Source organism: Paracoccus broussonetiae, from assembly GCF_031854425.1.
GTDB classification, from domain to species: Bacteria; Pseudomonadota; Alphaproteobacteria; order Rhodobacterales; family Rhodobacteraceae; genus Paracoccus; species Paracoccus broussonetiae.
The window spans coordinates 56907-166358 of sequence record NZ_JAVRQI010000001.1; the positions used below are offsets into that span (position 1 = coordinate 56907).

General features: G+C 65.3%; 121 protein-coding genes and 1 tRNA gene (2 of these 122 running past the window's edge). 70 read left to right on the top strand and 52 right to left on the bottom strand.

The genetic code is table 11. The features are described 5' to 3' along the window. From RM190_RS00270 to RM190_RS00285, 4 genes are all read left to right on the top strand, one after another. Positions 1 to 378, top strand: the 3' portion of a protein-coding gene (locus RM190_RS00270; RefSeq protein WP_311757380.1) for a hypothetical protein. 81 nt of this gene lie to the left of the window's left edge; 378 of the gene's 459 nt are visible here — the last part of the coding sequence; its start codon lies off the left edge, out of view; it ends in the stop codon at positions 376 to 378. 183 nt (positions 379 to 561) lie between these two features. Next, on the top strand, positions 562 to 768 hold the full coding sequence (locus RM190_RS00275) for a cold-shock protein (protein ID WP_311757381.1): 207 nt from the start codon (positions 562 to 564) through the stop codon (positions 766 to 768). Positions 769 to 840: 72 nt separating this feature from the next. Continuing rightward, a complete protein-coding gene (locus RM190_RS00280) occupies positions 841 to 1047 on the top strand; it encodes a hypothetical protein (protein ID WP_311757382.1) in 207 nt (68 codons plus the stop codon). A gap of 171 nt (positions 1048 to 1218) precedes the next feature. Beyond that, positions 1219 to 1380, top strand: a complete 162-nt coding sequence (locus tag RM190_RS00285; protein WP_311757383.1) for a hypothetical protein — start codon at positions 1219 to 1221, stop codon at positions 1378 to 1380. A 28-nt stretch (positions 1381 to 1408) separates the two neighbouring features. Here RM190_RS00285 and RM190_RS00290 read toward each other — a convergent pair whose 3' ends face one another. From RM190_RS00290 to RM190_RS00310, 5 genes are all read right to left on the bottom strand, one after another. After that, positions 1409 to 2170: an ABC transporter permease gene (locus tag RM190_RS00290; RefSeq protein WP_311757384.1), complete on the bottom strand. Its 762-nt coding sequence runs from the start codon at positions 2168 to 2170 to the stop codon at positions 1409 to 1411. Next, positions 2170 to 3111: an ABC transporter ATP-binding protein gene (locus RM190_RS00295; RefSeq protein ID WP_311757385.1), complete on the bottom strand. Its 942-nt coding sequence runs from the start codon at positions 3109 to 3111 to the stop codon at positions 2170 to 2172. Before RM190_RS00295 ends, RM190_RS00290 begins: the two co-directional genes overlap by 1 nt. A 153-nt stretch (positions 3112 to 3264) precedes the next feature. Continuing rightward, positions 3265 to 4053, bottom strand: a complete 789-nt coding sequence (locus tag RM190_RS00300; protein WP_311757386.1) for a lysophospholipid acyltransferase family protein — start codon at positions 4051 to 4053, stop codon at positions 3265 to 3267. Next, complete coding sequence (locus RM190_RS00305) at positions 4053 to 4982, bottom strand: cell division protein FtsX (protein ID WP_311757387.1); 930 nt, start codon at positions 4980 to 4982, stop codon at positions 4053 to 4055. Before RM190_RS00305 ends, RM190_RS00300 begins: the two co-directional genes overlap by 1 nt. Then, positions 4979 to 5653, bottom strand: a complete 675-nt coding sequence (locus RM190_RS00310; protein WP_311757388.1) for a cell division ATP-binding protein FtsE — start codon at positions 5651 to 5653, stop codon at positions 4979 to 4981. Before RM190_RS00310 ends, RM190_RS00305 begins: the two co-directional genes overlap by 4 nt. A gap of 124 nt (positions 5654 to 5777) precedes the next feature. Here RM190_RS00310 and RM190_RS00315 point away from each other — a divergent pair, with 124 nt between their 5' ends. Next, positions 5778 to 6809: a zinc-ribbon domain-containing protein gene (locus tag RM190_RS00315; RefSeq protein ID WP_311757389.1), complete on the top strand. Its 1032-nt coding sequence runs from the start codon at positions 5778 to 5780 to the stop codon at positions 6807 to 6809. A gap of 3 nt (positions 6810 to 6812) precedes the next feature. Here RM190_RS00315 and RM190_RS00320 read toward each other — a convergent pair whose 3' ends face one another. The 5 genes from RM190_RS00320 to argH all read right to left on the bottom strand — a co-directional run bounded on the left by RM190_RS00320 (position 6813) and on the right by argH (position 12521). Further along, a complete protein-coding gene (locus RM190_RS00320) occupies positions 6813 to 9359 on the bottom strand; it encodes a DUF4175 domain-containing protein (protein WP_311757390.1) in 2547 nt (848 codons plus the stop codon). 79 nt (positions 9360 to 9438) lie between these two features. Further along, a complete protein-coding gene (lysA, locus tag RM190_RS00325; protein WP_311757391.1) occupies positions 9439 to 10704 on the bottom strand; it encodes a diaminopimelate decarboxylase in 1266 nt (421 codons plus the stop codon). Beyond that, positions 10704 to 10979, bottom strand: a complete 276-nt coding sequence (locus tag RM190_RS00330) for a DUF2834 domain-containing protein (protein ID WP_311757392.1) — start codon at positions 10977 to 10979, stop codon at positions 10704 to 10706. The genes lysA and RM190_RS00330 overlap by 1 nt, the downstream gene beginning before the upstream one ends. After that, entirely contained in the window at positions 10960 to 11115 is a 156-nt protein-coding gene (locus RM190_RS00335; RefSeq protein ID WP_311757393.1) for a hypothetical protein, read from the bottom strand. The genes RM190_RS00330 and RM190_RS00335 overlap by 20 nt, the downstream gene beginning before the upstream one ends. Then, a complete protein-coding gene (argH, locus tag RM190_RS00340; protein ID WP_311757394.1) occupies positions 11112 to 12521 on the bottom strand; it encodes an argininosuccinate lyase in 1410 nt (469 codons plus the stop codon). Before argH ends, RM190_RS00335 begins: the two co-directional genes overlap by 4 nt. A 22-nt stretch (positions 12522 to 12543) precedes the next feature. On the opposite strand from argH, the gene RM190_RS00345 reads away from it, so the two are divergent. Further along, the gene (locus tag RM190_RS00345; protein WP_311757395.1) at positions 12544 to 13089 is read left to right on the top strand and encodes a TlpA disulfide reductase family protein; all 546 of its coding nucleotides are present in this window, start codon (positions 12544 to 12546) and stop codon (positions 13087 to 13089) included. On the opposite strand, the gene RM190_RS00350 is transcribed toward RM190_RS00345, so the two are convergent. After that, positions 13064 to 13648 (bottom strand): DNA-3-methyladenine glycosylase I, encoded by a 585-nt coding sequence (locus RM190_RS00350; RefSeq protein WP_311757396.1) that lies wholly within the window; start codon positions 13646 to 13648, stop codon positions 13064 to 13066. The two genes, RM190_RS00345 and RM190_RS00350, sit on opposite strands and share 26 nt — an antisense overlap. Positions 13649 to 13740: 92 nt before the next feature. Here RM190_RS00350 and RM190_RS00355 point away from each other — a divergent pair, with 92 nt between their 5' ends. The 3 genes from RM190_RS00355 (at position 13741) to phbB (ending at position 16676) form a co-directional block, all read left to right on the top strand. Beyond that, the gene (locus RM190_RS00355; protein ID WP_311757397.1) at positions 13741 to 14568 is read left to right on the top strand and encodes an EAL domain-containing protein; all 828 of its coding nucleotides are present in this window, start codon (positions 13741 to 13743) and stop codon (positions 14566 to 14568) included. A gap of 122 nt (positions 14569 to 14690) precedes the next feature. Further along, positions 14691 to 15866: an acetyl-CoA C-acetyltransferase gene (locus RM190_RS00360; RefSeq protein ID WP_311757398.1), complete on the top strand. Its 1176-nt coding sequence runs from the start codon at positions 14691 to 14693 to the stop codon at positions 15864 to 15866. 84 nt (positions 15867 to 15950) lie between these two features. Then, positions 15951 to 16676: a beta-ketoacyl-ACP reductase gene (phbB, locus tag RM190_RS00365; protein WP_311757399.1), complete on the top strand. Its 726-nt coding sequence runs from the start codon at positions 15951 to 15953 to the stop codon at positions 16674 to 16676. Between the two features lie 83 nt (positions 16677 to 16759). Here the strand turns inward: phbB and RM190_RS00370 are convergent, their stop codons facing one another. The 3 genes from RM190_RS00370 to RM190_RS00380 all read right to left on the bottom strand — a co-directional run bounded on the left by RM190_RS00370 (position 16760) and on the right by RM190_RS00380 (position 17954). Continuing rightward, positions 16760 to 16924, bottom strand: coding sequence for a YdcH family protein (locus RM190_RS00370; RefSeq protein ID WP_311757400.1), 165 nt, complete (start codon positions 16922 to 16924; stop codon positions 16760 to 16762). Positions 16925 to 16993: 69 nt separating this feature from the next. Continuing rightward, complete coding sequence (locus RM190_RS00375; protein ID WP_311757401.1) at positions 16994 to 17749, bottom strand: tRNA1(Val) (adenine(37)-N6)-methyltransferase; 756 nt, start codon at positions 17747 to 17749, stop codon at positions 16994 to 16996. Continuing rightward, the gene (locus tag RM190_RS00380) at positions 17739 to 17954 is read right to left on the bottom strand and encodes a putative signal transducing protein (RefSeq protein ID WP_311757402.1); all 216 of its coding nucleotides are present in this window, start codon (positions 17952 to 17954) and stop codon (positions 17739 to 17741) included. The genes RM190_RS00375 and RM190_RS00380 overlap by 11 nt, the downstream gene beginning before the upstream one ends. A gap of 75 nt (positions 17955 to 18029) precedes the next feature. On the opposite strand from RM190_RS00380, the gene RM190_RS00385 reads away from it, so the two are divergent. Then, a complete protein-coding gene (locus tag RM190_RS00385; protein WP_311757403.1) occupies positions 18030 to 19034 on the top strand; it encodes a polyprenyl synthetase family protein in 1005 nt (334 codons plus the stop codon). 78 nt (positions 19035 to 19112) lie between these two features. On the opposite strand, the gene RM190_RS00390 is transcribed toward RM190_RS00385, so the two are convergent. Further along, positions 19113 to 20552 carry an ammonium transporter gene (locus tag RM190_RS00390; protein WP_311757404.1) on the bottom strand — a complete coding sequence of 480 codons (1440 nt, stop codon included), beginning with the start codon at positions 20550 to 20552 and terminating at the stop codon, positions 19113 to 19115. Between the two features lie 255 nt (positions 20553 to 20807). Here RM190_RS00390 and RM190_RS00395 point away from each other — a divergent pair, with 255 nt between their 5' ends. Then, entirely contained in the window at positions 20808 to 23168 is a 2361-nt protein-coding gene (locus RM190_RS00395; protein ID WP_311757405.1) for a transglycosylase domain-containing protein, read from the top strand. A 67-nt stretch (positions 23169 to 23235) separates the two neighbouring features. Here the strand turns inward: RM190_RS00395 and RM190_RS00400 are convergent, their stop codons facing one another. Both RM190_RS00400 and RM190_RS00405 read right to left on the bottom strand, forming a co-directional pair. After that, positions 23236 to 23832 (bottom strand): MlaC/ttg2D family ABC transporter substrate-binding protein, encoded by a 597-nt coding sequence (locus tag RM190_RS00400; protein WP_311757406.1) that lies wholly within the window; start codon positions 23830 to 23832, stop codon positions 23236 to 23238. Then, on the bottom strand, positions 23822 to 24553 hold the full coding sequence (locus RM190_RS00405) for an MlaA family lipoprotein (protein ID WP_311757407.1): 732 nt from the start codon (positions 24551 to 24553) through the stop codon (positions 23822 to 23824). The genes RM190_RS00400 and RM190_RS00405 overlap by 11 nt, the downstream gene beginning before the upstream one ends. A gap of 145 nt (positions 24554 to 24698) precedes the next feature. Between RM190_RS00405 and RM190_RS00410 the strand changes: the two genes are divergently transcribed. Both RM190_RS00410 and RM190_RS00415 read left to right on the top strand, forming a co-directional pair. After that, entirely contained in the window at positions 24699 to 26441 is a 1743-nt protein-coding gene (locus tag RM190_RS00410) for a type I secretion system permease/ATPase (RefSeq protein ID WP_311757408.1), read from the top strand. Then, on the top strand, positions 26438 to 27802 hold the full coding sequence (locus tag RM190_RS00415; protein ID WP_311757409.1) for an HlyD family type I secretion periplasmic adaptor subunit: 1365 nt from the start codon (positions 26438 to 26440) through the stop codon (positions 27800 to 27802). Before RM190_RS00410 ends, RM190_RS00415 begins: the two co-directional genes overlap by 4 nt. A gap of 53 nt (positions 27803 to 27855) precedes the next feature. Here the strand turns inward: RM190_RS00415 and argF are convergent, their stop codons facing one another. From argF to RM190_RS00435, 4 genes are all read right to left on the bottom strand, one after another. Then, positions 27856 to 28782, bottom strand: a complete 927-nt coding sequence (argF, locus tag RM190_RS00420; RefSeq protein WP_311757410.1) for an ornithine carbamoyltransferase — start codon at positions 28780 to 28782, stop codon at positions 27856 to 27858. A gap of 98 nt (positions 28783 to 28880) precedes the next feature. Then, positions 28881 to 29357: a GNAT family N-acetyltransferase gene (locus tag RM190_RS00425; RefSeq protein ID WP_311757411.1), complete on the bottom strand. Its 477-nt coding sequence runs from the start codon at positions 29355 to 29357 to the stop codon at positions 28881 to 28883. Further along, positions 29350 to 30519 carry an aspartate aminotransferase family protein gene (locus RM190_RS00430; protein ID WP_311757412.1) on the bottom strand — a complete coding sequence of 390 codons (1170 nt, stop codon included), beginning with the start codon at positions 30517 to 30519 and terminating at the stop codon, positions 29350 to 29352. Before RM190_RS00430 ends, RM190_RS00425 begins: the two co-directional genes overlap by 8 nt. 169 nt (positions 30520 to 30688) lie before the next feature. Further along, entirely contained in the window at positions 30689 to 31510 is an 822-nt protein-coding gene (locus RM190_RS00435; RefSeq protein ID WP_311757413.1) for an ABC transporter permease, read from the bottom strand. Between the two features lie 134 nt (positions 31511 to 31644). Between RM190_RS00435 and RM190_RS00440 the strand changes: the two genes are divergently transcribed. Then, a complete protein-coding gene (locus RM190_RS00440) occupies positions 31645 to 32259 on the top strand; it encodes a GcrA family cell cycle regulator (protein WP_311757414.1) in 615 nt (204 codons plus the stop codon). A gap of 3 nt (positions 32260 to 32262) precedes the next feature. Then, positions 32263 to 32700 carry an NUDIX hydrolase gene (locus RM190_RS00445; RefSeq protein WP_311757415.1) on the top strand — a complete coding sequence of 146 codons (438 nt, stop codon included), beginning with the start codon at positions 32263 to 32265 and terminating at the stop codon, positions 32698 to 32700. A gap of 50 nt (positions 32701 to 32750) precedes the next feature. On the opposite strand, the gene RM190_RS00450 is transcribed toward RM190_RS00445, so the two are convergent. After that, entirely contained in the window at positions 32751 to 32960 is a 210-nt protein-coding gene (locus RM190_RS00450) for a TOBE domain-containing protein (RefSeq protein WP_311757416.1), read from the bottom strand. A gap of 151 nt (positions 32961 to 33111) precedes the next feature. Continuing rightward, positions 33112 to 33528 (bottom strand): GNAT family N-acetyltransferase, encoded by a 417-nt coding sequence (locus RM190_RS00455; RefSeq protein ID WP_311757417.1) that lies wholly within the window; start codon positions 33526 to 33528, stop codon positions 33112 to 33114. 141 nt (positions 33529 to 33669) lie between these two features. Here RM190_RS00455 and RM190_RS00460 point away from each other — a divergent pair, with 141 nt between their 5' ends. After that, positions 33670 to 34014: a hypothetical protein gene (locus tag RM190_RS00460; protein WP_311757418.1), complete on the top strand. Its 345-nt coding sequence runs from the start codon at positions 33670 to 33672 to the stop codon at positions 34012 to 34014. Positions 34015 to 34027: 13 nt separating this feature from the next. Here RM190_RS00460 and RM190_RS00465 read toward each other — a convergent pair whose 3' ends face one another. Then, positions 34028 to 34363, bottom strand: coding sequence for an ArsR/SmtB family transcription factor (locus RM190_RS00465; protein WP_311757419.1), 336 nt, complete (start codon positions 34361 to 34363; stop codon positions 34028 to 34030). Positions 34364 to 34412: 49 nt separating this feature from the next. Between RM190_RS00465 and RM190_RS00470 the strand changes: the two genes are divergently transcribed. Further along, positions 34413 to 35390 (top strand): threonine ammonia-lyase, encoded by a 978-nt coding sequence (locus tag RM190_RS00470; protein WP_311757420.1) that lies wholly within the window; start codon positions 34413 to 34415, stop codon positions 35388 to 35390. A 55-nt stretch (positions 35391 to 35445) separates the two neighbouring features. On the opposite strand, the gene RM190_RS00475 is transcribed toward RM190_RS00470, so the two are convergent. After that, positions 35446 to 35790 carry a bleomycin resistance protein gene (locus RM190_RS00475; RefSeq protein ID WP_311757421.1) on the bottom strand — a complete coding sequence of 115 codons (345 nt, stop codon included), beginning with the start codon at positions 35788 to 35790 and terminating at the stop codon, positions 35446 to 35448. A gap of 48 nt (positions 35791 to 35838) precedes the next feature. On the opposite strand from RM190_RS00475, the gene metG reads away from it, so the two are divergent. The 4 genes from metG (at position 35839) to RM190_RS00495 (ending at position 39136) form a co-directional block, all read left to right on the top strand. Continuing rightward, on the top strand, positions 35839 to 37557 hold the full coding sequence (metG, locus tag RM190_RS00480; protein ID WP_311757422.1) for a methionine--tRNA ligase: 1719 nt from the start codon (positions 35839 to 35841) through the stop codon (positions 37555 to 37557). Between the two features lie 34 nt (positions 37558 to 37591). Continuing rightward, positions 37592 to 38512 (top strand): arginase, encoded by a 921-nt coding sequence (rocF, locus tag RM190_RS00485; RefSeq protein ID WP_311757423.1) that lies wholly within the window; start codon positions 37592 to 37594, stop codon positions 38510 to 38512. A gap of 40 nt (positions 38513 to 38552) precedes the next feature. Next, positions 38553 to 38638, top strand: a tRNA-Leu gene (locus RM190_RS00490). Between the two features lie 291 nt (positions 38639 to 38929). Then, positions 38930 to 39136, top strand: coding sequence for a hypothetical protein (locus tag RM190_RS00495; protein WP_311757424.1), 207 nt, complete (start codon positions 38930 to 38932; stop codon positions 39134 to 39136). Positions 39137 to 39168: 32 nt separating this feature from the next. Here the strand turns inward: RM190_RS00495 and RM190_RS00500 are convergent, their stop codons facing one another. After that, positions 39169 to 39336 (bottom strand): hypothetical protein, encoded by a 168-nt coding sequence (locus RM190_RS00500; protein WP_311757425.1) that lies wholly within the window; start codon positions 39334 to 39336, stop codon positions 39169 to 39171. A gap of 117 nt (positions 39337 to 39453) precedes the next feature. Between RM190_RS00500 and RM190_RS00505 the strand changes: the two genes are divergently transcribed. The 6 genes from RM190_RS00505 (at position 39454) to RM190_RS00530 (ending at position 46315) form a co-directional block, all read left to right on the top strand. Beyond that, positions 39454 to 40086 carry a helix-turn-helix domain-containing protein gene (locus RM190_RS00505; protein ID WP_311757426.1) on the top strand — a complete coding sequence of 211 codons (633 nt, stop codon included), beginning with the start codon at positions 39454 to 39456 and terminating at the stop codon, positions 40084 to 40086. Continuing rightward, positions 40083 to 40418, top strand: a complete 336-nt coding sequence (locus tag RM190_RS00510) for a hypothetical protein (RefSeq protein WP_311757427.1) — start codon at positions 40083 to 40085, stop codon at positions 40416 to 40418. The genes RM190_RS00505 and RM190_RS00510 overlap by 4 nt, the downstream gene beginning before the upstream one ends. Continuing rightward, positions 40415 to 41152, top strand: coding sequence for a hypothetical protein (locus tag RM190_RS00515; protein WP_311757428.1), 738 nt, complete (start codon positions 40415 to 40417; stop codon positions 41150 to 41152). Before RM190_RS00510 ends, RM190_RS00515 begins: the two co-directional genes overlap by 4 nt. 809 nt (positions 41153 to 41961) lie before the next feature. Further along, positions 41962 to 42540, top strand: a complete 579-nt coding sequence (locus tag RM190_RS00520; RefSeq protein WP_311757429.1) for a hypothetical protein — start codon at positions 41962 to 41964, stop codon at positions 42538 to 42540. A 254-nt stretch (positions 42541 to 42794) separates the two neighbouring features. Then, complete coding sequence (locus RM190_RS00525; RefSeq protein WP_311757430.1) at positions 42795 to 45530, top strand: hypothetical protein; 2736 nt, start codon at positions 42795 to 42797, stop codon at positions 45528 to 45530. Positions 45531 to 45943: 413 nt separating this feature from the next. Beyond that, on the top strand, positions 45944 to 46315 hold the full coding sequence (locus tag RM190_RS00530) for a hypothetical protein (protein ID WP_311757431.1): 372 nt from the start codon (positions 45944 to 45946) through the stop codon (positions 46313 to 46315). Between the two features lie 218 nt (positions 46316 to 46533). On the opposite strand, the gene RM190_RS00535 is transcribed toward RM190_RS00530, so the two are convergent. Further along, on the bottom strand, positions 46534 to 47439 hold the full coding sequence (locus tag RM190_RS00535; RefSeq protein WP_311757432.1) for an HNH endonuclease: 906 nt from the start codon (positions 47437 to 47439) through the stop codon (positions 46534 to 46536). 380 nt (positions 47440 to 47819) lie between these two features. Between RM190_RS00535 and RM190_RS00540 the strand changes: the two genes are divergently transcribed. The 12 genes from RM190_RS00540 to RM190_RS00595 all read left to right on the top strand — a co-directional run bounded on the left by RM190_RS00540 (position 47820) and on the right by RM190_RS00595 (position 54531). Beyond that, entirely contained in the window at positions 47820 to 48200 is a 381-nt protein-coding gene (locus RM190_RS00540; protein WP_311757433.1) for a hypothetical protein, read from the top strand. A gap of 97 nt (positions 48201 to 48297) precedes the next feature. After that, the gene (locus RM190_RS00545) at positions 48298 to 48516 is read left to right on the top strand and encodes a hypothetical protein (RefSeq protein ID WP_311757434.1); all 219 of its coding nucleotides are present in this window, start codon (positions 48298 to 48300) and stop codon (positions 48514 to 48516) included. Next, positions 48513 to 48746: a hypothetical protein gene (locus RM190_RS00550; protein ID WP_311757435.1), complete on the top strand. Its 234-nt coding sequence runs from the start codon at positions 48513 to 48515 to the stop codon at positions 48744 to 48746. The genes RM190_RS00545 and RM190_RS00550 overlap by 4 nt, the downstream gene beginning before the upstream one ends. Next, positions 48743 to 49057 (top strand): hypothetical protein, encoded by a 315-nt coding sequence (locus RM190_RS00555; protein WP_311757436.1) that lies wholly within the window; start codon positions 48743 to 48745, stop codon positions 49055 to 49057. Before RM190_RS00550 ends, RM190_RS00555 begins: the two co-directional genes overlap by 4 nt. Positions 49058 to 49062: 5 nt before the next feature. Further along, positions 49063 to 49257 carry a hypothetical protein gene (locus tag RM190_RS00560; RefSeq protein WP_311757437.1) on the top strand — a complete coding sequence of 65 codons (195 nt, stop codon included), beginning with the start codon at positions 49063 to 49065 and terminating at the stop codon, positions 49255 to 49257. A gap of 20 nt (positions 49258 to 49277) precedes the next feature. After that, on the top strand, positions 49278 to 49976 hold the full coding sequence (locus tag RM190_RS00565) for a hypothetical protein (protein WP_311757438.1): 699 nt from the start codon (positions 49278 to 49280) through the stop codon (positions 49974 to 49976). A 3-nt stretch (positions 49977 to 49979) separates the two neighbouring features. Continuing rightward, entirely contained in the window at positions 49980 to 52241 is a 2262-nt protein-coding gene (locus tag RM190_RS00570) for a hypothetical protein (protein ID WP_311757439.1), read from the top strand. Next, a complete protein-coding gene (locus RM190_RS00575) occupies positions 52238 to 52960 on the top strand; it encodes a hypothetical protein (RefSeq protein ID WP_311757440.1) in 723 nt (240 codons plus the stop codon). The genes RM190_RS00570 and RM190_RS00575 overlap by 4 nt, the downstream gene beginning before the upstream one ends. Beyond that, positions 52948 to 53334: a hypothetical protein gene (locus RM190_RS00580; RefSeq protein ID WP_311757441.1), complete on the top strand. Its 387-nt coding sequence runs from the start codon at positions 52948 to 52950 to the stop codon at positions 53332 to 53334. Before RM190_RS00575 ends, RM190_RS00580 begins: the two co-directional genes overlap by 13 nt. Then, positions 53331 to 53885, top strand: a complete 555-nt coding sequence (locus RM190_RS00585; RefSeq protein WP_311757442.1) for a hypothetical protein — start codon at positions 53331 to 53333, stop codon at positions 53883 to 53885. Before RM190_RS00580 ends, RM190_RS00585 begins: the two co-directional genes overlap by 4 nt. Beyond that, entirely contained in the window at positions 53882 to 54223 is a 342-nt protein-coding gene (locus RM190_RS00590; RefSeq protein ID WP_311757443.1) for a hypothetical protein, read from the top strand. Before RM190_RS00585 ends, RM190_RS00590 begins: the two co-directional genes overlap by 4 nt. Further along, complete coding sequence (locus tag RM190_RS00595; protein ID WP_311757444.1) at positions 54220 to 54531, top strand: hypothetical protein; 312 nt, start codon at positions 54220 to 54222, stop codon at positions 54529 to 54531. The genes RM190_RS00590 and RM190_RS00595 overlap by 4 nt, the downstream gene beginning before the upstream one ends. A gap of 109 nt (positions 54532 to 54640) precedes the next feature. On the opposite strand, the gene RM190_RS00600 is transcribed toward RM190_RS00595, so the two are convergent. Beyond that, positions 54641 to 55834: a tyrosine-type recombinase/integrase gene (locus tag RM190_RS00600; RefSeq protein ID WP_311757445.1), complete on the bottom strand. Its 1194-nt coding sequence runs from the start codon at positions 55832 to 55834 to the stop codon at positions 54641 to 54643. A 434-nt stretch (positions 55835 to 56268) separates the two neighbouring features. Between RM190_RS00600 and RM190_RS00605 the strand changes: the two genes are divergently transcribed. After that, positions 56269 to 56445 carry a hypothetical protein gene (locus RM190_RS00605; protein ID WP_311757446.1) on the top strand — a complete coding sequence of 59 codons (177 nt, stop codon included), beginning with the start codon at positions 56269 to 56271 and terminating at the stop codon, positions 56443 to 56445. Between the two features lie 38 nt (positions 56446 to 56483). On the opposite strand, the gene RM190_RS00610 is transcribed toward RM190_RS00605, so the two are convergent. Next, entirely contained in the window at positions 56484 to 57116 is a 633-nt protein-coding gene (locus RM190_RS00610) for an SOS response-associated peptidase (protein WP_311757447.1), read from the bottom strand. Between the two features lie 158 nt (positions 57117 to 57274). Here RM190_RS00610 and RM190_RS00615 point away from each other — a divergent pair, with 158 nt between their 5' ends. The 3 genes from RM190_RS00615 to lpxK are packed head-to-tail and all read left to right on the top strand — an operon-like array spanning position 57275 to position 59777. Further along, entirely contained in the window at positions 57275 to 57520 is a 246-nt protein-coding gene (locus tag RM190_RS00615; protein ID WP_311757448.1) for a DUF4170 domain-containing protein, read from the top strand. 26 nt (positions 57521 to 57546) lie between these two features. Beyond that, positions 57547 to 58779 carry a 3-deoxy-D-manno-octulosonic acid transferase gene (locus RM190_RS00620; protein ID WP_311757449.1) on the top strand — a complete coding sequence of 411 codons (1233 nt, stop codon included), beginning with the start codon at positions 57547 to 57549 and terminating at the stop codon, positions 58777 to 58779. After that, complete coding sequence (gene lpxK / locus RM190_RS00625) at positions 58776 to 59777, top strand: tetraacyldisaccharide 4'-kinase (protein ID WP_311757450.1); 1002 nt, start codon at positions 58776 to 58778, stop codon at positions 59775 to 59777. The genes RM190_RS00620 and lpxK overlap by 4 nt, the downstream gene beginning before the upstream one ends. A gap of 64 nt (positions 59778 to 59841) precedes the next feature. Here the strand turns inward: lpxK and RM190_RS00630 are convergent, their stop codons facing one another. Beyond that, the gene (locus RM190_RS00630) at positions 59842 to 60504 is read right to left on the bottom strand and encodes a DsbA family protein (protein ID WP_311757451.1); all 663 of its coding nucleotides are present in this window, start codon (positions 60502 to 60504) and stop codon (positions 59842 to 59844) included. Next, positions 60501 to 61055: a DUF721 domain-containing protein gene (locus RM190_RS00635; RefSeq protein WP_311757452.1), complete on the bottom strand. Its 555-nt coding sequence runs from the start codon at positions 61053 to 61055 to the stop codon at positions 60501 to 60503. Before RM190_RS00635 ends, RM190_RS00630 begins: the two co-directional genes overlap by 4 nt. 87 nt (positions 61056 to 61142) lie before the next feature. Here RM190_RS00635 and RM190_RS00640 point away from each other — a divergent pair, with 87 nt between their 5' ends. Then, entirely contained in the window at positions 61143 to 62204 is a 1062-nt protein-coding gene (locus RM190_RS00640; RefSeq protein ID WP_311757453.1) for an A/G-specific adenine glycosylase, read from the top strand. Between the two features lie 7 nt (positions 62205 to 62211). Further along, positions 62212 to 63348, top strand: coding sequence for an alkane 1-monooxygenase (locus tag RM190_RS00645; protein WP_311757454.1), 1137 nt, complete (start codon positions 62212 to 62214; stop codon positions 63346 to 63348). Positions 63349 to 63521: 173 nt separating this feature from the next. On the opposite strand, the gene RM190_RS00650 is transcribed toward RM190_RS00645, so the two are convergent. The 4 genes from RM190_RS00650 to RM190_RS00665 form a co-directional block, all read right to left on the bottom strand. Beyond that, positions 63522 to 64652, bottom strand: a complete 1131-nt coding sequence (locus RM190_RS00650) for a site-specific DNA-methyltransferase (protein WP_311757455.1) — start codon at positions 64650 to 64652, stop codon at positions 63522 to 63524. Positions 64653 to 64740: 88 nt separating this feature from the next. After that, entirely contained in the window at positions 64741 to 65373 is a 633-nt protein-coding gene (locus tag RM190_RS00655; protein ID WP_311757456.1) for a ribonuclease HII, read from the bottom strand. Beyond that, positions 65370 to 65849 (bottom strand): ureidoglycolate lyase, encoded by a 480-nt coding sequence (locus RM190_RS00660; RefSeq protein WP_311757457.1) that lies wholly within the window; start codon positions 65847 to 65849, stop codon positions 65370 to 65372. Before RM190_RS00660 ends, RM190_RS00655 begins: the two co-directional genes overlap by 4 nt. Positions 65850 to 65882: 33 nt before the next feature. Continuing rightward, a complete protein-coding gene (locus RM190_RS00665; protein ID WP_390907693.1) occupies positions 65883 to 67106 on the bottom strand; it encodes an MFS transporter in 1224 nt (407 codons plus the stop codon). Positions 67107 to 67332: 226 nt separating this feature from the next. Between RM190_RS00665 and RM190_RS00670 the strand changes: the two genes are divergently transcribed. From RM190_RS00670 to RM190_RS00680, 3 genes are all read left to right on the top strand, one after another. Continuing rightward, the gene (locus RM190_RS00670; protein ID WP_311757459.1) at positions 67333 to 68082 is read left to right on the top strand and encodes a GntR family transcriptional regulator; all 750 of its coding nucleotides are present in this window, start codon (positions 67333 to 67335) and stop codon (positions 68080 to 68082) included. Positions 68083 to 68190: 108 nt separating this feature from the next. Further along, complete coding sequence (locus tag RM190_RS00675; protein WP_311757460.1) at positions 68191 to 69699, top strand: L,D-transpeptidase family protein; 1509 nt, start codon at positions 68191 to 68193, stop codon at positions 69697 to 69699. Positions 69700 to 69702: 3 nt separating this feature from the next. Continuing rightward, positions 69703 to 70650: an extensin-like domain-containing protein gene (locus tag RM190_RS00680; protein WP_311757461.1), complete on the top strand. Its 948-nt coding sequence runs from the start codon at positions 69703 to 69705 to the stop codon at positions 70648 to 70650. A 9-nt stretch (positions 70651 to 70659) separates the two neighbouring features. Here the strand turns inward: RM190_RS00680 and RM190_RS00685 are convergent, their stop codons facing one another. Then, positions 70660 to 71964: a FliI/YscN family ATPase gene (locus RM190_RS00685; protein ID WP_311757462.1), complete on the bottom strand. Its 1305-nt coding sequence runs from the start codon at positions 71962 to 71964 to the stop codon at positions 70660 to 70662. Between the two features lie 96 nt (positions 71965 to 72060). On the opposite strand from RM190_RS00685, the gene RM190_RS00690 reads away from it, so the two are divergent. From RM190_RS00690 to RM190_RS00735, 10 genes are all read left to right on the top strand, one after another. After that, positions 72061 to 72447, top strand: coding sequence for a FlgB family protein (locus RM190_RS00690; protein WP_311757463.1), 387 nt, complete (start codon positions 72061 to 72063; stop codon positions 72445 to 72447). A gap of 11 nt (positions 72448 to 72458) precedes the next feature. Then, positions 72459 to 72851, top strand: a complete 393-nt coding sequence (flgC, locus tag RM190_RS00695; protein ID WP_311757464.1) for a flagellar basal body rod protein FlgC — start codon at positions 72459 to 72461, stop codon at positions 72849 to 72851. Positions 72852 to 72862: 11 nt separating this feature from the next. Continuing rightward, a complete protein-coding gene (gene fliE, locus RM190_RS00700) occupies positions 72863 to 73141 on the top strand; it encodes a flagellar hook-basal body complex protein FliE (protein ID WP_311757465.1) in 279 nt (92 codons plus the stop codon). 9 nt (positions 73142 to 73150) lie between these two features. Continuing rightward, positions 73151 to 73417 carry a flagellar biosynthesis protein FliQ gene (gene fliQ / locus RM190_RS00705; protein WP_311757466.1) on the top strand — a complete coding sequence of 89 codons (267 nt, stop codon included), beginning with the start codon at positions 73151 to 73153 and terminating at the stop codon, positions 73415 to 73417. A 3-nt stretch (positions 73418 to 73420) separates the two neighbouring features. Beyond that, positions 73421 to 74137, top strand: coding sequence for a flagellar hook-basal body complex protein (locus tag RM190_RS00710; protein ID WP_311757467.1), 717 nt, complete (start codon positions 73421 to 73423; stop codon positions 74135 to 74137). Between the two features lie 11 nt (positions 74138 to 74148). Then, the gene (gene flgG, locus RM190_RS00715) at positions 74149 to 74934 is read left to right on the top strand and encodes a flagellar basal-body rod protein FlgG (RefSeq protein ID WP_311757468.1); all 786 of its coding nucleotides are present in this window, start codon (positions 74149 to 74151) and stop codon (positions 74932 to 74934) included. Next, entirely contained in the window at positions 74934 to 75356 is a 423-nt protein-coding gene (flgA, locus tag RM190_RS00720) for a flagellar basal body P-ring formation chaperone FlgA (RefSeq protein WP_311757469.1), read from the top strand. Before flgG ends, flgA begins: the two co-directional genes overlap by 1 nt. A 10-nt stretch (positions 75357 to 75366) precedes the next feature. Next, positions 75367 to 76119 carry a flagellar basal body L-ring protein FlgH gene (flgH, locus tag RM190_RS00725; protein ID WP_311757470.1) on the top strand — a complete coding sequence of 251 codons (753 nt, stop codon included), beginning with the start codon at positions 75367 to 75369 and terminating at the stop codon, positions 76117 to 76119. Between the two features lie 10 nt (positions 76120 to 76129). After that, positions 76130 to 76645 (top strand): hypothetical protein, encoded by a 516-nt coding sequence (locus RM190_RS00730; protein WP_311757471.1) that lies wholly within the window; start codon positions 76130 to 76132, stop codon positions 76643 to 76645. A gap of 63 nt (positions 76646 to 76708) precedes the next feature. Beyond that, complete coding sequence (locus RM190_RS00735) at positions 76709 to 77653, top strand: glycosyltransferase (protein ID WP_311757472.1); 945 nt, start codon at positions 76709 to 76711, stop codon at positions 77651 to 77653. Positions 77654 to 77659: 6 nt separating this feature from the next. Here RM190_RS00735 and rfbA read toward each other — a convergent pair whose 3' ends face one another. From rfbA to rfbC, 4 genes are read right to left on the bottom strand one after another with little or no spacing between them, the layout of a single operon-like run. Beyond that, positions 77660 to 78553 (bottom strand): glucose-1-phosphate thymidylyltransferase RfbA, encoded by an 894-nt coding sequence (rfbA, locus tag RM190_RS00740; protein WP_311757473.1) that lies wholly within the window; start codon positions 78551 to 78553, stop codon positions 77660 to 77662. Further along, on the bottom strand, positions 78550 to 79401 hold the full coding sequence (gene rfbD, locus RM190_RS00745; protein WP_311757474.1) for a dTDP-4-dehydrorhamnose reductase: 852 nt from the start codon (positions 79399 to 79401) through the stop codon (positions 78550 to 78552). The genes rfbA and rfbD overlap by 4 nt, the downstream gene beginning before the upstream one ends. After that, positions 79398 to 80435, bottom strand: coding sequence for a dTDP-glucose 4,6-dehydratase (rfbB, locus tag RM190_RS00750; protein ID WP_311757475.1), 1038 nt, complete (start codon positions 80433 to 80435; stop codon positions 79398 to 79400). The genes rfbD and rfbB overlap by 4 nt, the downstream gene beginning before the upstream one ends. Further along, entirely contained in the window at positions 80432 to 81013 is a 582-nt protein-coding gene (rfbC, locus tag RM190_RS00755) for a dTDP-4-dehydrorhamnose 3,5-epimerase (RefSeq protein WP_311757476.1), read from the bottom strand. Before rfbC ends, rfbB begins: the two co-directional genes overlap by 4 nt. 528 nt (positions 81014 to 81541) lie before the next feature. Here rfbC and RM190_RS00760 point away from each other — a divergent pair. Beyond that, positions 81542 to 84064 (top strand): calcium-binding protein, encoded by a 2523-nt coding sequence (locus tag RM190_RS00760; RefSeq protein WP_311757477.1) that lies wholly within the window; start codon positions 81542 to 81544, stop codon positions 84062 to 84064. Here RM190_RS00760 and RM190_RS00765 read toward each other — a convergent pair. Then, complete coding sequence (locus RM190_RS00765) at positions 84061 to 84813, bottom strand: ABC transporter permease (RefSeq protein WP_311757478.1); 753 nt, start codon at positions 84811 to 84813, stop codon at positions 84061 to 84063. The genes RM190_RS00760 and RM190_RS00765 overlap by 4 nt on opposite strands. A gap of 149 nt (positions 84814 to 84962) precedes the next feature. On the opposite strand from RM190_RS00765, the gene RM190_RS00770 reads away from it, so the two are divergent. Beyond that, positions 84963 to 86423 carry a capsule biosynthesis protein gene (locus tag RM190_RS00770; RefSeq protein ID WP_311757479.1) on the top strand — a complete coding sequence of 487 codons (1461 nt, stop codon included), beginning with the start codon at positions 84963 to 84965 and terminating at the stop codon, positions 86421 to 86423. A gap of 2 nt (positions 86424 to 86425) precedes the next feature. Further along, positions 86426 to 87103, top strand: coding sequence for an ABC transporter ATP-binding protein (locus RM190_RS00775; RefSeq protein WP_311757480.1), 678 nt, complete (start codon positions 86426 to 86428; stop codon positions 87101 to 87103). On the opposite strand, the gene RM190_RS00780 is transcribed toward RM190_RS00775, so the two are convergent. Next, positions 87104 to 88501, bottom strand: a complete 1398-nt coding sequence (locus tag RM190_RS00780) for a phosphomannomutase (protein ID WP_311757481.1) — start codon at positions 88499 to 88501, stop codon at positions 87104 to 87106. A gap of 129 nt (positions 88502 to 88630) precedes the next feature. Between RM190_RS00780 and RM190_RS00785 the strand changes: the two genes are divergently transcribed. From RM190_RS00785 to RM190_RS00795, 3 genes are read left to right on the top strand one after another with little or no spacing between them, the layout of a single operon-like run. Further along, a complete protein-coding gene (locus RM190_RS00785; protein WP_311757482.1) occupies positions 88631 to 89032 on the top strand; it encodes a ketosteroid isomerase-related protein in 402 nt (133 codons plus the stop codon). Next, on the top strand, positions 89029 to 89610 hold the full coding sequence (locus tag RM190_RS00790) for a GNAT family N-acetyltransferase (RefSeq protein ID WP_311757483.1): 582 nt from the start codon (positions 89029 to 89031) through the stop codon (positions 89608 to 89610). The genes RM190_RS00785 and RM190_RS00790 overlap by 4 nt, the downstream gene beginning before the upstream one ends. 8 nt (positions 89611 to 89618) lie before the next feature. Then, complete coding sequence (locus RM190_RS00795; RefSeq protein WP_311757806.1) at positions 89619 to 90473, top strand: carbon-nitrogen hydrolase family protein; 855 nt, start codon at positions 89619 to 89621, stop codon at positions 90471 to 90473. A gap of 10 nt (positions 90474 to 90483) precedes the next feature. On the opposite strand, the gene RM190_RS00800 is transcribed toward RM190_RS00795, so the two are convergent. Then, positions 90484 to 91965, bottom strand: coding sequence for a 2-isopropylmalate synthase (locus tag RM190_RS00800; protein ID WP_311757484.1), 1482 nt, complete (start codon positions 91963 to 91965; stop codon positions 90484 to 90486). Between the two features lie 131 nt (positions 91966 to 92096). Between RM190_RS00800 and RM190_RS00805 the strand changes: the two genes are divergently transcribed. Beyond that, on the top strand, positions 92097 to 93767 hold the full coding sequence (locus RM190_RS00805) for an NAD+ synthase (RefSeq protein WP_311757485.1): 1671 nt from the start codon (positions 92097 to 92099) through the stop codon (positions 93765 to 93767). Positions 93768 to 93779: 12 nt separating this feature from the next. On the opposite strand, the gene pncB is transcribed toward RM190_RS00805, so the two are convergent. Together pncB and pncA are read right to left on the bottom strand one after the other, a co-directional pair. Then, a complete protein-coding gene (gene pncB / locus RM190_RS00810; protein WP_311757486.1) occupies positions 93780 to 95090 on the bottom strand; it encodes a nicotinate phosphoribosyltransferase in 1311 nt (436 codons plus the stop codon). After that, positions 95087 to 95683: a bifunctional nicotinamidase/pyrazinamidase gene (gene pncA / locus RM190_RS00815; protein ID WP_311757487.1), complete on the bottom strand. Its 597-nt coding sequence runs from the start codon at positions 95681 to 95683 to the stop codon at positions 95087 to 95089. Before pncA ends, pncB begins: the two co-directional genes overlap by 4 nt. 99 nt (positions 95684 to 95782) lie before the next feature. Between pncA and trhO the strand changes: the two genes are divergently transcribed. Next, on the top strand, positions 95783 to 96673 hold the full coding sequence (gene trhO / locus RM190_RS00820; RefSeq protein WP_311757488.1) for an oxygen-dependent tRNA uridine(34) hydroxylase TrhO: 891 nt from the start codon (positions 95783 to 95785) through the stop codon (positions 96671 to 96673). 58 nt (positions 96674 to 96731) lie between these two features. On the opposite strand, the gene RM190_RS00825 is transcribed toward trhO, so the two are convergent. The 4 genes from RM190_RS00825 to RM190_RS00840 all read right to left on the bottom strand — a co-directional run bounded on the left by RM190_RS00825 (position 96732) and on the right by RM190_RS00840 (position 102749). Continuing rightward, complete coding sequence (locus tag RM190_RS00825; RefSeq protein ID WP_311757489.1) at positions 96732 to 99014, bottom strand: NADP-dependent malic enzyme; 2283 nt, start codon at positions 99012 to 99014, stop codon at positions 96732 to 96734. An 83-nt stretch (positions 99015 to 99097) separates the two neighbouring features. Continuing rightward, positions 99098 to 100489 carry an oligosaccharide flippase family protein gene (locus tag RM190_RS00830; RefSeq protein ID WP_311757490.1) on the bottom strand — a complete coding sequence of 464 codons (1392 nt, stop codon included), beginning with the start codon at positions 100487 to 100489 and terminating at the stop codon, positions 99098 to 99100. Then, complete coding sequence (locus tag RM190_RS00835; RefSeq protein WP_311757491.1) at positions 100486 to 101955, bottom strand: GumC family protein; 1470 nt, start codon at positions 101953 to 101955, stop codon at positions 100486 to 100488. The genes RM190_RS00830 and RM190_RS00835 overlap by 4 nt, the downstream gene beginning before the upstream one ends. 56 nt (positions 101956 to 102011) lie before the next feature. Further along, positions 102012 to 102749: a chromosome partitioning protein gene (locus RM190_RS00840; protein ID WP_311757492.1), complete on the bottom strand. Its 738-nt coding sequence runs from the start codon at positions 102747 to 102749 to the stop codon at positions 102012 to 102014. A gap of 93 nt (positions 102750 to 102842) precedes the next feature. Between RM190_RS00840 and RM190_RS00845 the strand changes: the two genes are divergently transcribed. From RM190_RS00845 to RM190_RS00855, 3 genes are all read left to right on the top strand, one after another. Continuing rightward, positions 102843 to 103865 carry a glycosyltransferase gene (locus RM190_RS00845; RefSeq protein ID WP_311757493.1) on the top strand — a complete coding sequence of 341 codons (1023 nt, stop codon included), beginning with the start codon at positions 102843 to 102845 and terminating at the stop codon, positions 103863 to 103865. Next, positions 103862 to 104689, top strand: coding sequence for a glycosyltransferase (locus RM190_RS00850; RefSeq protein WP_311757494.1), 828 nt, complete (start codon positions 103862 to 103864; stop codon positions 104687 to 104689). The genes RM190_RS00845 and RM190_RS00850 overlap by 4 nt, the downstream gene beginning before the upstream one ends. A gap of 310 nt (positions 104690 to 104999) precedes the next feature. Continuing rightward, positions 105000 to 105653 carry a sugar transferase gene (locus RM190_RS00855; RefSeq protein WP_311757495.1) on the top strand — a complete coding sequence of 218 codons (654 nt, stop codon included), beginning with the start codon at positions 105000 to 105002 and terminating at the stop codon, positions 105651 to 105653. A 22-nt stretch (positions 105654 to 105675) separates the two neighbouring features. Here the strand turns inward: RM190_RS00855 and RM190_RS00860 are convergent, their stop codons facing one another. Then, the gene (locus tag RM190_RS00860) at positions 105676 to 105879 is read right to left on the bottom strand and encodes a hypothetical protein (protein ID WP_311757496.1); all 204 of its coding nucleotides are present in this window, start codon (positions 105877 to 105879) and stop codon (positions 105676 to 105678) included. A 183-nt stretch (positions 105880 to 106062) separates the two neighbouring features. Between RM190_RS00860 and RM190_RS00865 the strand changes: the two genes are divergently transcribed. Then, positions 106063 to 107268, top strand: coding sequence for a glycosyltransferase (locus RM190_RS00865; RefSeq protein WP_390907797.1), 1206 nt, complete (start codon positions 106063 to 106065; stop codon positions 107266 to 107268). Here RM190_RS00865 and RM190_RS00870 read toward each other — a convergent pair. Further along, positions 107249 to 107869: a 4'-phosphopantetheinyl transferase family protein gene (locus RM190_RS00870; RefSeq protein ID WP_311757498.1), complete on the bottom strand. Its 621-nt coding sequence runs from the start codon at positions 107867 to 107869 to the stop codon at positions 107249 to 107251. The two genes, RM190_RS00865 and RM190_RS00870, sit on opposite strands and share 20 nt — an antisense overlap. After that, positions 107866 to 109452 carry the end of a MupA/Atu3671 family FMN-dependent luciferase-like monooxygenase gene (locus RM190_RS00875; RefSeq protein WP_311757499.1) on the bottom strand. It continues 3039 nt past the right edge of the window, so the window shows 1587 of its 4626 coding nt (coding positions 3040-4626); its start codon lies beyond the right edge, outside the window — the gene reads right to left on this strand; the stop codon is at positions 107866 to 107868. The genes RM190_RS00870 and RM190_RS00875 overlap by 4 nt, the downstream gene beginning before the upstream one ends.

Genomic DNA, 109452 nt, shown 5'->3' on the forward strand with positions numbered 1-109452 from the left:
AGCAGCGGCCGCGGAAAACCCATCGTCATCCTGAACGACAAGGGCGGGAACGTGGTCAAGACCATGAACCACCGCGAGAAGCTGGCGGCCAGTGGCCGCCCGGTCGAGATCCGCGGCTACTGCCGCTCGGCCTGCACGATGTACATCACCATGCCGAACGCCTGCCTTGGCCCCAAGGCGACGGTCGGCTTTCACGCGCCGCGCATCCCCGGAACCAAGATCATTCCCCCGGTCGTCGACCAGCTGATGGCGCGCTATTACCGCAATGGCATCCTGCGAAAGTGGAACGCCGAGTGGAAGCATTCGCTGAAAATGCACAAGATCAGCGCCCGCGAATATGTCCGGCTGGACCCGCAAACGCGACTTTGCCGCAGCTGACCCCAGATTCTTGGAATTAATCACGCGGTCTTGGGTTGCAAAACCACGCTGCGCCCCCCATTTATCGCGAGCCACGTTATTTCCATTGCACCCTGTCTCCTTTGTGGCTTCAGTCTGTGTTTTGATCTGACTGAGCCGGGTCGCCGCATGTTGCGGGCGACAAACACATAAGGAGACTACACGATGGCCAAGGGCACCGTGAAATGGTTCAACGCCACCAAGGGTTTCGGCTTCATCGCCCCCGAGAGCGGCGGCAAGGACGTGTTCGTCCACATCTCGGCGCTTGAGCGCGCCAACATCCGTCACCTCGAAGACGGTCAGGCTGTGACCTTCGAAGTCGAAGCCGGCCGTGACGGTCGTCAGTCGGCCCGTGATCTCGCGCTGGCCTAAGGCCGCGCCACGACGCCGATGACAAAGGCTCCGGCCGATCCCGGCCGGGCCAACCCTGTGGAGGAGGACCACATGGCTTCGAGGAAAGGCACCGACGGACTGTTTCGTTCCCCTGCCCCGCTGACGGCAATGGATCGCACCACGTCCGAGGCGCGGCACATCATCGACGAGCAGACTGCACGCCGCCAGGAGCTGACGGCCAAGCTGCGCGCCGAGCGAATGGCACGGGATGCAGGCGCCAATGCGCACGCACCCGCAACCAAGGCCCCCGAAACCTAGGTCAAGGCACCTACCCGCCACCTGATTCGCATTTTCCTTGGGAAATTACGGCTGCGGCGAGTCCGGGCGCTCATACCCCATTCAGAAATGGTTGCTGATCCGCGGCGGATGACCGCGCGGAGCCGCGATCTTTTGCACCATCAAACCCACTCCGAACAACGAAAGGCCGGAATGTCGAGCAAGAAAAGCATCAGAAGAAACGCCACCCGCAAGCAGCAGGCGCAACGTCGCCTTGCGATCATGTACCGCGAAAAGCGGGACCATCAAACCGAAGCCACCCCGCCGCTGCGCGGAGAGGTCGAACCGGCGATGCGGGCCCAGGCGCTGGCCTGAACCCGAAGCCGGATCCGGAAGCGGCGCGTTATTCGCGCAGCCGCCATCCCGTCAGGAAGATCCAGCGAATCGCCGCCATGCAGGCGAAGATCATCAGCGCGACCGCAACCAGCGATACGCCCACCGGCACGTCCGCCAGATCGAAGAAGGCCCAGCGGAACCCCGAGATCAGGTAAAGAACCGGGTTCAGCTTGGCGACACCTTCCCAGAAGGGCGGCAACATCGAGGCCGAGTAGAAAGCCCCGCCCAGGAATACCAGGGGCGTGATGACCATCATCGGCACGATCTGAAGCTGTTCGAAGCTTTTTGCCCAAAGCCCGATGATGAATCCCAGCAGCGAAAAGGCAGTCGCCGTCAGGATCAGGAAGGCGAGCATCCAGAACGGGTGCGCGATATGGACCCCGTTGAACCAGAAGCTGGTCAGCAGGATCACCAGCGCGATCATCACCGCCTTGGTCGCGGCGGCGCCGACAAAGCCCAGCGTCACCTCGATCCAGCCGGTGGGTGCGACCAGGTATTCATAGATCGTCCCCGAGAATTTAGGGAAATAGATCCCGAAGCTGGCATTGCTGACCGACTGTTGCAGTACGGTCAGCATCATCAGCCCCGGCACGATGAAGGCACCATAGCGCACCCCCTCGACCGACTGGATACGTCCACCGATGGCTGCGCCGAAGACCACAAAGTACAGCACCGTCGACAGGACCGGCGAGGCCAGGGATTGCCAGACTGTGCGGAAGAAACGGGCCATCTCATGGGTGTACATGGCACGGACGGAATGCCAGTTCATCATGCGACGGCCTCCTTCGGCTTGTCCTCGACAAGGGACATGAAGATTTCTTCCAGATTGCTCTGCTTGGTCGCCACGTCACGCACGGCGATGCCGTGCTGCGTCAGGTCGCCCAGCAGGCGCGCGATGCCGGTGCGGTCGGCATGGGTGTCGTATTCATAGCCAAGCTGCAATCCGTCCGACGAAAGCGTCAGGCCGCGTGCAGCCAGATCCGCAGGCAGGGCGGGGAGCGGGTCATAAAGCTCGATCGTCAGGTGCTTCCTGCCGAATTCGCCCATCAGCTCGGCCTTGGGCTTGACCAGCAGCAACTCGCCCCGGTTGATGACGCCGACGCGGTCGGCCATGTCCTCGGCTTCCTCAAGGTAATGCGTGGTCAGGATGATGGTCACGCCCTCGGCCCGCAATTCGCGGACCACCTGCCACATCTCGCGGCGCAAGGTGACGTCGACGCCCGCCGTCGGTTCGTCAAGGAACAGGACCTTGGGGCGATGCGACAGAGCCTTGGCGATCAGGACACGTCGCTTCATGCCGCCCGACAGCTCGCGCGTCTTGGCGTCGCGCTTTTCCCAAAGGGCAAGGCTGCGCAGCAGTCGTTCGATATACGCCTCGTCCGGGCCTTCGCCATAAAGGCCGCGGGTAAAGCGGACGCAGTCGATGACCTTCTCGAACGGCTCCAGCGCGATTTCCTGCGGCACCAGGCCGATCAGCTTGCGCGCCGCGCGCCAGTTCTTGCGGATATCATGGCCGCCGACGCGCACCGTACCCCCGGTTGGCGAGACAAGGCCGCAGATGATCGAGATCAGCGTGGTCTTGCCCGCGCCGTTCGGGCCGAGAAGCGCAAGAATTTCGCCCTCGTCGATGTTCAGGGTCACGTCATTCAGCGCCGCCGTTCCGCTGTCGTAGCGCTTGGAGAGATGGTCAATCTCGATAATGGAACTCATTGCGGATCCTATTCGTGAAAGGTGCCGGGACGGGCGGCGCGTTCGCGGTCATGACCGGCGCGTGGCCCTCGTCCGGCCCAAAAGGCAAGTCCCGGCGAAAACGCCGGGCCGGTCCGAGATAGGGATTGCCCCCGCCGGGGACAATGCCCCCTGTCAGTTTGCGTGTTTCTGCCCGGCAAGCGCCGCAGCGCCACCCGCCTCGTTGAAAAGTCGCAGGCTGGCGGTCTCGATCCGGTCTGTCAGCTGCGCCATCGCCGCCTCGACCGAGGTATCGGCGGTGATCGCGGGCAGGAATTCGACCACCGCGACGCCTGGCCGGATGGGGAAGCCGCGCTTGGGCCAGAACAGGCCGCAATTGACCGCGACGGGAATGATGGGCAGGCCCGTGCTGTGCTGGACCAGCGCCACGCCGGGTTTGTAGGGGGCCGAACTGCCCGGCCGCGTCCGCGTCCCTTCGGGATAGAAGATCAGCTGGCCCAGCCCTTGCGGCTTGGCCCGTGCGGCCGCGACGCCCGTGGTGATCTGGCGCATCGCCTCGCTTCCACGGGCACGGTCGATCGGGATGCTGCCGACCTTGCGCGCGAACCACCCCATGACGGGCACGTTCAGCACCTCGCGCTTCATCACGAAGGCGCGGCGCGGGCATGCCTGCGCGATGGCGAGGATGTCGAGAAAGCTTTGATGCTTGGCCGCGACCAGCAGATCGCCTGCCGGGGGCGTGCCCCGGTATTCGACCCGGATCCCGGCGATCACGCGTGCCCCGCCCATCATCAGGCGCAACCAGCGGGTCGCGGTGCGCTGCGCATTGGCCCCGTCGATCAGGGTGCCGGGCAAACCGACCAGACCGACCAGCAGGGTCATGACCGCAGCGTAAAGATAAAATGCCCCCGTCCGCAGCCAGTCGATGGCCGAGGCCGGGCGTGGACGATAGGCCGGTTGCATCAGCGCACCTCCCGCAACATCCGAAGCGCCGCCGAACGCGTGGCGGCAAAGCCGATTGCACCCGCGGCCACGGGGATCAGAAGCGGCCAAAGCCAGCCCCAGCCCTGAAAACCCAGCCCGGTCAGGAAGCCACCGGCCTCGTCCGCAGCCGGCAAGGCCCAGACAGCCGCCATGCCCAGCAGCGTTCCGCCCGCAGCCCCGGTCGCGGCGCGACGGGTGAAACGGCGCACGAAGGCGGTGGCGATGGTAATGTCGCGCGCCCCGATCAGGCGCAGGACGCGGATCACCTGACCGTTCGCCGCCAGCGCGGCCTTGGCCGCCAGCGTGATCATCGCACCCGAGGCCGCCGCGATCAGTAGCAGCGAGAAAAAGCCCAGATAGCGCAGGCGCGACGCGGCAGTGACCAACGGCTCGCGCCAACGGGTATGGTCGTCCAGAACGGCGGCGGGCACCTCGCCCTGCAGGCGCAGGCGCAGGGCATCGGCATCGAACCCCTCGGGTGCCTCGCGGATCTCGACCAGGCGCGGGATCGGCAGGGCGTCGACAGGCATGTCGGGACCGAACCACGGCTCCAGCAGCTTTTCGACCTCGGTATCGGGCAGAAGACGGCTTTCGGCGATGCCGGGCGTGGTTTTCAGGACTTCCATCACCGTCACGGTCTGGTCGTCGATCTGGTCCTGCGGCGCCGAGATGCGGACCGTCACGGTCTGCGCCAGTTCCGAGGACCAGCGTTCCGCCAGCCGCCCCGTCGCCAAGGCCAGCGCCAGCGCGAAGACCGCAAGAAACGCCATCGCCGCCGCCGAGAACACGGTCAGCTGCGCAGTGAACCCGGTCGGGGGAACGACACGGTCGGTCCCGGTCGCGTCGGGACGTGCCAGCCCGCGCCACAGCGCCGCGAGATCAAGGCTTTTCAGGTCACGCCGGCTCATAGGTCCGCCCCCGCCAGTTGCAGGCGCTTGCCCGCGATCCTCAGCACCCGCGCCTGCACATGCTGCTTGGCCGCGCGGATCAGGTGCATGTCATGGGTCGCGAACAGCACGGATTTGCCGGAATGGTTCAGCTCGACCAGCAGTTGCAGAAGGCGCATCGACATGTCCCAGTCAAGATTGCCGGTCGGCTCGTCCGCGATGATCAGGTCGGGCGACATGACGACGGCGCGGGCCAGCGCCGCGCGCTGGCGTTCGCCCCCAGACAGCGACGGCGGCAGCGACCGGCTCAGCGGGGCAAGCTGCACCCAGTTCAGCAGATCGCCAAGCGCCGGCATCTCGACCGGCTCGCCCGCGACGATCAGCGGCAAGGCGACATTCTCGGCCACGGGCATGTGGTCCAGGAACTGGGTATCCTGGTGAACGACGCCGACCCTGCGACGCAAGGCGGCGATACCGTCGCGGGACAACGCGGTCACGTCCTCTCCAAAAGCCGTCATCCGTCCGCTTGAGGGCAGCAGATCCGCATAGCAAAGCCGCAGGAAGGTGGTCTTGCCCGAACCCGAAGGACCGGTCAGGAAATGGAACGATCCCGGCTGCAGGCTGAGCGACATGTCCACCAGCAGCGGATCCCCTCCGCTGTAGCCAAAGGTCAGGTTCTGCATCTCGATCACTGGGGTCCCCTTCCTGCGGGCTTCTTGGCTCGCCCTTCGGGGCTTGATAGAACAGTCCGGCGGCGAATGCGAGACGCAGCCATGATCGCTCATCGCAATCACGAACGGCCAAGAAAGACACGGAATGCGCCTGACCTGTCCCCGTTGCGAAGCCCAGTATGAAATCCCGGAATCCGCGATTCCGGCCGCAGGGCGCGAGGTCGAGTGTTCGGCCTGCAGCCAGGTCTGGTTCCAGCCCGGCCCCGATTCCCCGCAATCCGCGGGCGAAGGCGCATCGCGCGCCGATTACGATCCCGATGCGCGCCCGGCGCTAAACCAGCCCCTGCACGAATCGATCCTGTCGATCCTTCGTGAGGAAACCGCCCGGGAACTCTCGGCCCGCCGGTCCGGTCCTCGCACCGATGCGGAAACCGGCGCACCCGGCGATGGCGATCACATTGCCGCGACTGGGACCGATCCGGACCTTGCGGGCGGGTTTCGTCGGGGCGGTCCGTCGCAACTGCCCGATCCGCGCGACATCGAATGGCCGGTCGCAACGGTCATCCTGCCGGGCGAGCCGCTGCCCCGACCCGAACCCGCAGCGACCGAGCAGCCCATCCCCGATGCCGACGCGGCGCCCCTGGTCGTGGATGAGCCGGTGCCCCAGCCGGAACCGCAGCCGGAACCCGAGGCACCCACCCCGCCCGCATCTGATCCAGAGCCCGAGCGGGTCGCACCCGCCCTGCCCGACGCCGCGCGCCTTGCGGCGACGCTTCTGCGCCATAAGCAGGACGAGGACGACAAGGATGCCGCACTGGACGAAAGCGACGGCGGTGCACCCATCGTCACTGCCCCCATGCTGTCGCGCCCTGCGCCCGCCGAAGCAAAGCCTGCCCCCGTCCCCGCGGTGATCGAGCCACGAGAGGTCGCACTGGTTTCGCCGCAGTCGGCGCTGGCAGAGCTGAACGAGGGGAAGCCCCGTTCAGGCTATGCCAAGGGTTTCGGGCTGGCGCTGGTGCTCGCGCTGGCCCTGCTGGCCTTTTATGCGCTGGCCGGAGCCTTCTCGACGGTGGGGGATGGCTCGTTCCTTGCCGAATCGCGGGCCGCCATGGACCAGGGGCGGCTTTGGCTGGCCGACCGGGTCGGTGCGCTGCTCTCTGGGGGAACCGGCGAGTAAGCCCTAGAAATTGTCGAGCAACCGACCCAGATAGTCGCGCTCATCCCGCGGACGTTCGCGTTCGCCGCTGCGACGGCGGATCTCATCCTGCAAGTCCCGGGCGCGCCGCGCCGGGTCCGGCCCTTCGGCCAGCGGTTCACCCGTGGTGATCGAGCTGCCGTTGCCGGCGGTCGAGCGGCCCAGCGGGTCCAGCGAGGGCTGCTGGCGATAGGCCTCGGCCAGACCGCGCTGGCCATTCCTTTCGCCCTCGGGGCCTTCGGGGCCGCCTTGCTGCTGGCCGGGCTGGGGTTGACCTTCCTGCCCCGGAGGCTGGTTCTGCGCCATCATGTCGCCAAGCGCGCGCATGCCTTCGCGCATGTTCTGGATGGCCTGTGCCTGACGGTCCATTGCCATTGCAGGATCGCGGTCGCGCAATGCCTGTTCGGCCTCCTCCATCGCGCGCCCAGCATCATCCAGACTGCGGCGGGCCTGTTCCCCCTGCGGCGTGCCACGGCCGGGCAAAAGCCCGCGCTGGCGCCCCAGTTCCTCGCGCAGCGCGCGCTGGCGTTCGGCCAGGCTTTGCTGACCCTGCCCGTCCTGTCCCTGGCCGTCCTGCTGCTGTCCTTCTTGCTGCTGGCCGCCTTGCTGCTGACTATCCTGCTGCCACTGGCCGTATTGGTCCTGCATATCGCGCATGGCCTCATCGGCCAGATCCTGCTGGTCGCGCAGGGTCTGGGCCAACCGGTCCATCGGGCGCTGGCGCCCCCCTCCTTGCCCGGGGGCCTGCGTGACCTGCATGTTCTGCATCATGCGGTTGAACTGATCCAGCAACTGCTGTGCCTCGGCCATGCGGCCCTCGTTCATCAGCCGCTGGATCTCGTCCATCATCTGCTGGATCTGGTCGCCGGTGATCTCGCGGCCCTGCTGGGGCGAGCGGTCGAAGCGTTCGGACGGGTCCTGGCCTTTCTGCGCCAGCATGTCGGTATAGGCATCGGTCGCCTTGCGCAGTTCATCCATCAGGCGCTGGATCTCGTCCGGGCTGGCACCGTTGCGGATTGCCTCGGACAGGCGTTCCTGCGCCTGCTGCATTCGCTGCAGCGCATCGGCAAGGCCACCATCCTCAAGTGCGACGGCCGCGTCCCACAGCACCTGCGCCAGGCGGTTGCGATCCTCGTCATCCAGCGGACCGGCCTCCAGCGTGGCGATCGCGCCCTTAAGGCCCAGGGCCAGGTCCTGCTCCATGAAGCCTTCGGGTTGCCAGCTGATCGTGCGCAGGATCTGGGCGCTGCGCGGAGCATTCTCGCGCGACCACAGCAGGTCGCGCCGGATCTCGATCAGGGCGGCGGCAAGCGGATCGAAGAAGCGCCGCCCCGGAAGCAGCATGTGGACAGGGGCCGAGGCGCCGGTCTGCTCGATCCCGTCGCTGACCTCCAGAGAGACCGTGACCGGCAGGTTGGCCCAGGGGTGGCGGGCCAGATCGGTCGAAAGCTGGCCGCGCAACTGCTTGCGGCTGCCGGTCGCGGGCAAAGGCAGGTCGATCTGCAATTCCTCGCGCGGTTCGGGGTCGATGGCCAGTCCAAAGCGGCGGTCCAGCGCATTCATGTCCAGCGCGATCCGCGCCTTGCCCGATACCACGCCATTGTCATCCGAGGCGGCGAAGGGCTGGACGAAATGCCCGTCCGCGCGCCGTTCCGGTGCCACGACCGGCTCGACCGTCGGCGGTGCATCCGGAATGACCGTCACGGGAAACTGGCGTCCCGCGATCTCGACCAGTCCATCACGCTCGGCCATGATTTCGGGCGCGGCGGGATCAGTTCCGGGCACCGCGCGGCCAATGGTCTGGGCCAGTTCGGCCCCCTCGCCATACAGGCGGAAGCTCAGCTTCGATCCTTGCGGCAGGTCCAGCACCTGCCCTTCGGGCAGCGCGTTCAGATAGATCGTCGGGCGGCGGGTATAGGCGGGCGGCTCGGCCCAGCCTTCCCAGCCGGGCGTCGCATCCATGCCTGGGGTGGCACCCGGCGCAGGGCGGAATGTCGCGCCCAGCGCGGCGATTCCCAGTCCCAACTGCCCCGCTGGCGCGAAAAGCAGCGCCATGACCAGCGCGACCAGCCCGACCAGCCGCAACCCGACCGGATCACGCCAGCGCAGCCGCGCATCGGGAATGACCGGCCGCGCCTCCTCGGCCTCGCGCGCCATGCGGGCAAGATGGGCCTGCCACAGCGCCTCGGCGCCGCCATCCTCTCGTCCGATGGCAACCTGATCGTGCAGCGCCGCCAGCGGGCGGCTTGGCAGGGTCGCATCGACCCTGGCACGCGCCTGCGCCGCACTTGGCCGCCACAGTCGCCGGGCGCCCCAAAGCGCGGACAGGACCAGCGCCAGAAGCGCGGCGAGCATGATCCAGAACAATGCGCGGGACGAGACCAGCTCGGCCGCGCCAAAGGCCAGCGCGGCCAGCACAAGCGCCAGCACGACGCCAAGGGGCCAGAAGGACGAGGCCAGCGATTCCCACCACATGCCCGCGCGGGTCAGTTCGACCGCGCGCCGCACAAGGGGGGAATCGGCCCGCCTCATGCGCCGCCACCCCCCTGCCCCGCCATCCAGTGGCGGGCGTCAGGACAAGGCAAAGCAGGCGCGCAGCGGGACGAAACGGTCAAAGCCATTCCGGGATGGTATCGCGTCCCAGCATTTCCTCAAGCGTCGGTCGCGGGCGGATGACGGCGAATTGATCCCCGCTGACCAGCACCTCGGGGACCAGCGGCCGGGAATTGTATTCCGAAGCCATGACCGCGCCATAGGCCCCCGCCGACCGCATGGCGACCAGATCCCCCGCCGCAAGCGCCGGAAGCTGGACCGCCTTTTCGAACGTATCGCCCGTCTCGCAGACCGGACCCACGACGTCGAAGGGCGCAACCGATGCGCCGGGAACCGATTCGACCACCGGGATGATGTCGTGATGGGCGGCATACATGGCGGGCCGTATCAGGTCGTTCATGGCCGCGTCGACGATCAGGAAATCCCGGCCCTCGCCCTCTTTCAGGTAGATCACCGAGGAGAGCAGGATCCCGGCATTGCCCGAGATGTTGCGCCCCGGCTCGATCTCGATCTCGCAGCCCAGATCGCCCACGGCATCGCGGATGACCTGCCCGTATTCGATCGGCAAGGGCGGTGCGTTGTTGTCGCGGCGATAAGGAATGCCGAGGCCACCGCCCATGTCGAGACGCCGGATGTCATGCCCGTCCGCGCGCAGCGCGCGGGTCAGGTCGGCCATCTTGGCATAGGCCTGACGGTAAGGTTCCAGATCGGTCAGCTGGCTGCCGATATGCATGTCGATGCCGACGACTTCGATCCCCGGCAGGCTGGCCGCGCGGGCGTAGACGTCACGCGCTTTCGCGATAGGAATGCCGAACTTGTTCTCGGACTTGCCGGTTGCGATCTTCTCATGCGTCTTTGCATCGACATCCGGGTTCACGCGGACCGCGATCGGCGCCACCACGCCCAGCGACGAGGCCACCTGCGACAGCAATTCCAGTTCGGGCTCGGATTCCACGTTGAACTGGCGGATACCGCCTTCCAGCACCATGCGCATTTCGGCCGCGGTCTTGCCGACGCCGGAAAAGACGATCCGTTCACCCGGAACGCCCGCCGCTTTGGCGCGGGCATATTCCCCGGCCGAAACGATATCCATGCCTGCGCCCAGACTGCCCAGCAGCTTCAGCACGGCAAGGTTCGAATTCGACTTGACCGCGAAGCAGACCAGATGGTCGGTCCAGGCCAGTGCTTCCTGGAACAGCTTGAAATGGCGCGTCAGCGTGGCCGTCGAATAGACATAGACCGGGGTACCGACCTCGGCCGCGATGCGGGTCAGGGGAACGTCTTCGGCGTGAAGCAGGCCGTCGACGTAGTTGAAGTGATCCATCAGGTGATCCTGCGAGAGCGGATGAAAAGATAAAGCGGCAGGGCGCAGCCGATCCCCAGCGCCAGTGCCGGAAAGGTCAGAAAGGCCAACCAGTTGCGGCGGACCATGGTTTCGATCATGCACCACAGCCCCAGCGTGACCTGCGCCACGATTTCGGCCGTGCGGATGCCTTGCCACATGGTCTCGTGCTGTCCCAGCGCCAAAGCGGCCCCGGCCAGCGCCAGCGCCAGCCACAGCAGCCTGAGCGGCGTCAGGTCAGATCTTGGAGACGACACCGAACCGCGCCTCGCCACTGACATGGACGCCCGGCTCGGGGGTGGGTTCGGGCCGCGTCGGCGGGCCGTCCACGCCACAGGCCGCAAGCGTGGCCAGGATCAGCGCGAAAAGCGCGATCAGAAGGGTATGGTTCATGCATCACTCTCCATCGCTTCCGTCCAGCGGCCGATCTGGGCACGGACCTGCGCGGGCGCGGTGCCGCCATAGCTCATGCGCGAGGCGACCGAGTTGTGGACGCCCAGCACCTTGAACACGTCCGCCGTGATCGCCGGGTTGACCGACTGCATCTGTTCCAGGGTCAGTTCGGGCAGGTCGACGCCCGATTTCTCGGCCAGCGCAACCAGCGCTCCGGTGACGTGGTGGGCATCGCGGAAAGGCAGCCCGGCTTCGCGAACCAGCCAGTCGGCCAGATCGGTCGCGGTCGAGAAGCCCGAGCCGGCCGCGGCCTCAAGCCGGTCGCGGTTTGCGGTCAGGTCCGACAGCATCCCGGTCATCGCCGCCAGCGCCAGCATCAGGTTGTCGGCGGCGTCGAAGACCTGTTCCTTGTCCTCCTGCATGTCCTTGGAATAGGCCAAGGGCAGGCCCTTCATCACCACGAACAGCGCGACGGCAGCACCCAGAATCCGCCCGATCTTGGCGCGGATCAGTTCGGCCGCGTCGGGGTTCTTCTTCTGCGGCATGATGGACGAGCCGGTCGAGAAACGGTCCGACATGGTGACGAAGCGGAACTGGGCCGAGGACCAGATCACCAGTTCCTCCGCCAGACGCGACAGGTGGACGGCACAGATCGCGGCACTGGACAGGAATTCCAGCGCGAAGTCGCGGTCGCTGACCGCGTCAAGGCTGTTCGCCATCGGCCGGTCGAAACCCAGCGCCTTTGCCGTCGCATGCCGGTCGATCGGGAAACCCGTCCCGGCAAGCGCCGCCGCGCCCAAGGGGGATTCGTTCATGCGCTTGCGGGCATCGCGGAAGCGCGACAGGTCGCGGCCGAACATCTCGACATAGGCCATCATGTGATGGCCCCAGGTCACAGGCTGCGCGGTTTGCAAATGGGTAAAGCCGGGCATGACCCAGTCCGCGCCCTTTTCAGCCTGCGCCAGCGCGGCCCGGATCAGCGCGTCCAGCCCCGCGATCACCGCATCGCACTGGTCGCGCACCCACAGCCGGAAATCGGTCGCCACCTGGTCATTGCGCGACCGCGCGGTGTGCAGCCGCCCCGCGGGTTCGCCGATGATCTCTTTCAGGCGGGATTCCACATTCATGTGAATGTCTTCCAGCGCGGTCGAAAACGGGAAACCGCCCTTCTCGATCTCTGACAAGACCGTGAGAAGGCCTTCCCCGATGGCGTCGGCATCGCTACTGCTGATGATGCCTTGTGCGGCCAGCATCGCCGCATGGGCGCGGCTGCCCCGGATGTCCTGGGCATAGAGCCGCTGGTCGAATCCGATCGAGGCATTGATCGCCTCCATGATCGCGTCCGGCCCGGCGGCGAAACGTCCACCCCACATCTGGTTGGCGGTGCTGGCGGGCTGCTCGGTCATGGCTGGTCCTTCGGGGGGTGGAATGCTGCGTTCGCTGGTTCTTTATACGGCACTGATGATCGGTGCAAACCCGGCCTTCGCCGGAGAAATCGACTGGCAGGCCGCGCATGACGGCGGGCTTGCGAAACTGCAGCAGACCGATCCCGCCCTGGTGCCCGAAACCACCTTCACCGACCCCGACGGCGGCACCCACTCGTTGAAGGACTATCGCGGCAAGGTCGTTCTGCTGAACTTCTGGGCGACCTGGTGCGCGCCCTGCCGCGAAGAGATGCCCTCGCTGGACAAGCTGCAGGCCGAAATGGGCGGCGACGATTTCCAGGTCGTGCCGATCGCCGCAGGCCACAATCCCCCGCCCGCGATCAAGAAGTTCCTGGAGGAGGCCGGGGTCCGGAACCTGCCCGTCCTGCTGGACCCGCGCCAGGGCCTGGCGCGCGAAATGGGCGTGATGGGGATGCCCGTCACCATCGTGATCGACCGCGACGGCAACGAGATCGCGCGCCTGATAGGTGGGGCGGACTGGTCCTCTGACGCGGCCAAGGCGCTTATCCGGCAGGCGACAGCGCCCTGACGGGGCCGTGGCAGTGGCAGTCGGCGACGTGGTCGTTGATCAGCCCGCAGGCCTGCATGAAGGCATAGGTGATGACCGGGCCGCAGAATTTGAAGCCGCGCTTTTTCAATGCCTTGGCCATCGCCTCTGACTCGGGGCTTTTCGTCGGGACATCGGACAGGCTGGCCGGGGCATTCTGGATCGGGCTGCCGCCGACGAATGACCAGATGAAGGGTGAGAAACCTTCGGCCCCCTCGATTTCCAGATACGCGCGTGCCCCGGTCACGGCGGCCTCGATCTTGCCGCGATGGCGGATGATGCCGGGATTTTGCAGCGCGCGGGCAATCTCGGGTTCGCCCCAACGGGCAACGCGCTCCGGGTCGAACCCCTCGAAACAATCACGAAACGAGTCGCGCTTGCGCAGGATGGTGATCCAGCTGAGGCCCGCCTGGAACCCGTCCAGCACCAGCTTTTCCCACAAGGCGCGCGAGTCGTATTCGGGGACGCCCCATTCCGTGTCGTGATAGGCGACGTAAAGCGGATCGGTCCCGCACCAACCGCAGCGGACAAGTTCGGACATGCTTTGTTAACCTCGACTCCAGTTAGCCCCCCAGCTTTACCCGATCTTAGGAGATGATCGCCAGACTTCGGGCCGAAGGCAGGAGTGGTGGGATGACAGAACATATGGAATCGGGACAGGAATTCGGCTCTCCGCTGGAATTCGCCATCGATCACCAGTCGCGCATGACCATGGCGACGGTGCGTCGGGCGGTCGCGCGCGGTGACGCGGTGCTGGCCTATCAGCCGATCGTCCGTTCGGACCAGCCGCAACAGACCGCGTTTCACGAAGGGCTGGTGCGCATCATCGATGAAACCGGACGCATCGTGCCCCTGCGTGACTTCATGGGCCTGGCGGAGACGACGGAACTGGGTCGCCAGATCGACTGCATCTCGCTCGGCCTGGGCTTGGAGGCGTTGGGACAGGATCCCTCGTTGCGGCTGTCGATCAACATGTCCGCGCGCTCGATCGGATATCCGCAATGGCTGCGGACGCTGCGCACCGGCATCGCGGGCGATGTCAGCATCGCCGAGCGCCTGATCCTTGAGATCACGGAAAGCTCGGCCATGGGAATGCCCGAAATCGTGGGCCCCTTCATGCAGGAATTGCAGGCCCAAGGCGTCAGCTTTGCGCTGGACGATTTCGGGGCGGGCTATACCTCGTTCCGCTATCTGCGCGATTTCTGCTTCGACATGATCAAGATCGACGGCCAGTTCATCCGTGAAATCGCAAGTCAGCGCGACAATCAGGTACTGGCCCGCGCGCTGCAATCCATCGCGCATCACTTCGACATGTTCACCGTCGCGGAATCAGTCGAGACGGCCGAGGATGCGGCCTTCCTGATCGGCATGGGTGTCGACTGCCTACAAGGTTACTACTTCGGTGCCCCCACGATCGTCCCGCCGTGGCGGTCGCCGAATTCTTCGGCAAAACGCGGCTGATCGCCCGCCGGGAAAGCGATACGGCCCATCGGTCGCAGGGCCTGCGGCGCCCGCTTGACGTTACGGCATGAAACGGCAAGCTTCGGCTGACGCCAGACCCGTCACTCAGGAAGGAGCCTGACATGACTAATGCAGTGATCGTATCCGCGGCCCGCACCCCGGTGGGAAGTTTTCTGGGATCCTTCGCCAGTACCCCGGCGCACGAACTGGGCGCAGTCGTCCTGCGCGCCGTGCTGGAACGCGCGGGCGTCGATGCGGCCGAGGTGTCGGAGACGATCCTGGGCCAGGTCCTGACCGCCGGACAGGGCCAGAACCCCGCGCGCCAGGCCCATATCAAGGCCGGATTGCCGCAGGAATCGGCGGCGTGGCTTTTGAACCAGGTCTGCGGTTCGGGCCTGCGGGCGGTTGCCCTTGCCGCGCAGCAGGTCGTGCTGGGCGACGCGAAGATCGTCATCGCGGGCGGACAGGAATCCATGTCGCTGTCGCCCCATGCCGCCTATATCCGCGCCGGCCAGAAGATGGGCGACATGAAGATGCTGGACACGATGATCCGTGACGGCCTGTGGGACGCCTTCCACGACTATCACATGGGTCAGACGGCCGAGAACGTCGCCGCCAAGTGGGAGATCTCGCGCAACGTCCAGGACGAATTCGCCGTCGCCTCGCAGAACAAGGCCGAAGCCGCGCAAAAAGCCGGTCGCTTCGCCGACGAGATCGTGCCGGTGACGTTGAAGACCCGCAAGGGCGATATCTCGGTCGATGCCGACGAATACATCCGCCATGGCGCGACGCTGGATGCGATGGAAAAGCTGCGCCCCGCCTTTGCGAAGGACGGGTCGGTGACGGCGGGCAACGCCTCGGGGCTGAATGACGGCGCCGCTGCGGTGCTGGTCATGTCCGAGGAAGAGGCGGCACGCAGGGGCCTGACCCCGCTTGCCCGCATCGCCTCCTACGCGACGGCGGGCGTCGATCCGGCGATCATGGGCTCGGGTCCGATCCCAGCCAGCCGCAAGGCGCTGGAAAAGGCGGGCTGGTCGGTCGGTGATCTTGGCCTTGTCGAAGCCAACGAGGCTTTTGCCGCCCAGGCCTGCGCGGTGAACAAGGACATGGGCTGGGATCCGTCGATCGTGAACGTGAACGGCGGCGCCATCGCCATCGGCCACCCGATCGGCGCCTCGGGCGCGCGCATTCTGAACACGCTTCTGTTCGAGATGAAGCGCCGTGACGCGAAAAAGGCCCTTGCCACGCTGTGCATCGGAGGCGGCATGGGCGTTGCCATGTGCCTTGAGCGTCCCTGATAAATTGCGGTGCGCAATTATCTTGCGCACCATAATATCCGTCGGTAACTTAATTTCACGGCAATTAAGGTGATTGGAGGAATCATGGCGAAAGTCGCTTTGGTGACGGGGGGAACTCGCGGTATCGGCGCGGCCATCTCGAAGGCGCTGAAAGACGCGGGTTATGTTGTGGCCGCGAACTATGCCGGCAATGACGATGCCGCGCGGGCCTTCTCGGACGAGACCGGCATCAAGGTCTACAAGTGGTCGGTGGCTGATTACGACGCCTGCGAGGCAGGCATCCGCGCGGTCGAGGCAGAGCTTGGCCCGGTTTCGGTGCTGGTCAACAACGCCGGCATCACCCGGGACGCGATGTTCCACAAGATGACACCCCAGCAATGGAAAGAGGTCATCGACACGAACCTGACCGGTGTCTTCAACATGACCCATCCGCTGTGGTCGGGAATGCGCGACCGCAAGTTCGGCCGCATCGTCAACATCAGCTCGATCAACGGCCAGAAGGGCCAGGCCGGCCAGGCGAACTATTCCGCGGCGAAAGCGGGCGATCTTGGGTTTACCAAGGCCCTGGCCCAGGAAGGCGCGCGGGCGGGCATCACCGTCAACGCGATCTGCCCCGGCTATATCGGGACTGAGATGGTCCGCGCCATCGACGAAAAGGTACTGAACGAGCGCATCATCCCGCTGATCCCCGTCGGCCGCCTGGGCGAGCCCGAGGAAATCGCGCGCTGCGTGGTCTTCCTTGCGTCCGAGGATGCGGGCTTCATCACCGGCTCGACGCTGAGCGCGAACGGCGGGCAATTCGTCGTCTGACGCCCCCCTGCCAGGAAACGAGAACGGCCCGCGATGATCGCGGGCCGTTTTGCCTATATCATGTCGATATCCGTGAGGGGCCGTCAGTGCGACAGGCGGGTGATCTCCTCCTTGAGACGCAGCTTTTCTCTTTTCATTTGCGAAATCGAAAGCTCATCCATGCCGGGGCAGCGCCGTGCCGCCTCGATCTGATCGGAAAGTGACTGATGTTTACGGCGAAGCTCCTGAACATGGGATTCAACCGACATATCGTCCTCCTTCTGGGTGATCGAACAGGCCCGATTGCATCACAGAATCGTCGCAATGTCATGAAAAAATCATGGACCGCGCAGGTCCAGGGCACACCCCTCGGCCAGGACCGCGCGCGCGGCCCCGGTCAGGTCCTCGGCATCAGCCGTATGTGACGGTTTTGCGTGCATGACAAAGGGGAAAAGCAGCTTCAGGGGCGCACGCGCCCCCTTCCTTGCGGACAGGATGACGCGTCCCGCCTCACGCCCCGAACGGGCGCTGACTGGCAGAATCGTGATCGCGCCCGCGCGGCTGCCGATCGCCTGCAGGATGTCGCCCAGACGCTCGGCCCGGTGAATCACCGTCACCGTCCCGCCGGGCCGAATCCGCCTTAGCGCGGCGTCGATCCAGTCGGGCAGCTGCGTCTCTTCGTGGCGCGCAGTGCCGCGGCCCGCATCGGGGGCAACCGTTCCCGCGGCGAAATAGGGCGGGTTCGCGATGACGTGGTCGAAGCTTTCGGCGCGCAGGGCGCCGGGCATCCGGACAAGGTCACCTTGCAGGATCTCGGCCGCGATGCCGTTTGCAGCGGCATTCGCGCGCGCAAGATTGGCATAGGCGGGCTGCAGCTCCAGCCCCGTCAGCCGCAGGCCAGGCACACGAAAGCCCAAGCACAGCAGCGCGACCCCTGCCCCGCAGCCCAGCTCAAGCACGCTTTCCCCCGGCCGGGCGGCACAGGCCGCCGCCAGCATTACCGCGTCCGCGCCCGCGCGATAGCCCCCGGCCGGCTGGGTGATGCGAAGCCGCCCACCCAGGAAACCATCGGTCCGCAGCGTGTCAGACGTCATCGCCGATCCGATTGTCGCGCAGGATCGCGCGCGCCATGAACAGGTCGCGGTCCGTGACCATCAGGCGGCGCGGCAGGATGCCAAGCGAGCCTTCCAGCACGCTCATATGCTGATCCAGCGGAAAGGCCGCGATCCCCTCGGATTCGAGCAGGTCGGTGGCCCGCGCGATCAGCAGCGGATTCGTGGTGCGCAAGACTTCCTTCATGACCGCAGAACCTATGCGGCGGTTGCGCATGTGTCCATGGCGTGGCAATGGCTGGCAAGCGAAAGGGAATGGCAGATGGGCATGAACGAAAACGTCTCCAAGCCGCTAGACCGGCTTTCTTCCGAACTGGCCGGGGACATGGCGGCCGTCAATGCGCTGATCCGCGAGCGGATGGCGAGTGAGCACGCCCCGCGCATCCCCGAGGTGACGGCCCATCTGGTCGAGGCGGGCGGCAAACGCCTGCGCCCGATGCTGGTGCTGGCCGCCGCGCGGCTGTGCGGCTATGCCGAGGGGCAATCCCACGTCCTGCTGGCCGCCGCGGTCGAGTTCATCCACACCGCGACCCTGCTGCATGACGATGTTGTCGATGAAAGCCAGCAACGTCGAGGACGTCCGACCGCAAACCTGCTGTGGGACAACAAATCCAGCGTGTTGGTCGGCGACTATCTGTTTGCCCGCAGCTTCCAGCTGATGGCCGATACCGGCAGCATGCAGGTCATGCGGATCCTGGCCAATGCCAGCGCCACCATTGCCGAAGGCGAGGTGCTGCAGCTGACCGCCGCGCAGGACGTGGCGACGACCGAGGACATCTATATCCAGATCGTCCGCGGCAAGACGGCGGCGCTGTTCTCGGCCGCGACCGAGGCGGGCGCGGTGGTTGCCGGGGCCGAAGCGGTGGTCCAGCGCGCACTGTTCGATTACGGCGACGCGCTGGGGATCGCCTTCCAGATCGTTGATGACCTTTTGGATTACGGCGGCGCGACCTCGACCATCGGCAAGAATGTCGGCGACGATTTCCGCGAACGCAAGCTGACGCTGCCGGTCATCAAGGCAATCGCCGCCGCCGATGCCGATGAGCGCGCCTTCTGGGAGCGCACCATCGGCAAGGGACAGCAGGACGATTCCGACCTGCAGACCGCGCTGGAGATCCTGAAGCGGCGCGGCGCGATGGAGGCGGCGCGTGCCGATGCCGTCGCCTGGGCCGAACGCGCCAAGACGGCGCTGCGTCAGGCCCCGGAAAGCGAACTGCGCGCGATCCTGTCGAACCTGGCGGATTTTGTCGTCTCTCGGTTGTCCTGATCCCGGCCAGCGCAAAAGGCCAGACATGCAAAAAGCCCGGCTGACGCCGGGCTTTTCCATTTGTCGAACCTTCAGGGATCAGCTGTTATACGCGTTCTCGCCATGGGTGGTGACGTCCAGGCCTTGGCGTTCGTCATTCGCCTCGACCCTCAGGCCGACCACCGCCTTGACGATCAGCAGCGCGACGAAGGACACGACCCCCGACCAGACCACCGCGACGATGACACCCAGCGCCTGCGTCGTGACCTGGCCCGCGATGCTGTAACCTTCGGCCACGGCGCCGGTCGCATAGTCGAAGACCCCGGTGCCGCCCAGCGAAGGCGCAGCAAAGACGCCCGTCAGGATCGCGCCGATGATGCCACCGATGCCGTGGATGCCAAAGACGTCCAGGCTTTCATCAATGCCCAGCTTGGATTTCAGGCTGACGACGAACCACATGCACAGGAAGCCCGCGACTAGGCCGATCACGATGGCGCCCATCGGCCCGACGAAGCCCGCGGCCGGGGTGATGCCGACAAGACCCGCGATCGCACCGGACACACCGCCCAGAAGCGAGGGGTGGCCGCGGAACAGCCATTCGCCGAAGGCCCAGGCCAGCGCCGCCGCAGCGGTGGCGACCACCGTGTTCAGCAGCGCGAGGGCGGCGGTGCCCGTCGCCTCCATGTTCGAGCCCGCGTTGAAGCCGAACCAGCCGATCCACAGCAGGCAGCCCCCGATGAAGGTGAAGGGCAGGTTGTGCGGGGCCATCAGCTCCTTGCCATAGCCAAGGCGCGGCCCGACCATGATCGCGGCGACAAGGCCCGCGATGCCTGCGTTGATATGGATGACGGTGCCGCCCGCGAAGTCCAGGTCGCCATGCCCGAACAGGAAGCCAGCCGGCGCATCGAAGGCACTGGGACCACCCCACCACCAGACCATATGGGCCATCGGCAGATAGGATAGGAAGAACCAGATCACCACGAAGATCAGGATGGCCGAGAATTTCATGCGCTCGACCGTGGCACCCACGATCAGCGCCGAGGCGATGCAGGCGAAGGCAAGCTGGAAGGTGACGAAGACATATTCCGGCACGAAGACGTTCTGGGTGAAGGTTTCGGCCAGCGAGCCGGGATTGACGCCGGCAAGGAAGGCTTTCGAGAAGCCGCCGATGAAGGGCGTCAGCGCGGTCACGTCCTCGGCCGAGCCGGCACCGGTGAAGGCCAGCGAATAGCCGAAGCAGACCCACAGCAGGGCCATCACGCAGAAGACGGTGAAGACCTGCATCAGCACCGACAGCATGTTCTTGGACCGGACCAGACCGCCATAGAACAGCGCAAGACCGGGGATGGACATCATCATGACGAGGATGGCCGAAACCATCATCCAGGTCGCGTCTCCCTTGTCGACGATGGGGGCGACGGTCTCGACGGCGGCGGCGGCGGTATCGGTTGCCTCCTGCGCGATCGCCGGCAGTGCCGACCCGATAAGCGGGAGGGCAAGCGCCGGGATCATTGCCGTGATCGCGGTTAGTCTTTTCATGTTTCCTGCACCTTCTCTCTGCCTATGAGCAGTTCCGTGTCGGGCCCAGAAAACGCGCGCCTTTCCGCTTGGCACAAGAGATGTGCAGGCAATCATCGGTCGCTGTTTCGACAAGCGTAAAAATTCATCAGGCAGGGATCGGACTGCAAGCTCTCGCGGCAGTTCACTGATAGGTCATCTTGGTTCTCAAACTGTTCCGCTTCCTGTATGTTCCGCGCCAAAATGGCCGCAGACCGGCCGGGCAGGAAGACAGGCATGAAAAGACCGACCGGCAAGGACCGGATTGTCGCGGACAAGCGCAATTTCGATCAACCCCCCAAGAATCCTAAGAAAACTCCGCGCAAGCCATCGCGTCGGGGGCGTTCGTCGCGGTCGCGCGGGGGGAATGTGATGACGCGCGGAATCACCGGGCTGATCCTGCTGGTCTGGCGGGTGCTGTGGGGTTCGGTGTGGCGGTTGACCGCCACCATGGTCGCAATCCTGGCCGCCGCGACCTTCTATTTCTATACGACCCTGCCCGAACCTTCTGCATTGTTCGACGGACGTGCCCGCGGTTCGGTCACGATGCTGGACACCGAAGGCCGCGTCTTTGCCTGGCGTGGCGAAACTTTCGGCATGGTCAGCGCCGACAAGATTGCCCCGGTCCTGAAGAACGCCGTGGTCGCGACCGAGGACAAGCGATTCTATCGCCACCTTGGCGTCGACCCCCAGGGCATCGCCAGCGCGGTCAAGATCAACCTGTCCGAAGGCCGCGGCGCGCTGCAGGGGAACGGTGGCTCGACCATCACCCAGCAGGTCGCGAAGCTTCTTTGCCTGGGCGAAAGCTTCGACCCGACCCGCTGGAAATCGGAATCCGAGTACGAGGCCGAGTGCCGCCAGACCTCGATCTGGCGGAAGGTCAAGGAAGTGCCCTATGCCCTCGCGATGGAGGCGAAATACTCCAAGCAGGACATCCTGAACATCTACATGAACCGCTCCTATCTGGGTGCGGGCGCGCGCGGTTTCGAAGCCGCGGCCAAGCGCTATTTCGACAAGTCGGCCTCGGAAGTCACCCCTTCGGAAGCCGCGATGCTGGCGGGCCTGCTGAAGGCGCCCAGCTATTTCGCCCCGACCTCGAACCTGGGACGGGCGCAGGACCGGGCGACCGTCATCCTTGGGCTGATGCATGACCAGGGCTATCTGGACGACAAGCAATATGCCGATGCCAAGGCCCATCCGGCCGTGCTGTCCAAGGCGGCCGCGGCCCGCGCCGGCGGTTACTTCGCGGACTGGGTCATGGAATCCGGCCCCGGCTTCCTGACCAGCGAGACGACCGAGGACGTGACCATCAAGACGACCTTCGACCAGCGCATCCAGCGCGCGGCCGAGCGGGCGCTGCAACGGGTCTTCGACGAAAAGGTCGCCAAAGGCTCGACCGCGCAGGCGGCTGTGGTCGTGATGTCGCCTGACGGCGCCGTGCGCGCCATGATCGGCGGGCGCGACAACACCGTGTCGGGGACGTTCAACCGGGCGACGCAGGCGATGCGGCAGACCGGCTCCAGCTTCAAGCCCTTTGTCTATGCGGCGGCGCTGGACCAGGGCTATGGTCCCAGCGATCTGATCCTGGACGCGCCGCTGACGATCAACGTGCGCGGTTCGGGCCCGTGGTCGCCGCAAAACTATACCCGCCGGTATCACGGCGAGGTCACGCTGACCAACGCGCTGGCGCAGTCGCTGAACACCGCGACGATCCGCCTGCAGGAGATCGTGGGCCGCGATGCGGTGCGGCGCGTGGCGCAGGATTTCGGTTTTGCCCATGATCTCGCCTCGGGGCCGTCACTGGGTCTTGGCGTTTCGGAATCGACGCTGCTGAACATGACCGGCGCCTATGCGGGCATCCGCAATGGCGGCACCGCGGTCCGGCCCTATGGCCTGGTCGAGTTGCGCATCAAGGGCGACGACCAGCCGCTGGTCGGCCAGTCCGGCGGCATGGGCCAGCGCGTCATCTCGCAAAAGGCTGCGGGCGAGCTGATCGGCATGATGGAACAGGTGATCAAGCACGGTTCGGGCGGCCGGGCCAAGCTGGGCAACCGTCCTGTCGCGGGCAAGACCGGCACCACCTCCAGCTATCGCGACGCGTGGTTCATCGGCTTCACCGGCCAGTATGTGACCGGCGTCTGGCTGGGCAATGACGACAACAAACCGCTGAAAGGCGTGACCGGCGGTGGTCTTCCGGCCGAGATCTGGCAGGCGGTCATGTCCGAAATCCATGACGGCCTTCCGGTCGAATCGCTGGGCAATTTCGTCTTCGACGCCAGCGGCGCCGTGCCCCATGTCGTCAGCTCGGATGGCGAGGACGGCTCGACCGACCCGCTGGCCGCAGCGCTGTCTCAGGCGCTTGGCCAGTCGCAGCCTGCGCCGGGCGGCGGGGCGGCGACTGCCCCCGATGGGACCGCCCAGCCCGTACCTTCGGGCGGGCGGGTGCTGCCCGACCCCGGCGTGCAGACCGATGGCGCGCCGCCCAGCTTCCCGGCCGAGACCACCTCGACCGACGACATGGGCGGGGATAGCGAGCTGACCCCGGACGACCCGCTGACACAGGCGCTGCGGGGCATCCAGGGCGTCTTCCAGCAATAGAAACGAAAAAGGCCGGCCCCAGTGGGACCGGCCTTTTCCTTTGCCTGCGGCGATGCTGCGGCGGGGATCAGCCCGCCTTCTGCAGATCCTGCGCCAGCGCCGGGATATCGCCCTTGCGCCGCGCCAGCATCGCCGAGATCTCGGCCCGTTCCGAGGCGAGCATGTTCACCCCCTCGATGATGATGTTGAAGTACCGGCTTTGTCCCGACTTGTCCGAGACATGCCATTCGACCTCCATCGGGCTGCGCCCCTTCAGGCGCGCGATCGACGTCACCGCATAGAAGGACTTGACCGGACGCGCGCCCGTCACCTCGATCTTCGAGCCGATGAATTCGTGGAAGCGCTTGCCATACTTGCGCCCGATATAGCCCTGGAACGCCTGTCGATAGGCGGCATATTCCGGGCCCTTCGCCTGACGCGCCGCCGGCCCCAGGGCCGAGCGCGCAATAATGTCGACATCGGCATAGCGGGCAAAGATCGCCTCGAAGTCCTTGTACATCTGCGCCGGCGCCTTGCCGGAATTGATGACGGCATAGACCTCGTCCAGCGACTTCTGGACCAGCGCGCTGGCCTCGGCCGTGTCCAGCGCCCGCGCGGGGGTCGCGGCCATTACCAGCCCGGCCCCCAAAAGGCCCAGGACTCCGCGGCGGGTTTCATTCGGCATAGGGATCAATCTCCTCTCCTTCCTCGCCCAGTTCGTGGCGGCGATGCTGCAACCAGATCAGCCGCGTCTGCGCATAACTATCGGCACTTTCGTGCAGGATGGAATCGACCGAATCCCCAAAGCGCGCGCGCTCACCTGCTTTTGACACCACCCGCGCACCAAGGCCGATCAGCCATTCATCCAGGTTCAGGACCAGGTGCATCGGATCGATGACCAGATCGACGACGCGCCCGGTCGCATCCCGCTCGGTCGAGGGGCCGACCAGGGGCAGTTCCAGATAGGCCCCTTCGGGGACGCCCCAGGCCGCCAGCGTCGCACCGAAATCGGTATCCTGCTCGGGCAGCGCGAAATCGGCAGTGGCGGGATCAAGGAAGCCGGCAAACCCCAGCGTCGAGTTCACCAGAAAGCGGAAGGTCGTCTTCACCGCAGGCTCTGGCTTGCCCTGCAACAGGTGGTTCAGCGCCTTGCCCGGCTCGGCCAGGTTCGAGCCGAAATTCCCCACCGCCTCGACCGCATAGCTGCCGGCACCGCGCGTCTTGTCGTCCGAGGACAGGCCCGACGACAAAGGCTTCACCACGTTGGAATCCAGACCGCGGTTGAATTCATGGACCTTTCGGTTCATCGGTTCATAGGGATCGTTGATGCCATCGGGCCCGGTCGGCGCGCTGCAGGCGGCAAGTCCGGCCGAAGCCGCGGCTGCCAGGATGATCGTGCGCTTCAAAACTATGTTAACCTTCCCTTGATATGGCCCTTCAACCGGGCAATCTTGCGCCCGGCCGCAAGCCGGATCCGTATCCCCGGATTTCGGGATATGCGGTCGGACCAGTCCGGGCAAGTCCGGCGCAACCGATAAGAAGGGAACCGGCATGGCCTTGCCGCCAAGAGCAGAGATCGGCCGCCGCGAGCTGCGGCAGGCACGAGCCGCCTGCTGGCGCCTATATATCTTCGTCGGCATCTTCTCGTTCGCTGTGAACCTGCTGATGCTGACGGGCCCGCTGTTCATGCTGCAGGTCTATGACCGCGTGCTGGCCAGCCGCTCGGTCGAGACACTGACGGCGCTGTTCCTGCTCGTCATGTTCCTGTTCGTGCTGATGGGGCTTCTGGACCTTGCGCGCAGCCGGGTGATGTCCCGCATCTCGGCCCGCTTCCAGGACCTGATCGAGGGGCGGGTCTTCATCGCAGCGCTGCAGGATGGCGCCGCATCGGGGCAGGACGCGGTGACCAAGGGCGGGATGCGCGATCTTGAGGCGCTGCAGCGCCTGATCGCGTCCCCGGTGCTGATGGCGCTGTTCGACCTGCCCTGGGCACCGTTGTTTCTGGCCGCGGTCTACCTGTTCCACCCGGTGCTGGGTGCGGTTGCCACGGTGGGGCTGGTGGTGCTGGTCATCTCGACCCTGCTGAACCAGTGGCTCAGCCGCGATTCGTTACAGAAATCCACGCTCGCCTCGCAGCAGGCGGAACGCATGTCCGACCTGTTCCGGGACGAGGGCGAGCTGATCGGCGCGCTTGGGATGCGCGGGGCGACCTTCCGGCGCTGGCAGGTCTCGCGCGATCAGGCCACCGCCGCGATGATCGAGGGGCAGGACCGTGCCACCGGTTTCGCCGTCTTTTCCCGCACCTTCCGGCTGTTCCTGCAAAGCGCGCTTCTGGCCGCCGGGGCCTGGCTTGTCCTGCGTCAGGCGGTGACGCCCGGCGCGATGATCGCCTCATCGATCCTGATGGGGCGCGCGCTTGCGCCGATCGAGCAGGTCGTGGGTGGCTGGTCGATGGTCCAGCGCGCGCTGGACGGCTGGCAGCGTCTGGGCGACCTGCTGTCGCGTCGCCCCCCGACGCTGCCCAGGACGCCCCTGCCCCGCCCGCAAGGGCGGCTGGAGGTGCGCAACCTGACCGTGGTTCCGCCCGGCCAGACCGCGCCCACGCTGCGCGGCGTCAGCTTCGATCTGGCGCCGGGACAGGCGCTTGGGGTCATCGGCCCCTCGGGCGCGGGAAAATCGACACTGGGGCGCGCCCTGATCGGCGCATGGCCGGTGGCGGCAGGCTCGATCCGGCTCGAGGGGGCGACGCTGGACCAGTACGATCCCGATGTGCTGGGCAGCCTTGTCGGCTATCTTCCCCAGCAGGTCACGCTGTTCGACGGCACGATTGCCGAAAATATCGCACGGCTGTCCTCGACCCCCGATCCCGCGGCGATCGTTGCGGCAGCCACCGCCGCCGCCGCGCATCGCATGATCCTGGACCTGCCGCTGGGCTATGACACCCCGGTCACGCATAGCGGCGGCCGGCTGTCGGGGGGGCAGATGCAGCGCATCGGACTGGCCCGCGCGCTTTACGCCGATCCCGTGGTCTTCGTCCTGGACGAGCCGAACTCGAACCTGGACAACGACGGCTCGGCCGCGCTGAACGCCGCGATCCGCAACATCAAGGCCCGCGGGGGGGCTGTCATCATCATGGCCCACCGGCCCGCCGCGATCACCGAATGCGACCTGCTGCTGATGATGGACCAGGGCTTGCCCCGCGCCTTTGGCCCAAGGGACGAAGTCCTGCGCTCGATGGTGAAGAATGCCGAACAGATCAACCGCACGCAGGGCATGGGCGGAGGGATGACATGAACGACTCCCGCTATCCGGTCGAACGTCCCTCGCCCAAGGCTCCGGCGCCGGTGGCGGTGCCCCCCGCGCGCCCGACATGGTCGGCGCGGGGCCCGATCATCCTGGGACTTGCCGCGCTGGCCCTGCTGGTCGGCGGCTTTGGCACCTGGTCGCTGACCGCCCGCATCGCCGGCGCGGTCGTCGCCTCGGGCCAGGTCGAGGTCGAGCAGCGCCGCCAGATCGTCCAGCACCCCGATGGCGGCGTGGTGGACGAGATCCTGATCCACGATGGCGAACGCGTGGAGGCTGGCCAACCCCTGCTCCGGCTGGATGGCGCCTTGCTGGGGACCGAACTGACCATTGTCGAAAGCCAATATTTCGAGATCCTGTCCCGCAAGGGCAGGCTTGAGGCAGAACGCTCGGACAAGACCCGGATCGATTTCCCCGATGAACTGCTGAAGGCCGCCGTGACCCGTCCCGACCTGACCGGCTTGATGCAGGGACAGGAAAGCCTGTTCCGGGCAAGGCTCGACACGCTCAGCCAGTCGCTGGGCCAGCTTGCCAAGCAATCCGAACAGGTCGGCTCGCAGATCGGGGGGATCGATGCGCAGACCGACGCCCTGAATTTGCAGCGCGATTTCATCTCGCAGGAATTGCGCGACCAGCGCGCCTTGCTGGACAAGGGTCTGGCGCAGGCGCCACGCGTGCTTGCGCTGGAGCGCGAGGCGGCCCGGCTGGACGGGCTTCTGGGCGAGATGACGGCCACCCGCGCGCAGGCGGAAACCCAGTTGGCTGAGATAGATTTGTCGCGGCTGGAGAAATCCGCGACCTATCGCGAGCAGGCGGAAACCGAATTGCGCGAACTGGGCTATCGCGAACTGGAACTGGCCGAACGGCGGCGGTCGCTGGTCGAACAGATCACCCGACTGGAGATTCGCGCCCCGGTTTCGGGCGTGGTGCAGGAATTGCAGGTGACGACGCCGCGCTCGGTCATCCGGCCGGCCGACCCGATCTTGTACATCATCCCGCAGGACCGCCCGCTGGTCGTCGCCGCGCGGGTCGCGACGATCAATGTCGACGAAGTCCATGCGGGCCAGCAGGTCGTGCTGCGCTTTTCGGCCTTTTCATCGCGCACCACCCCCGAAATCGACGGCGTGCTAAGCCATGTCTCGCCCGACACGCTGGTCGATCAGGCGACGCATGTGCCCTATTACCGGGCCGAGGTGACGATCCCGCCGGAACAGATCGCCAAGCTGAAGGGCATGGATCTGGTGCCGGGGATGCCGGTCGAGGTCTATGTCCGGACCGGCGACCGCAGCCCCTTTGCCTATCTGGTAAAGCCGCTCAGCGATTATTTCACCCGCGCCTTCCGGGAAAACTGAAACGGGCGCGGCTGGATCGCCGCGCCCGGAATACCCTTGCACTGCCGCCGGTATCAGACGCCCAGGCACCAGCGCATGACCGCTTTCTGTGCGTGCAGCCGGTTCTCGGCCTCGTCGAAGATGACCGAGTTGGGGCCATCCATCACCGCGCTCGTCACCTCATCATCGCGATGGGCGGGCAGGCAGTGCATGAACAGCGCATCGGGCCGGGCATGGCCCATCAGCTCGCCGTTCACCTGATAGCCGCGCAGCTGGTTATGCCGCCGCTCGCGCGCGGATTGCGGATCGTGCATCGACACCCAGGTATCGGTGACCACAAGATCGGCACCCTCGACCGCTTTGACCGGATCACGCTCGATCACCGCGCGGACGCCCTGCGCGCGGGCGAATTCCAGCGCCTCGGCCTCGGGGTCCAGCGTCGGCGGGCCGGTAAAGGTGAAGTCATAGCCGAATTGCCCGGCCGCATGGATCATCGAGGCGCAGACATTGTTGCCGTCGCCGGACCAGACCACCTTCTTACCCGCGATCGGGCCGCGATGCTCCTCGAAGGTCATGACATCGGCCATGATCTGGCAGGGATGGGTGCGGTTCGTCAGGCCATTGATGACCGGGACGCTGGCATATTCCGCCATTTCCAGCAACGTCGCCTCTTCGAAGGTGCGGATCATGATCAGGTCGACATAGCGCGACAGCACGCGGGCGGTATCGGCGATCGTCTCGCCATGCCCAAGCTGCATCTCCTTGCCAGACAGGACCATGGTCTGTCCGCCCATCTGCCTTACGCCCAGGTCGAAGCTGACGCGGGTCCGGGTCGAGGGCTTTTCGAAGATCAGCGCGACCATGCGGTTCTTCAGCGGCAGGTCGGCATCCGGCGTTCCCTTCGGCTGGCCGGCGCGGGCATCCTTCATCCGGCGGGCAGAGTCGATCATGCCCCGCAGGTCGGCCTTGTCCGTGGTGTGGATGTCAAGGAAACTGTTCATTGTTTCTGTCTTTCGGATTGATCCGGCAAGGAAGCCGCTTTGCCGGCTTTAGGTCAAGGCCCGAGGCCCGTTTCTCGCATTCTGGGACGGACAATCCCTCATCGGAGACGGGTCATGATGCGCGCCTTGCCGCCATCCTCGGTCAGCCGCAGGTCGCCGCCCGAAAAACCGGCTTTTTCATAGGCACGGATCGCGCGATGGTTGTCGGGCTCGGGATCGATGACCAGCGCCCCCGCCTCGGCCAGCAGTCGCCGCGCAAGCTGGTCCAGCCACAGGCCGCCCAGCCCGAATCCCCCCGGCCCGGAAAAGCAGTCGATCGCCAGCGTATCAGCCGGCAGGTCGTGGAAATGCGGCGCGGCCCAATGATGCGCCGGATAGACCTGCGCATAGGCGATGGGAACATCCCCATCCGTCACCAGCCATTGCCGCATGGCGGGTTCGTCCAGATCCTCGGCGATCCCGGCCAACTGGGTTCCGGCCCCGCGCCACCAGCGCGCAACCTGCGGCGCGGCAAGCCAATCCGCCAGCAAGGGCAGATCGGCGCGCGCGACGGGCCGGAAACCGAACCTATCCATCAAGCCTTCCGGCGGCCCGGTCCAGCCGTGCCACCGCCTCGGCGATGTCTTCGTCGCTGATGTTCAGCGGCGGCAGCAGGCGCAGCGTGCCATCCGCGGCCGGAACGGTCAGGATATGTTCGGCATAGCCAGCCTTGACCAGGTCCGAGGGCGCGGCCTTGCATTTCAGGCCCAGCATCAGGCCCTGACCGCGCACCCCTTCGAAGACGTCGGGATGGGCGGCGACCAGCGCCTCGAGCTTCTGGCGGAACAGGCCCGCCTTGCGGTTCACCTCGGCCAAGAATTCGGGCGCAGCGACGATCTCCATCACCCTGGCGCCGACCGCGCAGGCCAGCGGGTTGCCGCCATAGGTCGAACCATGCGTGCCCGCGACCATGCCCGCGGCCGCCTTTTCGGTGGCCAGCACCGCGCCCAGCGGGAAGCCGCCGCCGATGCCCTTGGCGACCATCATGATATCGGGGATGACCCCGGCATATTCATGCGCGAAAAGCTTGCCCGTCCGGCCCATGCCGCATTGAACCTCGTCCAGCACCAGAAGCGCGCCGTTGCGGTCGCAAAGCGCGCGGATCAGGCGCAGGTCCTCGTCCGAAAGCGGCCGGATGCCGCCTTCGCCCTGGATCGGTTCGATCAGCACCGCGGCGGTCCGGTCCGAGATCGCGGCCTCCAGCGCGGACATGTCGCCCCAGGGCAGCTGCCGGAATCCCGGCATCAGCGGGCCGAAGCCCTTGACCATCTTCTCGGACCCCGAGGCAGCGATCGCACCGGTCGAACGGCCGTGGAAGGCGCCTTCGAAGGTCAGGATCTCGAAACGGTCCTCGCCCTGTTCGGCCCAGTACTTGCGGGCCATCTTGATCGCCAGTTCTGCGGCCTCGGTGCCCGAATTGGTGATGAAGACGGTGTCGGCGAAGGTATTCTCGACCAGCAGGTCGGCCAGCCGCTCCTGCTCGGGGATGTGGTACAGGTTCGAGACATGCCAGATCCGCCCCGCCTGCTCGGTCAGGGCCGCGACCAGTTCCGGGTTGGCATGGCCCAGCGCGTTCACCGCGATCCCGGCGCCAAGATCCAAATATCGCGTCCCGTCCGTCGCGATGGCCCAGCTTCCCTCGCCACGTTCAAAGGCAAGATCGGCACGGTTATAGGTCGGCAGGACATGCGAAATCATGGAATGGTCCCTTTGCAGACAGGGGCCGCAAGACGCGGCAACCGGAAAATGACGGAAAGGCAGGCAGGATCGGACGTTGAGCGAATCAACGTCGGGGACGGGCGATATATGCGGTCCGGGCGATCATGGGCCGTCGCATAGCGCGGAAACCGCCCTTGCGCAACGGAATTCACGGCTTCATCCGATAACCCGAACGCAGCCATCGCCAGGCAGTGAACAGAACCAGCGCGACCGTCAAAAGGCAGACGAGCAGGCCGCGCAGCGGCGGTGCGTCCGAAACCCCCGCGATGCCATAGCGTGCCCCGTCGATCAGGTAGAAGATGGGATTCCAATGCGCTAGCGCCCGGAAAGGCTGCGGCAGCGACTGGACCGAATAGAAGGTGCCAGACAGGAAGGACAGCGGCGTTACGATGAAATTCGTGATCGCGGCCATCTGGTCGAATTTCTGCGCGACGATGCCGCCCAGAAGGCCCAGCCCACCCATCAGCGCCGCGCCCAGCAGGATGAAGGCCAGCGCCCAAAGCGGATGCGCGATGCCCTGTTCCAGAAGCAGCGCCATGCCGATCCCGATGGCCAGCGCGACGATCAGCGCGCGCACCAAGGCTCCGGCCAGATATCCGGCCAGAATCTCGCCCGCGGACAAGGGCGGCATCAGGGTGTCGACGATATTTCCCTGCATCTTCGCCGAGATGACGCTGGACGAGGTATTGGCGAAGGCGTTCTGGATCACCGTCATCATCAGGATGCCGGGGCCAAGGAACGCAAGGTAAGGAAGGCCCATCACCTCGCCCCGGTCGCGGCCCAGCGCCAGGGCAAAGACAATGACGAACAGCCCTGCCGTCATCAGTGGCGCGAACACCGTCTGCTGCCAGACATTCATGAATCGCATGATCTCGCGCCGGGCCAGGGTATAAAGGCCCAGCCAGTTCACGCGGCCGAAACGGCGGACCCCCATCTGACGGAAACCGGGGCCTGATGGAATTGGCTGCATCTGCGCTCCTTGAATTTGCGGGCTCGGACGGGTAAATCTGACTATCCCCGGTTTAAGACCGGGCCCCGCGGAATTGAAGCCACTAGCATGAGACAACGCGCCGGAGCGGACGCCCGGCGCAGGAAAGGCAAGCCATGTCCTGGACCGATGAGCGCGTCGAGACGCTGAAACGCATGTGGGCCGAAGGCCAGTCGGCCAGCCAGATCGCCAAAGAACTGGGTGGCGTGACCCGGAACGCCGTGATCGGCAAGGTTCACCGGCTGGGCCTGTCGAACCGCGCCGAAGACGGGGCCGAGATCGCGGCCCCCGCCGCCCCCGTGGCGGAAGCCCGGCCCGCGCCGCAGCCGACCCCGGCCCCCGCCGCTGCGCCCGCAGCCGCGCACCCTGAGCCGGAGCCGCAACCTGCCCCGGCAGCCGCCGCCCCCGCGGCCGAGACGATGCCGACCCCGCAGCCGGTCAATTTCAACCGCCGACCGATCGTCCCCGCTGGCCAGCCGCTGCCGCCCCAGCCCTCGGCCAACGAGATCAGCCCCGAGGCCCTGGCCTCGGTTCGCGAGGTTGAAAAGCGCGCCCGCAAGCTGACCCTGATGGAGCTGACCGAGCGCACCTGCAAATGGCCGATCGGCGACCCCGCGACCGACAAGTTCTGGTTCTGCGGCCTGCCCTCGGCACCCGGCAAGCCCTATTGCGAGGCTCATGTCGGCGTCGCCTTCCAGCCGATGAGCTCGCGCCGCGACCGTCGGCGCTGAACCTTGCCGGACTTTCCCCGGCTGGCGGCGCTGGCCGTGACGCTGGACGGCGCTGCGGACGACCCGCGCGTCCTGCTGGTCCAGCGCCGAAATCCGCCCGATGCGGGCCTCTGGGGTTTTCCCGGGGGCCATGTCGAACCGGCCGAAACCGGGCTTGACGCGGCCGCGCGTGAACTGGCCGAAGAAACCGGCGTGATCGCCCGCCCCCGCCGCTATATCGACAATATCGACGTGATCGAGCACGCGCCCGACGGCACGCTGCGCTTTCACTTCCTGTTGGCGGCGGTGCTGTGCGACTTTGTTTCGGGCGATCCCGTCGCGGCCGATGACGCGCTGGATGCGCGCTGGGTTCCGGTAAAGGATGCGCTGACCGGGGCCCTGCCCCTCAGTGCGGGCGTCTGCGCCACGCTGCGCCGCGCCGTGGCGATGCGGGACGCCTGACGCCGGGGCCGGGCCGGAACTTCCGGCACGGCCCCATCTTGGGAAAAGCGTCAGTCGGGAACGCCGATCATCACGTCCGAGGCCTTGATGACGGCCGCGGCCTTTGCGCCGACCGTCAGTCCAAGCTCTGCCACCGCGTCATTGGTGATCGAGGCAGTGACGATCGTGCCACCGATGTCCAGCCGGACATGGCTGGTCACGGCACCCTTGACGATCTCGGTCACGGTGCCCTCAAGAACGTTGCGCGCGCTGAGTTTCATGGCAATCTCCAATGGTTGATTTCCCCGAATAGCGAAGCCATCGACGCAGCGTCAATCCCGGTCGGAATGTGCGATCCTGTCGGCGCGCGCCCCTCATGAACTTCCTGTCCATGAGGCGCGGGGCCGGCAGGCTGCGCAAGGCGAATTTCGCCTATCCGACCCGCCGCGCCATGCCCAGGGATCGCGGCGCCGTCTCGGCAAATCCGAACTGCTCGTAAAGCCGGTTCGCCGGAACATCCGCAATCAGGCTGACATAGGCCGAGGCGGGAAGCTGGCTGTCGATATGCTCGGTCAGCGCAGCCATGATCGCCTTTCCCAGCCCCCGCCCCTGATGCGCAGGATCGACGGCGATATCCACGACTTGAAAGAAGCAGCCGCCGTCACCGATCAGACGCCCCATGCCGACCGCGTGGCCCGCGTGCTGGACGATCACAGCAAATACCGTCCCCCCAAGTCCCAGTGTCGCCGCCTCGACTGAAAAGGCGCTCAGACCGGCAGCGGCGCGAAGGCGCAGATATTCCTCGACCGTCGGGATGCGGGGCAGGATGTCGTAGCCGGGCGGTGTCATGGCAGTCCTTTTGCGAGCTTCTGGTTGAGGTCTTGTCGACCATTCGGCGGCGCGAAAATCAATCCTCATGCGACAGGAGACAAGGCGGGTGATAGGCTTGCGAAAGTGCCCGAATATCCGCTGGCACCAAGGGGGCGTTCAGTGATCGAACATGGCGGGTCCGCAACCGTTCCGGGCCTCGCGTCCTACATCTGGTTGCTGTCTGGGGGCGTGGCAATGGTGCTGGCGATCGTCTTCCGCGGCAAAGGGGCACGCGTCTCTTTCGCCCTGATGGCGCTTGCCGTTCTGGCAGTCCTGTTCCTGCCCAAGCTGGGTCTTTTTCCGCTGCTTTTTCCCGAGAGAATGGCGCGGGCGAGCATCATCTACGTGGGCCACGACCCTTTGGCGATGATACTCATGGCCCCCGCTCTTCACGCATCGCTCATCACGATCTTGAAGTATTTCGCTGACCGGGGGCCGGCGCTTCGTCGGCTCTTTCGCCTTTGAATGCCTGTCGCGGTCAGGGCCTTTGAACCGGCAGCGCCAACCGGGCCAGCGCCGCGCGCGCTTCCTCGACCCGTTCGGGGACGAGCCTGTAAAAGGCCCAGTTCTTGATCCGCTTCGATGTGACCAAGCCGGCTTTCGACAAGTATTGAAGGTGGTTTGTCACGGTCGGCTGGCTCAGGCCGATCTTGTCGGTGATGAAGCCCACGCAGACCCCGTCCGTCACCAGATCGCCGTCCCGCTGCGCAGGGAAATGGGCCCTTGGATCCGAAAGCCAGTCCAGGATCGTCAGGCGATGCTCGTTCCCCAAGGCACGCAGCAGTTCGGCGGTTGACGAGACATCGGCATCCATATAGTCAATATCCTATATAGTTATTCAGCTATCTTGATGGTGGTAAGTGATGCCGAACGAAAACGAAAGACCGGATCGCCGGGTTTCGGCGCCCGACATCTTGCGGGCCGCGCAGAACATCAGGCCGGTGATCCGCGCGACGCCGCTGGACCGGTCGCTGGAATTGAGTGCCCTTGTCGGCGCCGAGGTCCGGCTGAAGCTGGAAAACCAGCAGGCCACAGGCAGTTTCAAGCTGCGCGGTGCGGCGAATGTCATCGCGCATCTCGATGAACGGGAACGCGCCACCGGGGTCATCGCCCCGACCGCCGGCAATCATGGGCTGGCTCTGGCCCAGGCTGGTCGGGCGGCGGGGGTGCCGGTGACGATCTGCCTGCCCCGCACCGCCGACCCGATGAAGATCGCGGCGATGACTGCGAACGCGGCGCAGATCGAATTCTTCGACGGGATCGAGGAAGCAAGGCAGGCCGCGCTTGCCCAGGCCCATCAGGGTGGCGCGCGGTTCGTGTCCGCCTATGACAATCCTCAGATGATCGCTGGGGGCGGGACTGTCGGGCTGGAGATTCTGACCGACTGGGTCGATGTGCAGGTCATCCTGGTCTGCATCGGTGGAGGCGGCCTTGCCTCGGGCATCGCGACAATCGCAAAGGCGATTAACCCCGATGTCGAGATCTGGGCCATCCAAAGCGAGGTCAGCCCGACTTTCATCCGCTGGACGCAAGCTGGCACGCAGGTGCAGGTCGACCTTGCGCCCTCGATCGCCGAAGGGATCAGCGGCCTCATCGAGCCGGGTACGATGACCTGGCCGCTGGTGCGCGACCGGGTGGACCGCGTCCTGCCCGTGACCGAGGCCGAGATCCGGGAGGCGATGCTTTGGATGCTGGACCATCACCAACAGGTAGTCGAACCCTCGGGCGCAGCGGCGGTGGCCGGGGCAATCCGCTATGCGGACAGTCTTGCCGGGCGCAGGACAGCCGCGGTGGTCACGGGCGGCAATGTCTCGGGCGCGCGGTACCGGGCGCTGCTTTAGGCCTGACCCCCTGCGGTGGGCCAATGCGGGCGAGACCCGAAGGCATTTCCCGGTATTAGGCATCCACCGCAAATCTCAGCAGATAGCCGTCGGGATCCTGGACCAGGAGTTCCCGACAAACTGACCAGCCATCCCCGACGCGATAGCGTTTTTCCGCGACCGGCCGGAACAGCGCCCATCCGGCATTGGCCAGCTTTTCAAGCAGCGGATCAAGACTGTCGACCTGCATCTGGAAATTGATCCCACGGCCAAAGGGCGCCTGCAGGGCCCCCGTCTCCCATTCGCCATTCACGCGGCACAGCATGATCTGGATCGGGCCGCGCTGAAGATAGGCGAACCCCCCCGCCGGCCGTCCATAGGCGATCCGAAAGCCAAGAAGCTGCGCGCGCGGCGCTTTCATTCGCCTTGCATCGCCGCTAGAAAACGCCGGACAGACAAGGACGCAGACATGGCCCGGCACCTCATCACCTCGGCGATCCCCTATATCAACGGGATCAAGCATCTCGGAAATCTCGTCGGCTCGCAGTTGCCGGCGGACCTTTACGCCCGCTACCTGCGCCAGCGCAGCCACGAGGTGATGTTCATCTGCGCCACCGACGAACACGGCACTCCGGCAGAACTGGCGGCGAAGAAGGCCGGCAAGCCTGTCGCCGTCTATTGCGCCGAAATGCACGAGGTGCAGGCGGAAATCGCGCGGAACTTCGGCCTGAGCTTCGACCATTTCGGCCGCTCGTCCAGCGAACGCAACCATGTCCTGACCCAGCATTTCGCGGGCAAGCTGGACGAGAATGGCTGGATCACCGAGGTCGAGGAAAAGCAGGTCTATTCGATCGATGACGCCCGCTATCTGCCCGACCGCTATATCGAGGGCACCTGCCCGAACTGCGGCTATGACAAGGCGCGCGGCGACCAATGCGAGAACTGCACCAAGCAGCTTGACCCGACCGACCTCATCAACCCGCGCTCGGCGATCTCGGGTTCGACCAATCTGGAAGTCCGCGCGACCAAGCACCTGTATCTGCGCCAGCGCGCGCTGAAGGACCAGATCTCGGACTGGATCGACAGCAAGAAGGACTGGCCGATCCTGACCACCTCGATCGCCCGGAAATGGCTGAACGATGGTGACGGGCTGCAGGACCGCGGCATCACCCGCGACCTTGACTGGGGCATCCCGGTCAAGAAGGGCGACCAGCCCTGGCCGGGGATGGAGGGCAAGGTCTTCTACGTCTGGTTCGACGCGCCCATCGAATATATCGCCGGCACTGCCGAGGGCACCGACGCCAAGGGCCTGCCCGACAGCGAATGGCGCCGCTGGTGGCGTCTGGACGAGGGCGCGGGCGACGTCACCTACACCCAGTTCATGGGCAAGGATAACGTGCCGTTCCACACGCTGAGCTTCCCCGCCACGATCATCGGCTCGGGCGAGCCGTGGAAGCTGGTCGATTACATCAAATCCTTCAACTACCTGACCTATGACGGCGGCCAGTTCAGCACCTCGCAAGGCCGCGGCGTCTTCATGGATCAGGCGCTGTCGATCCTGCCCGCCGACTACTGGCGCTGGTGGCTGCTGTCCCACGCGCCGGAATCCGGCGACAGCGAGTTCACCTGGGACAACTTCCAGCAATCGGTGAACAAGGATCTGGCCGACGTGCTGGGCAACTTCGTCAGCCGCATCACCAAGTTCTGCCGGTCGAAATTCGGCGAGGTCATCCCCGAGGGCGGCAGCTATGGCGCCGAGGAAACCACCCTGATCGAAGCCCTGACCACCCGCATCCGCGCCTATGAGGGCTTCATGGACGGGATGGAGATCCGCAAATCCGCGGCCGAGCTGCGCGCGATCTGGGTCTTGGGCAACGAATACCTGCAATCTGCCGCACCCTGGTCGACCTTCAAGACCGATCCGGAAAAGGCCGCCATGCAAGTCAGGCTGGGCCTGAACCTGATCCGGCTTTACGCGGTCCTGTCGGCGCCCTTCATTCCCTTTGCCGCGGATGCGATGCTGGACGCGATGCAGACCGAGAACCGCGATTGGCCGGGCGATGTGGATGCGGCGCTTGCTGCCTTGTCCGCCGGTCATGCCTTTACCGTCCCCGAGGTGCTGTTCGCCAAGATCAGCGACGAGAACCGCGACGAATGGCAGGAACGTTTCAAGGGAATCCGCAGCTGATCCGCCCGGATCCCCAGCATTTGCAGGAGGGAAGATGACCCATTGCATCCTGGTCGGCGCACCCGTCGACGAAGGCCAGCGTCGCGCCGGTTGCCTGATGGGCCCGGCCGCGTATCGTGTCGCGGGCCTTGCCCGCACCCTGGCCGAGTTGGGCCACACGGTCGAGGATCGGGGCGATGTCGCCCCGACCCATACGCGTGACCAGACCTGCGCCAATCCCGCTGTCCATCACCTGCCCGAGGTCATCGCCTGGACCGAGGCCCTGTCAGCCGCCGCAAGCGCGGCGATGCCGGACGGGCTGCCGATCTTTCTGGGCGGCGACCACTCGCTGTCCTTGGGCACGGTCTCGGGCGTTGCCGCCCATGCAAAGGCCGCGGGCCGACCCCTGTTCGTCATCTGGCTGGACGCGCATAGCGATTTCCACAGCGTGCGGACCACCACCTCGGGGAACCTGCACGGAACGCCGATGGCCTATGCCGCCGGTCGCGCCGGGTTCGAGCCCTTCCCGCCCTTCCCTGCCCCCGTTCCCGGCGAAAACATCTGCATGTTCGGCATCCGCTCGGTCGATCCGGCCGAGCACGCCTCGCTTGAGGAAACCGAGATCACTGTGAACGACATGCGCGTTCTGGACGAACTGGGCATCGCCGCCCCCCTGCGGGCCTTCCTGGACCTGGTGCGGGCGCAAAACGGACTGCTGCATGTCAGCCTGGACGTGGATTTCCTGGACCCATCTATCGCACCTGCAGTGGGCACCACCGTCCCCGGGGGCGCCACCTTCCGCGAAGCGCATCTGGTCTGCGAACTCCTGCACGAATCCAGATTGGTGACGTCGCTCGACCTGGTCGAGTTGAACCCGTTCCTGGACGAACGCGGCCGCACGGCAAAGCTGATGGTCGACCTGGTCGGCTCGCTGATGGGCCGCAAGGTCTTTGACCGCCCGACCCGCAGCTTCTAAGCTTGCCAACCTGCCCCGCGCCCGCTAGCCACGGATCGGCGCGGGCGTGGCGGAATGGTAGACGCATGGGTCTTAAACACCCTGGGGCGCAAGCCTGTGCGGGTTCGAGTCCCGCCGCCCGCACCACAAAAACGGCTTATGTAGCTGTAATACATAAATAAACATGAAATCAGACCTTTGAGCGTCCCTCCAAGCGTCCCACCGTCTTACAGGTGGCTTGACGAGGGCTGCGCTGCTTGGCAGTGTTGTATTACAGCGGGTTAACCCGCGACTATGGCCGATAGAGCCAGCCCATCGGGTTTAAAGGCAGAGAGTAACTAGGACAGGACCACGCCGACCATCCGGTCGGAGTGAACTTCTGCATTGGTGCTGAGGATGCCTGAAATATTACTGACCCCCGCCGAGAAGGCGGCAGAAATGCAAGTCCACCCCGAGACGCTGCGCAGGTGGCGCAGGCAGGGACGCGGCCCGCGCTGGGTCGCCTATGCCGAGTGCATCCGATACTTCCCCGAGAACCCCGACCAGACTGGACGGATGGACCCGCCCATCGTCAGGGCAACCAGCTATGCCGCCAAGCCAAAGGCCGAGGCCGATAACCCCGTGAGACGACGAACGGGGGCATGAAGGCTGCGCCTTTGGCGCGGCCCTACGGCATGTCAGGAAGCGGGGTTATCCAGCCGACCTTCGGATTGCAGCGCGATCCGAAGCAGGGCTTCGGCAGCACGCGCCCTCGACATGTCGCCCGGCTGCGTTTGTCGCCATGCCTCAAGCGCCGACAGAACGTCGGGCTTGACGGAAATCGCAATCTGCACACGCTTATCCATACTGGATGACTTTCCTATTGACTGGATCACTCTGGCTGTCCTAGTGGTCTAATTTAAAGTCATCCACTTTGAGTGGCAAGTCGGAATACAACGCCCTTTGGGGTGAACGGAGAAGGCATGTCTAACGCCTACCTCAATGCCGCGTGGCGGCTAGTTGGCCTCAGCAGCACACAGCGGCTGGTGCTTGTCTATCTGGCCGACCTAGTGAACCCCGAGGGCGTCGGCTGGTCCAAGCTGCCCACCATCATGGCGCGCACCGGGCTTTCCGACCGTGCGATACAAAAGGCCGTGCAGCACTTCGAGAACGAGGGACTAGTCACGGTCCAGCGGAGCGGTGGCCGGGGCATAGCGAATTGCTACACGCTGAACTTCGCCCCTATCGCCCGGCCAAACGACCCCGCAGACCAGCCCGAACTTATCCACAGAAATGGGGACATCGCGCAACCTGACGGCGACCAAAACCCCGAACGTGGTTCCGAAAACCCCGAACGTGGTTCGCAAAACCCCGAACGTGGTTCCCCCCAACCTTATATAACCAAAATAAACCCTTTCGCGCCCGCGACGGAAGCTGTGGACAAGTCCCCGCCCCTGCCGCCGCCGAAGCCGCATCTCAGCTTCGAAGACCGACAGAGGATTTTGGCAGATGTGCTAGGCCGCAAGGCCGAGAACCCGGCCCCGATCCCCGACCCCGTTTCCCTGTCCAGCACCCTGCTGACTGACCAGCCCATCACCGAAGGATTCCTGCAATGAAGATCATCGCCACGGCCTGCGCCTTGCTGGCCGCTTCACCTGCGCTGGCTGCCGATCCCTGCGCATCCTATGTCCTCGACACGACCGAGGCCGAGGCCGCGCTGACGGCATTCGAGGAAGGCGACGGCAAGGCCGAGCGGCTGATCGCTGGCTTGGCATTCGAGACGGCCTTCCTCGACATGGATACCGACCTGACCGACGCCAGCACGGCCATGATTAAGGCCACGGGGCGCAACCCAGCCCGCACCTGCCCCAAAGCCAGCCTGACGGTCGAGGAAACCAAGGCGCGGCTGTGGCGGCGCTACACGCAAGCCAAGAGGGCCTTGCCATGAGCGAAATCATCCCGCGCCCCGCTGGCCTGTCGCTGGCTGAACTGGCCGAGGCACTGCGGGCCTGCATCTGGCGGCAGGTCGAGGATGAACTGCGTTTCACCATCCAAGCCGGGGCGATCCTGAATGCAGGTCGCGCGATCTGCGAGTCCCCGTCCTGTGGCATCCTCGGTGCGAACCCGAATATCCGTTTCGGAAAGTGGGTTTCGGAAACGGTTTCCGAAACCCCGCTGGCACGGCTGGATTCGCGCACGGCCTCGAACTACATGGCTTTCGCCCGGACGTTTGGGCATCTGCCCCTGTCCAAGGCGGCGCTGGTCGGACGCAAGCATGGTTACAAGCTGGCCCACGCGTCCGAGCGCGTGAAGGCCGCTGCTATCGCGAAGGTGGAGGCGGGCCAGCGCATCACGCCTGACGACATGAGCGAATGGCTGGACCCACCCCGGCGCGACCCGGCTATCGCGGCCCCGGTCCAGCCTGCCCCCCGCGCCGAGGCCGTCAGCCGCCCCGCCGCAGTGGTCAGCAAATCAGACTGGCCTGCACGGTTGACCGCAAAGCAGCACGCCGAGATGCAGGCCGACTGGACAGTATGGGATTACGGCTACCCGCCTGAATATGATGGCGACTACTCATTCGAGGAATTCGTCTGGCTGGAAACTGAGGCCCGCCGCCTCGCCACCGAGAACGAGGCATTGCGCGCCGAGATCGCGCACCTGAAAGCTTCAACGGGCCACTGACGGCCCCCAGCGTCCTCGGACTACCACCCGGCACCCGAGGGCCAGACGGGCAGCCAGCGGGCCGCACAGCGGCGGGCTGATACTCGTGCCCCTCCGCTTCCGCCACCGCGAGCCGCGTCTTCAACCTCGCGTCCAGCCGCTTGATGGTCGGCACTGAAACACCCAAGGACTTGGCAAGTTCGGTCTGGGTGGGCGCGTCCGTAGGAGTATCAGGTGATACTCCTACTTTTTGCCGCTCGAACCGATTGGAGCCATTTTTGCCGAAGCCATAGCGGCGGGGCCGAGGCAGGCAGGTGCTGGCAGAAAAGTAGGGTTTTCTGCCAGTGGCAGAAAAGTATACTTTTCTGCCAATTTCACACAGGCAGGGATTAGGGCCGGATGCCCCGGAGATCAGATTGACCCGCCGCGCGTATTATCCCGCACCCCGTATTACGAATAACCACCCCAACACTTTCCGTATTACGGACTCCGTTTGATAATGGGGAAGCTGGCTTTCGTTTGGCAATGGAGCGGAGTTTACCAGCGGGTGGGAAACCTAAAGAAGTTGAGTTGGTGTATTACGAATCTGTTGATCTTGCGGTGTTTTCATCTGGACTCATGCGGCAATTGCAACTGGACTCATCGCAAAAGAATCCTTGCTCGCAGCCAAATGGAAGGTAGGCTGAACGAGGAAAGCCCCCACCGGACGGGGCGAGGGCTTCCATGACTGTCGTGGCTGGACGGTCAATTAGAACCTTACCCGGTTCTGGTTTCCCCCGTCCAGCAAAATCGAAACGAGGCCGGATATAGCCCGGCTGAAAGGGGGAGGAATGACCAAGCCAAATAAGAAAGAAGCCGAACGGATCGCGCGGGCGCAGAAACGCGGCATGAGGCCGATGGCAGGCGATACGATCAGCCTGCTGCACCGCGCCACCCTCATCTCTGATCTGGTGCCGAACGGCCTGACGATCCTGCGATGCGAGACCATCGAACCGGGCGGGCCGCACGGCGTCACCCTCGGGCATATCAGGAACGGTTCATCCTTCGATGTCCGCAGCTATTTCTATGGGTCCATTCTGGACCATAGCGGCCCGTGGCTGAACGCCATGCACCATACCGGGATGCTGTTCTATGACGCGTTCCACGGGCTGGTGACGAAGCGGTCCATGACCATGCGCGGGGAACTGCATCAGACCATGATCCTCGGGCTGCGGCACCGCGAGGACGCCGACCGCGCCTTTGATTGGCTGGCCCGAGAGTTTGTCGAACCCGCCCGCCTGATCGCGGATTCGCGGGAATGGAAGCGGTTCTACAGGACTGTCGGCAAGGATGAACCGTGCCCCGGCCTGACATTCCCTTGCACCGTGCGCGAACTGGTCGATTACGTCGGCGCGCGTGTAGCTGCCTGAGTGCGGCAATCCGGGCCTGACAGCCCGGCGCGGTGGCCCCGCGAGAACAACAATGGCGAACACCTCACACCGAAGACCGAACGAAAGAGGCCCCCAGCTTGCGCCGAGGGCCAATTCAGTCACCGAAGCGCGGAGGACGAATCCGCTCGTCAAGTAAACTGCGTTATTTCCACAGGAACAGGTGGATTCTAGCGCGCTTCGGCCCCGCAACGCAACGCCCTTCTGTGAAGGGCTGCAAATGAGGCAAGAACGCCATGTCACGAATTCCAGAACAGTCGAAATCCTCGAGCAAGATCGAGGGGCCGAAGCTGCCCGAGATCGAGAACACGAAACTGCCCGACGTGCCGAAGAACTCGAAAGCCCTGCCGGAACCCGAGGGGCTGCAAACGGCACGCCCGAACTTCGCGGTGCTGCGCGCGGTGCTGGGCGACATCGCCAACAAGCGGGCCTTCCTCGTGTGGGTGGCGATCCCGAAAGACGGCGGTGGGTTTGACAAGGTGCCGTGCAACCCGGCTACGGGCAGCACGAAGAAGCCGAATTCGGCCCGCGACCGCGCGGTGATGACCCTGCACGAGGCCGAGATCGCAATGGACAAGCTGCGGGCTGACGGCATCGATGCGGGCGTCGGGGTGCTGTGCGCGCGGGCTGGGCTGACGGCGCTGGACCTAGACAGGGTTATCACCGTGAACGGCAAGAAGGCGGTCGAAAGCTGGGCCGAGATCATCGGGCGATCTAGCTATGCCGAATACTCGCCAAGCGGCCAAGGGCTGCGCGTGTTATTCGCCTCGGTGCCGGACGAGGTTGCGGGCCTCTCGAACGGCTACGAGCGCAACAAGATCGGCTTCTATGGCGCGCGGGCCTCAAAATTCGTGACGCTGACAGGCGCGGCGCTGCACGATGGCCGCGAGATCACCGACATGACAGACGAGGCCGCGCAGCCGATGCTGGCGCGGTGGCGTGCAGGGGGCAAGGGCGCGGCCTCTAGGGCTTGGACAGGGGACGAGGCCCACGACGGCTACCCGCGCGGGCGGCACGGCATGGACGCGGCGCAAGAGGACGTGTTGAGCGGGGCATCCATCCATCCTGCGCTGGTGGCCTTTCTGGTGCGGGCGGCGCGGGAATACGCGATAGACGAGGCCGAGGAACAGGCATGGGCGCTTTACCATGCGTCCGAGGCCAAGGAACGCGAGCCGGAACGCTGGGCCGCGCGGGCAGGATCGATCCCCGGTATCATCAAATGGATCAAGGATCAGGGCGGCTACATCAAACCCGCCCCGAGCGAACAGCGGCGGCAGGCCGTGAAGGGGCTGGTGGTATCACTGTCCGAGGAACGCGCCAAGCGGGCCGCACAGGCAGCCGCAAGGCAGGCCGAGGCAGGCGGGCCGCTGATGCTGGGGCGCAATCTCATGAACCTGGGAATCGAGATCAGCCGCGAGGAAGCCGACTGGCTGGAAGCCGCGACGGGCGAGCCTTGGCACATGGTCGGGGCCGAAGGTATCGACCTGATTGAAGGACTGCGCGAGATGTTGGCGGAACAGGAAGCGGCACAGGAACTGGATACGGCCCGCGAGGATTACCAGCACCGCGAAGGCAACGACCCTGCACGGCACCGCTGGATGCTGACCGCGCCGTCCTATTACTTCAACCAGATCGCGGTCTATCTGCATAAGGCGATGGCGATGGACATGCCCGGCGCGGCGGCATTGGGGGCGCTGACCGCGCTGTCTACCCTGACGGCGAACCGCTATTACATCCAAGGCAAATACCAGACGGGCCTGAACATCCACAGCACCATCACGGCGTCCAGCGGCGCGGGCAAGGATACCATCGTGAAGTTGCTGGCCGCATTGGGCCATGTTGCTGACGTGGTGACGAGTTCGGGCGTCACGAGCGCGGGTGCAATCCACGAACTTCTTCTGCGCGGGGGCGGCAACGCGTCCATCGTTATCGATGAGTTCGCCAAGGTGTTGGCAGCCCAAAAGCAGGACAAGAGCGGCAATTCCATAGGGGCGGCGGCAGTGCTGCTGTCAACCTTCGAGTCGGCGCTGGACGTGCAGCCCGAGAAAACATATTCGCAGCGGTCCAACATGAAGCGCGCGGTCGCCTTCCCCTATCTGGTGCTGTTCGGGGCCTCGACGGGCATGGCGCTGGAAGAAGTCCTTGATCGCAAATTGATCGGCGACGGGACGCTGAACCGCAGCATCATGATTGACAGCGAGCGGGCCAATGGCGGGCGCTGGCCCGTGGAACACACACCGCCGCGCAAGGCCGAACTGATCGAGGAACTTGGCGAAGTGTTTTCTCAGAGGACGTTCACCCAGCATCCCAGCGAGCGCAAGCAAACCTTCTACCAGCGCGTCAAGGACGATGAAGGCCAGTGGATCGTTCGGGAAAGTTCCAAGGTGCGGCTGATCCACCCGAAACCGCATTGGCACTGGCTGCGCGCGGAACTGGATGCGCTGGAAGCCGAACTCGGTGACTTGAAGGAACTGGCCGCGCGGTTCGAACGGAACGCTACCGTGGTGGCCGGGCTGTTGCGCCTCGGGGATTACATCCCTGCATTGGATGACGGCGTTTCGGAACTGGTCATCTCCGATGAACAGATGAGGTGGGCAATCCGGTTCGTCTCGCAGTGCATCCGGGAACTGGCCTTGCGGTTCCGGGGCAACATTGCCGACGGCGTGGTTAACGAGGTGCTGATCGACGCGCGCAGGAAGCTTGTGCAGGAACGGCAAGCCTCGACCCGCACCGCCTACGGCAAGCGGTATAGCAAGTTGCTGGATCGGGATTACCTGCCCGCCTGCATCATTGCGCGGTGCCTGCGTCGGGCCAAAGTCTACGAACTGCCAGCCTACAGATCGGTGATGGCGGAACTTGGCTGGATCGAGGAACTGGACGAACAGACCCTCGCCACGGCAACGAAAGACCATAAAGGCCCCAAGCCAAAAAGCGTGTTCAGGATGCTTCCGGGCCTTTATCAGGGCCTCTGAACAGGGTCTTTGAACCAGATTTGGTCCGAAGTGGTCCAGAGTCAGCACGGGTAACGTGCTGACTTTATTATTTTAAATGACTTTGAACCTTTGAACCACTTTGAACCCGACATGAAACCAAAAGAGAGAAAGAGAGTCCGGCTTCGCGTCCGCGTGGCAGTGTCCTGCACATTGTTCATATGTCGGGTTCAAAGTGGTTCAAAGGTTCAAAGAGTATCACTAAAATAAAAATACTATTATTATCAATATATTAGTTAGTCATAAGTTAGCCACGCAGGACTGAAACTTTGAACCACGGCCTTGGTTCAGTGGGTTCAAAGACCGGAAGCCCCCGCGCAGGCCGATTTTCCAGACCCCGCGCTTGACCGCGCGCCCCGCTGCCGGGAAGATTCTAGGACCGGAGGAACGCGCCCATGATCCACCCCCCTGCCTTCACCGTCGCCACCGCCGATCCCTTCGCTGACGAGGTGCAGCGCGTGACGGGCCACTCGGCCAAATTCGTCGGGCATCTGCCAGTCTGCCACGCGTTGCAATTCTTCGAGTCTGACAGGGGCATTGCGGGACTGGTGGCGCGCACGGCGACTGGCGAACTCGGTTTCTACCGCATCACCTATTCGGATCGGCTTTACATCCGGTTCGGTCTCAGCCCCGCTGATTTGTGCGCCTGCGCGCTGGCCGCCCTCGGCGTCTTGGAGATTCGCGACATGCCACGCAGCTTTCGCCGCACTGTGGCCGTCAAGCGCATAGGCGCGGCGCTGGTGGCCGCTAGGGCACCTACACCCTAGCGGCGGTGTAGCGCCGTTCTACGGCCCTGCCAGCGCGTCCTAGAGCCGCCCCCAAATCTGAGGGCAGTGCAGGTCGGACCCGGCGGGGAAGGGATGGGCAGGCACCGCGAAAGTCACAACGCGATCCTGCCCCGGTCGCGCGGGACGTAGCTGGTGGGCTGACACTGCGCGCGACAGGTGCGATGTTATCTCATTACGGTCGAGAAGCAAGGCCGAGATCATACCAGCCTGATGGTGCCGCCCGTGTCCAGCCAGCCCGCAACCGCCGTTCGGTCGAAGTTATCACCGCGCTGGTTATTGCACTGGCGGCATTCGATCCTGACGTTCGGCCAGTCATGGTCCCCGCCTATCGCCATCGGGACGATATGCCCGACTGTCGCCTCGGTCATCAGGTGCTGACCATCGGGTTCGGTGCAGGTAATACCGCAACAGGCGCAGGTCATGCCGACACGCTGCGAAAGTGTCAGCCATGTGATCCCGACCATGATCTTGCCGCCACCCTTGCGCCAACGGGCAAGTTTCTTGTCGTTATATGTCTTCCCAAGCCGTCGATTTTCACGGCTCACAGTGCGAACATATTCCGCCTTGTGCCCTGCACGGCATTCCGGGCAGCGCCCTCGCGTCCCCTGCTTGGAATGGAATACGACGCCGCAGGCGCAGTATCCGATCAGACAGCGTTCGCCCCATTCCGTCTTGGATGCCTTGCGGTGCTGGGTCGCGCAGCTTCCTGAACAGAAGACGGTGCGCTCGCCTCTGCCATTGATCTTTGTCTGGAACGTGGCACCACACTGTCGGCAGTCTGCCATCACGACAGGCTTGCGCGTTTCCGCTCGTCTCGCAGCGGTCTTCGGACTGACAGCGGAAGCTTTCCCGCCGAGATGCCCCACAGCGCGGGCAGAACAGGCACGCGTGCAGAACCTGCCTTTATCCCCTAATGACAGGTCACAGTCGAACACTGCACCGCAATGCTCGCAGGTCGCAGTGATGATGCGAAGCCCCCCGCCGGGATGGTTGATCTGCCTGCCGTGCTTGGTCAGCACATGATAGGGATTGCGCCATCTATGCCCCCCAGCATCGCGCCCCGGCTTGCCCGGCCAACGATAATCCTTTCTGTCCTCTGCCATCCCTCCACCTCCCTCAAGACATCGGTCGCGAACCCAATGATTCGTTGCATCCAAATCGCAAGTCAAGTGAAAACATCACGGTGTGGACGTTTAACCGGGGGTAGGGAATTTTAATTTAGGGCTTGGACCCAAGAACCGTCACGGGGAGCTTCCCGCGCGAAAAATACCGCCCAAAAAGTCCAGCGGGCGGAAAATGAAATCGGTCGAAATCGCGCCTTTTTCGGTCCCGCTGATCGCTGCTGACCTCGACCCGATCCGGCCCGACCGCACGATCTCCACAGTTTACCGTTCCCCTAGCGCGGGCTATCCTATCGGCACCGACGCGCGATGCTGCCACGGCGAATGCACCCCCGCCATTTGCAGCCCGGATCGCGCGCATCATGAAGCAGGCTTCACCACATCTGGAATGGACCGTAGATCGCTGGCTTGCGCATTGGCGCGACCATCCCGAAGACCTTGAACACGCCCGGCTGAAAACCCCGCAACTCGTGGATGACGTGATAGCCGTATTACGGGCGCGCGACGGGGATGCCACGACGCCGCATTCCGCGTTCCGCCGCCTCGCCTGTGCCGCCGTTGGTATTACGGCCCTCGAAATCCGACGCACTCGCCTGCGCGGGGAATTCTGCGCGCCCATCGACCTCGCGAACCTCGCCGCTTGGGGCGAACATCTTCTTGGCGATGCCGATCCCGCGACCCTGATCCAGTGGATCAGCACCGCCCCCGAGAACCGCCATTCGCCAATGCGCCATTGGCCCTGACCGTAATACGAATCCATTGATATTATTGGCTTATTGACTCACCGGCCTGTCCTTTGGCACAATGTTCGCGAACCGTTCCGCTATGGAGGGAGCCGCGATGCCGCGCCCGGAAACTGCCACGCCCTTCGAACTTGCCGCCGCCGCCGCCCGCGCCCGCGATGCCGCCGCCGCCGCGAGAGTGACGCAGGGCATTGCGGCCAGACTGGCCGATAGCTTCCCCACCGCCGAAGCCCGCGAACTGGCGACCGACGCAACCCGCCTCATGCTCTGCCTGCACGACCTCGCCGACCGACTGGCCCGCGAGGCGAACAGATGAGCGACCGAACCCCCCTTGTGATCTTCGAAGGCGAGATGCGCTGCCAGCCCCCTGCTGGCCCCTCGCAGATCGCCATGGCCGAACTGGCCGCTGCCCATGCCACGGCTCTGGCCGCGCATCGGCAATGCGCCGAACTCGCCCGCCTCGCCGAAGGCATCAAGGCCAGTCTCGCTGGCCTGCGCCGCCTGCACGACATCCGCTTACCTCAGCCTTTGGAGCGCGCCCCGTGAATGATCCTTTCAGCCTAGAGACCGAAACCCTGAATATCGGCGGGCACGATGTCGTCGTCAGCATGATCGCGGCCCGCGATATGCTCGCCATGCAGCGCGCCACCTCGGACGACCGCATCTTTGCCCTGTTGGCCGCTGCCGTCACGCTGGACGGGCGCAAGGTCTCGCCCGAGGAAGTGGCCCTCTGGCCCATGGCGACCGTGAACCAAATCCTGCCCGCTGCCTTGCGCCTGAACGGGCTGGAAGCCGCGACCGAGGCTGACGCCGACGAACCCGAGGACACCGCCTCGGGAAACGAGGAAGCGGCCTGACGATCATGGACGCGATGCTCGCCCTTGCCCTCGAACTTGGCATCCGCCCGTCCGAATTGGGCGGCTGGCGCTGGGTCGAGGTCGCGGCCCTGTTTGAGCATCGCGCCGCCATGGCCGAACGTCAGGACCGCCGCTCGCCCGGCAACATCCTAGACATGCCCGCCGATCAGATTGTTGCCGCCATGGGTGCGAAGCGATGATCACCGTCACCCGAACAGGCATGGACCCGCTGACCGAATTCGGCCCCATGGTCCGCAACGATGTCGGCCAAGAGGTGGCCTTTCAGCAGGATCGCCTGACCCGCGCCGCCATTGCCCGAGGCGACCTGACCGAGGGTAGCATTTCCCGCGCAATTCAGGTCGGCAACACGCGCCGCAGCGTCCCATCTTATGACAACATCCGCCTGTGGCCGTGGCCCCCCTATGCGACCGTCACGACCTCGCAGGCATCGACCGTGGACCTACGCGCCGCCGCCGAGGAAGGCATTCGGATATTCCAGCGCACCGCGCCTCGGTCGGGCAACAAGCCAAAGCCGAACAATCGGTATCGCTACGGCGACTCGCTTCGCGTCGTGATCGACGGTCGGCTGTTCCAGTCCTTGCCGCCCGCCACCGTGATGACCACGGCGACGACCATCGCCCTCGTGGACATCGCGGCGCACGCCAGCCCCGTCGAAATCCGCAAGCCCGTCATGGAAGGCATCGCCCGCGCCCTGACCGCCGAATTCCCGCAACTGTCCATCAGCTTCGGCTGGACCAACAGCGACACGTTCGGCCTGACCTATGGCAAGGGCACAGGTGGCCCGGTCGGCAAGCAGGTGGTCTATGCGTTGCCCCTCATCACCATCGCCGCGACTGGCTTCGCCCGGATCGCGCGCCGCCGCGACGGCCCCCGCGTTCGCGGCAAGGGACGGAGGTAAGACATGGCGACAGGCTCAACCCAATACGAAGTCCGAGTCGAGGCCACCGGCCTCGCCGAACTGACGCAACTGGCGAGGGCTTTCGAGTCGGTCGCGCAGCGCGTCGAGGGCCTGACCAAGGCCGAGGCGTCCCGCCTGCGGGCCGTGAACCAGAACCTGAAACTGACCGGCCAAGCCGTCACCCAGACGAACAAGCTGGCCGACGCCACCAAACGTGCCGCGACCGCCGAAAGCAGCCTCGCCGCCTCTGCCGCGAATACGAACGCGGCGCTGGCAAAGCAGAACGCCTCGACAGGCAAGTTTACCTCGGGCCTGCAAAACGCGTCCTATCAGCTTCAAGACGTAATCGTGCAGGTCACGGGCGGCACCTCTGCCGTTCGTGCGTTGGGTCAGCAGCTTCCGCAGCTTCTGTCGGGCTTCGGTGCCATCGGCGCTGTCGTGGGCGTGGTGGCAGCGGCCTTGCCTGCCCTCTGGTCGGCTTTCGCGGGCGGCAAGGAGATCAAGAAATTCGCGGATGCAGCCGACGCGTTGCAATCCAGTCTGGACGGCATGGCCGACCTGTTGGACCAGATCGCCATTTCCGCCGATAACGTCGCCAAGGGCGCGGGCAATGCCGCGAAAAGCACGTTGGAACTGAACCGCCAACTGCTGCTGCTGAAACAGCAGGACGTGGCCGAGGCGCAGGCCGACGCCTTCGAAGCCTTCACCAACGAGATGCGCGGGCAACTTCGCTGGGCCGAAGATTTGAACTTTACGCTGCAACAGCGCGACGAGATTCAGAAGCGGGTCAACGCGGGGCTTGCCAGCGCCGAAGACCTGAACCGCCTGCAAGACCTCGAACAGCGCATTACGCGCATCGGGACAAAGCTGGGCCTGAATGAACAGCAGGCCGAACGCTTCGCGCGTGCCATGGGCGAGGCGCTGGAACAGTTGCGCGATCACCCCGGCACGGATGCATCGCAGCAGGCCATCACGAACCTGCTGGCAACAGCCAGCGAACTCGGAATCGTATTCCCGAAAGCTGCCCGCGAACTGCTGGCTGGTCTCGCCGCAGGCGACACCAAAGCCAAGTCGCTGAACGATACCCTGAAAAAGCTAGATGACATCCTGCAAGGCAATGGCGATGCCGCCGACGACATGGCCGACGCGTTCGACCGGGCCAAGGACGCCGCCGAGTCGCTGCGGGCCGCGACCCTCAGTTTGAATGCCGATACCGCAGGTATCCTCGCCGAAGCCGACGCCCTCGGGCGCGGGCTGGATTCCTTCGCCGCCGCCGCCGCGCGCATCAAGGCGTCACGTTGGGCCGAATTGCAGACTCAACTGATCGGGGCCAACACCGAGGCCGTCGTGAAAGCGACGGAAGCCTACGACAAATGGGCGGAATCGGTGGATCGCAACGCCGACGCGCAACGCCGCCTCGCCCAACAGCAGCAGGACGCCGCCGACGCCGCCAAGGCGCAAGAGGATGCCATCGGCGCGGTGCGCGCCATGATGGAAGATTACACCCGCAAGCGAAACGCAGCTTATGACAACCTGGACTCGATCCTTGCCGGTTACGACGACGAGGAACAGGCCATTCTGCGCCGCGCCCGCGTGCTGGCCGATGCTATCCACGCGGTCGAGGAATACGGCGATGTCACCGAGGACGAGCTTGCCCGCATGAAGGTGGCATGGGCGAAGCTGGACGAAGAATTGAAAGAGCACGACGCCGAATTGTCCGAGATCGGCAAGATCATCGAGTCCAGCTTCAACGACTTGTTTGGTTCCATCGTGGATGGGTCGAAGACAGCCAGCGAAGCCTTCGAAGAAATGCTGTTGGACATGTTGAACAGCATCACGAAATTCCTGTTCAGCCAGCAGCTAAACGAGTTTCTGGGGCTGTTGGCACAGACCAGCGGCTTTGGCTTCATGAGCGCCAATGGTGGTGCCCCCGCCGCCCCCTCGGTCGCGGCCCCGCAGGCCCTCGCCATGCCCCGCCTGACGGCCTCATCGGGCACGACGACGGCAGGGGTGCCCGGCGCTATCGTGATGCCCCGCGTGCCCATCCAGCAGGCCACCGGGCCGATGTCCGGTCGCGCGGGCGGCACGAACAACATCGCCATCCACAATCACGGTTCCTCGCAGATCACGGCGACCCGCAAGCCGAACCAGAACGGTGGCGAAGACATCGAAATTCAGGTTCGCGATGCCATGCGGCGCGTCATCTCGACAGGTGGCGTGGATCAGCAGATGCGCGTGTCCTATGGCCTTCGGAGGCAGTCATGATCGCACGGAAAATCCCTCGACCCATTGCCCGCGTCGGCAAGGCGCGGGTCGCCATTTCCGCCAAGATGGTGGTCGCGTTCGGCAGGCTCGCGAACAAGGCCGCACTGGATAGCCTTTCGGTCATCGGCAAGCTACCGCCCGACGCCGCATTGGCCCGCCTCAAGACGCTGGACGCGGCGGCGGGCGAACTGGCCGAAATGATCACCGCCGCCGAGGACGCGGCCAGCGACCTGCAAGGCGCGGCTGACATCCTAGAAGGCAAAGAGGCAGAAGGCGGCGCGGCTGCCACCCTGACCGCCGTCGCGGCGGCGGGCGCGATGGACTTCGCCAAGAGGCTGGACCCAGCCGGGGATTTCGGGGCCGTCGTGGACACCGTGGAGGCCCTGCGCGCGGCACAGCAGGCCCTGTCAGTGTCGGTCACGTCCGCCCGCAAGCGGCTGGGCGAAACGCGCAAGGCCGCAGCCCATGCCGCCGAATGTGCCATCGCGCACCCTGCCAGTGATCCGGGCGCGATCCTCGGTCGGTTCACCTGTTCGACGGTTACGCAAAGCTTGATCGACCGCGCCTTGGCCGAGGGTCGGTCGGACGCGGCCATTCGCCAGATCGCCGACGAGGCTGTCCGCGCCCGCCTCAATTCCGCGAGGAAGGAAAAGCGCAGCAAGCAGGAAGTCATCACGGCGCAAATCGAACGGGAGGCAGCCGCAGCATGGCCGCAGTGAACAAGGCGGAAGCCAGTTTGCGAGACTGGCGGAAATGGGCCACCGAACCCGGCCCCGTGGATCGAAACACGGTCGCGGGCCTGCTGACCCTGATCGATGACCTGACCCGCACGCGGATTGCAACTCAGGTCACGGAACTCAGCAAGGCCATCGGCCTGCTGATCGCCGAAGAACGCGCCGCCACGAAAAAGGCGTTGGCCGATGCCTCGGGCCGGATCGCGATGAACAATGTTTGCCGCGTCACCATGAATGCCCACCTCGACAGCCTTGCCCGACTGGCTGACGATTTGCAGACCAAACGAGCGGCCCTGATCGGCGGGGAACCGTCGCCGCTGCTGGCTGCTGCCCTGCGGATCGGGGAGGGCAAGCGATGAACGCTGGTCTGCACGAATGCTTCCATATCCTCGCGATGGGGCCTGCCCTGATCGAATGCGGGGTCGCGCGGCCCCTCTTTGACGACCTGCGGGTGCTGGCCTATGCCGACGCGGCGGGTGATGGGGGTTGCTGCCTCGCTGATCATGATGCTTTGCATCATACGGTCGAAGCCCGCGTTTTGAGCCTCGCCAGCATCGCGCCGCTGGCTTCGATCCCGGACATCCACCGCAAGATGATCCTGACCCATCCGGGCGAACTGGCCGTGAACCTGCCCCAGCAGGTCGCACAAGTCGCGCTGTCGCCCGAGGACTTGGCCCACGCTGCCGCTTACGACGGCGAGCCATTGGTGCCCGGTATCATCGTGCGGGCCACGGCGATACTGGCCGACCGGATCGGCCTGTCGGGGCGACTGACCATCGCCAAACTGATCGGCACGATGGGCCGCGTCGATTGCGAGCCGCCCCGCCTGTCGGCTTTCGTCCCCTTTGGTCACGCCGAGTCTGCATTGAGGCAGGCCCGCAAGGAATTGCACGAGAGGCACGCCGCATGAACTACAATCTCGCCGATACACGCGACCGCATCGCCTTGGCAGGGGCCGTCGCTGCCTGCCGAGGGGCCGAGATCATGCCGTTCGTGCAGGCGTTCATCTTGGCCGACAACGAGGTCAAGGACGGCGACTGGCTGAACGAACCCGAGGCCGAGGACGCCGAGGGCCGATACCTGCAAGCCGAGCGCCGGATCGCGGCGGGCGTGCTGGTCCACTTGTTGAATCAGGCGGCGAAAGTTGCCGACCGGATCGAAGCCGGATCGATCCCGAGCCTGACCGATGCCGTCGCGGGGGTGGTGACGCAGGCGCTGGACGTGTATTGGGGGAGGATACTGCATTGACCTTCGCCATCGCTGATCGCGACCCCATCGCGCGGGGCGTGGCCGAATGCCTCGGTCTCGATCCTGACACCTTTGTCGGCATCTTGTCGGACCTGCGCGCGGGCCGCAGGCTGGTCGCGCCCGACGATCCCGAGGAACGGGCCGAATGGTTGCAGGCCGTCAGCTATGTCGCGACTTTGGAAAGCATGTTGACCAACGCGGCGGTTTTCACGCCGGTTCTGCACGAGGACGCTATCAGCGCGCTGGCGCAGCGGGTGCACGAGGAATCGCGGATTCTTCACGTCCCGGAAGTGCACCCGATCCAGTGATCTTGCCCGGCTGATCGGGAAAGGCCAGTTTTCTGGTCACAGACGGCGGGTCGGCGTCTCGGGTGGTAGGGGTAGCGGGCAGGTCTCCAAAGGCCAGCCAGCGGCCCGCCTAGAGGGTCACTTTCTGAGTCCCCTGCCCTGTCACGAAATCCGACCAACGCTGCATGAGACCCCGCCGCAGGTCCAAGGCATCGGATCGATCATAGGCCCGTTGCACTTTCGTCCCGACGACATGCCCGAGCGCGCGTTCGGCTAGTATGAAATCTTCCTCGTGATCGGTGGCCCAACTTCTGAACGAGGCCCGGAATCCATGGGGCCGGTATTCCAGCCCCTCGCGCCGCATTGCCATAGACATCGCCATGTCGCTGATCGGCTTCCCCTTCATGGCGACGAACAGATACCCGTCGCGGGCAAGAGGACGCGCGAGATCAACCACCTTGCACGCTTCCTCGGATAGGGGAATTCGCATGGCGCTGGTCTTGTCTCGCGCGCCTTTCATCTTGTCGGCGGGGATGGTCCAAGTGTCGCCGTCGAACTCATCAACATGAGCAAGCCTGACCGGGGCCGACCGACTGGCCGAGAGGATCAGCAACCGCATGGACAGATCGACAGAGGAATCGCCGAGGGACTGGTAATAAGCGGGGACATCCTGCCACGGCATCGCCGGGATATTCTCGGGCTTGTGGCCCTGTGATCCAAGCAACAGCTTCAAGCGCGCGGGAATGGTCGGGTCTATCTCACCCGGCCAACGGGCTGCGGCATGATCCAGCGCGAGGGACACCCGCTGGTATGCCTTTTCGGCGGCGCTGGTCTTGGATCGCCAGATCGGGGCGAGGATGCCCAACAGCATATCGACATCCACCTTGCGCACGTCCACGAGGCCGATAACGGGCAGGATGTGCGTGTCTAAGGGGGAGGTCCACCGCCCTGCCTTGCCGTCCCCCTTGAGATCGCCACGGCGGGCCAAGAACGTGTCGAAGATCACGCGCCCGAAATACCTGTTCGTGTCGATGCGGGCCGCGATCTTCTGGGCCTTGGCCTCTGCCTTGGCAGCCTGTTTCGCGTCCAACGGATCGGTGCCACCGTCGCGCGCACGGGCCGCATTGAAGGCCGCAATACGCGCTTCCTTCAACGTCATGAGCGGGTATCGTCCGAGGGACAGGTCGCGCCGCTTACCATCTTGCCGGTATCGGTAAATCCACGTCCGACTATTGCCGCGAACGAACAGGTGCAATCCACCGCTGCCGTCGAAGTGGCGTCCCTCCCCCAAGCTGGGAATCTGTCTGTCCTTGATTCGCTGCATCGCTGTCCCTCCGATGGTCCCTCCATTTGAGTGCGTGAAGGTATTTGACCGTGTTTGACATGGAGGGACAGTTGACCCAACAAACCCCGTAATACAAGGGGTTTTGCATGGTGCTGTTTGCCAGTGCGGGGCTGGTTCTATGCGCGCCGCCCGCACCAGACTTCCGCTAGGGTCAGCTAGTTTGGCGAAGCGCGAGGTTGCGCCTGCAAGGCCCTGCACCACCGGATTTGCGGTGCCGCATCCGCCCCCCTGGCCGCCGAACGGCAATCATGGCGACCTGAGGGATCGAGGACCGCTGTCTCTGCCTGGACATGACAGGTCATCAAGTTTGTCTGATCTGCAGCGGCCGGGGATTGCCTTGGCGGCGCGATGCCGCTTCTAGGGGGCCCGGAATGCTTGAAACAGGGGCTTCCGAAGCAAAAGGAAGAATATTGATGCCAAAGCTGCCCGTCATCCTCATCTGCGCCCTGGCGCTCTCGGTTGCCGCCTGCGGCCCGAACACCGCGACCCGCGCCACCACGGGCGCTGCGGCGGGGGCGGTTGTCGCCGGGCCGATCGGTGCGGTCGCCGGGGCGGCGATTGGCGGCAGCGGCGCGGTCCGGATCAGATAGGGCTTCGCATCCCGATCGGTTGCGCCGGGTCTGCTTTCTCAATTGGCGGGCTGATCCTCCGGTTCGATCAGTTCGGGACCGTCATCCTCGATCCCGAAGCGGGCGACCGGGTGATGTCGCAACAGGCTTTCAGCGCCAAGCGCGGGATCGTCGCTGCCACCAAGCCAGGCGTCGCGTTCATCCGCGTTCAGGATGACGGGCATCCGGGGATGCAGGCTGACGACAGTGGCATTCGCGGGCCGCGTCAGGATCGTGCAGGTCAGCATCTCCCGCCAGCGCGAGGCCAGGCCCGCGAACCAGAGCGTTTCCTCATTCCCGGCCGAGGCGATGAAATGGGGGCGTTTCGCGGCCTTTTCACCGGTCCATTCGAAATATCCCCCCGCCGGTATCAGGCAGCGGCCATATTTCCAGACGGCGCGGAAACTGGGCTTCTGGGCCGCGTCCTCGATCCGGGCGTTGAAAGTGGTGGCCTTCCAGTCCTTGATCTCACCCTTGTGCCAGGACGGGATCAGCCACCAGCGCGCCATCATCCCCTGCAAGGGCGACTTGGCGAACAGCAGGATCTCTTGCGTCGGCTTCACATTGAAGCGGCGCGGGAACGGATTGACCCGCAGGTCCGAAAACTCGTCCTCGGTCCCGCGCAGGTTCGGATCCACAAAACGGCCACACATCCACCAGCCCTTACGATTCGACGGGCCCAGTTTGGCCCGGACGTTCGAAAACGCAAACTGCGCTGCGTCCCATCGCGACCTTGCATGGCTGTATTGCCCTTGGTTCCGGCCGGGCTCTCGGATAGGTTCGCCGCGAATTGCGACAGCAGGAGAGTATGATGGCGCAGCGTCTTCACCTTGTCTTCGGCGGCGAGCTTGTGGATCCCGTCCGCACCGAGTTCCGTGACACCGACAAGATCCATATCGTGGGGATCTTCCCCAATTACGCGAGCGCATTTTCGGCCTGGAAGGCCGAGGCGCAGCGCACCGTCGACAGCGCCCACACCCGCTACTTCATCGCGCATCTGCACCGCCTGCGCGACGAAGAGCGCGAGGTCAGCGCGACCGCCGAGCTTGGCGACTGAACCCGGCTGAACCGGTCCGGCCCGGCATGTCACTGGCAGGACAGACGACGGCGTCCCTGGCGCTGTGGTTGCACCTGCGGCGCCGCGCGGCGCTGCGGGTCGAGGGCGGCACGATCGAACCTCCCGCCGGTGATGGACCGCTGATCTTGGTCCATGTCACCGAAGGGGGGGCCGAACCGCCCCCGCTTTCCCCCCTGCTTCAGACGCTGATGACCCGTCGACCGGGGCTGCGCGTGGCCTTTACCGGCCCCGCGCCCGATCCCTCGGCGCTGCCGCGCAATCTGCGCAGCATCCATCTGGGCCTGCCCCGCGACTCGGAAACGGTCGCAGAGGTGATCGCCGGGTTGAAGCCCCGCGCCCTGCTGCTGCTGGGCGATCAACTGCCCGCCGCCCTGATCACCGGCATGGCCGAGGCGCGCGTCCCCGTCCTGATGGCCGAGGGGCGGCTGGTCACCTATGCCCGCAGCGGAAGCTGGCGCAGCGCCGTCAATCGCGGGCTGATGGGCCGCATCACGCGCATTCTGGCACCCGATCTGACCGCCGCCGCCGCCGCGCGCCAGCTGGGCGGCGATCCCACGCGGGTCGAGTTGGTGGGACCGGTGACGGAAACCCGCGCCCCCCTTTCCGCGAACGAGGCCGAGCGCGCGGCGCTGGCCCAGATCCTGCGCGGCCGGCATGTCTGGCTGGCCGCAACACCGACGCTGCCCGAGATCCGCGCCGCGCTGGCGGCGCATCAGGCGACCCTGCATCACAACCACCGCGCCCTGCTGATCCTTGCCGGGCTGCCCGAATTCATGATCCCCGAGATCCGGGCCGAGGTTGAGGCGCTTGGCCTGGCCGCCGTCCTGCGTTCCGAGGACGAAGACCCCAGCGCCGACGATCATGTCCTGATCGCCGACGACCCCTATGAGATGGGATTGTGGTATCGGCTGGCGCCCGTCTGCTTCATGGGCGGCACCCTGATCGCCGGACCGGGCCTTGATCCGCGCCATCCCTTTGAACCGGCGGCGCTTGGCTCGGCCATCATCCACGGCCCGATCCCCGGCACGCATGCGGCCGAGTGGATCCAGCTGGACGGCGCGGACGCGGCGCGGCTGGTCACGGATGCCGAGACGCTGACCCGCGCGGTGGCCGATCTGACCGCCCCGGATCAGGCGGCCGTCCTTGCCGGAAACGCCTGGTCGGTCAGCACGGGTGGAGCTGCGGTCCTGCACCGCATCGCCGATGCCGTCATCGATGCGATGGAGAAGCGCGCATGATCGCCAAGGGACACCGCCACGCGCCCGATTACTGGTTCCGCCCCCCCGGCGCGACCGCGCGACTGTTGTCGCCGTTGGGTGCGATCTACGCGGCCGGGACCGCGCGGCGTCTGGCGCGCGGCCCAAGGGAACGGGTTGGCGTGCCGGTGATCTGCGTCGGCAACATCAATGCGGGGGGGACCGGCAAGACTCCTTCGACCATCATGCTGGCCCAGCGTCTTCTGGCGCGGGGGGTCGCGGTGCAGATCGTCTCGCGCGGCTATGGCGGGACCGAAAAGGGCCCGCTGCGCGTGGATGAGGCGCGACACCGCGCATCGCAGGTCGGGGACGAGCCACTGCTGATGTCCGCCTTTGCGCCGGTCTGGGTCTCGGACGATCGGGCTGCGGGGGCGCGCGCCGCCGTCGCGGATGGTGCGGGGGCGATCCTTCTGGACGACGGCTTTCAGGACCCCTCGCTGGCGCATGACCTGTCGCTGGTGGTGGTCGATGCGGCGCGGGGCTTCGGGAACGGGCTTTGCCTGCCCGCCGGCCCCCTGCGCGAGCCTGTCGATCGTGGCCTTGCCCGCGCCGACCTGCTGTTGTCGATCGGAGAGCCCGCGGAGCAGGCAGCCTTTGCCGCGACTTGGGCAACGACCCTGTCCCTGCCCCATCTGAAGGGACGCCTTGCGCCTTTGCAGACCGGAATGGACTGGGCGGATCTGCCGGTGCTTGCCTTCGCCGGAATCGGCCATCCCGACAAGTTCTTCGCGACGCTGCGCGGCCTTGGCGCACGTCTGTTGCGGGCCGAACCGCTTGAGGACCACCAGCCCTTCACCCCGGCCCTGCTGACCCGGCTGGAGACCGAGGCACGGCTGATCGGCGCCCAGCTTGTCACCACCGAAAAGGACGCGGCGCGCCTGCCCCGCGACTTCCGGCCCAAGGTGCTGTCCCTGCCGGTGCGGCTGGAGCTGGACGATCCCGCGCCGCTTGACGACAGGCTGCTGGCCCTGGGCCTGTAGCTGGGCGAAACGAAAACGACCGGCCCCTGGGGCCGGTCGTCGCGATTTCGGATCGGCTTGCGCCTCAGCCTTTCTTTTCGGCTTCGGCGATTTTCGCGTCGATGATCTTCTTCAGGTCATCCCAGGGCTGGTTCTGAACCGTTTCGCCACCGATGATGAAGGTCGGCGTGCCTTCGATCTTGTCGGCGGTCGCGTTCTTCTGGAAAGTCGCGACCAGGTCGGCGACCTTCTGCTTGTCGGCCCAGCAGGCATCCATCTGCGGCTCGGTCATGCCCGCCTTGGCACCGACCTTGCGCAGGTTCGCCGCGATCTCGTCACCCGTTTTCGCATTCAGCCAGGTCTGCTGGTCGTCGAAGATCAGGTCCGAAACGGCGTAATACTTCGCGTCACCCCCGCAACGGGCCAAAATCCCGGCCCAAAGGCCCACCGCGTCGAAATAGACGTCGCGCTGGATGAACTTGACCTTGCCCGTCTCGATATACTCGGCCTTCAGCTTCGGCCAGTTTTCCTCGTGGAAGGCGCGGCAATGGCTGCAGGTGAAGCTGGCATATTCGATCACGGTGACCGGGGCGTCCGCCTGGCCGAGGGTGATGTCCTCAAGGATCTTGCCTTCGGGCATCTGCTCGGCCGGGGCGGGCTGCGCCTCTTGCGCCAGGACCGGGGGGACCGTGGCAAGAGTCAGCGCGGCCGTCGCGGCAGCGATCAGAGAGCGACGAATGGGATTCATGGATTGGCCTCTCGGTCGTTGGCGTCCCTGCGGGACAAGATGTTCAATGCCATCTGCCGCATCGCGGCCGAAAGCTGGGGATCGTCGAAGCCCTGCGCGATTTCATCGGCGCGGGCGGTTCTGGCCGGGTCGGGAGCGGCGGCAGGACGCCGATAGGCGAAGCCCGCCTGCTCTTCGGCAAAGCCGCCCGCTTCGGCAAAGCCGGTGGGCGCGGTCTGGGTCAACGTGACGCGCGAAACCGCGTTGAAGCCGTAGCAGGCATTCACCCTTTCGCGGATCGTGTCGAGCTGCATGTTGACCATCGGCGCCCTTGCGCCCGAAACCAGCAGCGTCAGCGTCGCGCCGAAGCCCTTGCCGTGGCTGATCTTGACGGGGCGGGCATGGGCGGCAATCTCGGGTCCGACCACCTCGGACCAGTTGGTCAGCAGCCGGGCAACGGCAAAGCCGCGCGTCTCGCCCACGGCCCGCACCTTTTGCGCGACCAGCTGGGACGCTGCCTCGAACCCGCGCATCCGACGGCGCGGCAGAAAGTCCGGTTTCTTCTGGGCCATGCCGTGACCATATGCTTTACCTGCAAGCAGTCTGGACCGAGCCGCGCCCGGACGCCAGAGCGGAGCGACTGAAAATTGCGTGATTCAATGGGAATATCGGCGGAGCTGCTGGGCTGGTACGATCGCCATGCCCGCGTCCTGCCCTGGCGCATTCCGCCGGGGCAAGGCCCTGCCGACCCCTATCGCGTCTGGCTGTCCGAGGTCATGCTGCAGCAGACGACCGTGGCCGCGGTGAAGTCCTATTTCGAACGCTTCACCAGCCTTTGGCCCCGAGTCGAAGACCTGGCCGGGGCCGAGGACGCCCGGGTCATGGCTGAATGGGCCGGGCTTGGGTATTACGCGCGCGCCCGCAACCTGATGGCCTGCGCCCGCGCTGTCGCCGCGCGCGGCGGTTTTCCCCGCAACCGCGCCGGGCTGGCCGAGCTGCCAGGCATCGGCCCCTATACCTCGGCCGCGATCAGCGCCATCGCGTTCGACCATCCGGAAACCGTCGTCGACGGCAATGTCGAGCGTGTCGTCTCGCGCCTGTTCGCGATCGAAACGCCGCTGCCCGCGTCCAAGCCGCAGATCCATGCGCTGGCCACGGATCTGACCCCGAACGAACGGCCGGGCGACCACGCGCAGGCGATGATGGATCTGGGCGCAACGATCTGCACGCCCCGCAACCCCGCCTGCGGCATCTGCCCGGTCAGCGATCCGTGCCAGGCGCGCCGCCTGGGCATCGCCGCGGACCTGCCCCGCAAGGCCCCGAAGCCCGAAAAGCCGCTGCGCCGCGGCACCGTCTGGATCGGCCTGACCGATAGCGGCGTGCTGGTCGAGACGCGCCCCGCCAAGGGGCTGCTGGGCGGAACGCTGGCCTTCCCCTCGACCGGTTGGGACGGTTCGGACCTTGCGCCTCCGGCCGAGGCGGATTGGCAGGAACTGGGGCTGGTCCGACATGTCTTCACCCATTTCGCACTTGACCTGACCGTGATGACGGCCCGGTTGACCACGGTGCCGGAACGCGGCAGGGTTGTGCCGCTTCGCGACTTCAGCCCCTTGGCGCTGCCCGGACTCATGCGCAAGGCGTGGTCGCTTGCCCGCCCTGAAACAGCCCGCCCGCGATCCGGTGTCGCGATGGCCAGCCGTTCCCGAACTCCACAAGGCTGACCTTCCGATGCAGACCCCCTTTCGCGCCCGACTGATCGATGCCCTGCCCTTCTGGCTTTCGTTGGGCATGGTGCCTCTGGCGATCCTGGCCGCGCGGCTGGGCGGGTGGTGGTTTGCGCTGATGCCGGTCTATGCCTGGTACCTGACGACCGTGCTGGACGGCCTCCTTGGCCTGAACGAGGAAAACGCCGACACCGAAACCCCCGAAACGCAGCTGTTCTGGTACCGCGCGATCACCATCCTTTGGTTTCCGGTTCAGGCGGCGATGATCTTCGGCGCGATCTGGTATGCGGCGCATGGTTCGCTTGGCAACTGGGAGAAGGTGGGGCTGTTTTTCGGCATCGGTGTCGCCTCGGGCACGATCGGCATCGTCTATGCCCATGAATTGCTGCACCAGAAGAACCCGGTCGAGCGCTGGATGGGCGACCTCCTTCTGGCCTCGACGCTGTATTCGCATTTCCGCACCGAACATCTGCTGGTGCACCACAGCTGGGTCGCGACCCCGCGCGACGCCGTTTCGGCCCGCTATAACGAGGGGTTCTTCCGCTTTTTCCTGCGCGTCCTGCGCGACTGCCCCGCCAGCGCCTGGCAGGCCGAGTCCCGCCGGCTTGAACGCAGCGGACGATCCCGGTTCGACCGCCGCAACCCGTTCTGGCGCTATGGTGCACTGCAACTGGGAATGCTGCTGCTGGCCCTGCTTCTGGGCGGCTGGCAGGGGCTTTGGCTGTTCCTGTGGCAGGCGCTGGTCGCGGTCTGGCAACTGGAACTGACGAATTATGTCGAGCATTACGGGCTGACGCGGAAGCATCTGGGCAATGGCCGCTATGAACATGTGCTGCCGCGCCACAGCTGGAATTCCTCGCATACCGCGACGAACTGGCTGCTGATCAACCTGCAGCGCCATTCGGATCACCACTACAAGCCCGACCGTCGCTTTCCCCTGCTGCAGACCTATGGCGACGACGAGGCGCCGCAGCTTCCGATGGGCTATCCGGCGATGACCTTCCTGGCGATGGTCCCGCCCCTGTGGCGACGGCGGATGAACCCGCGCGTGCGGGCCTGGCGGCGGCAATTCTATCCCGATGTTCAGGACTGGTCCGCTTATAACCGTGGCGACCTGCCGATGCCCCGCAACGCGCTGTAGCGCGGGCGAACTGATCAAGCCTCAGCGATAAGCGGAAGGCTTGGCAGAATGGCTCATCACCGAAAGAAAGACCCCGCCCGACGGGCCAGGCCGTCCGGGCGGGGCAAGGAAGTCCCGGTCGCGCCAGAGATCGCGAACAACGGGACGCGGCGAACCTCGTGAAAACTGCGGGATCAGTTCGGACGACCATCCTCGGCCGCCATTTCGGCCCGGATCTGCTGGCGCAGGGTGTCGATGGGCACCATCCGCCCCTCGCGCCGGAAATGCCAATAGGTCCAGCCGTTGCAGGAGGGCGCGCCTTCCAGCGCGGCCCCGACCTGGTGGATGGAACCCTTGACATCATTGCCGACCAGGCTGCCATCGGCACGCACCTTGGCCTTGTGGCGGTTGTCCATCGAGAACAGCTCTTCGCCGGGGCGCAGCATCCCCCGTTCGACCACCTGGCCAAAGGGGACGCGCGGCTCGGCCCGCTTGGGCCGGATGGTCGCGATCGCCTCACTGTCCAGTTTGCGGACGCGGGCAATGCGCTTTTCGGCGACCGCGCGATAGGCGGCCTCGCGCTCGATCCCGATGAAGTCCCGGCCCAGCATCTTGGCCACGGCCCCGGTGGTGCCGGTGCCGAAGAACGGGTCCAGCACCACGTCTCCGGGATTGGTCGAGCCGACGAGCAGGCGATGCAGCAGGGCCTCGGGCTTCTGGGTCGGATGGGCCTTGGCGCCGTCCTTGTCCTTCAGCCGCTCACCCCCGGTGCAGATCGGCAACACCCAGTCCGAGCGCATCTGGACACCCTCGTTCAGGGATTTCAGCGCCTCGTAGTTGAACGTGTATTTCGAGCTTTCGGCCTTGGAGGCCCAGATCATCGTTTCATGCGCATTGGTCAGCCGCTTGCCGCGGAAGTTCGGCATCGGGTTCGACTTGCGCCAGACGACATCGTTCAGGATCCAGAAGCCCTGGTTCTGCAACTCGGCCCCGACGCGATAGATGTTGTGATAGCTGCCGATGACCCAGATCGCGCCGTCATGCTTCAGCACGCGGCGGGCGGCCGCCATCCAGGCGCGGGTGAATTCGTCATAGGCGGCAAACCCCGCGAACTGGTCCCAGGCATCGTCGACGGCATCGACGCGCGAATTGTCCGGGCGGTGCAATTCGCCCTTGAGCTGGAGGTTGTATGGAGGGTCGGCAAAGATCAGATCCACACTGTTCGCCGGCAGTGAATTCATGACCTCGATGCAGTCCCCGGCCAGGATCTGGTTCAGCGGGAGCGGTCGCGCAGAAGCGCGGGATTTCAGTACTTGCTTCGTCATCACTGCCTCGGATTTCGGCCTTATGTCTGCCGATTTGATTGGGCCGATGATGATTCACAGGCGATTCGGCGTCAAATTCTTTTTTGAATCAAGAACTTGCTATCTGGGGTTTACACAACATGTTGTGGACGGGGGCGAAGCTGCGCCTATGATATGGGGTTACGCCCAGATCTAGAAGCGCCTGGCGATGGGCTGCCGTTGGGTAACCTGCATTGTCCTCCCAGCCGTATCCGGGGTGCTGTTGCGCCAAATCCACCATGATCCGATCGCGCCATGTTTTCGCCAGGATCGAGGCGGCGGCGATGGACAGGCTCAGCGCGTCGCCCTTGACGATGGCCTGCCCCGGCATGTCCAGATCGCGCGGCAGCATGTTGCCGTCGATCAGCGCGATGCAGGGTCGCTGGCGCAGCCCGGCCAGCGCCCGGCACATCGCCAGATGCGAGGCGCGCAGGATGTTCATGCTGTCGATTTCCTCGACCGTGGCATGGGCGACGGACCAGTCGCAGCATTCCATCAACGCCTCGGTCAGCAGCGCGCGCTTGCGGGCGTTCAGGACCTTCGAGTCGTTCAGCCCCTCGGGGATGCGTGTGACATCCAGGATCACGGCGGCCGCAGTCACCGGACCGGCCAGCGGCCCCCGGCCGACTTCATCGACGCCGGCAACGAAACGCGCGCCGCCAAGAATGGCGGCTCGCTCATGCGAATAGTCGGGGCCGCTCATGCCTCGACCGTGACGGGGGCGATCGTCACCTCTTCCAGGTTCACGCCCTCGCCCTCGCGGTCCACGACCAGGAAGTCGGCGGCGTGGTCCAAGGGCGTCAGGACGCCGTGCCAGACGCCGGCGCGCAGGTTCACGCCCATGCCGGCGGGGACTAGGAAGGCCAAGGGCGCGCCGGGCCTGCCGCCCTCGTCCGGGGCGACGATCGACATCCACGGCTCGACCCCCAGCGGCATGAAGGCCTGCGAGCCCAAGGGGTGACGCTCAAGCAGCGTGCAGGCATAGGGCAGGCTGACCGCTTCGGACCGGAAGATCGAGATGATCGCCTCGCCCCCGCCGCGCTGCACTTGGGCCAGCGCGTGATGGCGTTCGCAGCGACCGGCATTGATCATCCGGCTGGGCGCGGCGCGCGGTGTCAGAAGCTCGCCATAGGGGGCGAAGGCTTCGGCCGAGATCGGGGTTAGCTTGATCCTGTCCATGGTCGGTCTTTCGTTTCTTGTTGCTTGAAGGGTTCAGCCGCGATTCATCCGGGGCAGGAATACCGTCAGAAGCCCCATCAGCGGCAGGAATGAGCAGATCTTATAGACGAACTCGATCCCCCTGGCATCGGCCAGGAGGCCAAGAACTGCGGCCGCGATGCCGCCCATGCCGAAAGAGAAGCCAAAGAAGATACCCGCAATCAGCCCCGTCCGGCCCGGCACCAGTTCCTGCGCAAAGACGACGATCGCCGGGAAGGCCGAGGCCAGGATCAGCCCGATCAGGACGGTCAGCACCCCCGTCGCGGCCAGCCCGACATGGGGCAGCGCCAGCGTGAAGGGCAGGATGCCCAGGATCGAGAACCAGATCACCTTCAGCGGCCCGATGCGGTCGCCAATAACCCCGCCCAGCATCACGCCCCCGGCCATGCCCGCCAGGAACAGGAACAGCATGATCTGGGCGTGTTGCGTGGTCAGCCCGAACTTCTCGATCAGGAAGAAGGTGTAATAGCTGGAAAGGCTGGCGGTATAGATGTTCTTGGTGAAGGTCAGCAGCGCCAGCACGACGATGGCCATCACCACCCGCCCGCGCGACAGCGACAGTTCGGGCCGGGCGCGCGCGGTCGAAGCCTTGCGCCGCCCCTCGACCCAGGTGCCGATCCGCCACAGGATCGCCGAACCAAGCATGGCCGCGGCCGAGAAGATCGCGATGGACGGACGGCCCAGCGGCACCACGATAAAGGCGGCCAGAAGCGGCCCCAGCGCCTGCCCGAAATTGCCCCCCAGCTGGAACAGTGACTGCGCCATCCCGAAACGCCCGCCCGAGGCGATGCGCGCCACGCGCGAACTTTCCGGATGGAAGACCGACGACCCGACGCCGATCAACATCGCACCGATCAGCAGCACCCAGTATTCATGGGCCAGCGCCAGCAGCAGGACGCCGAAGAAAGTCGATCCCATGCCGAAGGCCAGCGACCGCGGCATCGGGTTCTTGTCGGTGACCGCGCCCACGATGGGCTGCAGCAGCGACGCCGTGACCTGGAATGCAAAGGTCATCAGGCCGATCTGGCCATATGACAGGCTGAATTCCTGCTGAAGCAGCGGATAGATCGCCGAAAGCATCGACTGCATGACGTCGTTGATCATGTGACACAGGCTGATCGCGACCAGCACCGCCCATGCCGTAGTTGCGGGGTTCTGACCCCGGTATGCCGCTGCTTCCGCCACGCGCGCGCCCCTTTTTCTGAACGCGCGCGACATTCTGCCCGGTTGCCGGGATTGTCAACTCTTGCTCCGCGCGCGCGCGGCATTCTTCGAAACCTCCTTGACCTTCATGGGTTTAATCCTTCAAAAACCTGAAACATGTGTCAGATGATTGTACCGACAGTCCGCACCGTGGCCCCCTCTGCCGGGGGCAGGCCCGCCGGTCTTCCTGCGGTTGGACCCCTGTTTTCCCAAGGCTCTTTTCCCGGATCCCGTATTTAACATGTCTCACCACTCGCAGGGCTTCGCGTCCGCCTCCGCCGTGCTTTCGATCAACTCCAAGCGCAAGGGCATGACCTGGCAGGCGGTTCAGGACATCGTCCTGGAGCGTATCCAGGACGGCATCTGGCCCGAGGGAGAGCTGATCCCCACCGAATGCGACCTGGCCGCCGAGCTGGGCTGTGCGCGCGCCACCGTGAACCGTGCCATGCAGGCATTGGCGGAAAGCGGTGTCGTCGAACGCCGCCGCAAGGTCGGCACACGCGTCGCCCGCCATCCCCGCGTGCAGCTTGTCCGTTCCCTTTTGCGTCGCGAACTTGAGGCCGCTGGACAGGAATACGGCTATCGCCTGGTCTTCGCGTCAGAAGCGACACCCCCCGCCGACGTGGCGCAAGCCATGCTGCTGCGCAGTGGCGAAGAGCTGCTGCTGGGCCGGGCCATCTTTTTCGCGGACGGCGTCCCCTATTGCTGCGAAGAGCGCTGGACCAATACCTTCGCCGCCCCCGGCCTGACACCCGATGTTCTGGCCGAGATGAGCGCATGCGAATGGCTTGTGGGCAACGTGCCCCTGAATCGGGCTAGCCTGTCGATCGGGGTTGATACCGCAGATGGCGAATTCATTAGCCCATCCCTCAACCTGACCGAGAATGACCCGGTGCTGCACCTGGAACGGGTCGAATGGCTGAACAATATGCCGGTGTCGCTTTCGCGCCGCTATTTCCCGCGGGATCACAGGTTTCAGGGACAACTCTAGGTTCAATGAGAACGAATTCTTAATCCTTTGCTTGCTTCGAAGTGCCCAAGGCGCCTAAACGTCGACAAAACCAACAATAAACGACAAGCAAGACCAACGGATTCGAGCATGCCTTCTTGCAGCCCCCTTCACGGCGCCGTTTTGCGCCTGTCTTTGGCCGCAGCCATCGCGCTGCTGCCGTCCCTGGCTGCGATGGCGCAGCCGGGCCCCTCTGCGCGCCCCCCCGCACGTTCGGCCAGCGCGGTCGCCGCCTTGTCGGCGCGCAGCGTGGCTGCGGCCAGCGCCAGCCAGGTCGCCGCGACCGTCGCCGGCAAGGGCCATGCGCATGGCGTCATGGACAAGGGACAGCACCCGCTTTCGGCCGCCGCGATCGAATCGGCGACCTATGACGGGGGCGATCTGCCGGCCGGCCAATCGGCGCTGACCGCCAAGGTCCAGATCCTGCTGGACCGCTCGGGCGTGTCCCCCGGCGTCGTCGACGGCTGGCGCGGCGGGATGAGCGAAAGCGCCATCAAGGCATTCCAGCGCCGCACCGGCCAGCCGATGACCGGGCGCATGGACTATGTCACCTGGGACCATCTTCAGGCCTATTCCGCCGAGGCGGTGACCGGCACCTATACGATCACCGAGGCGGATGCCCAGGGACTGGTCGACCGGATCCCCTCGGACTATGCCGAAAAGGCCGCGATGTCCTCGCAGGGCTATACCAGCATCATCGAGAAGCTGGGCGAACGCTTCCACATGGACGAGAAGTTCCTTGCGAAGATGAATCCAGGCGTCGCCTTCGTTCCGGGCTCGACCATCAGCATCACCAAGCCCGCGAAGCCGATCAAGGCGACCGTCACCCGCATCATCGTCGACAAGGAAACCCGCCGCGTCGCCGCCTATGACGCCAAGGGACGGATGGTCGCGGATTACCCTGCGACGGTCGGATCCTCGGACACGCCCTCGCCGCATGGCAATCATATCGTGCAGGCCGTCGCGCTGAACCCGACCTATACCTATAACCCCCAGCGCAACTTCAAGCAGGGCAAGAACGACCGCATCCTGATCGTTCCGCCGGGCCCGAACGGACCTGTCGGCAATGTCTGGATCGATCTCAGCGAGCCGACCTATGGCATTCATGGAACCGCCACGCCTTCTCGCCTGTTCGTCAACCAGTCGCATGGCTGCGTGCGGCTGACGAACTGGGACGCGTGGGAGCTTGCGCATATGGTCAAGGCCAATGTCACGACGGTCGAATTCCTGGACGCCGGCGTCAGCATCGCCGACGTGACCGGCGTGGCGACCGCCCCGGTGATAGCGGTTGCGAACCTCGCCAGCACGATCAGCGCGATCCGGCCTCCGGTGCGCTCGACCAGCCTGAGCATCCGGGCCGCGACCTCGGTCCTGCCTGATGTCCTGCCCGCATCGGGCGACACGGCAATGCCCGAACAGACCACCCCCGCCGATGGGGGCGAGGCATTGAGCGATGCGCTGGCCCGTGCCGAGGCATTGGCGGACGAGATGCTGGCCCAGCGGGCGCGCGACTCGGCCCTTGAACGGATACCCGAGGCCGCCACGGTCGAAAGTCAGGTCCTGCCGCCGCCGGGGACCGCTGCGACGCCGAATCTCTGACGCATGCGGGCGCTGGTGGCATTGCTGATCGCAGCGTTGTTGCCCGCGCCCGTTTTTGCACAGGACGACAGGCCCCTGCCCCGCCCCGAGGAGGCAAGGCCCGAACCTGCGCCGAAACCCGTCCCGCCCCCGGCACCGCCCGCCGACCGGGATGAGAAGGCCAAGGAACAGGCCGACCCGCCGCCTGCCCCGCCCTCCGAGGCGAAAGAAAGCCCCCCGCCGCCTGTCGCATCCGAAGCGACACCACCGCGGGATGCGCCCAAGGCGGACCCGGCCCAGTCCACGCCATCCGACCCCGCTTCAAAGGATCCCGCAGATACGCCTGCCCCTGCCGAAGCGGCCCCGGTCAAACCCGCCGGGCCACCCCTGCATGCGTCTTTGCGCGAGGATGATTTCACCTATTCCGCATGCCTGCTGGACCTGACCTTGATGGGCGCCAGCTATGAGGAGCGGCCGGCGGTCACGGACAGTGCCGATCCCGATTGCGGGATCGACCGGCCGATCCAGCTGACCTCGCCCTTGCCGGGGGTAGAAATCGACGGCGGCGCATTGATGCGCTGCGACACCGCCCGTCATCTGGCCCGCTGGTTGCGCGATTTCGTCCGGCCCTCGGCCGCGCTGCTGCCGGGCCAGCCCCGGCTGGTCGGGCTGGTCCCGGGATCGACCTATCAATGCCGCGCGACGGTCGGAAACGCCTCCGAGAAGCTGTCGGAACATGCGCTTGGCAACGCCTTCGACATCGCCGCCTTTCGCTTTGCAGATGGCAGCAAGGTCGAAATCGCACCCCGGCAGGATGACGGCGACCTGACCGAGGCGTTCCAGCATGCCGTTCGGGGCACCGCCTGCCTGCATTTTTCGACCGTGCTGGGTCCGGGCGCGAACGCCGCCCATGACAACCATCTTCACCTGGACATCAAGGCCCGCAAGGGCGGCTTTCGGCTTTGCCAATAGGCCACAAGCTCAGGCCAGCGCCTGCGCGAGCAGGGTAAAGCTTTGCTCGGGGGACGGGCTGTCGCGGGTGAAGAACCGGTCAAGCGCCGGATAGACGCGCACCGCCTCGTCCAGCTTGGCATCCGAACCCGGGGCATAAAGCCCCGCGCGGATCATCAGTTCAGATTCCGCATAGGCCCCCAGCACCGCACGGGCCCGCGTGATCATCGCGTTTTCCGGCGCGCTGGCCGCCTGCGGCAATGAGCGCGAGACCGAGCGCAGGACATCGATTGCCGGAAAGCGGCCGCGTTCGGCGATCGCGCGGTCCAGCACGACATGCCCGTCCAGCACCCCCCGCAGGATGTCGGCCACCGGCTCCTCCATGTCAGATCCTGCGACCAGTACGCTGAAGATCGCGGTGATGTCGCCCGCGCCCTGAGGTCCCGGCCCCGAGCGTTCCGCCAGCGACATGATGAGTTGCGAGACTGATGGCGGAAACCCGCGATAGCTGGGGCTTTCGCCTGCAGCCAACGCGATTTCTCGATGCGCCTCGGCAAAGCGGGTGATGGAATCGGCCAGAAACAGGACATGCTGCCCCTGGTCGCGGAAGTGCTCGGCCACCGTCATTGCGGCCCAGGCGCAGCGTCGCCGCATCAGGGGGGACTGGTCCGAGGTCGCGGCCACGACGACCGCGCGCGCCAGCCCCTCGGGGCCCAGCACCTCCTCGACGAATTCGCGCAACTCGCGGCCCCGTTCGCCGATCAGCGCGATGACCACGACATCGGCGGCTACGCCCTTGGCCAGCCCTGACAGCAGTGTCGACTTGCCGACGCCTGATCCGGCGAAAAGCCCCATCCGCTGCCCCCTGACCAGCGGCAGCAGCGTGTCGAAGACCGCAAGCCCCGTCCGCAGCCGCCGCCCCAGCCGGTTGCGCGACGCCGCGGGCGGGGGTGGGGGACGATAGCCCCGCTCGGCCGCACCGGGAATCAGCGGCCTGCCATCCAGCGGCTGGCCCAGCGGGTCGATGATCCGGCCGATCCAACCATCGGCGGGCGACAGGACCGGGGCGAATAGCAGCGCCGCCTCGGCCCCCATCGCCAGCCCCTCGGTCGGGCCCTCGGGCAAGACGGCGGCGGTCCCCGGATGGAGTGCGACGATTTCGCCCCCCAATGCCCCAAGCGGCCCCAGCGCCACCGACACACGATCCCCCAGCGAGGCATGGGCATTCAGCCCCTCGACATGGATGACGCCGCCATGCACGCCCGCGACCTGCCCGAAATGCCGCGCCATGCGCAGTTTCTGCATCCGCGCAACGATCGATCCAATTTTATCCATGACCCGTTTCCAGCCTCGTTCAAAAATCCCGCCGCGAAAGGGTTTCTAAACTTGTTGGGGTTAAGACCCGGTTATCGGAACTGAGGAGAAGCCTCGATGTTTGACCGGATCGACACCTTGCGGATGGCCGGATCGCTGGCCGCCCATGCCAGCGAACGCCAACGCCTGATCGCGCAGAACGTCGCCAATGCCGACACGCCCGGCTTCCGCGCCCGCGACCTTGGCCGTTTTGCCGAAACCTATCGCTCGGCTCCCGCGACCGAACTGCGCGCAACCCGTCCGGGACATGCCAGCGGTATCACCTGGGGCGGACGCGACCGTCCCCTTGATGCCGGCGGAGAGCCCGCGCCGAACGGAAATACCGTCGCGCTGGAAGATGAGATGGTCCGCATCGCCGACGCCCGGCGCGAATTCGATCTGGCGCTGGCGGTCACGCGATCGTCCCTGTCGATGATCCGCACCAGCCTTGGCCGCCGGGCCTGAGGACAGACAGAATGACCGAACCGCTTTCCGCCGTCGAACTGGCAGCCTCGGGGATGCGCGCCCAGTCCACGCGCTTGCGCCATGTCTCGGAAAACATCGCCAATACCGACACGCCCGGCTATCGCCGCAAGCTGGTCTCGTTCCAGGAACAGGTCGAGTTCGGCCGCAGGACCGGCGCCGTTGCGACCAGTCCGACCCGGCTGGACCAACGCGAACTGCCGCGAATCCACGACCCCTCGCATCCCATGGCCGATGCCGAGGGCTATTACGCCGGCTCGAATGTCGACCTGGTCGTCGAGGTTGCGGACGCCAAAGAGGCGGGCCGCAGCTATGAAGCCAATCTTCGCGTCTTCGAGCAGGCCCGCCAGATGAACAGCGCGCTGCTGGACCTGATCCGTCGCTAGGGGAATATCAGATGATCGCATCGACTTTCGCCGCCAATGCCTATGACCGCGCCCGCCCTGCTGTCGCCCCCGCCGAGGGGTTGCCCCAGGGGGTCAGCGCCGCCGCGACCGATTTTGCCCGCGTCATGGAGGATGTCGACCAGCAGGCCACGGGTGCCATGACCGGGGGCAGCGACTCGCAGCGGCTGGTGCAAAGCATCGCCCAGGCCGAAATCGCGCTCGAGACCGCGGTCGCAATCCGCGACAAGGTCGTCGAGGCCTATCAGGAAATCCTACGGATGCCGGTCTGAGGCGCCGCGATGGATGAGAACCTGGTCTTCGACCTGACCCGGCAGGCGCTGTGGATCGCCGTGCGCATGTCCGCCCCCCTGCTGATCGTCGCCCTGGTCGTGGGCGTCGTCATCGGCCTGTTCCAGGCACTGACCTCGGTGCAGGAAATGACCCTGACCTTCGTGCCCAAGGTCGCGCTGATGCTGGCGGTCTTCTGGGTCACGATGAGCTTCATGACCACCACGCTGGCCGGGTTTTTCACCGACCAGATCCTGCCCCAGATCATCGGATCCTGAACCATGGACAACGCCGTCTATGCCTCGCTGACCCGCCAGTCGGGATTGATGCAGGAAATGCGCGCCATCGCGAACAACATCGCCAATGCCAGCACGACCGGCTTCCGGCGCGAGGGAGTGGTCTTTTCGGAATACATGGTGCCGCTTGGGAATGGTGGCGAGACGCTGGCCATGGCCCATGTCCGCGGCCGCATGGTCGACCTGCAGCCGGGGGGAATGACCCAGACCGGGGGCACCTATGACCTGGCCATCGACGGGGACGGGTTCTTCATGGTCCAGACCCCGCAGGGGAACCGGCTGACCCGCGCCGGTGCATTTCTCAGCAATGCCGAGGGCGAGATCGTGAACGCAGACGGCTATCCGCTGCTTGACGACGGGCAGGCGCCGATCGCGGTTCCGCCGGGAACCCGCAACCTGGGCATCGCCCCCGACGGAACGGTTTCGGCGGATGGCCAACCGGTCGGGCGCGTCGGTGTCTTCGCCAATCCCGATCCCGCCGACTTGCGTCACGTCGCGGGCACGCTGTTTGAGGCCGGAGCCAATCCCGAGCCGGTGGAGAACCCGATCGTCCGGCAGGGTTTTCTGGAGGAATCGAATGTCGAGCCGGTCACCGAAGTCGCCCGCATGATCGAGGTGCAGCGCGCCTATGAACTTGGCCAGTCCTTCCTGGATCAGGAAGACAAGCGCATCCGCCAGGCCATCTCGTCGCTTACGCGTTGAAAGGACAGTCCATGAAAGCCCTTCAGATCGCCGCCACGGGCATGAGCGCCCAGCAGATGCGGGTCGAGGTCATCTCGAACAACCTCGCGAACATGTCGACCACTGGCTACAACCCGCGCCGCGCGGAATTCGCCGACCTGCAATATCAGCAGGTGACGCGTCCGGGCACGCTGACCGCAACCACGGGCGCGATGGTGCCGGCGGGGGTTCAGCTTGGGCTGGGGGTGCGGGCCTCGGCCGTCACGGTGATGCTGGGCCAGGGAACCCCGATCCAGACCAATGGCGACCTTGATGTCGCGATCGAGGGCAGTGGCTATCTTGAGGTCACGATGCCTTCGGGCATATCGGCCTATACCCGCGACGGCAGCCTGAAACGCTCGGCCGAGGGGCAGATCGTGACCTCGCAAGGCTTTCCGGTGGTCCCCGACATCACCATCCCGCAGGAAGCGCGCAGCGTCTCGATCAGCCCGTCGGGCGAGGTGATGGCGTATTTCGCCGACCGCGTCGAACCCGAAAGCCTGGGCCAGATCACGCTGGCGGGATTCCTGAACGAAAAGGGGCTGGAGGCGACGGGATCGAACCTGTTCCTGGAAACCACCGCCTCGGGCGCACCGACCGTCGCCGCGCCGGGCGAAGAGGGACTGGGCACCCTGCGCGCCGGCTATCTTGAGGAAAGCGCCGTCGACCCCGTGCGCGAGATCACCGAGCTGATCAAGGCGCAGCGCGGATACGAGCTGAACTCGAAGGTTATCAGCGCCGCCGACCAGATGCTGGGCGCGACGGTGCAGGTGCGGTGATGGTCCGGCTTGTCCTTGCCCTGGTGGTTCTGGCACTGCCGGTTCCGGCGCTGGCCGATGCCGTGGTCGCGACCCAGACCCTGCGCCCCGGCGCCCGGATTACAGCCCAGATGGTCGCGGTCGACCCCGCACAGGATTCGGCCATCACGAACCCCGAGGACGTGATCGGGCAGGAAGCCCGCGTGCTGGTCAGCAAGGGCCGTGCCATCCCGCCGGAAGCGCTGGCCACCCCCACCCTGGTCGCGAGAAACCAGATCGTCACGCTGGTCTATCGGAAATCTGCGCTGCGGATCGAGACCGAGGGCCGCGCCCTGACCGCAGGCGGAGCCGGGCAGATCGTCCGGGTCATGAACAATTCCTCGCGCGCCACGGTGGCGGGACGCATTGCGCCCGATGGCAGCGTGATCGTCGAGCAGAACTGAAGGAGATCGGATGCCTTATCCCGTGCATAACCCGACCCGGCTGGTGATAGGTGGCCTTGCCATCGCACTCGCGCTGTCGGCCTGCGGCCGCGCCTCGCAGGTGGGTCGCGTGCCACCGATGACCGCGCCGGACGCCAGCGCCGAATACCTGGCCATGGCCCAGCCCGATCCGTCGGGCTATGACCTGCAGGTCCGGCCGGACAGCACCGCCTCGCTTTGGGCGGGGGCGCAGCATTCGCTGGTCGCGGACCGGCGCGCGCAGGGTCGCGGCGACATCCTGACCGTGGTGATCGAGATCGACGACCGCGCCGAGATTCAGAACAGTTCTGGCCGGTCGCGCAATGCCGCGGACAAGGTCAGCATACCCTCGCTGGCCGGACTGCCCCAGCGCGTCGACAAACGCCTGCCCGAAGGGGCCAGCATGGACGAACTGGTCGAGGCGAAAAGCTCCTCCACGTTCAAGGGCAGCGGCAATATCTCGCGCCGGGACAAGATGACCCTGCGCATCGCCGCGACCATCGTAGAACGCCTGCCGAACGGAGTGCTGCGAATCGAGGGCTCGCAAGAGGTCCGCGTCAATTACGAGGTCCGCGTCCTTAGCGTCAGCGGGTTCGTGCGGCCCACGGATATCGGACGGCGCAACGAGATCGCCTATGACCGGATCGCGGGCGCGCGCATCTCCTATGGCGGCCGTGGGCAGATCAGCGACGTCCAGCAGCCCCGCTATGGCCAGCAGGTGGCCGATATCCTGCTGCCCTATTGAGGAGGGGACGATGAAGAAGGCGATCATCGCATTGCTGGCCGTGGTCGCCTTTCTGGGCGGTGCGGTCGGGGGCGAAATGCTGGGCAAGGGCCGGGCCGGGGCATCGGTCGATCACGACGAGGGCACCGCGCCTGCCACGGGCGAAGAAGAGGGCAACCTTCCCGCGCCGGGCGAAGCCACCTCGACCAGCGATCCTCCGCCGGGAGAGGACTGGTTCCGGTTTCCGAACCAGTTTTTCATCCCGATCATGCGCAACGGCACGACTGGCGCCGTCATGGTCCTGTCGCTGACGCTGGAAATGTCCTCGGTCTCGGCGCAGAAGATCGCCGAAAGGGAGCACCGGTTGCGCGATGCACTGCTGAACGCCCTGATGATCGAGGCGAATACGGGCGGCTTCGACGGCAACTTCACCTCGGAAGCCAGTCTTGGACGGTTGCGCAAATCACTGCTGGCGGCGGCGCGAAAAGCCGGCGGACCCGAGATTGCCAGCGTCCTGATCGAGGATATCGCGCGGCAGGAACAGTAGGGACTCTGGCCAAGCCCCATCCCCTCGGGTTAGTTCGGGGCGACCCCAAGAAGGAGCCGCCGGGTGCAGCCGCAGATCACCATCGTCCTGGCCAGCTTCAACGGCGCGCGCTTCCTGCCCGCGCAGCTTGACAGCATCCTTTCCCAGACGCTGACGAACTGGCGGCTGATCGTCTCGGACGATGGCTCGCAGGACGGGACGCAGGCTGTCATCGCCGACTACGCCGGCCGCGCAGATGGCCGGATCACGTTGATCGAGGGGCCGGGCCGTGGCGCGACGGCGAATTTCCTGCACCTGATCCGCAAGGCCGATCCAGCCGGCTGGATCGCCTTTTGCGACCAGGACGATGTCTGGAAACGGGACAAACTGGCGCGCGCGGCCGAGTTCCTGACCGGTCAGGACGGTCCTGCCGTCTATGCCGCCCGCACGACCGTCTGTGACGAGCAGTTGCAGGAATTGGCGCCTGCACCGCATTTTCCCGGCCCCTTCGGGTTTCCAAATGCGCTGATCCAGGCCTGCCTGCCCGGAAACACCACCGTGGCCAACGCCGCCGCGCTGACCATCCTGCAGCACGGTGCGGCTGCCGCAGATGCGGCCGGGATCATTTCGCATGACTGGTGGAATTACCTGCTGTTGTCGGGCGCGGGAGCGCGGATCCATCGCGACGCGGCGCAGGTGCTGTTGTATCGCCAGCATCCGCGCAATGTGATGGGCCGCAACGACACCGCGCGAGCCCGCGCGGCACGGGCCTCAATGCTGTTCGATGGCAGTTTCGCAAACTGGCTGCGCCGCAACCATTCCGCTCTGCTGCCGGCGAAAGACCTGCTCACGCCGGAAAACCGTCAGCTTCTGGATCGTTTCGGCGCGTTTCTGGACGCGCCGGGATATCGCGCGCTGGCGCAGATGCGCAGCATGGGGCTGTACCGCCAGACCCGCGCCGGAACGGCGGCGGTCATGGCGGCTGCGCTGGCGGGGCGGCTGCGCGCCCGGCCAGATCAGCGGTCCTGAGATCGTTCAGGCCAACAGCCGGGCCAGATATCTGCCGTAATCGTTCTTGGCGAAAAGCCGCGCCCGTTCGCGCAACTGGTCGGCATCGATCCAGCCCTGGTTGAAGGCGATTTCCTCGGGACAGCCCGTCTGCAGTCCTTGCCGCTGTTCAAGCGTGCGCACGAAGTTCCCGGCATCCAGCAGGCTGGCATGGGTGCCTGTGTCAAGCCAGGCGAAACCGCGCCCCATCCGCTCGACCGTCAGGCTGCCATCATGCAGATAGGTTTCAAGCAGGGTGGTGATTTCAAGCTCGCCGCGATCGGACGGCTTGACGCTGCGGGCCCGGTCGGGCGCGCTCCCGTCAAGGAAATAGAGCCCGGTCACCGCGTAGTCCGAGGGCGGCACCTGCGGCTTTTCGATGATCTGGCTGACCGCACCTGTATCGTCGAACGCGACCACGCCATAGCGTTCGGGATCGGCCACCCGATAGCCGAAGACCGTCCCGCCCTCGCCCCGCCGGTCGGCGGCATCCAGCAGGATCGGCAGGCCGTGGCCGAAAAAGATGTTGTCGCCCAGAACCATGGCCGAAGGTGCACCCGCCAGGAAATCCTCGGCCAGGATATAGGCCTGCGCCAGCCCGTCGGGCGAAGGCTGGACGATATAGGTGAATTGCAGCCCCCACTGACTGCCGTCGCCCAGCAGGCGCTGGAACTGCGTCTGATCCTCGGGCGTGGTGATGATCGCGATCTCGCGGATGCCCGAGAACATCAGGACCGAGATCGGGTAATAGATCATCGGCTTGTCATAGATCGGCAAAAGCTGCTTCGACACGCCCATGGTGATCGGGTAAAGCCGCGTGCCCGAGCCGCCGGCAAGAATGATCCCCTTGCGCCCGCTGTGAGTTTTGGCCGTCTCGGTCATTGCTGAAGCTCCGTCACTACATTTGCCAGTCCGGCGCGCCAATCCGGGCGCGGGATCGCGAAGTCGCGGGTGATCGCGCCGCAATCCAGCCGCGAATTGCCGGGACGCCGCGCGGGCGTGGGATAGTCGCTGCCCGGAATGTCGATGATGCGGCAGCCAAGCCCCGCCTGCGCCATGATCGCCCGCGCGAAATCCGCCCAGGTCGTGTCGGGCGCGCCCGCGAAATGATAAAGACCGCCCTTGCCCTGCCCGCCCTGCATGGCGGACACCATCCGCAGGCAGGCGGCGGCAATGTCGCCCGCGGGCGTCGGCCCGCCATGCTGGTCGGCGACAACCCGCAGCTCGGGCCGCTCGGCCCCCAGGCGCATCATGGTCTTCACGAAATTGCCGCCATGCGCCGAAAATACCCAGGAGGTGCGCAGCACCGCCCAATGACCGCCAGCGGCGGCGATGCCGCGCTCTCCGGCCAGCTTGGTCGCGCCATAGACGCCAAGGGGGCCGGTGGCGTCATCCTCGCGCCAGGGGCGGTCGCCGCTGCCGTCAAAGACATAATCAGTCGAGATATGCAGGAAGGGCACGCCCAGTTCCGCCGCCGCCCGCGCCATCGCCGCGGGGGCAATGGCGTTCACGGCCTCGGCTAGCGCGGGTTCCGATTCGGCACGGTCGACCGCGGTATAGGCAGCCGCGTTGATGATCGCGCGGGGACGCGCGGCGCGGACCGCCGCCGCGCAGGCATCCGCGTCAGCCAGATCGGCCTCGTCCCGGCCCAGAAAGCGCGCGTCGGGGGCAAGACGCGCCAGTTCGGTCGCGACCTGCCCAGTGCGGCCAAGGACCAGAAGCCCGGTCATGCCTTGCCAAGCCTTTCGCCCACGCCATCGCGGTCCAGCAGCGGGCGCCACCAGCTTTCGTTTTCAAGATACCACTCAACGGTCTTCGCCAGCCCCTCTTCGACCGTGACCGACGGGCGCCAGCCCAGTTCGGTGCGGATGCGGGTCGGGTCGATGGCATAGCGCCGGTCATGGCCGGGCCGGTCGGTGACAAAGGTGATCAGCCGGTCATGCGGCGCGTTCTGCGGGCGCAGGCGATCCATATGGGCGCAGATGGTGCGGACCAGGTCGATGTTCTTCGCCTCGTTCTCGCCGCCGATATTGTAGCTGCGGCCAAGCTCGCCCTTTTCGACGACCAGAAGCAGGGCGTCGGCATGATCCTCGACATAAAGCCAGTCGCGGACATTGCCGCCATCGCCATAGACCGGGATCGGGCGGCCATGCAGCGCGTTCAGGATGACCACCGGGACCAGCTTTTCCGGGAAGTGGAAGGGGCCGTAATTGTTCGAGCAATTGGTCAGGACGACCGGCAGGCCATAGGTCTCGTGCCAGGCGCGGACCAGATGGTCGGACGCGGCCTTGCTGGCGGAATAGGGGCTGCGCGGGTCATAGGGCGTGTCTTCCGTGAACTGGCCGGTTTCACCCAGGCTGCCGAAGACCTCATCCGTCGAGATATGGTGAAAGCGGAACCCTTCGGGCTTGCCCTGCCCCACCCAGAAGGCGCGCGCGGCCTCAAGCAGGTTGTAGGTGCCGGAAATGTTCGTCTCGATGAAGTCGCCCGGGCCGTCGATCGACCGGTCGACATGGCTTTCCGCCGCCAGATGCATGATCGCGTCGGGCTTGTGCGCCGCAAGCACCCGGTCCAGCGCCGCGCGGTCGCGCAGGTCGGCCTGTTCGAACGCGTAAAGCGGGCTGTTCGAGACCGGCGCGACGTTTTCCAGATTCGCCGCATAGGTCATCGCGTCCAGGTTGACGACCTCGTGCCCGCGCCGCACGGCCAGCCGCACCACCGCAGAGCCGATGAAGCCTGCGCCCCCTGTCACCAGAATTTTCATAGTCTCGCCTCGTATTCAAAGGGGCCTTCATAGGTGAAGGGGCTGTCGAAATCGGCAAAGCGGGTCGCGGCGGCGTCCTTGGCCGACAGCAGCGGCGCGCCCGTCAGTGCCCAATCGATGCCGACACTGTCCCATGCGACGGCCCCGTCGCATTCGGGGGCATAATGGTCGGTGCATTTATAGCAGATCTCGGTATCCGGCTCGCGCGTGACGAAGCCGTGCAGGAAGCCCGCAGGAATCCAAAGCTGGCGGCCGTTTTCAAAGGACAGTTCCTCGCCCAGCCACTGCCCATAGGTGGGGCTGCCCTTGCGCATGTCGACCGCGACGTCGAACAGGCTGCCGCGCCCGCAACGCACCAGCTTGCCCTGCGCATGGGGCGGCGCCTGGAAATGCAGCCCGCGCAGCGTGCCGGTGGCAGCAGACAGCGAGTGGTTGTCCTGCACGAATTCCGGCAGGTCGAGCCCAGCCCCGGCCAGCGTCTTGCGGTTCCAGCTTTCCGAGAAAAAGCCCCGCGCATCTCCATGCCGCCGCGGCACGAGGATCAGGACGCCGGGAAGCGCGGTCTGTTCGATCTGCATATGGTCTTGCCTGCGAAACTTGGTGCCTGAACCGTATCGCCCATGTTTTCCCTTCGCACAAGCACCCTCCCCCCGGCGCGACGATCCCCGCCGACAAGATAAAATGCGCGATAACAACCTGCTGGCGAAGGCGGCGCGCGAAAGCCTTCGTTAAGCCGCCCGACCTAGCGTCTGCGCCAACAGATTGCTGCCGAGGCGCCCCCACATGCCGAGCTTTCGTCAAATCGCGCTCATCCTTGGCCCGGCCCCCGGCTTTGTCAGGAACCTGTCGGACCTTCAGGCCATCGACCTGCCCTCGGCCCATGTGCTGGTGGGGGTGACGCATATGGGCGGCGGGATCTCGGCCTATCGGATCACGGCGGCGGACCGCCCGATCACGCTGATCGACACGCGTGCCTTCGGGATTGCGCAGGGATATCTTGACCGCCCGGGGGCCAGCCTTGTGCAGCTTGCAAGCGGTCCGGCAATCTTTGCCCCGGCCTTGCCAACGCGGCGGCGAACGGCATCGGGCTGGGCACGGACGGCGCATTGCGCGGTGGGATCTCGCTTGCCGGGGCTGGCGGGCTTGCCTCGGACCTCACGCAGCTTGGTGCCTTTTCGACCTCGGCTGGACAGTTCCTGGTCTCGGGACGCAATTCCACGACGGCGGTGGATGTCTGGAAGGTGCAGCCGAACGGAAGCATCCTGCATCTGGACGCCGCGGATGCGCTTGCGATCCCCGGCGTCGACCGCGCCGAGTTGAGCGACCTGAAAGTGGTCGGCGTCGGAGACCGGCAGATCCTGCTGACTGCCTCGGGCGCGGGCAATTTCGTTTCGACCCGGTTGATCGAGACGAATGGCACCCTGGGACGCGCGAATATAGTCTGGTCGAACCAGGGGACCGGCATGAATGCGCCGCAGCACCTGGACAGCGTGACCGTGGCTGGCGTGACCTATGTCGTCGTGGGGGCCAGCCAAAGTTCTTCGCTCAGCCTGTTCCGCCTGACCCAGGACGGCGCGCTGATCCCGGCCGACCATATCATCGACGAACTTTCGACACGGTTCAGCCGGGTCAGCGCGCTTGAAACCCTGATGGTGGACGGCCGCGCCTACGTCTTTGCCGGCGGAGAAGACGACGGGATCTCGGTCTTCACGGTGATGCCGGACGGACAGCTGCTGCATCTGGCGACGCTGGCCGATACCAATGATCGCAGCCTGGCTGATGTCTCGGCCATCGCGGCGATGGAGATCGGGGGAAGCATCGCGCTGTTCGTCTCGTCCCGGACCGAGACGGGGATTACCCAGCTCCTGTTCGAACCGGGCCAGATCGGCCAGACAGCCACGGTGGGCGCTGGCCGCCAGAACGGCACCGGGCGCGGCGACCTGCTGCGCGCCTCGGCCGGGACGACACAGATCGTGGGCGGTGCGGGCGACGACATCCTGATTGCGGGGCCGTCGCCCGTCACGTTGACCGGGGGACCGGGCGCGGACATCTTCGTCGCCGCGCCGGTTACGGGAAAGATCCTCATCTCGGACTTCACGCCCGGCACCGACCGGCTGGACCTGTCGGGGCTGGGCATGATCCGCAGCACCTTGCAACTGAGCTTCAGGGTGCTGACCGATGGCATCATGATCACCTTCGGCCAGACACAGATCCAGATCCGCACCGCCGACAAGACCCCGCTGGCAGCCAATTACTTCAACAACGCCCTGTTTCCGGTCGCCCATTACGATCTGGCCGGGATGCGGACCAGCATGCTGGGAACATCGGGCAACGACACCCTGAACGCCGGCGCCTTTGGTTCCACCGGCCACGGGCTGGCCGGGCGCGACCTGCTGAACGGCAATGCCGGCCCCGACCTTCTAAGCGGGGGCGCCGGCGACGACACCATCAACGGCGCCGGGGGCGACGACACCTTGCTCGGCGATTACGGCAACGACCTGCTTATGGGCGGCGCGGGAAACGACCGCATCTCGGGCGGGCTGGATCAGGACACCATCTTCGGCGGCGCGGGCAACGACACGATCATGGGCGAGGTCGGGAATGACATGCTTTACGGCGAATTGGGCAATGACCTGATCACGGACCCTCTGGGCGACAACGCGGTACGGGGCGGCGAAGGCAACGACACCATCACCACCGGAACGGGCCGCGATCGCATCTGGGGCGAGAACGGCAATGACAGCATCAACTCGGGTGCGGGAAACGACCAGATCTGGGGCGGAGACGGTCATGACTGGATTACCGGAGGGACGGGCAACGATACGATCTTCGGTGGCACCGGAAACGACACACTGCTGGGCGCCGACGGAAATGACATCATCGACGGTGGTCCGGGAAACAACAATATCAACGGACAGAATGGGAATGACCGGCTGCTGGGCGGCACCGGAAACGACACCATCATCGGTGGGGCAGGAAACGACACGATCCTTGGCGGCGGCGGGCAGGACACCCTGAACGGTCAGGACGGGAACGATCTGATCCGTGGCGGCGCGGGCAATGACCTGATCCAGGGGCTGACCGGAAACGACATACTTTACGGCGAGGCCGGAAACGACCTCCTGATCGGCGGCGAAGGCAACGACCTGATTCACGGTGACGGCGATTCCGACCGGCTGGATGGCGGCGCGGGAAACGATTCACTTTTCGGCGATGCCGGAAATGACCAGCTTGTGGATCTTTTCGGCCACAATTTCCTGTCCGGGGGCACCGGAAACGATGTATTGCGCGCCGGACCCGGAAACGACCGTCTGCAAGGCGGTCCGGGCAGCGACCATCTGACCGGAGGCGCGGGTGCCGATCTGTTCGTGTTCCGCGATCCCCATGACTATGACCGCAGCCGGGACGTGATCACCGATTTCGCCCACGGTCCGGATCACCTCGACATGGCCGGGCTGGGCCTGCGCTTCATCGGAGAGGCCGAGTTCAGCGCGGCGCGGCAGGTCCGCGCCTATCACAGCGGCTCTGCCATGATCGTCGAGGCCGATCTGAACGGCGACGGACATGCCGACCTGACGCTGCAGCTGAACAGCCTTGCCGCGCTGACGCGGGGCGACTTCCTGCTTTAGCGTTCCAGCATGTCGCGGTGATTGCGTTCAAGCAGCAGCAGCCCGAACAGCAACAGGACGATCGAGATGCCGAAGACATAGAAAGGAGAGACAAATTCGGCGTCGTAAACCGGGTATACGCCCCTTCGCAACTGCGCGATGCAATGCAGGATGGGGTTGAACCACAGGATATGCTGCGCCTCGTAAGGCATCTTGTCGTAAAGGAAAAACACCCCGGATGCGAGGAAAAGCGGGCGCGTGATGATTTGCCAGACCCGTTCCCAGACCGGGAAGGTGGTCAGAAGATAGCAGTTCAGCGTCCCGACTCCTACCGAGATCGCGACGATCATCAACATGCCTTCGAAGAACTCGGCCAGGTTCACCACGATGGGCATCCGATACAGGACAAAGATCCCCCCGATCACGATGGTGATGACCGTCATATGGGTCAGCGTGTTCAGGATGATCCGCGCCAGGATCGCATCAATGAAGGTGACGCTGGGATAGGCAAGGAAGGGACGCGAATAGCGGATGGACGAGGCGACCTTGTTGGTCAGGTCCGAGAACATCGCAAAGGGCAGGAAGCCCGTTGCATAGAACAGGGGAAAGTTTGACCCCAATCCGGGCTTCGCAAGGAACATGCTGAAGATCACCGACAGCAACACGATCCCCAGCACGGGGTCCAGAATCGCCCAGGCATAACCGCCCGCGGACCGGCCATAGGTCGTCGTCATCTCGCGCAGGATCAGCGCGGTCAGGATTCGGGGCATGCGGAAACGCGGTCCGCGACGCACGGGCCGCAGCGGGCTGCGTTGATCTGGGCTTATCTCGGACATTTTAATTGCAAAGACTGGTCTAGACGTATGGCAATATGTATCAACTGCCAGAAAAAGGTAAACCAGCGAAAGCATCCTCTGCCGTGAGCAAGCCCAACAACCCGTCCGATCCCGGTGGCCAAATCGCAAGTGCGGGCAACCTGGCATCGGCAGCGGACAGCCGCACGCAGACAGGTGCCGCACCCGGCGGTGCCGTCAATCGGCCCTTCCAGTCAGCTCCGCGCATCCAGGCGGTCAGTGAAGTTGCACCCGGGCCGACCTCGGCCGGACAGGTGCAACCGATTCCCGTTCGCCCCATGCCGGCCCCGCAGGCCCGGACCCAGGTCCAGGCGCAGCCGGCAGGCGGAGCGGTCAGTCTTCGCCCCAACAGCGCACCGCTGGCCCGACCTTCCGGTCCCTCGCAATCCACCGTTCGCGCCCCTGCAGGCCATGCCCGTCCCCGGCGTCGGCACTGGCTGATCCTGCTGTCATTCCTGCTTCTGGTCGTGCTTCCGGCCGCTTTCTGGGGCTGGTACCTGTGGACCCGTGCGGTCGACCAGTATGTCTCGACCGTCGGCTTCTCCGTCCGCAAGGAGGAAGGCACTCCGTCAATCGAGCTTTTCGGCGGTTTCTCTCCGCTGGGCGGCGGCGGCGGGGCCTCGGACACGGATGTCCTTTACGAATATATCCGCAGTCAGGACATGGTCGAAAAGATCGACGCAAAACTGGACCTGCGTTCGCGCTTTTCGCGCGACTGGCCCAGCGACTTCGTCTTTGCCTTCGACCCCAAGGGCCATGTCGAGGATCTGACGGATTACTGGGAGCGTCAGGTCAAGGTGCTCTACGATACGTCGAGCGACCTGATCACGCTGAAGGTCAACGCCTTCACCGCCGAAGACGCACAAGTGATCGCAGCGGCGGTGTTCCAGGAAAGCTCGGACAAGATCAATGACCTGTCCTCGATCGCGCGGGCAGACGCGACCAAGCTTGCGAAAAGTGAACTCGACAAGGCGCGGGCCGAACTGACCACGACGCGGCAGGCAATGACCGATTTCCGCATGCGCTCGCAGATCGTGGATCCAGAGGCGGATCTGACCAGCCAGATGGGCGTATTGCAGGGGCTGCAGGAGCAGTTGGCCGAGGCTTTGGTCGCACTTGACCTGGCGACTGAAAACGCACGTCCGACCGATCATCGTGTGACACAGGGCAAGCAAAAGGTAGACGCGCTGCGCCGTCTGATCGATGCCGAAAGAAGCAAGTTCGGCAACGCGGCAGCCGGGTCGGATGGCGAAAGCTATTCGCAGCTGGTCGCCCAATATGAAAAGCTGTCGGTCGATCGCGAATATGCGGAAGGTGCCTTCCACGCGGCTCGCGTCGCCTATGAGACCGCACTGGTCGAGGCGCGCCGTCAGTCCCGCTATCTTGCAGCGCATATCCAGCCCAAGATCGCGCAAAGTTCGATCGTGCCGAACCGCACCTGGCTGTTCTGCGTCGGCCTGGGCCTGCTTCTGGCAGGCTGGTCGATCCTTGCCCTGATCTATTACAGCATCCGCGACCGCGCCTGAGCATGATCCGGCTGGAAAATCTGACCAAGCTTTACCGGCTGAAAGGCCGCAAGACCTTGGTTGCGAACAATATCAACGCCTTGTTCCCGACTGGGGCCTCGGTCGCACTGCTTGGCCGGAACGGTGCGGGGAAATCGACGCTGCTGCGAATGATCGCGGGCACGGTCTCGCCCACCTCGGGCCGGGTCTATTCCGATGGCACGATTTCCTGGCCCGTGGGCTTCGCCGGCAGCTTTCACAACGAGCTGACAGGCGCGCAGAACGTGCGCTTCGTCGCCCGGATCTATGGTGTCGATACCGACGAGCTGGTCGATTACGTGGCGGAATTCGCGGAACTGGGGCAGCATTACCACCAGCCTTTCGCAAGCTATTCCTCGGGGATGCGCTCGCGCTTGGCAATGGGCACCAGCATGGGGATCTATTTCGACACCTATCTGGTGGACGAGGTGACCAGCGTCGGCGATGCCGATTTCCGGTCGAAGTCGCAGCGTGTCTTCAACGAGCGGATGAAGAAGTCCGGCGCCATCGTCGTCAGCCACTCGATGCCCATGATCCGCGAGATGTGCACCATGGGCGCAGTACTGGATCGCGGGCGGCTGCGGGTCTTTCGCGATCTGGACGAAGCCATCGCCCTGCACGAATCGATCCTGCGCGTGCCGCCCGACGTCGTCGGCGACTGATCAGCTGCCAAGCAGCAGCGCGCCGATTTCCTGGGCGCGCGACGCAACCAAGACGGCATCGCCCACGGATTCGACGTTCAGCCGCACGACAGGCTCGGTATTCGACGAGCGCAGATTGAACCGCCAATCGGCAAATTCCAGGCTGATGCCGTCTGTCTCATCCTTGCGAATCGCCAGCGGCTCGAACTTCGCGACCACGCGGGCGATGGCAGTTGCGGGATCTTCCAGCCGGAAGTTGATCTCCCCCGATGAGGGGAAGGCCGCGATCCTAGCTGCAAGCAGGTCGGCCAGCGAGACGTTCTGAGCGGACAGAAGCCCGGCCACCAGAAGCCAGGGCACCATGCCGCTATCGGCAAAGTGGAAGTCGCGAAAATAGTGATGCGCCGACATCTCGCCGCCATAGATCGCGTCATTCTGGCGCATGGTGCGCTTGACGAAGGCATGGCCGGTCCGGGCCTGCACGGCAATCCCGCCAGCGCGCGCGATCATGTCGCGGGTGTTCAGGACGACGCGCGGGTCATGGACGATCCGCTCGCCAGGATGCTTTTCCAGAAAGGCCGTGGCCAGCAGCCCGACGATATACTCCCCCGGAATGAATTTTCCCGTGCCGTCGAAAAAGAAGCAGCGGTCGAAATCCCCGTCCCAGGCAACACCCAGATCCGCGCCATGCGCCCGGACCGCATCCGCGGTCATCGGCTGGTTTTCCGGCAGCAGGGGGTTCGGAATGCCGTTCGGGAAGCCCGCGTCCGGTTCATGGTTGATCCTGACAAAGCGCAGTGGCGCACCCCGACGCGCAAGCTCGTCCGCGATCGCGTCGAATGCGGGACCGGCCGCGCCATTCCCGGCATTGACCAGCACCGTCATCGGGCGCAGCGCCGTCGCATCGACGAAATCCACCACAGCTGCGGCATAGATGGCCCGCGCCTCTGGAAAGTCGCTGGTGCTGCCCCTGACCCCGATCGGCGCAAACTCACCCGATCGAGCCAGTGCCGCCAGATCCGCGAACTCGGTATCGGGGTCCAGCGGGGCCGCCCCCGGGCCGACCAGTTTCATCCCGTTATAGTCGATGGGATTGTGCGAGGCGGTGACCTCGATCCCGCCATCCGCGCCGAAATGGGCGGTGGCGAAATACATCTCTTCGGTTCCCGCAAGGCCCAGGTCGCGGACATCGGCGCCGCCGTCGTTCAGCCCGCGGATCAGCGCCGCGGCCAGCACAGGCGAGCTTTCGCGGCCGTCTCGGCCCACGATCACCTTGCGCGCGCGCCGCATCTGGGCAAAGGCGCGCCCGATGCGATAGGCGACATCCTCGTCCAGTTCGCTGCCCAGCCTGCCGCGGACGTCGTAGGCCTTGAAGCAGTCGATCCGCCGGGGCGGCAGGGTCTGGGTCGCAGCGGGCATCACGAGGCTCCTTTGATCTGCGATCATGGCTACACCAGCGCGGATGGCTTTGGAATGTCATCCCAAGGATGCAGGTGACGAAAGATGCGGTCCGGGTTAACAAGTCCCAAACCCGAAACGAGGACAGACATGGACAGCAAAGCCCTGATCACCGCCTATTACGCCGCCTTCAACGCGGGCCGTACCGACGAGATGCTGACCTATCTGCATGACGAGGTCGAACATCACGTCAACGAAGGCGGCATCCGGCGCGGCCGCGAGAAGTTCCGCGAGTTCAATGCCCACATGACGTCCAGCTATCGCGAGGAACTGACCGACATCGTCGTCTTCGCCAACGAGGCCGGGGACCGTGCTGCGGCGGAATTCGTCGTGAACGGCATCTATCTGGCCACGGATGAAGGGCTGCCCGAGGCGAAGGGCCAGAAATACGTCCTGCCCGCCGGGGCCTTCTTCACCATCCGCGACGGCAAGATCGCGCGCGTCACCACCTATTACAACCTGGCCGACTGGATGCGGCAGGTTTCCGCGTGATCCGGACCGAGATCCTGACGGGCGATGCGGTCGCGGCGGTGCTGGACGACCTGGCGCGGCTGCGGATCGAGGTCTTTCGCACCTGGCCCTATCTGTATGACGGCGACCTGGACTATGAACGCGACTATCTGAAAGTCTATCAGGCGCCGGGCGCGGTCGTCGTCGCGGCCTATGACGGGGCGCGGATGGTCGGGGCCTCGACCGGCGCGCCGATGGAACACCACGCCGAAGACTTTGCTGCGGCCTTTGCCGGACGCCCCGAGCGGCTGGACGAGATCTTCTATTGCGCGGAATCCGTCCTGCTGCCGGACTGGCGCGGACACGGCCTGGGCCACGTCTTTTTCGACGGGCGAGAGGCGCAGGCGCGCGCGCTTGGCCGCCGCTTCAGCGCGTTTTGCAGCGTGCAGCGCCCCCCGGATCATCCCCTGCGGCCGGCCGATTATCGACCGCTTGATGACTTCTGGCGCAAAAGGGGATATGAGCCCCTTTCCGGCGTCGTCGCGGAGTTCGACTGGAAGGACATCGACGCGCCGGTTTCGACCAAGAAACCGCTGCAATTCTGGATGAAAAGCCTGTGACACGCGAAATCAAGATCGCCGCCGCCGCCTATCATTTCGACTGGTTCGACGACTTTGACGCCTATCGTGCAAAACTGACCCGCTGGGTCGAAGCTGCCGCAGATTGCGACCTGCTGGTCTTTCCCGAATATGGCGCGATGGAGCTTGCCTCGCTTGGGGGCAAGGACGTCGCGTCCAACCTTGAGGCCTCGCTACACGAGGTCGCCCGCCACGAAGCCGCGCGCGACGCGCTGCATGTCGAGCTGGCGGCTGCGCATGGCATCCATATCCTTGCCGCCTCGGGCCCCTACTTCTCGGAAGGGCGTCCGCTGAACCGGGCCGTTCTGTTTGGTCCGGAAGGCCGGATCGGCCATCAGGACAAGCAGATCATGACGCGCTTCGAACGCGACGAATGGAAGGTTCAGGGCGCGCCCGGTCTGCGCGTCTTCGACACGCCGGTCGGCAAGCTGGGCATCCTGATCTGCTATGACAGCGAATTCCCCCTGCTTGCGCGCCAACTGGCCGAAGCCGGGGTCGAGGTCATCCTGACGCCTTCCTGCACCGACACGGTCGCGGGCTTCAACCGGGTGCGGATCGGCGCCATGGCACGCGCGCTGGAAAGCCAGTGCGTCGTCGTCCATTCACCGACCGTCGGCCTGTGTGACTGGAATCCCGCCATCGACGAGAATCGGGGCAAGGCCGCGATCTATGCGCCCTCGGACGGGGTATGGCCCGAAACCGGCATTCTGGCCGAGGGCGAGATGGACCGCGCCGGCTGGGTCAAGGCCCGCATCGATCTGGACAAGGTGCGCCAAAGCCGCGAGGACGGGCGCGTCCTGCCCTTTGCCCATTGGCCCGAGAGCCAGGCCAGCGCGATCATCTGATCGCCCCGGCTCAGGCCGGAGGCGGCTCGGCCTTCGGCTCGGCGGGCACGGCCGCATCGGGTGTCGCGCCCGGCGCGGCGCCCCCTTGTGGGGCAACGCCATCGACGGGCTGGGGCTGGGCCAGGCTGTTGTCGTTCCAGTCGCCCGCCGCGACCTGCCCGGTCGAATAGCGCATCACACCCTGCCCCTGGCGCTTTCCGTCCACAAAATGGCCGGTATAGACATCGCCATTGGCATAGGTGGCGACGCCCTCTCCGTCGATCTCGCCCTCCTTCCAGCCGCCTTCAAAGCGGAACCCGTCTGGCGTGATCAGGCGGCCCTTGCCCTGGCGCAGCCCGGCGACGAACGAGCCGTCATATGTGGTGCCGTCCTGATAGGTCGCCTGCCCCTCGCCATGCCGCTGCCCGTCGCGCCACGCACCGTTATAGACATAGCCGTCGGGATAGGTCATGCGGCCCTGGCCCTCGTTCCGGCCGCGCTTGAAGCCGCCCTCATAGACCAGGCCGTTCGCATATTTCGCCAGCCCCTGCCCCTCGATCACGCCGGCGACCCAGTCACCGTCATAGCTGGAGCCGTCGGGATAGGTGATCAGCCCACGGCCATCTGGCATGTCGGCCTTCAGTGCGCCTTCATAGACCGAGCCGTCGGGATAGGTGATCCGGCCCAGCCCCTCCATCCGGCCTTCGACCCAGTCCCCGGCATAGACATAGCCGTCCGCGCCCGTGAACGTGCCATTTCCCGCGCGCTTGTCACCGCGAAACTCGCCGTCATAGCGGTCACCATTGGCGTACAGTGCGACGCCGCGCCCCTCGCGCTTGCCATTAGCAAAACGCCCCTCAAAGGTGTCGCCCGAGGGCTGGACCAGCTTGCCCTGCCCGGCCATCTGACCCGCGACCCAGCCGCCTTCATAAACCAGCCCGTCGGGCATCTGCAGCCGCCCCTGCCCGGCGCGCAGGTTGGCCTTCATCTCGCCATCATAGGTGGCGCCGTCGGGATAAGTGATCTTGCCGCGGCCTTCCTTGACGCCCTGCTTCCAGTCGCCGTCGAAGCGATAGCCGTTCGGCTGGGTCAGCACGCCCTTGCCGTCATGCAGGGCATTGATGAACCCGCCCTGATAGACCGAGCCATTGGCATAGGTCGCGACGCCCTGCCCGGTAATCTGCCCGTCCAGCCAGTCTCCGTCATAGGTGCCGCCATCGGCATAGGTGATCTTGCCCTTGCCATTCGGCTTGCCCTTGGCAAAACTGCCCTCATAGACCGAGCCGTTCGGGAACTTGGCGCGACCCTGGCCCAGGATTTCGCCATCCAGCCAGTCGCCGGTGTATTCATAGCCGGACGGCAGGCGATACGTCCCGCGCCCATGCTGCTTGCCGTTGCGGAACGTCCCTTCATAGACGCCGCCATCGTCATACTGCTTCGTGATGACGGATTGTGCCCCGGCCATGCCGGTGCCCGTCAGGATGATCGCGCAAGCGAGAAGGGCTGCCTTCATCGGTCCTGCCTCCGCCATTATGCTTCTTTTGCCCCCGTCTACCGCAAGGCCGTGCTCGGCGCAAAGCCCGACTTTTCCTTTGTCGCGGGCTGGCCTATCTACGGGGCCGCATATTCGGAAAGGACCCTGGCATGGCCGAAACGTTCCGCCTTACCCTTGGACAGCTCAACCCGACGGTGGGGGACCTGCCGGGCAACGCGGCCAAGGCCCGGACGGCCTGGCAGGCGGCGCGCGACGCCGGGGCGGACATGCTGGCTTTGCCCGAGATGTTCATCACCGGCTATCAGACGCAGGATCTGGTGCTGAAGCCCGGCTTCACCCGCGACGCCATGGCCGAGATCGAGACCCTGGCGCGCGACTGCGCCGAGGGGCCGGCCATCGGCATCGGCGGCCCGCTGGCCGAAGGCGACCGGCTTTACAACGCCTATTGGATCCTGGCCGGGGGCAAGGTCGTGGCCCGCGTGTTGAAGCATGTTCTGCCGCACAAGCAGCTTTTCGACGAATGGCGGCTGTTCAACTCGGGCCCGGTCAGCGGCCCCTATCGCATCGGGCCGCTGCGCATCGGCAGCCCGATCTGCGAGGATGCCTGGTGGCCCGAAGTCACCGAAACGCTGGCCGAGACCGGGGCCGAAATCCTGCTGGTGCCGAATGGCAGCCCCTATCACCGGGGCAAGCTGGACTTGCGCATGGGCCACATGGTCGCCCGTGTCGTCGAAAGCGACCTGCCGCTGATCTATCTGAACTCGGTCGGCGGGCAGGACGATCAGGTCTATGACGGGGCCAGCTTCATCCTGAATCCCGGCCCAGATGGCGGGGCGGTCAAGGTGCTGCAATTGTCGCCCTTCGACGAGATGGTCGAGCATGTCGATTTCCAACGCACGCCCGATGGCTGGCGCGCCGTTCCGGGGCAACTGGATCACCAGCCCGACGAATGGGAACAGGATTACCGCGCCATGACCGAGGGACTGCGCGACTACATGCGCAAATCCGGCTTCCGCAAGGTGGTGCTGGGCATGTCGGGCGGCATCGATTCGGCGCTGGTCGCCACGATCGCCAGCGATGCCGTCGGCGCCCAGAATGTGCGCTGTGTGATGCTGCCCAGCGAATATACCTCAAAGGAAAGCCTGGACGATGCCGCCGATTGTGCCCGTCGGCTCGGCGCACGACTGGATACCGTCCAAATCGACGGCGCGCGCGATGCGGTCGGGGACGCGCTTGCCCACCTGATGGCAGGCACGACGCCCGACATCACCGAAGAGAACATCCAGTCGCGCCTGCGCGGCGTCATGCTGATGGCGATTTCCAACAAATTCGGGGAATTGCTGCTGACGACCGGCAACAAGTCCGAGGTCGCGGTCGGCTATGCCACGATCTATGGCGACATGGCGGGCGGCTACAATCCGATCAAGGATCTTTACAAGACCCGCGTGTTCCAGACCTGCCGCTGGCGGAACGCGAACCACCGCGACTGGATGATGGGCCCGGCGGGCGAAGTCGTGCCGCCGCGCATCATCTCGAAGCCGCCTTCGGCCGAACTGCGTCCCGACCAGAAGGACGAAGACAGCCTGCCCCCCTATGAAGTGCTGGACGCGATCCTTGAGGGACTGGTCGAAAAGGATCTGTCGCTGAAGGACCTGGTTGCGCAGGGCTTCGAGCCCGAGACGGTGAAGCGGGTCGAGACGTTGCTTTATGGCAGCGAATGGAAACGCTTCCAGTCCGCGCCCGGCCCGCGCATCTCGACCAAGGCCTTCTGGCTTGACCGCCGCTATCCGCTGGTCAATCGCTGGCGCGACCGCCTTTAGGGGCGGGACGCGTCAGACGACGACTTCCATCGGCGCCTGCTCGCCCGTGCCGAAGACGCGGCGATAACGCTCGACCTCGTCGCGGGGGCCGGTCGCCTTTTCCGGGTTGTCCGACAGCTTGACCGTCGGGCGCCCTTCGGCCGCGACCGCCTTGCAGACCAGCGAAAAGGGCGCAAGCCCGTCGCCCGGCACCAGCCCGCGCAGATCGTTCGTCAACAGCGTGCCCCAGCCGAAGCTGACCTTGGCCCTGCCCCGGAAACGGTGGAACAGCTCCTCGATCCTTTCGACATCCAGCCCGTCCGAGAAGATGATCAGCTTTTCGCGCGGATCCTCGCCCCGGCTTTTCCACCAGGCGATGGCGGTTTCGGCCCCGACGGCGGGATCGCCGGAATCGATGCGGATACCGGTCCACTTGGCCAGCCAGTCGGGTGCCTTGGCCAGGAACGACTCGGTCCCATAGGTGTCGGGCAGGATGATGCGCAGGTTGCCCTCGTGCTCTTCGTGCCAATCCGCCAGCACGCGATAAGGGGCCTGGCGCAGCTCATCTTCGGTATCGGCAAGCGCGGCATAGACCATGGGCAGTTCATGGGCGTTGGTGCCGATGGCCTCGATGTCGCGGCGCATGGCGATCAGGCAGTTCGAGGTGCCGATGAAGCGCTCATCCCCCAGCCCCTCGATCATGGCCTGCACGCACCAGTCCTGCCACAGGAAGCTGTGCCGCCGCCGCGTGCCGAAATCGGCGATGCGCAGCTCTGGTCCAAGCTCGCGCAGCCTTTCGATCTTTTCCCACAGCCGCGTCATGGCACGGGCGTAAAGCACCTGCAGTTCGAACCGGCCCATTTCCTTCAGGATCGCGCGCGAGCGCAGCTCCATGATGATGGCCAGCGCGGGAATTTCCCACAGCATCACCTCGGGCCACTTGCCTTCGAAGGTCAGCTCGTATTGCCCATCCCTTTTTTCCAGGTGATAGGCCGGCAGGCGCAGATTCTCGAGAAACTCCATGAAGTCCGGGCGGAACATCTGGCGCTTGCCGTAAAAGGTATTGCCGCGCAGCCAGGTGCTTTCGCCCCGCGCCAGGGACAGCCCGCGCACATAGTCAAGCTGCTCGCGCAGCTCTCCCTCGTCGATCAGCTCGGCCAGCCGGACTCGGGTCGTGCGGTTGATCAGGCTGAAGGTGACGTTCGTGTCGGGGCTGTTGCGAAACACCGACTGGCACATCAGCAGCTTGTAGAAGTCGGTGTCGATCAGGGATCTGACGATCGGGTCGATCTTCCATTTGTGGTTATAGACCCGCGTCGCGATATCGACCGTTGGCGTCATCATATCAGGCTGATCCCCGCTTCGCGCATCTTGATCCGGGCCGTCTCGCGCGAGCCGTTCAGGTCGATGGCCCGCGTCGCATCCTCGATCACGGTGACTTCAAAGCCCTGATGGATCGCGTCCAGCGCCGACCATGCCACGCAGAAGTCATGCGCCAGGCCAACGAAGTACAGTTTCTCAAGGTTGCGTTCCCGCAGATATCCGGTCAGCCCGGTCGGCGTCCGGCCGTCATTCTCGAAAAAGGCGGAATAGCTGTCGATCGTCGGGCGAAAGCCCTTGCGGATCACGGTTTCCGCGCGCGAGCGGTCCAGCCCCGGATGGAATTCCGCGCCGGGCGTCCCGATGACGCAATGCGCGGGCCACAGCACTTGCGGGCCATAGGGCATCTGGGTCAGGGAAAACGGCATCGCGCCGGGGTGGTTGTCGGCAAAGCTGGTATGGCTGGCAGGGTGCCAGTCCTGCGTCAGGATCACGCTGTCGAAATCCGCCATCATCTCGTTGATCGGGGCGACGATCTCGTCCCCCCCTGCGACAGCCAGCTTTCCGCCGGGACAGAAATCGACCTGCAGATCGACCACGATCAGGGTTTTTGTCATTGGGGCCCCCTCCTCTTTTCACGTTGTCGTAGGGTCCTGCCGGGGGGGCGTCAATGCCGACGGGTTGAATGGCGCGCAAAGCGGACTTAATCCCTGCGCATGATGATCGTCGCAGCACTTTACCATTTCACCCGCTTTTCCGACCCCGCAAGCCTGCAGGGGCCGCTGGCGAAACTTTGCTGTTCGCTGGGGGTCCGTGGCACCCTGCTGCTTGCCCCCGAGGGGATCAACGGCACCATCGCGGGCACCCGCGAAGGTATCGACGCGGTCCTGGCGCATATCCGCGCGTTGCCCGGATGCGCGGCGCTGGACTGGAAGGAAAGCCCCGCGCAGACCATGCCCTTTGGCCGGATGAAGGTCCGTCTGAAGCGCGAGATCGTGACCATGGGCCAGCCCGATGTCGACCCGCTCGCCTCGGTCGGGCATTATGTCGAGGCAAAGGACTGGAATGCGCTGATCAGCGACCCCGATGTCGCCGTGATCGACACCCGCAACGATTACGAGGTCGAGATCGGCAGTTTTTCCGGCGCCGTCGATCCGGGAACGAAGACCTTCCGCGACTTCCCGGACTGGTGGCGCGAGAATGCGCACCGCTTTCACAACAAGCGCATCGCGATGTTCTGCACCGGCGGCATCCGCTGCGAGAAATCGACCAACTTCCTGCTGGGCGAAGGCGTCCCCGAGGTCTTTCACCTGAAGGGCGGCATCCTGAAATACCTTGAGGATGTCCCCGAGGCCGAAAGCCTGTGGCAGGGCGAATGCTTTGTCTTCGACAAGCGCGTCAGTCTGGGTCACGGGCTGAAACCCGGGCAGCACGAACTGTGCCACGCCTGCCGCCGCCCGCTTTCCCCCAAGGATCGCGACCACCCGGACTATGAGGAAGGCGTGTCCTGCCACCGCTGCGCATCGGAATATGACGAGGCAGACCGCGCCCGCTTCCGCGAACGGCAGAGGCAGGCGGATCGGGGCGAGTGCTTCGGCGAGGGGTGATCCGCCTGCGGCGCGTCCAAAGGGGTTGGGGCCGGTCGGAACGACCGGCCCGCAAACCTTATTTCACCTGACCCAGACGGCCCGCGGCGATTGCGGCCATGTTCAGGATGTCGTTGACCGATGACCCGGTCGAGCAGATCTGGATCGGCTGCGGCACGCCGGTCAGGATCGGGCCGATCACCGTCGCGCCCGCGACCTCTTGCAGCAGCTTGACCGAGATCGAGGCCGAATGGCGCGCCGGCACGACCAGCACGTTCGCCGGGCCGGTCAGGCGCGAGAACGGGTATTTCGCCGCCTGCGACGGGTTCAGCGCCACATCGACGGTCATCTCGCCCTCATATTCGAAATCGACCTTGCGGGCATCCAGCACCTCGGTCGCATGGGCCATCTTCACAGCGCGCTCGCTGACCGGATAGCCGAAGTTCGAGAAGGACAGGAAGGCGACCCGCGGGTCCAGACCCAGCCCGCGCGCGACATGGGCGCCACGGGTGGCGATGTCGGCCAGATCCTCGGCCTCGGGCCATTCATGGACCAGCGTGTCGCCCATCAGGATGACCCGGCCCTTGTGCAGGACCGCCGTGATGCCGACCGCACCATCCGCCGGGGTCACGTCGAAAACCCTGCCGATCTGCGCCAGCACATGCGCGTTCTTGCGCGTGGCCCCCGTCACCAGCCCGTCGCCATGCCCATGCGCCAGCATCAGCGCGGCAAAAACGTGGCGGTCGCGGTTGGCCAGCTTGTTGATATCTTCGCGGTCCAGCCCCTTGCGCTGAAGGCGCGCGTACAGCGTCTCGTGATACTGGTCGAGATGGCGCGAGTTCGAGGCGTTGACGACCGTGATCTCGCGCACCGCATCGCCCATGCCTGCGGCTTCCAGCTTTTCCTTGACGTCGGCTTCGCGGCCCACGACCAGCGATTGGCCCATGCCGCCACGCTGCCAGGCGACGGCGGCGCGCAGCACGCGGGGATCGTCACCCTCGGCAAAGATCATGCGCGCCTGCGCCTGACGGGCGCGGGCGTGGATACCCTGCAGGACGGCGGCGGTCGGATCCATCCGGGCCTTCAGCGACTGGACGTACCCTTCCATGTCGATGATCGGGCGGCGGGCGACGCCGGTTTCCATTCCCGCCTGCGCAACGGCGGGCGGCACGACATGGATCAGCCGCGGATCGAAGGGCGTCGGAATGATGTAGTCGCGGCCGAATTGCAGCTTGCGACCATAGGCCACCGCCACCTCGTCCGGCACGTCCTCGCGCGCCAGCGCGGCCAGTGCCTGCGCGCAGGCGATCTTCATCTCGTCATTGATGGCGCGTGCGTGGATGTCCAGCGCGCCGCGGAACAGATAGGGAAAGCCCAGGACGTTGTTCACCTGGTTCGGATAGTCCGAGCGCCCCGTCGCCACGATCGCGTCGGGGCGGACTTCATGCGCCTCTTCCGGGGTGATCTCGGGATCGGGGTTCGCCATCGCGAAGATCACCGGGTTCTCGGCCATCGACATGACCATGGCCTGCGTCACCGCGCCCTTGGCGGAGACACCCAGGAACACGTCGCAGCCCTTCATCGCCTCGTCCAGCGTGCGCAGGTCGGTCTTCACCGCATGGGCCGATTTCCACTGGTTCATGCCCTCGGTGCGACCCTGATAGATCACGCCCTTGGTGTCGCACATGATGCAGTTTTCGTGCCGCGCGCCCATGGACTTGAGCAGTTCCAGACAGGCGATCCCGGCAGCGCCCGCGCCATTCAGGACGATCCTGACGTCCTCGATCTTCTTGCCCGACAGTTCCAGCGCATTGATCAGCCCCGCCGCGCAGATGACCGCGGTGCCGTGCTGGTCGTCGTGGAAGACGGGAATGTCCATCAGCTCTTTCAGGCGCTGCTCGATGATGAAGCATTCCGGCGCCTTGATGTCTTCAAGGTTGATCCCGCCGAAGGTCGGCCCCATCAGCCTGACCGCATTGATGATTTCGTCCGGGTCCTCGGTATCCAGCTCGATGTCGATGGCGTTCACGTCGGCGAAGCGCTTGAACAGCACCGCCTTGCCTTCCATCACTGGTTTCGAGGCCAGCGCGCCAAGATTTCCAAGACCCAGGATCGCGGTCCCGTTCGAGATGACGGCGACCATGTTGCCCTTGACGGTGTAGTCATAGGCGGTTTCGGGGCGCGCGGCGATCGCTTCGACCGGAACGGCGACCCCCGGCGAATAGGCCAGCGACAGGTCGCGCTGGGTGGCCATCGGGGTCGAGGCGACGATATCGTATTTGCCCGGCCGCGGTTCAAGGTGATAGGCCAGCGCCTCCTCGGGCGTGATCCTGGACCGGCGGGGGGTGTTGTCGTCGCTCATGCGATGTCCTCCTGATTTTTCGCCTCCTTAACGGAGCGTCAGGCCGGGCAGAAGAGCATAAAATTGCTGCAATGCAGCCAGAATCAATGCAGCAGCGCAGCGGAAATGACGTCGCGATGCATCATCAACGCGGTGCAGCCCCCCGCGACCGCCAGCGCGGCCATGACCAGATCGTGGCGCGGATCCCAGGCCTGATGCCGCCGCGCCAGCCAGACAGAAACGGGATAGCACGCCAACTGCGCCAGCGCTTGCCCGGCCAGCATCCCGGTCAGCCCATAGAGCCAGGCCCCGACCAGCACGAGCGCGAAATACACCAGGGCGCGGCTGGATTGCAGCACGAAGAAGCCGCGGGAATCCCCCGCCGCAAGCGCCGCGCATTCATAGTTCAGCGGGATCACCAGCAGCATCTGGATGCAGGCGATGGCAACCAGGATGCCCCCCGCCCTTTCATAGCGCGCATCATACAGGTGGTTGACGAGCCAGGGGCCGATCAGCGCCAGCGTGATCGCAAGCAGCACAAGCACCAGGGTGAAAACCGCGCGCACGCGCATCAGGGTGCGCCGGTTCTCGGCGCTTTCGCCCGGCGGGTGCTCGCGATAGACCGAGATGAACAGCCGACCCGACATCGCCGTGCCCAGGACGGCCGGCACGGTCGCCAGGAACTGCCCGATATTGTAGATCCCCAGATGGTCCAGCGTCAGCACGCGGCCCAGCACCAGCCGGTCGCCCTGGAACAGCAGGTAGCCGCAGATCGTGCTGAAGAAGATCCACTTGCCGAATTTCACGATCTCGTCGCGGGCGGCCTTTTCCATGCGGAAGCGGTCGATATGGCCCGGCAACATGTAGTGGAACATGGCAAGCTGGACGAAGGCACCCAGTACGTTGCCCCAGACCAGCGCCCAGACGTTGCGCAGGATCAGCGCCGCCACGATGGTGATCAGGATGCCGATCAGCTGGTTCGACAGCTCCAGCATCGTCAGGCGACCGACACGCAGATGGCGCGCGGCGGTGTCGATGCGGGTCGGGAAAAAGCCCCCCACCACCATCGAGATGGCCGCAGTCGGAAACACCCAGGCAAAGGCCGGCGCGTCATAGAACAGCGCGAGCGGCCAGGCAAAGATCACCGCGGCCCCGAAGATGATGAAGCCGCGGACCACCTTGATCGTCCAGGCCGTATCCAGAAAGGCGGGGTCGTCGCCCCGCTTGCTTTGCATGATCGAGGGGCCAAGCCCCATGTCGCTGAACATGCTGAGCCCGATCAGGAAGCTGGAGACCAGCGCCATCAGCCCGAAATCATCCGGGCTGAGGATCCGGGTCAGCACCAGGTTCGACGCCAGCCGCAGGATCTGGCTGACCCCGAAATTCGCGACCGACCACGCCCCTGTGCCCATCGCGCGCGCGGCGAAGCTTTTGGTCTTGGGTTCGACCCCGGCGGCGGGGGCAGCGGCCCCGGCCGCTCCGCCCTCGTCGGTCATGAGCCCAGCCTCTCCGTCCCGGTCGAGACCATGCCGGGCGACGGCAGGCCCGGTATCTTGCCGATCAGCCACAGCGCCACGAACAACCCCACCACAAGCAACACCGCCATATACACGATCTTCAGACGCGCGATGCGGATTTCGCGGCGACTGGGACGATAGGTAAGTGATACCACGGGTTGGGTGCCGGTTGCGCGCGCAAACTGGCTGCTGCGGCGCAGGACGGGGTTGAGAAGCTCCAGCGCAAAGGCAAGGCCGAACGAGGCGGCGAAGGTCGCGAACAGCCCCAGAACCGCGCTTTTCTTGCGGTTCGACATGGCCGCGTATTCCGGCGGCAGGGCGCGTTCCAGCAGCACGAAGCGCTCGGCCTGGTCGTTGTCCATCAGCATCTGCTGGGTTTCGACCTGGGCAAGCTGGCGCGAGATTTCAGCGTAGCGATCCTGCAAGCGGCGCTGTTGGCGGGTCATGTTCTCAAGATCGTGGGCGATCTGCGGCATCTCGGCGCGCGCCTTCTCGATCTCTTCGCGGCGGTGCTGGATCGCCTGTTTCTGCACGTTAAGCTGCCGAAGCTGCTCGTCCAGCAACTGCATGTGCTGGCGCACCATGTCCGACACCGCCTGCCCGCCCGAATTCAGCCGCTTCAGGCTTTCCTCAAGCCGCTTGATCTCGGGGTGCTCGGGGGCAAGGGTCCGGCGCGCCTGTGCCAGTTCAACTTCGGCGCTGCGGATCTGCTGGACCAGCGAGGCCGAGGATCGTCCGTTGTTGTCCGCGCTGCCCGTCTCCAGCGTCAGCTGGTCGCGCTGCAGGGCCATGATCTCGCGGTCGAGGCTGTTCTCGGCCTCGTTCAGCTGGGTCGATTCGGACTGGATGTATTCCTGCGAACTGGGCAGCGCGTCTTCGTTCTTGGAACTGAACTCGGCCAGCTGGCGGTCGGTATCGGCAAGCTCGGCGCCAAGCCGGGTTTCCTCGGTCGTCAGGTATTGGCGGGCCTCGGTGATCCGGGCCTGACGGTTCTCGCGGTCGCGGTTGACCACGCTGTCGGCGAAATCGTTGGCGATCGCCGCCGCCATCTCGGGCGTCCCGGCCTGCGAAGTGATGACGATCGCGGCCAGAGACATGCGCGATTCCGATGAAACGCCCGGCGTGGTGATGCTTTCGATCCGGGTCGAGACGCGCACCGCCGCGATCTTGTCGCTTTCGCTCAGGCCGGGCGTGTCCTCGAACAGGTGCAGACGGTGGATGACGTCAAGGATGTTGGTGCGCGCCATCAGCCGCTGCTCGATCAATTGCACCCGGCGCGAGGCCGGAAGCGAGGCGTCGCCGCCCCCGTCGATGGCCGCCGGGGTCTCGATCTGGATCACGGCCGAGGATTGATAGACCCGCGGCGAGGTCACGATCTTGTAGAACGAGACAAGATTGCCCAGCACGATGATGGTCAGCACCAGCGGCAGGCGCCGCCATATCATCGAGACGAGGTCCGGCAAGGATTGAATTGGTCCCAAAGCTGGTATCCCTGTCTCGTCTAGTCGTCGGATTTGTTCAGGACGACACCCATGATCGGGGGCATGTCCTGCAAGAGTCGGGTCGCCTCGGCCATGTCCGCGGCGGTTCCCTTGCGGCCATCCGCGATCAGCAGGACCGCATCTGCCAGCGGCAGCGCCGCAAGCGCGCTGTCCCCGCCCAGAAGCGCGGCGACATCCATGATCTCGATCGCCTGCGGCGCATGGGCGGCGAAGCTTTTCAATGCCACCGCGAAATCGGCATCCTGCAAAATCTCGGCCGCATCCGCCTCGGGGGATTCCGGCGCGACGACGGACAGGTTCGGCGCCTCATCCACGATCGAGAGCAGGTCCCCGAAGGACCGCTTCTGGCGCAGCATCTCGGACATGCTGTCGGCGCCCGGGATCCCCAACCGGCGCGAGACCTGCGGATCGGCCAGGTCAAGGTCGATCAGCATCACCTGGGTATGCTTCTGGCGCGCCATGGCCACTGCCAGGTTCACCGCGACGAAGGTGCCGCCTGCACCGGGCGTCAGCGGCACCACCGCCAGACGCCGCCACTGGTGCTTGCGCATCTCGCGCAGGACGCGGGTGCGCAGCAGGTTAAAGCGCGCGGCTTCGGCCTTGGCGTGCTTTTCGTCGTCGGCGGTGCGGGCAGCCTCGCGCCGTATGAACTTGCTGGACACGTGCTGGCCGGGCGGGCGGGCGACTATGGCCCGCGTCTGCGGGCTGTCCTGCGTCTTTCCTGTCTCGGCCTGCAAACTGTGGCCCCTCTGCCGCTGGTAAATCATCCCCGCCAGACCCTGCCCTGAGGCCGATGACTAAGGCGTCAGCGCCATGCTAACGTCCCGCTCATGAACCCGACAACTGAAATCACGCCCCCCGGTGGCTATTACAACCAGAACGGCGCGGCTGTTCTGCCACAGCAGGTCGTCGCCATCGCCATTGGCCGGAACGAGGGCGAGCGGCTGATGCGCTGCCTGCGCTCGCTTCTGCCTCAGGTTGACCGCGTCATCTATGTCGATTCGGGGTCGACCGATGGCAGCGCCCTGCGCGCCGCCGAACTGGGGGCCGAAGTCGTGCAACTGGACATGGCGACGCCCTTCACCGCCGCGCGCGCCCGCAATGCCGGGGCCGCGCGCGCGCCGGACGCCGCCTTCCTGCAATTCGTCGATGGCGATTGCGAGGTCGAGACGGGCTGGATCGCGCATGGGCTTGCCGCGCTTCTGGCCGAACCGCGACTGGGCGTCGTTGCCGGTCGACGGCGCGAACTGCACCCCGAGGCGTCGATCTATAACCGCATCTGCGACGTGGAATGGAACACGCCCATCGGTCCGGCACGCGCGGTCGGTGGGGACATGCTGGCGCGCGGCGCGGCGATCCGCGAAGTCGGCGGCTTCGATCCCGGCCTGATCGCCGGGGAAGAGCCCGAGATGTGCCTGCGCCTGGCGCGCGCCGGATGGGGCATCCGCCGGCTGGATGCGCCGATGACCATCCATGACGCCGCGATGACGCGGCACGCACAATGGGCGCGGCGAGCGCGCCGGTCGGGGCATGCTTTCGCCGAGGTCTCGTGGCGCCATCGCGCCGGGCCCGAGGGCTTCTGGAAGCGCGAGACCCGGCGCCCGCTGTTCTGGGGCGTCGCCCTGCCGCTGATCATCCTGGCCTGCGCCTTGCTGACGCCCTGGGCCTGGCTTTTGCTGATGGCCTATCCGTTGCAGATCGCGCGGATGGCGCTGCGCGACCCGCTGCCACGGGACCGCTGGACACGCGCCGCATATACCCTGCTCGCCAAGTTCCCCGAGGCGCGGGGCGTGATTGAATTCCACCTCCGCCGACTGGTCGGTCGGCGTTCCGGGCTGATCGAATACAAATGAACGCGTGCTCTGTCCTGATCCCGGCGCATGACGAGGCGGGTTATATCGATGCCTGCCTTGCCGGCCTTCTGTCGCAGGACCATGCCGGCCCGCTGCAGGTGATCGTCATCGCGAACGGATGCCGCGACGACACCGCCGACCGCGCGCGCGCGCGCATCCCCGATTTCGCCGCCCGTGGCTGGGTCCTGCAAGTCGAGGAACTGGCCCAAGGTGGCAAGATCGGCGCGCTGAATCACGGAGACGCCTGCGCCGCGCCCGGAATCCGCATCTATCTGGACGCCGACATCCGCCTGTCCCCCGGGCTGGTATCGGGGCTGGTCCGGGCGCTGGACGTTCCCCAACCACGCTATGCCGGCGGACGGCTAGTCGTCGCCCCGGCGCGCAGCGCGGTCTCGCGCCGCTATGCCCGCTTCTGGCAAAAGCTGCCCTTCGTCGCGCAGGGCGTCACGGGTGCGGGCCTGTTTGCCGTCAATCCCGCCGGCCGGGCCCGCTGGAGCGAGTTTCCGCAGGTCATCTCGGACGACACTTTCGTGCGGCTGCAATTCGACGAAGCCGAGCGTATCCTTGTCGATGCCCCTTACGATTGGCCCATCGTCGAAGGCTTCGGCCCCCTGGTCCGCGTCCGCCGTCGCCAGGACAAGGGCGTGGCCGAGATCGCTGAGCGCTATCCCGAACTTCTGGCCCATGCGGGTCATACCCGCCCCGGCCGATCCGAAATCGCCCGCCTTGCCATTTCTGATCCATTCGGTTTTGCAACCTATACGGCAGTTGCCCTTGCGGTGCGGCTGGGGCGTAACAACCAGGAATGGGCGCGCGGACGTTAGCGCAAAGAATCACTTGGCTTGGGAATTACGGCGGCGTCACGCGGCGTTCACATCAACTTCCGGCTGCAATCACGAACCAGGGGCCATTGTGCAGCCGATAGCGACTTCCGCGTCCGAAATTGCGCCGCAAGTCATTGGATTCCAATAAACCTATCCTTTTGGGCAGGACGGCGTTTCGATCTAGTTTTATTAAAAGGCAAGGCTATACTGCCAGTGTCCCGTTTAATGTGCCCTTGTACCGATTACAGTAGGTTAACGAATGCAGCGCACCGTCGACTTTTCTTCATCTGATTTGAATTCCTGTTCATCGGTGCTGCAGAATCTGCAAGGCACCTCGGTTGAACCTATCGGAACCCGCTCGTTTTACGCCCGTTTCGTAAAACGTCCGCTCGACCTTCTGGCGATCCTGGTTTCATCCCCGATCGTCATTCCCGTGGTCACCATCCTTGCCCTTGTCATCCTGATCCAGGGCGGGAAACCTTTCTATACCCAGATGCGCGTCGGCCAGTCCGGCCGCAGCTTCCGCTTGTGGAAACTGCGCACGATGGTCCCGAATGCCGATGCGCGTCTGGCCGAATATCTGGCCACCGATGCGGAGGCCAAGGCGGAATGGGACTCGACCCAGAAGCTGAAGAAGGATCCGCGCATCACCAGCTTTGGCCGTTTCCTGCGCAAAAGCTCGCTGGACGAACTGCCGCAGCTGTGGAACGTCCTGCTTGGCGACATGAGCGTCGTCGGCCCGCGTCCGATGATGCTGGACCAGGCTCCGCTGTATCCCGGCGCGGACTACTACTACCTGCGTCCCGGGGTCACCGGGCTCTGGCAAATCTCGGATCGCAACGACAGCACCTTTGCCGCCCGGGCGACTTTCGATGCGCATTACGCCGCCGGGTTGAGCCTGCGGGGCGATCTGTCGATCATCACGAAAACGGTCGGGGTGGTTCTGCGCTGCACCGGCTACTGACCGGCACCAACAGAAAAGCGCGTCAGCCGTGGCTCACGCGCTTTTCGTTCAATTCTGCGCAGCGAAATCTGCGCCATGCCACGAACAGGGTCGCCGCGGTGCCGCTGAGGGAATAAAGCAGCAGCGCCGACCAGAACGACAGGCCAAGGACAACAGTCCCGCCGATCGTGCAGATCGCGGCAATTGCAACTCCAATGGCTAGCACTCCGCTCAGCTCAACCTCCACTTGCTCTGGGCTCTACGATACCAATACTCCCAATTGATCGGAGAATCGCCAAGCTTTTATTCCACCGCAGCGGATGAAAGGATCAATTTCGCTCAACTAAGCGTAATGATAGGCGCAATCCGGCCCAAAAGGTAACATGGCACCATCCAGCTTGCGGAACTGAGTTTGAAAAAGGCCAAGACGCTGCGAATCGGTTATCTCGTCAACACCTATCCCCGCCCCTCGCACAGCTTCATCCGGCGCGAGATTGCGGCGCTGGAGGCCGAGGGTCTTCATATCCACCGTTTCGCCATGCGGGGCGACCCGGATGCCCTTGCGGACGCAAAGGACCGTGCCGAACATGAGCGGACCGAGCGTGTCCTGGAAATCGGCGGATCGCGGCTGCTGACCGGCATGATCGCGGGAATGGCGGCGGATTGGCGCAAGGCCGGGCGCGTGCTTGCCTTGGTCCGCAGCCGTGTGGCGGCCGGGGAATCCAGCCTTGCCCGGCAACTCATCTATCTGGCCGAAGGGGCACGGATCGCCCGACGTGCGCGAGAGCTGGAACTTGACCACATCCATGTCCATTTCGCCACAAACTCGGCGCGGGTGGCGACCTATGCCCATCTTCTGGGCGGGCCGGGATTCAGCCTGACCATCCACGGGCCCGAGGAATTCGACAACGCCACCGCGCTGGATCTTGGCGGCAAGCTGGCCATGTCGCGATTTTGCGCCACCGTCAGCAGCTTTGGCCGGGCGCAGATGCTGCGTTGGGCGGCGCCCCAGGACCTCGACAAGCTTCACGTCGTCCATTGTGGTCTGGATCTGGATCGGTCCGATGATCCGCCGCCCTTGCCTGAGGGCCCCCTGCACCTGGTCGCGGTGGGCCGCTTTGCCGAGCAGAAGGGGTTCGGCCTGCTGATCCGCGCCTTTGCTCAGGCATTGGACGCCAATCCCCAGATTCGCCTGTCACTTGTCGGCGACGGAGAGTTGCGCGGCATGATCGAAAGCGCCATCGCCCAGCACGGGATGGGCAATTCCGTCCGCCTGCTCGGCTGGCAGGATCAGGCGGGTGTCCGGGCAGCGGTCGATTCCGCCCATGCGCTGGTCACCCCCAGCTTTGCCGAAGGACTGCCCGTGGTCATCATGGAGGCGATGGCCCGCGCGCGTCCCATCATCTCGACCTATATCGCGGGCATCCCCGAACTGGTCCGGTCCGGACAGGAGGGGTGGCTTGTTCCTGCGGGCGATGCTTCGGCGCTGGCTGATGCGATGCTGGATGCTGCAGCGGCCTCTCCCGAAACGCTGGAACGGATGGGGCAATCCGCACGCGCGCGCGTCGCGGCGCGACATGACATCCGCGATTCGGCGCGGCAATTGATCGAATTGTTCACCCAGGCCACAAGCTGACGGCCAGATAATGACCGGCGATGCGCCCCCAGCGCGCCCCGATCAGGCGGTCGCCCAGGCAGGCGCGCACCCTGCCCCGCCGGATCACGGCAGGAACCTCGCTGAAATCAAGCAGACGCCCCGTCAATGGGAACTGGGCCTTGAACATCGCCTCTTTCACGCAAAAGGCCAGCAGTGGATCACCGCAATCGCTGCGAAAGGGCGCAACGACCTCGGCCAGTCCGGGGGGCGGCGTGCGGTGCATCGTCTCGACGTCGACACCGACCCAAGGACCACCGGGTGGAGCGGCGATGGCCACGCAATATTCCCCGCCATGGGACAAGCTGGCGCGGATGCCGGACGGCAGGTCCGGACGTCGATCCGGGCGCATGGCAATCGGCTGCTGGTGGGACAGGACATGCCCCGCCTGGGCGATTGCCTGTCGCAGGACCATGCGCCCCAGCGCAAATTCGCGCCGGCGCTTCGGGACGGCACGCAGGACCGCCTGCTCCTCGGCGGGGGCCAAAGGCTGGGGAACCGCGGTCAAGGGCAGAACCGCGCAGCCATAGCCGGGTGGCATCAGGCTGCGCGCCAGATCCTCCAGCGCCTGCGGCTGGATCATCGACCGCCGCGCAATTCGGCCCGCAGCGCCCGCCGCCGGGCCATCGCATCGCTGGCGGGTGCCGCGGCCGGATCGACCGGGGCGGCGGCTGCCGGCGCGGCCTCGGGCGGATTCGGGACTGTCGCAGGACCCGGAACCGCGGCAGATGGCGCAAGACCTGCCACGTGCCGCAGGAAATCCGCCAGCACCGGGAAGCGGAAGATATCCGTCACCCCCAGCCGTGGCAGGGCCAGCCGGTCGCGTAGCGTGCGGTGCAACTGGATCGCCAGCAGCGAATGGCCACCAAGCGCGAAGAAGTTGTCGCGCGGCGCGATCTGGGCCACGCCCAGAACCTCGGCCCAGATCGCCTGAACCTCGGGCGAGCGATCAACCCCCGCGGCGGCGGGCGTCACGGGCGCGGGCGCGGGCGTCGCCTGGGGCACGGGCGCGACCACCGCCCCAGGCGGGGGCAATTGCTTGCGGTCGATCTTGCGGTTCGGGGTCAGGGGCATCCGGTCAAGCCGCAGGATGCGCCCCGGAACCATATGCGCAGGCAGATGGGTGACCAGCGCCTCGCGCAGCCCTGCTTCCGAAAGCTCGGCCGGACCGGTGACATAGGCGACCAGCCGCTTGTCGCCGGGCGCATCCTCGCGCACCAGCGCCACGACCTCGCGCACGCCGGGCTGCTGACCCAGGGCGGCCTCGATCTCGCCCAGTTCGATGCGGAAGCCGCGCAGCTTGACCTGATGGTCGGCGCGACCGATGTAATCCAGCCCGCCATCGTCACGCCAGCGCACAAGGTCGCCGGTGCGATACATCCGCCCGCCCCAGGGCGCGGCGCGCCCGGTCGGAACGAAGGGGTCCGGGCGGAAAGCCGCGCCGGTCAGATCCTCGCGCTGCCAATAGCCGCGGGCGACGCCGTGACCGCCGATCCACAACTCGCCCTGCGCGCCCGGTGGAACCGGCGCCCCTTCGGCGTCCAGGACGTAAAGTTGGGTATTCGCGATGGGACGGCCCAGCGTGATCTCGGCCGCGTCGGTCACGTCGGCGACCGTCGACCAGATCGTGGTTTCGGTCGGGCCATACATGTTCAGAATCCGGGCGCGTGTTGCCCTGCGCAGATCCGCCAGCAAGGCGGGCGGCAGCGCCTCGCCCCCCAGCATCACGCAGGTCAGCCCCGCCAGCGCCGAGGCGACCTCGGGATCCGAAACCAGAATCCGTCCCATGCTGGGCGTGCATTGCAGATGCGTCACCCGCCAGCGCCGGATCTGCGCGGCGATCGAGAAATCGCCCGCATCCGGTTCGGCGACCTGTGGATTCACGGCAGCACGCAACTCTGCCAGCAGCGGGAAGAAGGCGGTGACCTGATCGGGCGCGATGCCGAAATCGATCAGGCAGGCCACTTCGCCCACGCCGATCGCCTTCAGATGCTCGATCCGTTCAACCCCGTCCTGGACCGAGCCGAACAGGCCGGAATCCTCGAAATAGCGCAGGAAGGCGAATTCAAGGATGCCGTCCAGCTCTTCCTCGGACAGGCTGCCAAGATCGATCGCCATTGGATTGGTCATGCCAGCCGGGCGCCGGAAGGCCGGGAAGTCCCAGGC

Excerpts from the sequence above, each read along its gene's own strand:
- RM190_RS00610 (WP_311757447.1), bottom strand. The coding sequence starts at position 57,116 with ATGTGTGGCCGTTTTGTGGATCCGAACCTGCGCGGGACCGAGGACGAG.
- flgC (WP_311757464.1), top strand. The coding sequence starts at position 72,459 with ATGACCGAACCGCTTTCCGCCGTCGAACTGGCAGCCTCGGGGATGCGC.
- RM190_RS00670 (WP_311757459.1), top strand. The coding sequence starts at position 67,333 with ATGTCTCACCACTCGCAGGGCTTCGCGTCCGCCTCCGCCGTGCTTTCG.
- RM190_RS00410 (WP_311757408.1), top strand. The coding sequence starts at position 24,699 with ATGGCCTTGCCGCCAAGAGCAGAGATCGGCCGCCGCGAGCTGCGGCAG.
- RM190_RS00655 (WP_311757456.1), bottom strand. The coding sequence starts at position 65,373 with ATGAGCGGCCCCGACTATTCGCATGAGCGAGCCGCCATTCTTGGCGGC.
- RM190_RS00465 (WP_311757419.1), bottom strand. The coding sequence starts at position 34,363 with ATGGATGCCGATGTCTCGTCAACCGCCGAACTGCTGCGTGCCTTGGGG.
- trhO (WP_311757488.1), top strand. The coding sequence starts at position 95,783 with ATGATGATCGTCGCAGCACTTTACCATTTCACCCGCTTTTCCGACCCC.
- RM190_RS00500 (WP_311757425.1), bottom strand. The coding sequence starts at position 39,336 with ATGGATAAGCGTGTGCAGATTGCGATTTCCGTCAAGCCCGACGTTCTG.
- RM190_RS00620 (WP_311757449.1), top strand. The coding sequence starts at position 57,547 with ATGTCACTGGCAGGACAGACGACGGCGTCCCTGGCGCTGTGGTTGCAC.
- RM190_RS00345 (WP_311757395.1), top strand. The coding sequence starts at position 12,544 with ATGCTGCGTTCGCTGGTTCTTTATACGGCACTGATGATCGGTGCAAAC.
- flgA (WP_311757469.1), top strand. The coding sequence starts at position 74,934 with ATGGTCCGGCTTGTCCTTGCCCTGGTGGTTCTGGCACTGCCGGTTCCG.
- flgH (WP_311757470.1), top strand. The coding sequence starts at position 75,367 with ATGCCTTATCCCGTGCATAACCCGACCCGGCTGGTGATAGGTGGCCTT.
- RM190_RS00495 (WP_311757424.1), top strand. The coding sequence starts at position 38,930 with ATGCAAGTCCACCCCGAGACGCTGCGCAGGTGGCGCAGGCAGGGACGC.
- RM190_RS00765 (WP_311757478.1), bottom strand. The coding sequence starts at position 84,813 with ATGCCCCGAATCCTGACCGCGCTGATCCTGCGCGAGATGACGACGACC.
- RM190_RS00650 (WP_311757455.1), bottom strand. The coding sequence starts at position 64,652 with ATGACGAAGCAAGTACTGAAATCCCGCGCTTCTGCGCGACCGCTCCCG.
- RM190_RS00385 (WP_311757403.1), top strand. The coding sequence starts at position 18,030 with ATGGGCATGAACGAAAACGTCTCCAAGCCGCTAGACCGGCTTTCTTCC.
- RM190_RS00780 (WP_311757481.1), bottom strand. The coding sequence starts at position 88,501 with ATGCCCGCTGCGACCCAGACCCTGCCGCCCCGGCGGATCGACTGCTTC.
- RM190_RS00575 (WP_311757440.1), top strand. The coding sequence starts at position 52,238 with ATGATCGCACGGAAAATCCCTCGACCCATTGCCCGCGTCGGCAAGGCG.
- RM190_RS00530 (WP_311757431.1), top strand. The coding sequence starts at position 45,944 with ATGATCCACCCCCCTGCCTTCACCGTCGCCACCGCCGATCCCTTCGCT.
- rfbA (WP_311757473.1), bottom strand. The coding sequence starts at position 78,553 with ATGACCGAGACGGCCAAAACTCACAGCGGGCGCAAGGGGATCATTCTT.
- RM190_RS00640 (WP_311757453.1), top strand. The coding sequence starts at position 61,143 with ATGGGAATATCGGCGGAGCTGCTGGGCTGGTACGATCGCCATGCCCGC.
- RM190_RS00430 (WP_311757412.1), bottom strand. The coding sequence starts at position 30,519 with ATGATTTCGCATGTCCTGCCGACCTATAACCGTGCCGATCTTGCCTTT.
- RM190_RS00615 (WP_311757448.1), top strand. The coding sequence starts at position 57,275 with ATGGCGCAGCGTCTTCACCTTGTCTTCGGCGGCGAGCTTGTGGATCCC.
- RM190_RS00660 (WP_311757457.1), bottom strand. The coding sequence starts at position 65,849 with ATGGACAGGATCAAGCTAACCCCGATCTCGGCCGAAGCCTTCGCCCCC.
- RM190_RS00375 (WP_311757401.1), bottom strand. The coding sequence starts at position 17,749 with ATGACGTCTGACACGCTGCGGACCGATGGTTTCCTGGGTGGGCGGCTT.
- RM190_RS00370 (WP_311757400.1), bottom strand. The coding sequence starts at position 16,924 with ATGTCGGTTGAATCCCATGTTCAGGAGCTTCGCCGTAAACATCAGTCA.
- RM190_RS00605 (WP_311757446.1), top strand. The coding sequence starts at position 56,269 with ATGCCAAAGCTGCCCGTCATCCTCATCTGCGCCCTGGCGCTCTCGGTT.
- rfbC (WP_311757476.1), bottom strand. The coding sequence starts at position 81,013 with ATGCAGATCGAACAGACCGCGCTTCCCGGCGTCCTGATCCTCGTGCCG.
- RM190_RS00515 (WP_311757428.1), top strand. The coding sequence starts at position 40,415 with ATGAGCGAAATCATCCCGCGCCCCGCTGGCCTGTCGCTGGCTGAACTG.
- pncA (WP_311757487.1), bottom strand. The coding sequence starts at position 95,683 with ATGACAAAAACCCTGATCGTGGTCGATCTGCAGGTCGATTTCTGTCCC.
- argF (WP_311757410.1), bottom strand. The coding sequence starts at position 28,782 with ATGAACAGTTTCCTTGACATCCACACCACGGACAAGGCCGACCTGCGG.
- RM190_RS00320 (WP_311757390.1), bottom strand. The coding sequence starts at position 9,359 with ATGAGGCGGGCCGATTCCCCCCTTGTGCGGCGCGCGGTCGAACTGACC.
- RM190_RS00535 (WP_311757432.1), bottom strand. The coding sequence starts at position 47,439 with ATGGCAGAGGACAGAAAGGATTATCGTTGGCCGGGCAAGCCGGGGCGC.
- RM190_RS00730 (WP_311757471.1), top strand. The coding sequence starts at position 76,130 with ATGAAGAAGGCGATCATCGCATTGCTGGCCGTGGTCGCCTTTCTGGGC.
- RM190_RS00510 (WP_311757427.1), top strand. The coding sequence starts at position 40,083 with ATGAAGATCATCGCCACGGCCTGCGCCTTGCTGGCCGCTTCACCTGCG.
- RM190_RS00540 (WP_311757433.1), top strand. The coding sequence starts at position 47,820 with ATGAAGCAGGCTTCACCACATCTGGAATGGACCGTAGATCGCTGGCTT.
- RM190_RS00785 (WP_311757482.1), top strand. The coding sequence starts at position 88,631 with ATGGACAGCAAAGCCCTGATCACCGCCTATTACGCCGCCTTCAACGCG.
- RM190_RS00520 (WP_311757429.1), top strand. The coding sequence starts at position 41,962 with ATGACCAAGCCAAATAAGAAAGAAGCCGAACGGATCGCGCGGGCGCAG.
- RM190_RS00280 (WP_311757382.1), top strand. The coding sequence starts at position 841 with ATGGCTTCGAGGAAAGGCACCGACGGACTGTTTCGTTCCCCTGCCCCG.
- RM190_RS00630 (WP_311757451.1), bottom strand. The coding sequence starts at position 60,504 with ATGAATCCCATTCGTCGCTCTCTGATCGCTGCCGCGACGGCCGCGCTG.
- RM190_RS00550 (WP_311757435.1), top strand. The coding sequence starts at position 48,513 with ATGAGCGACCGAACCCCCCTTGTGATCTTCGAAGGCGAGATGCGCTGC.
- RM190_RS00690 (WP_311757463.1), top strand. The coding sequence starts at position 72,061 with ATGTTTGACCGGATCGACACCTTGCGGATGGCCGGATCGCTGGCCGCC.
- pncB (WP_311757486.1), bottom strand. The coding sequence starts at position 95,090 with ATGATGACGCCAACGGTCGATATCGCGACGCGGGTCTATAACCACAAA.
- RM190_RS00380 (WP_311757402.1), bottom strand. The coding sequence starts at position 17,954 with ATGAAGGAAGTCTTGCGCACCACGAATCCGCTGCTGATCGCGCGGGCC.
- fliQ (WP_311757466.1), top strand. The coding sequence starts at position 73,151 with ATGGATGAGAACCTGGTCTTCGACCTGACCCGGCAGGCGCTGTGGATC.
- RM190_RS00350 (WP_311757396.1), bottom strand. The coding sequence starts at position 13,648 with ATGTCCGAACTTGTCCGCTGCGGTTGGTGCGGGACCGATCCGCTTTAC.
- RM190_RS00290 (WP_311757384.1), bottom strand. The coding sequence starts at position 2,170 with ATGAACTGGCATTCCGTCCGTGCCATGTACACCCATGAGATGGCCCGT.
- RM190_RS00355 (WP_311757397.1), top strand. The coding sequence starts at position 13,741 with ATGACAGAACATATGGAATCGGGACAGGAATTCGGCTCTCCGCTGGAA.
- RM190_RS00335 (WP_311757393.1), bottom strand. The coding sequence starts at position 11,115 with ATGAACCATACCCTTCTGATCGCGCTTTTCGCGCTGATCCTGGCCACG.
- RM190_RS00870 (WP_311757498.1), bottom strand. The coding sequence starts at position 107,869 with ATGATCCAGCCGCAGGCGCTGGAGGATCTGGCGCGCAGCCTGATGCCA.
- RM190_RS00295 (WP_311757385.1), bottom strand. The coding sequence starts at position 3,111 with ATGAGTTCCATTATCGAGATTGACCATCTCTCCAAGCGCTACGACAGC.
- RM190_RS00440 (WP_311757414.1), top strand. The coding sequence starts at position 31,645 with ATGTCCTGGACCGATGAGCGCGTCGAGACGCTGAAACGCATGTGGGCC.
- rocF (WP_311757423.1), top strand. The coding sequence starts at position 37,592 with ATGACCCATTGCATCCTGGTCGGCGCACCCGTCGACGAAGGCCAGCGT.
- RM190_RS00525 (WP_311757430.1), top strand. The coding sequence starts at position 42,795 with ATGTCACGAATTCCAGAACAGTCGAAATCCTCGAGCAAGATCGAGGGG.
- RM190_RS00305 (WP_311757387.1), bottom strand. The coding sequence starts at position 4,982 with ATGAGCCGGCGTGACCTGAAAAGCCTTGATCTCGCGGCGCTGTGGCGC.
- lysA (WP_311757391.1), bottom strand. The coding sequence starts at position 10,704 with ATGGATCACTTCAACTACGTCGACGGCCTGCTTCACGCCGAAGACGTT.
- RM190_RS00710 (WP_311757467.1), top strand. The coding sequence starts at position 73,421 with ATGGACAACGCCGTCTATGCCTCGCTGACCCGCCAGTCGGGATTGATG.
- RM190_RS00415 (WP_311757409.1), top strand. The coding sequence starts at position 26,438 with ATGAACGACTCCCGCTATCCGGTCGAACGTCCCTCGCCCAAGGCTCCG.
- RM190_RS00470 (WP_311757420.1), top strand. The coding sequence starts at position 34,413 with ATGCCGAACGAAAACGAAAGACCGGATCGCCGGGTTTCGGCGCCCGAC.
- argH (WP_311757394.1), bottom strand. The coding sequence starts at position 12,521 with ATGACCGAGCAGCCCGCCAGCACCGCCAACCAGATGTGGGGTGGACGT.
- RM190_RS00450 (WP_311757416.1), bottom strand. The coding sequence starts at position 32,960 with ATGAAACTCAGCGCGCGCAACGTTCTTGAGGGCACCGTGACCGAGATC.
- RM190_RS00800 (WP_311757484.1), bottom strand. The coding sequence starts at position 91,965 with ATGAAGGCAGCCCTTCTCGCTTGCGCGATCATCCTGACGGGCACCGGC.
- metG (WP_311757422.1), top strand. The coding sequence starts at position 35,839 with ATGGCCCGGCACCTCATCACCTCGGCGATCCCCTATATCAACGGGATC.
- RM190_RS00585 (WP_311757442.1), top strand. The coding sequence starts at position 53,331 with ATGAACGCTGGTCTGCACGAATGCTTCCATATCCTCGCGATGGGGCCT.
- RM190_RS00835 (WP_311757491.1), bottom strand. The coding sequence starts at position 101,955 with ATGATATGGCGGCGCCTGCCGCTGGTGCTGACCATCATCGTGCTGGGC.
- RM190_RS00545 (WP_311757434.1), top strand. The coding sequence starts at position 48,298 with ATGCCGCGCCCGGAAACTGCCACGCCCTTCGAACTTGCCGCCGCCGCC.
- rfbD (WP_311757474.1), bottom strand. The coding sequence starts at position 79,401 with ATGACCGGGCTTCTGGTCCTTGGCCGCACTGGGCAGGTCGCGACCGAA.
- RM190_RS00600 (WP_311757445.1), bottom strand. The coding sequence starts at position 55,834 with ATGCAGCGAATCAAGGACAGACAGATTCCCAGCTTGGGGGAGGGACGC.
- RM190_RS00845 (WP_311757493.1), top strand. The coding sequence starts at position 102,843 with ATGAACCCGACAACTGAAATCACGCCCCCCGGTGGCTATTACAACCAG.
- RM190_RS00505 (WP_311757426.1), top strand. The coding sequence starts at position 39,454 with ATGTCTAACGCCTACCTCAATGCCGCGTGGCGGCTAGTTGGCCTCAGC.
- RM190_RS00570 (WP_311757439.1), top strand. The coding sequence starts at position 49,980 with ATGGCGACAGGCTCAACCCAATACGAAGTCCGAGTCGAGGCCACCGGC.
- RM190_RS00455 (WP_311757417.1), bottom strand. The coding sequence starts at position 33,528 with ATGACACCGCCCGGCTACGACATCCTGCCCCGCATCCCGACGGTCGAG.
- RM190_RS00665 (WP_390907693.1), bottom strand. The coding sequence starts at position 67,106 with ATGTCGCGCGCGTTCAGAAAAAGGGGCGCGCGCGTGGCGGAAGCAGCG.
- RM190_RS00435 (WP_311757413.1), bottom strand. The coding sequence starts at position 31,510 with ATGCAGCCAATTCCATCAGGCCCCGGTTTCCGTCAGATGGGGGTCCGC.
- lpxK (WP_311757450.1), top strand. The coding sequence starts at position 58,776 with ATGATCGCCAAGGGACACCGCCACGCGCCCGATTACTGGTTCCGCCCC.
- RM190_RS00425 (WP_311757411.1), bottom strand. The coding sequence starts at position 29,357 with ATGGATAGGTTCGGTTTCCGGCCCGTCGCGCGCGCCGATCTGCCCTTG.
- RM190_RS00675 (WP_311757460.1), top strand. The coding sequence starts at position 68,191 with ATGCCTTCTTGCAGCCCCCTTCACGGCGCCGTTTTGCGCCTGTCTTTG.
- RM190_RS00680 (WP_311757461.1), top strand. The coding sequence starts at position 69,703 with ATGCGGGCGCTGGTGGCATTGCTGATCGCAGCGTTGTTGCCCGCGCCC.
- rfbB (WP_311757475.1), bottom strand. The coding sequence starts at position 80,435 with ATGAAAATTCTGGTGACAGGGGGCGCAGGCTTCATCGGCTCTGCGGTG.
- RM190_RS00560 (WP_311757437.1), top strand. The coding sequence starts at position 49,063 with ATGGACGCGATGCTCGCCCTTGCCCTCGAACTTGGCATCCGCCCGTCC.
- RM190_RS00315 (WP_311757389.1), top strand. The coding sequence starts at position 5,778 with ATGCGCCTGACCTGTCCCCGTTGCGAAGCCCAGTATGAAATCCCGGAA.
- RM190_RS00300 (WP_311757386.1), bottom strand. The coding sequence starts at position 4,053 with ATGCAACCGGCCTATCGTCCACGCCCGGCCTCGGCCATCGACTGGCTG.
- fliE (WP_311757465.1), top strand. The coding sequence starts at position 72,863 with ATGATCGCATCGACTTTCGCCGCCAATGCCTATGACCGCGCCCGCCCT.
- RM190_RS00285 (WP_311757383.1), top strand. The coding sequence starts at position 1,219 with ATGTCGAGCAAGAAAAGCATCAGAAGAAACGCCACCCGCAAGCAGCAG.
- RM190_RS00775 (WP_311757480.1), top strand. The coding sequence starts at position 86,426 with ATGATCCGGCTGGAAAATCTGACCAAGCTTTACCGGCTGAAAGGCCGC.
- RM190_RS00390 (WP_311757404.1), bottom strand. The coding sequence starts at position 20,552 with ATGAAAAGACTAACCGCGATCACGGCAATGATCCCGGCGCTTGCCCTC.
- RM190_RS00475 (WP_311757421.1), bottom strand. The coding sequence starts at position 35,790 with ATGAAAGCGCCGCGCGCGCAGCTTCTTGGCTTTCGGATCGCCTATGGA.
- RM190_RS00850 (WP_311757494.1), top strand. The coding sequence starts at position 103,862 with ATGAACGCGTGCTCTGTCCTGATCCCGGCGCATGACGAGGCGGGTTAT.
- RM190_RS00565 (WP_311757438.1), top strand. The coding sequence starts at position 49,278 with ATGGACCCGCTGACCGAATTCGGCCCCATGGTCCGCAACGATGTCGGC.
- RM190_RS00825 (WP_311757489.1), bottom strand. The coding sequence starts at position 99,014 with ATGAGCGACGACAACACCCCCCGCCGGTCCAGGATCACGCCCGAGGAG.
- RM190_RS00635 (WP_311757452.1), bottom strand. The coding sequence starts at position 61,055 with ATGGCCCAGAAGAAACCGGACTTTCTGCCGCGCCGTCGGATGCGCGGG.
- RM190_RS00805 (WP_311757485.1), top strand. The coding sequence starts at position 92,097 with ATGGCCGAAACGTTCCGCCTTACCCTTGGACAGCTCAACCCGACGGTG.
- RM190_RS00685 (WP_311757462.1), bottom strand. The coding sequence starts at position 71,964 with ATGGATAAAATTGGATCGATCGTTGCGCGGATGCAGAAACTGCGCATG.
- flgG (WP_311757468.1), top strand. The coding sequence starts at position 74,149 with ATGAAAGCCCTTCAGATCGCCGCCACGGGCATGAGCGCCCAGCAGATG.
- RM190_RS00590 (WP_311757443.1), top strand. The coding sequence starts at position 53,882 with ATGAACTACAATCTCGCCGATACACGCGACCGCATCGCCTTGGCAGGG.
- RM190_RS00395 (WP_311757405.1), top strand. The coding sequence starts at position 20,808 with ATGAAAAGACCGACCGGCAAGGACCGGATTGTCGCGGACAAGCGCAAT.
- RM190_RS00830 (WP_311757490.1), bottom strand. The coding sequence starts at position 100,489 with ATGACCGACGAGGGCGGAGCGGCCGGGGCCGCTGCCCCCGCCGCCGGG.
- RM190_RS00400 (WP_311757406.1), bottom strand. The coding sequence starts at position 23,832 with ATGCCGAATGAAACCCGCCGCGGAGTCCTGGGCCTTTTGGGGGCCGGG.
- RM190_RS00275 (WP_311757381.1), top strand. The coding sequence starts at position 562 with ATGGCCAAGGGCACCGTGAAATGGTTCAACGCCACCAAGGGTTTCGGC.
- RM190_RS00360 (WP_311757398.1), top strand. The coding sequence starts at position 14,691 with ATGACTAATGCAGTGATCGTATCCGCGGCCCGCACCCCGGTGGGAAGT.
- RM190_RS00580 (WP_311757441.1), top strand. The coding sequence starts at position 52,948 with ATGGCCGCAGTGAACAAGGCGGAAGCCAGTTTGCGAGACTGGCGGAAA.
- RM190_RS00645 (WP_311757454.1), top strand. The coding sequence starts at position 62,212 with ATGCAGACCCCCTTTCGCGCCCGACTGATCGATGCCCTGCCCTTCTGG.
- phbB (WP_311757399.1), top strand. The coding sequence starts at position 15,951 with ATGGCGAAAGTCGCTTTGGTGACGGGGGGAACTCGCGGTATCGGCGCG.